This window comes from bacterium, from assembly GCA_026129405.1.
Lineage (GTDB): Bacteria > Desulfobacterota > Binatia > DP-6 > DP-6 > JAHCID01.
In genome coordinates, this window is sequence record JAHCID010000005.1 from 1 (window position 1) to 115,343 (window position 115,343).

Here is a 115,343-nt window from a genome sequence, read left to right on the forward strand (position 1 = left end):
GCGGTATCGCTGCCGGGAGGCCCCGGCGCCGGACCCGGCGGCGCGGGCGGCTTCTTCGGGCAGGGCCAGGGACCGCCGCCGGTGTTCCGCGAGGAGGTCCGCATCGTCGCCGACGAGGTGACGAACTCGCTCGTCACGCTGGCGACCAAGCGCGACTATCAGCTGATCCTCGACGTCGTGCGGCGCATCGACGTCGTGCCGCGGCAGGTGCTCCTCGAAGTGACGATCGCCGAGGTCATGCTGACGAAGGACCTCGAGTTCGGCATCCAGTGGGCGATCGCCGAGGGCAACCTCAAGACGTCGAACCCGGCCAACAACAAGCAGGGCGACATCTTCTTGAACCGCGGCGGTCCGGCGTTCCCGGGATCGCGCGGGCTGGGCGGCTACATCGGCGACGCGGTCCGTGTGCCGTCGCAGGGCGCGTTCGCGGTCATCACCGACCGCGAGAACTTCCAGATCTTCATCAACTCGCTCGCGACCAAGACCGACGTGAAGATGCTGTCGGCGCCCCACATCCTCGCCGCCGACAACCGCGAGGCGCACATCCTGGTGGGCCAGTCGATCCCGATCCTCACCTCGACCGCGAGCGCGGTTCTCACCGGCACCGCCGGCTCGACGGTCAACTCCATCCAGTACCGCGACACCGGCAAGATCCTCACCGTCCTCCCGCAGGTGAACTCGAAGGGCCTCGTCAACCTTCAGATCCGCCAGGAGGTGAGCGCCGTGGCGTCGCCGAGCTTCGGGGCGACGAACTCGCCGTCGTTCAGCACGCGCGAGGCCGAGACCACGCTCGTCGTGCAGGACGGCAACACCGTCCTCATCGGCGGCATCATCGACGACACGCTCAGCCGCAACACCTCGGGTTTCCCGTACCTGATGGACGTCCCGGTGCTCGGTCGCTTCTTCCGCAGCGACAGCGACAGCATCCAGCGCACCGAGCTGCTCATCACGATCACGCCGTACGTGATCCTGAACCGCGAGCAGGCGGTCGACGTCACCGATGACTTCTCCTCCCGCATCCACGGTCTCCAGGCGCTACGTCGAGCCATGGCGGAGCGCCGGGCGCGTGGGCGCAAGGCGCGTCGCGGCGACATGCCGCAGCTCGTGGAGCCGCCGCCGTTCGAGGACATCCCGGTCGAGACGCCGCCGCCGGGCGCGTTCGACGCGGAATGAGCCGGTCCACTGCCGTGGGTCCGCGCGGCTGCTAGGCTGGCCGGACCGGATGGCGGTCTACCGGCACGAGCGCGGCGCGATCGTCCTGCGTCCGATGACGCAGGCGGACCTGCCCACGGTGATGACGATCGAGCGGCGCGCGTTCGCGCAGCCGTGGTCGCAGGCCTTCTTCGAGAAGGAGATGCAGACCACGTGCGCCCGCCTCACCGTCGCGGTCGACCCGGCCGCGCCGTCGCCGGCCCTCCTCGGCTACACGTGTCGCTGGGTGGTGGCCGACGAGGTGCACCTGCTGAACGTCGCCGTGCACCCGGACCGGCGCGGCACGGGCGTCGGCCGCCGGCTGGTCGAAGAGGTGATTGCCGAGGGCCGACACGTGCGGGCGCGGGCGATGTTCCTCGAGGTGCGGGCGGGCAACGTCGTGGCGCGGCGTCTCTACCGCACGCTCGGCTTTCGCGACCTCGGCATCCGGCGCGGCTACTACGGCCCCGGGCAGGACGCCATCGTGATGGAGCTGCGGCTCGATCTGCCGTGAACGCGGGCGACGTCGACACCCGGGTCACCATCGGCACGGTGACGCTTCCATCGCCGGTGATCGCGGCGTCGGGGACCTTCGGGTACGGCCTCGAGTTCGCCGGCCTGCTCGACCTCGGCGCCATCGGTGCGATCAGCATCAAGGGCGTCTCGCTGCGGCCGTACGCCGGCAAGCCGCCGCCGCGTCTCGTCGAGGCGCCGGCGGGCATGCTGAACGCCATCGGCCTGCAGAACGTGGGCGTCGACGTCTTCCTGCACGAGTACCTTCCGCAGCTCCGCGCGCGCGGCGCCCGCGTGGTGGCGAACTTCTGGGGCGACGACGCCGACGAGTTCGCCGCCTGTGCCGAGCGTCTCGACGGGCAGCCGGGCATCGTGGCGCTGGAGCTCAATGCCGCGAGCCCGAATCGCCCGGAGTGGGGCGGCATCATCGCCTCCGATCCCGTCGCGCTCGCCGCGCTGGTCCGCGCCGTCCGCCCGCGCGTCCGCTCGCCGCTGTGGGTGAAGCTGTCGCCGAACGTCACCGACGTGACGGCCGTCGGGCGCGCGGTCGAGGCGGAGGGGGCCGACGCGGTGTGCGCCATCAACACGCTGCGCGGCATGTCCGTCGACCTCGCCGCTCGGCGCCCGCGGCTCCGTGCCGTGACGGGCGGTCTCTCGGGACCGGCGATCAAGCCGGTCGCGCTGGCGATGGTGCTCGCGCTGTCGCGCGCCCTGCGCATCCCGGTGATCGGAATCGGCGGCATCCGCACCGGCGAGGACGCGCTCGAGTTCCTCTGCTGCGGGGCGCGGGCGGTGCAGGTGGGCACCGCCACGTTCTACGATCCCCAGGCGCCGGTGCGCATCGCGCACGAGATGGCTGCCTGGTGTGCCCGCCACGGCGTGGGGGCCGTGGCGGAAACGACGGGGACGCTCCAGACGTGAGGAGGCGTCCCGTTCGGCTCGAGGCGCTGCGGACGGCGCCCCGGCGACTACTCGGTGACTTCGACCTCGATGTAGTCCGAGTCCGAGTCGCCCGCCGAGTCCTTCACCTCGAGGTCGGCACGGTACTTCCCGGGCTTCTCGTAGGTGTGCTTCGGGTTGGCCTCGGTGGAGTCGGGCGAGCCGTCGCCGAACTTCCAGACGTACGACAGCGGCGCCTTGCCGCCCTCGATGTCGGCCTTGAACTGGATCGTGAGCGGTGCCTTGCCCTCGTCCGTGTCGGAGTCGGCCCAGGCGAGCAGCGGGGCGCCCAGCTCGTCGTCGTCGGCCGCCGCGGCCGGGACCGTCGTCGCGGTGGCCCCGGGGGCCGCCGGCGTCGTGGTCGCGGTGGTAGCCTCGGGAGCGGGCGCCGTGCCTTGGGGGCTCTCGCCGCCGCCGCACCCCGCGAGCGCGACCGCGACCAGTGCACCGAACATGGCTGAGCTGCCGAGTTTCCGCATCGTGTGTCCTCCGGATCGAAGTAGGGGCAAACGGTCGCGGATTGTCACAGAGGCCGTCCGGGCTGTCAATTCCGCGAGGGGTTCGCTGCGCGCGGCGGTGCTGCTGCTCGCGGCCCTGCTCGGGTCGGGACGCGCCGCGCACGCGCATGTCCCGGCGCACGGCGACCTCGACGTCCTCGTCGTGCTGGCCAGCTTTCCTGATCGCCCGCTGACACGCCCGCGTGCCGACCTGGAGGCGCTACTCGCCCGCTTCGTGGCCTACTGGACGGAGGTCTCGTACGGCCAACTGCGGCTGCGGCCGCACCTCGCGACGGTGACGGTGACCGTCCCGCAGCTGCGCCAGCGTTACGTGCAGCGTCCGGCGGAGCTGGCGACGGACGCGCTGCGCGCCTTCGCCGCGGCGGCCGGCGGCAGCGACCGCGCCGCGCTGGAGCGCGGCGGCGCCGCGCTCGTGATCTTCGCAGGGACGGGACGGGAGTCGCACCTCGGCGGCGGTGATCCCGGCGATCCGTGGTCGAACTACACGGGGCTGCTCGAGCCCGTCGCAGGTTTCGACGAGGCCTGCGTGCTGGCCGAGGACGAGGCGCCGCCGTTCGGGCGTCTCGGCGTCATGGCGCACGAGTTCGGCCACCTGCTCGGGCTGCCCGAGTTGTACGCGCCCGGTGGCCGCCCGCAGGAGGGCATCGGCGTCTGGGGCCTCATGGGGCAGGGGACGTGGGTCGGGCGCGGCGACTGGCCGCCGCATCCGGAGGCGTGGTCGAAGCGCCACCTCGGCTGGGTCGCGACCTGGGACGTCACCACCTCGACCACCGGCATCGTGCTGCCGGCGGTCGAGACCGTGCCGCTCGTCGTCCGCATCCCGCTCGCGCCCGAGCGGCCGAGCGAGTACCTGCTGCTCGAGAACCGCCAGCGCATCGGCGCCGACGCCAAGCTGCCCGGAGCCGGCCTGCTCGTGTGGCACGTCGACGAGGGCGTCACCGGGTTCCGGACGGCGCAGAACGACGTCCGGCGCAAACTGCTGCACCTCGTCGAGGCCGACGCCCGCGGCGACCTCGATCGCGGGCACGCCGCCGGCGGTAACCGCGGCGACGCCGGCGATCCCTGGAGCGGCCCCCCGGCTTGGCGGCGGATCCTCGCCGCCGTGCTGGCGGCCGTCGCCGTGCTGCTCGTCGCCATGGCCGTGCGCCGCCTCGGGCGTCCCGGCTGGCCGCTCGCGCTGCTCGTGGGCGTCGGCGTCGCGGGTGCGGCGCTCGCCGGCGCGGCGCGACTGCGTCAGGGCCCGATCTGCGGCCCCGAGACGCCGGGGATGACGCCGTACGGCGGCGGCCCCGGGCGGGTCATGCTGCGCAACTTCTCGGCCTCCGGGCCGGTGATGCGCTTCGACGTCGAGATCGCCGGCGCGGCGGCGCCGGAGTGATCCCGTCGCTGCTGGCACCCCGAGGGGGCGGGCGTTAGTCTGGGTCGGCCGCGGGGGGACATGCGCAAGCTCATCATCCAGATTCCCTGCTTCAACGAGGAAGCGACGTTGGCCGAGACCCTGGCCGCCCTGCCGCGTGAGATCCCGGGCGTCGACGTCATCGAGACGCTGGTGATCGACGACGGCTCCACCGACCGTACGGGCGAGGTCGCGCGCGCTGCCGGCGCCACCTGGCTGGTCCGATTGCCCGCGCACGCCGGCCTCGCGCGCGCCTTCTCGGTCGGGATCGACACGGCCCTCAAGCTCGGCGCCGACCTGATCGTCAACACCGACGCGGACCACCAGTATCCCGGATCGGAGGTGCGGCGGCTCGTGCAGCCGATCCTCGACGGCCACGTCGAGATGGTCGTCGGTGATCGCATCCCGACGCGCTCGCGCCACTTCAGCCCGCAGAAGCGCGCGCTCCAGGGGCTCGGGAGCTGGGCCGTGCGCAAGCTGTCCGGCACCACCGTGCCCGACGCCACGAGCGGGTTCCGGGCCTTCTCGCGCCGCGCGGCGCTGCGGCTGAACGTCTTCACCAAGTTCACCTACACGCTCGAGACCATCATCCAGGCCGGCAAGAAACACATCCCGATCGGTCACGTCCCGATCGCGACCAACGCCGAGCGCCGGCCGTCGCGCCTGTTCGGCTCGATCGGGCTCTACCTGCGCCGCTCGCTCGCGACGATGCTGCGCATCTACGCGCTCTACGAGCCGTTGACGGTGTTCGTCGGGCTCGGCGGCCTCGCGGTGCTCGTGGGCAGCGTCCTCGGCATGCGCTTCGCGTTCGACTGGCTGCTCGAGGGCGGATCGGGCCACATCCAGAGTCTCATCCTGGCCGCCGTGCTCGTGATCGTCGGCTTCCAGACGATGTTGATCGGCCTCGTCGCCGATCTGATCGCGTCCAGCCGCTCGCTGCTCGAGGACACCCAGGTGCGCATGCGCGAGCTGGAGCTGCGTCTCGGGGCGCAGCCGGACGTCGTGCGCCTCGCCGCCGTCGACCCGCATGCGCCGCGTGCCGACCTGGCGCGCGGCCTGCGATGACGGCCTGCTGGTTCGGGACGTACGACCGCGGCCATAGCGCCAACCGGCTGCTGCGCGCCGCGCTGGCCGAGGCGGGCTTCGTCGTCGAAGAGCTGCACGCGCCGCTGTGGGAGGCGACGCGCGACAAGGATCGGCGCTACTTCGGCGCGGCGTCGCTGGCTACGCTCGGGCGCCGTTGGACGGCGGCGATGGGCGGCCTCGCGCGCCGCTGGCGTGCACGCACGGGGCCGCCGCCGCTCGTGGTGGCGGGGTTCGGCGGGCAGCTCGACGTGCTGGCCGCGCAGCGCATCTGTCGCCCGCGCGCGGCGTTGCTCTTCGCACCGCTCGTGAGCCTGACCGAGACGCTCGTCGACGACCGCCGTGTCTTCGCGGCGCACGGGTTGCGGGCGCGCGCCGTCGGCCTGCTCGATCGCGCGACGCTGCGGGCCGCCGACCTCGTCCTCGCCGACACGGCTGCGCACGCCGCGTGGTACGCCGAGCTGGGAGCTTCCGCGGCGCGACTCGGCGTCTGGCACTTCGGCGTCGAGCCGGAGTTCCGCGCGGCGCCGTCGCCCGCGCCGGAGCCGGGACGCGTCCTCTTCTACGGGCGCGGGCTGCCGCTGCACGGGCTCGGCACGATCGTGGCCGCGGCCGCGCGCCTCGGTGCGCGGGCGTCGGTCACCTGCATCGGTACGGGACCCGAGCGGGCGCGCGCCGAGGCGCAGGCGCGCGCGCTCGGGGCCGCCGTCACGTGGCGCGACGAGATCCCGCTCGCCGAGCTGCCAGGCGAGCTCGCCCGCGCGTCGGTCGTGCTCGGCGTCTTCGGGGGGAGCCGCAAGGCCGCCGTCGTGGTGCCGAACAAGGTGTACCAGGCGGCCGCGGCGGGGCGTCCGCTCGTCACCCGCGACGGGCCGGGTTTGCGCGAGGTGCTCGTCCCCGACACGCACTGCCTCGCCGTGCCGCCGGACGATCCCGTCGCGCTCGCCGCCGCCGTCGCGCGGCTGCTCGACGACCGCGCGCTGGCGGAGCGCCTCGGCGCGGCGGCGCGCGCACACGCGCTGGCGCAGCTCGGGCCGACGGCGACTGCGACGCGGCTCGGGGCGCTGCTGGCCGAGCGACTCGGCCTGCGGCCGGCGAGCGCTGCCCTGGTGGGAGCCGGATGACGAGCGCGTCGCGCACGGCGGCGGTGGTCGTCACCTGGGAGGGCGGCGAGGCGACGGTACGCTGCGTCGACTCGCTCCTCGCGCAGACGCGGCTGCCCGCCGAGGTGCTCGTCGTCGACAACGCCTCGAGCGCCGCGGAGCGGGGGGCGCTCCAGGCGCGCTTCGGCGGCGAGCCGCGCGTGCGACTGCTCCTGCTCGACGAGAACCGGCAGTTCGCCGGTGGCTTGAACGCCGGCGCGGCGGCGGCCGGACCAGGCGTCGAGCGGCTGCTCTTCCTCAACAACGACACGCGCCTCGAGCCGGACGCGCTCGCACGCCTCGAGGACGCGCTCGACGCCACGCCGGGCGCCGGCATCGCGGGGCCGCGGGTCATGGACGTCGCGAGCGGTACGGTGCTCACCGCGGGCGAGCGCCATGGGCTCTGGCTCCTGTGCGTGCCGCGCACGCTGCTGCGCTACCGCCGGTCGCCGACGGCGCCGTATCGCGTGAGCGGCGTCATGGGCTGCGCGCTGCTGGCGACGCGCGCCTGCTGGCGCGCGGTCGGCGGCTTCTCGGAGGAGATCGCCGTCTACTACGAGGACGTCGACTTCTGCCTCGCCGCGCGCGCACACGGCTACGGCGTCGTGCTCGAGCCGCGCGCGGTGTTCTGGCACGACGGCATCCGCGGCTTCGCACGCGGGCTGACGCCGTGGGCGGCCTTTCTGAAGGCGCGCAACCCATGGCTGCTCATGCGCCGCCGCGGGGCGCGTGCGGCCTGGCTGGGCTTCGTGCCGACGTACGCCGCGCTGCTCGCGAGCAGTGCGGCGCTCTGGGCGCTGCGCGGCCGCGGCGACGTCGTGCGTGCGCTCGGCCGCGGCGTCGGCGCCGGGTTGCGGACGGCGCTGGGTGCGCCGGCCGGTGCGGTGACGGCGCCGCGCCGGGTGGGGTGAGCGTGCGCGTCGGCATCGGGGCGCTGGTGGGCATCGTCGGCGGGCCGGCGACCTACGCGCGCGAGCTCGTGCGTGGTCTCGCCCGCGTCGGCGGGCACGAGTGGGTGGTGTTCACCGACCGCCCGGACCAGTTCACCGGCGTCGAGGTCGTGTCCGTGCCGCTGCGCGGCACCTGGCACCAGGCCTTGTGGGACCACGACCGGCTGCCGGGGCTCGTGCGCCGCACCGGCGTCGCCGTCTACCACGGTACGAAGAACGTGCTGCCGTGGCGGCTGCCGGTGCCTGGCGTGGTGACGGTCCACGACCTCGCCGTGTACGCATGTCCCGAGACCTTCGCGTGGCCGCAGCGGCTCCACTTCCGCGCCACGGTGCCGGGCAGCGTACGCCGTGCGGCGCGCGTCATCGCCGATTCGCGGCACGCCCGCGACGACCTCGTCGCCCGCTTCCGTCTCGATCCGGCGCGCGTGCCGGTGGTGCCGCTCGCGATGGCGCCCGAGATGCGCGAGCCGCCGGCGCCGGAGGCGGTGGCGGCGTTCCGCCGTGCGCACGATCTCGGCTCGAAGCTCGTCGCCTGTGTCGGCACGGTGCAGCCGCGCAAGCGCGTCGAGCGCGTGATCGACGCCTTCGTGCGCGCCGGCGGCGCCGCGGACGGATGGCAGCTCGTGGTCGCGGGACGGCTGCGGCCCGGCCATCGGCCGTCGTGGCTCGACGCGCTGCCGCCCGGCGTGCGCTGGCTCGGTCCGCTCGACGACGCCTCGCTGCGGGCGCTGTACGCGGCGGCCGACGTCGCCGCGACGGCGTCGGAGTACGAGGGCTTCGGCCTCACCGTGCTGGAGGCGATGGCCGCGGGCTGCGCGGTGGTGGCGGTCGGGGTGACGTCGGTGCCCGAGGTGGTCGGCGGGGCGGGCGTGCTCGTGCCTCGCTCGGACCCGGGGTTGCTGGCCGGTGCGCTGCGCCCGCTGCTCGCCGACGACGCGCTCCGTGCCCGCCTCGGCGCGCAGGCCCGCGCACGCGCTGCCGGCTTCACCTGGGACGAAACGGCGCGGCGCACGCGGGCCGTCTACGAGGCGGTGGTGGGATGAGCGCCTCGCGTCGCACCATCGCCGTCGTCGTCCACTGGCAGGACCCGGAGGACACGCTCGGCTGCGTCGCCAGCTGCGCGGGGGAGTGCGATCTCGTGGTGGTCGTGGACAACGGCTCGCGCGAGCCGGTCGGAGCGCGGCTCGCCGCTGCGGCGCCTGCCGCGATCTGCATCCGGACGGCGGAGAACCTCGGCTACGCCGGCGGCGCCAACGTCGGCATTCGCGCGGCGACCACGCGCGGCGCCGGCGTCGTCCTGCTCCTCAACAACGACGTCCGGCTGCGTCCAGGGGCGACGGCGGCCGCGCGCCGGCTGCTCGACGCCGATCCGCGCGTCGGCGTGGTCGGCGCCAAGGTCCTGACGCGCGAGGATCCGTCGCGGCTGTGGCTCGCATGGGGCGAGGTGACCTGGCGCCAGAGCCTCGTCGCCCTGCAGGGTGCCGACGCGCCCGACGGTCCGCGCTGGAACGCGACCCGCGAGGTCGAGTGGGTCGGGGGCTGCACGATGTGGCTGCGCGCCGCGGCGCTCGCCGACGTCGGCGGCTTCGACGAGGCGTTCTTCGCCTACCACGAGGAGGTCGAGTGGTGCGTACGGGCGGCCGCCGCCGGGTGGCGCGTCGTCTACTGCCCCGACGCCGTCGCCACCCATACCGGCCGGGGCAGCGCCGGCGGCACGCGCTCGGTGCGCATCCGCAAGTACTTCGCCGCCCGCAACAGCGTGCTCTTCGCGCGCCGTCACGGCTCCCCCGCCCAGCGCCTGCGCCTCGGTGCCTTCCTCGTCGCCACGCTGCCGTTCCAGCTGGCGTGGAACGCGCTGCGTGGCCGCGCCGGCGAGACCTGGCTCAAGGTGCTCGGCCTGCGCGACGCGCTCACCGGCCGCCGCCCGCCGTTCGAGCGCCTCGGCCTCAAATGACGAGGGCCTGGAGCCGTTGCCGGCTCCAGGCCCTTCGCTCGCCGCGCGGCTCGGGCCGCGGCTTATGGACGCAGGATGAAGTTGCCCGCGAGGACCGTGGCGCCCGGTCCGGGCAGGTTCGCCGCGAAGTTCACGAGCGCGCTGCTGGTGACGGGGACACAGAAGATCGCGGCCAGCCGGATCGGCGACGGGGCGCCGATGGAGAGCGCACCCGCCGGGGTGCCGTTGGCCTGGATGCGGCGGCAGTTCGCGCCGCCGATGAAGCAGCCGCGCTGTCCAGCTCCCTGACCGGAGCAGAAGATGCCGTTGTTGCCGATGGTGTTGCCGCCCGTCGGGTTGTCGAGGGCGCTGCGCTCCACCGCACCGGTGGTGAGCGGGTTCAGCGACACCGGGATGACGCCGAGGTTCTGGCTGCCGTCGGCGCAGGTCGAGCCGACCGCGCAGGTGTTGCCCGGAGAGGTGCCGCCGGGGAGGCAATCGCTCGAGAGGTTCTGCGAGTTGGTCGTGCGGCAGCTCTGGCCGGCACGGGCGCCGCGGTCACAGGTGCCCGTCCGCGGGTTCTCCGGCGACGCCGGCGGGGAGCCGGTGTTCGGCACGCAGATCGGGCAGGGCTGCGCCGCATTGCCGGTGAGGAACGTCGCCGAGCCGAGCGGGATGTTGCCGTTCGTCATGACGCCCGTGACGACGTTCAGTGTGCCGCTCACCGCACCGCTGATGCGGTTCACGACGCAGCTGCTCGTCCCGGCGTTCGGGATCGGCAGCGGCGTGCCGAAGAAGCAGTCGGTTGCCGTGCACTCGTAGTCGTTGGTGCGCGGGCCAGGGAGCGGACCGAGGTCGCACGTCGTGCCGTTGCAGCCCGACAGCGTGAAGCGGTTCGTCGCGCCGTCCGGCGTGATGTTCTCGAGCACGGTCGATTGGCCGCCACCGAGGCTGAGTCCGCCGCAGGTGATGGTCTTCAACGGTGCCCCGGCGTTGGTGAACGTGGAGCCGCACGAGCCACCGCCGGGCGTCGTCCGGAAGTCCAGGAACCTGGGAACCGCCGGCACGGTCGTGGTCGTCGTGCTGGTGGTCGTGGTCGTCGTCGTGCTGGTGGTGCTCGTCGTCGACGTGGTCGAGGTGGTGGTGGTCGACGTCGTGGTGGTGGAGGAGGTCGTCGACGTGGTCGTGGTCGGCGCCAGTGTCGTAGTGGTGCTGCTCGTGGTCGACGTGGAGGTGGACGTCGTCGTCGTGGAGGTCGTCGACGTGGTGGTGGACGTCGTCGTCGATGTGGACGTCGTCGACGTGGTGGTCGTCGGCGGGACGGTCGTCGACGTGGTGGTGGTCACCACCAGGGTCGTGGTCGGCGTCTCGACCGTGGTCGTGGTCACCGGCTGGCAGACGCAGCCGCTGGTGCAGAAGCCGCAGTCACCGCCGACGAAGCCGCCGCTCGGGGAGCCCGAGTCGCACTCCTCACCGGGCTCGACCACGTCGTTGCCGCAGACACCGGGCGTCGTGGTGGTCGTCGTGGTGGTCTCGACCGTGGTCGTGGTGGTTTCGACCACCGTCGTGGTCGTGAAGTTCTCGCAGGTGCAGTTCGGCAGGCAGACCCCGCAGCCCTCGGGGAAGGCGCCGCCGACCGAGCCGGAGCCCGGATCGCATTGCTCGCCGGGATCGATGACGCCGTTGCCGCACAGGCTGGGGGCGGTGGTGGTGGTCGTCGTCGTGGTGGTCACGGTCGTCGACGAGGTGCTGGTCGTCGTCACCGTGGTGGGCGTGGTGGTCGTGGTGGTGGGCGGGAGGTCGGGGGCGCAGGAGAGACCGACGTTCTTCCCGAAGACGAGCACCTCGGCGCAGGCGGCGCCGGTGACCTTCGAGCCGTTGCCGACGCTGAGCCGCGCCTCGGGGGCGGAGATGAAGGCGCGCAGCGTCACCTTGGAGCCGAAGCGCCCGCGGTTGCCGGCGATCACGAGCTTCGGCGTCGGCGTGCCCGCGGCCGGACGGAGCGCGCTGCCGTTGCCGAGGCGGATGGCGTCGCGCACGAAGACGGTCGACTGCGTGCCGCCCGTGGTGACGATGGTCGCGTTCTTGCCGGTGCGCACCGAGCAGAACGTGTGCACGCCGGCGGCGAGCGTGAGGGTGGTGCCGTTCTCCATCAGGACGACGCCGTGGTTGCCGGGGGGCAGCGTGAGCGGCGCGGCGCCCTTGCGCAGCACGACGTTGTCGTTGCCGCACGAGACCGGCGGAATCCAGCAGAAGGGCGACTCGAGCGGCAGGTTCGCCGGGCTGGTTTCACCGATGCTGGCGTTGGCGCCGACGTTGAGGAAGTTCGCCTCGACGGCGCTGATGTTCGAGCCGTTGCCGATCGCGACCTGGTCGGCGGTGAGGGTCGCCCCCGAGCCGAGCTTGACGTTGCGGCCGACGCGGGCCCGACCGCCCTTCTCGTTCGCGCCGACGTCACCGTCCGAGGTGGATCCGTTGTTGAGGCGCACGCGCACCTCACCGATGAACGCACAATCGACGCTGCTCTGCGCGTTGGCGAGCTGCGGCGCGATCGTACACGCCAAGACGGCGACGAACGCGGCGACGCGTCCCTGCAAGGTCGAGAAATTTGCCATGATCCTCCCCCCGAGCGAGATCCTGCTCACTGGCTCTATGGCGAGCGCTTACGCGGGTAACACAGTGCGCATGGGATGTGAAGGAGAAATCGGCGGCCTGGCACACTCGAGTCACGGTGGAATTCCGCGAGCGCGGACGCGGGCTTCTGCCGCGGTGCGCATGCACGACGGAGGACCGGGGGCGGGTCGGTGTCGTGCAAGGCTGCAACGGGTCCGAACGCCGCCCCGACACCCTCGGCGGCGCCTGCGTCGCGCAGTGCGTTGCTTGACTCCCTCGCGCGCCAGCTTCTAAGCTCGATCGACCCTCTCGCGGACGATCTCCTCCATGTCGGCTCATCGGATCTGCTTCGTGGAAGCGAGCATCGGCGGCGTGGTCGGCGGCTCGCTCACCGGTATCCTGCACCTGATCGAGCGGCTCGATCGTCGTCGCTGGGCTCCCAGCCTGGTGCTCTACGAGCAGAAGGCCGTCGTGCCCGAGCTCGAAGCGGCCGGCATCCCGGTCCACGTCCTGCCGCCGCTGCCGGCGCCCTCGGCCGACGGCAACCGCGGCCGCCTCGGGCGGGCCGTGCTCCGGGCGAGCGACCTCGTCCGCGTCGTGCGCCCGCGCGCCAAGGCCCTGCGCGAGGTCTTCCGGCACGAGAAGCCGGACATCATCTACCTGGCCAACGGCATCACCGCGAACCTCGACGGCCTCTTCGCCGCCGCCGGCAGCGGACGCCCGGTGATCGCGCACGAGAAGGGCTTCCGCCGCGTCGGACCGGTCGAGCGCTTCGCGTCGCGCTGGGTCGACATGTGCGTCGGCATGACCGAGGAGGTGACGCAGCACTACCGCGACCGGCGGGTGCGCGCGCGCCGCTTCGGAACCATCTATGACGGCATCGACTGCACGCGCTTCGCGCCCGGCGGGGGCGGTGCCGTGCGCCGCGAGTTCGGCATCCCGCCGGCGGCGCCGCTGGTCGGCATCGTCGGCCACATCCAAGAGTGGAAGGGCCAGCTGCTGGTGGCCGAGGCGGTCGCGCGCGTGCGCCGGCGCTTCCCCGACCTGCGCTGCCTCATGGTCGGCGGCGTGCACCGCGAGGGGCAGGCGTACGGCGACGAGCTCCAGACGCGCATCGCCGCGCCCGACCTCGCCGGCCACGTCCTTCTCACCGGCGCGCGGCGCGACGTCGCCGCGTGCCTCGACGCCATGGACGTCGCGATCCACGCGTCCGTGCGCGCCGAGCCGTTCGGCCGCGTGATGATCGAGGCGATGGCGCTCGGCCGGCCGGTGATCGCGCCGAACGAGGGCGGGCCGCGCTTCATCGTCGTCTCGGGTGAGACCGGCCTCCTCGTGCCGCCGCGCGACGCGGCCGGCCTTGCGGACGCGATCGAGGCGCTGGTCGCCGATCCCGCCCGCCGGCTCGCGATGGGACGTGCGGCGCGCACGCGCATCGATGCGGTGTTCGACATCCGCCATCACGTGCAGGCGATGGAGTCGCTCTTCGCCGAGCTGCTCGGGGTGGAGGGACCGGCGGCGGCGCCCGGCAAGGCCGTCGCCTGAGCAGACCGCTCAGCGCAGCCCGAGCTCGCGCAGCGGCAGGGGCCGCCCGAAGAGCCCGTCGCGGTAGCCGCGCCACAGGAGCGCCGTCACCGCGCGATCGCCGCGCACGGTCTCGCGCGCGAGGCTGGCGCCGATCGTGACGCCGAGCCGCAGCCACTCGCGCGCGCCGGCGTGCTTGCGCGCGAACAGCATCGTGTTGCGTGCCGAGAGATAGCGCGCCGGGTTCGCGAGGCCGCGCCCGCCCTCGCCGCGGTGGACGACGCGCGCCGCCGGCGCGAACAGGATGCGGAAGCCGGCTGCGCGCGCGCGGACGCACCAGTCGACGTCCTCGTGGTAGGCGAAGAACGCCTCGTCGAGCGCGCCCACCGTCGCGATCGCCTCGCGCGTCAGCAGCATCGCGCAGCCCGGCACCCACTCGACGGCGCGCACGTCGTCGAACGCCGGCCCGTCGGGCTGGCCGCGGCCGACGCGCTCGACGAGCGCGGCGCGCCAGGTGACGCGGCCCCAGGCGAGCCAGAGCCGCGTCGGATCGGCGGCCGAGAGCACCTTCGCGCCGACGGCGCCGACGCGCGGCTCCGCGGTCGCCGCGCGCACCAGCGCCGCGATCGCGTCCGGCGCGACGGTGGCGTCGTTGTTGAGGAGCAGCACGTGCGTCGCGCCGGCCTCGAGCGCACGGGCGAGGAGCAGGTCGTGGCCGCCCGCGAAGCCGAGGTTCTCCGGCACGCGCACGAGCGTCGCCACAGGGGCGACGTGCGCGAGCGCGCCGGCGTCGAGGGTCCCCGTGCCGTTGTCGAGCACCGCGACGAGCGCCGGCGCCGGCGCCGACGCCGCGACGCTCGCGAGGCAGCGCAACGTATCGGCCGGATCGCCCCAGTGCAGGACCGAGACGGCGACGCGGGGCGCCGTCGTCGTCAGGCGCCCTCGAAGCGGAAGTGCTGCGAGCGCGGGTCGGCCAGCCACTCGGCGAGCGTCGGTGCCACCTGGTCCTTCTCGGAGACGATCGGCGGCATGTCCGGCCACGCGATGCCGAGCGCCGGATCGTTCCAGCGGATGCCGCCCTCGCGACCGGGGCCGTGCGCGCCCGTGCACTCGTAGAGCACGATCGAGTCGTCCGCGAGCGCGAAGGTGCCGTGCGCAAAGCCGGGCGGCACCCAGATCACCTGATGGTTCTGGTCGGTGAGCTCGACGGCGACGTGGTCGCCGAGCGTCGGCGAGCCGTGCCGCACGTCGACGACGACGTCGATGATCGCGCCGCGCACGCAGCGCACGTACTTGCCCATGGGCGGGTCCCACTGGAAGTGGAGGCCGCGCACGACGCCGCGCTTCGACCACGTCTGGATGGCCTGCTCGAAGCGCCGCGGGATGCCGAGCGCGTCGAGGTCCGTGCCCACCCACGATTGCAGCAGGAAGCCGCGCTCGTCGTGGAAGTTCTTCGCCGTCACCACCTGCACGCCCGGCATGCGGGCGGGGTCGATCTTCATTGCAACCTCCGGGCGGGCGATGCTACGGTTCGACCTGTTTCGGAGTCAAACGCAGTCTCCGGAGCACCCACCACGGCGCCTGCTCGGCCGGGCGCGTCCAGCTTCATTTTCCTGGAAATCCAGCGAGGGTACGCATGATTCTCGTCACAGGCGGCGCCGGATACATCGGTTGCGTCGCGGTTCGCCAGCTCCTCGACAAGGGGGAGACGGTCCGGGTCTTCGACAAGCTCTACTTCGGTGACGAGGGTCTCGCCGACATCCGCGACAAGATCGAGCTGGTGCAGGGCGACATCCGCACGTTCGATCCCGCGGTGCTCGACGGCTGCGACGCGGTGATCCACCTCGCCGGCCTGTCGAACGATCCCACCGCCGAGTTCAATCCCAAGGCCAACGAGGAGATGAACACGCGCGGCACCGAGGTCGTCGCCGAGGCGTGCAAGCAGAAGGGCGTCAAGCGCTTCGTGTTCGCGTCGACGTGCTCGATCTACGACCTCGGCTTCTACGCGCCGGACTTCCTCCGCGACGAGGAGTCCGAGGTGAAGCCGCGCGCGGCGTATGCCGTCTCCAACTACGACGCCGAGCGCATCCTGCTCGACATGGCCGACGATCGCTTCTGCCCGGTGCTGCTGCGCCAGGGGACGGTGTACGGCTGGAGCCCGCGCATGCGGTACGACCTCGTGGTCAATACCTTCATGCGCGACGCGCTCGCGAAGGGCTTCCTGACGGTCCACTGCGGCGGCGAGATGTGGCGGCCGCTGGTCGACGTCGCCGACCTCTCGCGCGTCTACATCGCCTGCATCGAGGCGCCCGACGACAAGGTCTTCAAGCAGATATACAACGTCGTCGGGAAGAACTACCGCATCCTCGAGCTGGCGCACTGGGTGCGCGAGGCCCTGAAGCCCGTGAAGAAGGTCGAGATCGAGGTCGACTACACGAGCCACAAGACGCGCTCGTATCGGGTCAGCGGCGAGCGTGTGGAGCAGGCGCTGGGCGTGCGCGCGATGGTCCCGGTGAAGGAGTCGGTCGAGAACATGCTGCGCAAGATCGCGGAGAACGGCCAGCAGGACTTCTTCAACCCGCGCTACTACAACATCGACTGGATGACGCTGCTCGCCGACATGGAGCAGACCATCAAGCGCATCGGAGGCGTGTTCTGAGCACCGTCGCCGTCATCGGCAGCACCGGCCAGCTCGGCAGTGACTGCGTCGAGGCGTTCGCGGGGTTGAACGTCACCGGCCTGTCCCACGACGACCTCGACATCGGCAACGCCGAGGGCGCGCGCGCGAAGCTCGCCGCGCTCCGGCCCGACGTCGTCGTCAACACGGCCGCCTTCCACAACGTGCCGAAGTGCGAGACCGAGGTCGCGCAGGCCTACGCGCTGAACGCCGCCGCGCCGGGCACGCTCGCCGCGATCTGCGACGAGCTCGGCGCGCGCCTCGTCCACGTCAGCACCGACTACGTCTTCGACGGCGCCAAGCAGACGCCCTACGTCGAGACGGATCGCCCGGTGCCGCTGAACGTCTACGGCATCTCGAAGCTCGCCGGCGAGTACGCCGTGCTCGCGCGCGGCGGGCGCCATCAGGTCGTGCGCTCGTCGGGCCTCTACGGCGTGCGACCGTGCCGCGCCAAGGGCGGCAACTTCATCGACACGATGTACCGCCTGGCCGGCCAGCAGCCGGTCGTGAAGGTCGTCAACGACGAGATCCTCACGCCGACGTTCACGGCCGACCTCGCCGCGCAGATCCGCGTGCTTGCCCTCGAGGGCGAGCCGGGGCTCTACCATGCGACCAGCGGCGGCAGTTGCTCCTGGTACGAGTTCGCGCGCGCCATCTTCGAGCTGGGTGCCTTCACGACGCCGCTCGAGCCGACGACGGTGACGGCGTTCGCCGCGCCGGTGAAGCGCCCGTTCTACTCGGTGCTGGAGAACGCCGTGGCGGCCCGCCAGGGCCTCGATCGCATGCGGCCCTGGCGCGAGGCGCTCGCCGACTACATGACGCGGCGCGCTGCCGCCTGAGCCTTCGCGTGCGGCGACGCTTCTCGCTCGCGGGCATGCTCCTGCTCCTCGTCGGCGCGGGTGCAGCGGCCGTGTGGTGGTCGCGCCGTCTGCCCGACGTCGTCGTCGTCGTCGTCGACACGCTGCGCGCGGACCGGCTCGGTGCGTACGGCAATCCGCGCGGCCTGACGCCGTACCTCGACGCGCTCGCGACCGACGGAGGCCGCTTCGCGCGTGCGTGGTCCGCGTCCTCCTGGACGAATCCGGCGGTGGCGAGCCTCTTCACGAGCCGGTACCCGACCGAGCACGGCGTCGGACGCTACGACTCGCGCCTGCCGGCCGAGGAGGTGACGCTGGCGGAGCGGCTCGGCGAAGCGGGGTATATCCGGCTTGGCTTCACCGCGAATCTGCGCCTCACGGAGGAACTGGGATTCGCGCAGGGCTTCCAGGCCTGGTTCCCGTACGTCGGCGACGGTGACAAGCCGCGCGTCGGCCGCCTGGTGCACGACGCTCTCGCCCTAATCGACGAGCTCAAGATCGCCCGGGGGCCGTTCTGGCGACGCTGGGTGCGGCCGCCCCTGTTCCTCTACCTGCAGTTCATGGAGCCGCACGGGCCGTACCTGCCGCCGGAGCCCTGGCGCAGCCGCTTCGGCACTCCGCCGCCGCCCGGCGCCACGGACCGCAGCGTCAACGACGACATGATCGACCCGTCCCGCTGGTCGCAGATCGACGAGGCTGCTCTCGCGCTCCTGGAGTCCCTGTACGACGGGGAGGTTGCGGCGCTCGATGCCGGGCTCCTGCCGCTCTTCACGGGTCTGCGGGAGCGCGGATTCCTGCGCGACGGCATAGTCGTCGTCACGGCGGACCACGGTGAGGAGTTCCGTGAGCACGGCTTCCTCGGGCACGGGACGAGTCTCTACGATGAGCAGCTGCGCATCCCGCTCCTGATGCAGGTGCCGCGCGGCCGCGCGGGTGTCGTCGTCGAGGAGCCGGTCTCGCTTGTCGACGTGGCGCCGACCCTGCTCGATCTCCTCGGTCTCGCGCCCGAGCCTCGGTTCGAGGGGCGCTCGCTCGCGCCGGCGCTTTACGGCCACGGGGTCGGGCGTCGTGACCTGCTCGCGGAGCTGCTGCCGAACAGCCCGAAGGGCGACATGGGTCGCCACGACGCGGCGCTTGTCCGCTGGCCGGCGAAGATCCTCCTCGACCGACGGCGCCCGGACGGCAGCCAGCCGGTAGAGCTCTACGATCTGGCCAACGACCCCGGCGAGCACCACGACGATCCGGCGACGCTGCGGCCCGAGCGCAACGCACTGCTAGCCGCGATGCAGGCGTGGCGGATGGCGTTGGGAACGCGCATGTCCTTGCACGAGCAGGGCACGGTCACGCCCGAGATGCAGGAGCGGCTGCGCGCGCTCGGCTACGCGCACTGACGCGCGCTCGAGTCAGCGGCCGCGTCATATATATCGACGTCGCAAGATTCCAGCGCCGGTGGATGGTCGCACTCAAGGCTCGCCAATCACCACCACCTCCGCAAGATTCAGCGCGTACGTAGTGCCGAGTAATTGCACGCGTACGTAGCGCCCCGTGCGAGTGATGGGCGCCGTGAAGCGACGCCCAGGTGGGTCGACCTGATGGATGGTCAGCACCCCGGGTGTCGCTGCAATCACGGTCGGGTCGTTCGACACGAACGGCGTGTCGGACACGAACACGTTGAAGTTCTGAAGCTGATTCACGCAGCAGGCGTCAGTGCGGTTCCATATCTCGATGTCGTGAAGGACTCGGACGGCGCCGAGGTCAACTTGCCACCATGGCCGGTTGGTTCCGGTGTGTGAGACGGACCCCGAGAAGAAGTCGCCGCTGATGTCACCATCGTTGGCGGCGCTCGCGTATCCGCACACTCCGAGGAAACAGAAGGTTGCCGATTGTGTCGCCGGTTGGGCGAGCGCGAGATTGACGGCTTTGGGTTGTAGGCGGCCGATGTGCTTGCGGCAGTAGTTCCCGAACCACACGTGACCGTTGGATCCGTCAACGGCGATGCCGGAGCCGGAATCCCCAAGTGTTGCACAGGCTTGGGTCAGCGTCGTCTCCAGTGGGAAGAGCGCGAGTGGGGGGAACATGACGATGTCCTTCCAGTCGCGTTTCACGTAACCGATCGCCGCGCGTGACGCTTCGGGATGAAGCCCGCCCATGGTGAACCAGACATTGTCCTTTTGGTCGGCAATGATGCTGTGCTGATGGTACTCCGACGCCGGGCCGGGAAGGTGTCGAGCGACAGTACACGGATTGCGATAACCGTCGAGGGTGAGGCATGTCGGGTCGCCAGCGCGCGAGACGTCGAAGCGATTGATCGTGCAATCGCTGTATTCGTTGACCACGATATCCTGCCCGAACACTGTCGTGAGTTCCCACGGCGATGAGCCGATCGTCCACTGCTGGCCGCGGGTCGGATCGTCGCCAAGCGGATAGACTGTGACCTCTCCGGTATCGGTAGCCAGGCGACCGAGGCTGCTGCCTCCGAGGTTCCGGAGTGCGTCATCATTCCCTCGTCCCCAGTAGGACGCATACCAGATCGCTCCGTCCGGCCCCAGCTGTATGTGAGATGGCATGAGGACGAACGCCGGTAACTTGTACTCGTGGAAGATGCATCCAGGACGATCCTCGCCGAAGTAGCAGACCGACGAGCTGAGGTTGCAGTCGGTGTCCCACAAGCAGCGTCGCGTCGAGTTGTCTGAGCAGCACGCACCGAACACGTCGCTGCATGACCATGAGAGGCATGCTCCCGAGGGCGAGAAGACGCGGGTGCCATCGTGCGCGAGGCCGGGCTCGTCTGGATCGAACCAGCCGATCCGCGCCGGAAGGGTATCGAATATGCCACCCCCGCGGGCTTGTGCGGTGTACCAGACGCGGTCGTGGCCCTGCCCGTCGTAGTTTGCTTCGTACGCCATGCCGCGAACGCCGGGGTCCTGTCCTGGCATGTTGTACATACGCATCTCGACGATGTCCCCCTCGTGTCCCGGCGTCGAATCCCAGCGATACATAGCGATCCGGGCATAGTTCCATGCCTGAGGCTGCAACAGCGGAGAGGCCTGGCCCGTCTCGGAGAACCAGACCCGTCCATGAGGATCGACCAGAACCTCCTCGCTTTGACCGCTCATGATCGTCTGGGACCCGTTGAGCACTGTATAGAAGGGCGGTGGGTTCGGATGATTGAAGGGGAGAGCCGTGACGAATGATGGGGATCCCGGTGTGACCGACTTGAAGTAGAAGCGGCTTTCGTCGTTGAGCCAGACTCGGTGCAGGGGGTCGGAGCCGTCGACGGCAAGCGCCAGGGGGTGGGGATTGACGTTCAACGGTGGGATGGGGCCGAGCTGGCTCGGGGTATAGTCGAGCGCGTAATACTGGATCCGTTGCATTTCGGTACGATCGATAGCGTTCGGGCCGGTTACTACCTGAACGGATGCTGCAGACCATGCCGCCGGCAGCTTGGCCGTGATCCAATCTGAGTCCCAGAAAACGATGCATGATGACGTCAGCACGTCGTTGCAGACGTCCATGGAGCCTACGATGAGCGTGTCTGGCCCTTGCGTGAAAACGAGCACACCGCCATCCCCGAAACCGATTCCGGTGATCGCCACCGGCACGACTCCCGCATCGCGCTGAGCCGCCAGCGGCGGATGGTGTGCGCGGGGCGAGGCCGCCACTACCTGAAACTCCTGTTGCTCATTCGCGGTCGCGAGATAGGCGATCCCGTCCAGCAGGCTCACGGCATGGGCCGCGCCGTTCGTACTGAAGGTCGTGAGCTCCACCGGCGCCGCTGGGATACGGATGTCGACTATGGCAAGTCCGCGTTCGGGAGTGGTGCTGGTGACGTAGGCACGGCCGCTGGCTGCTGCCACGCGGCGGTTGTTGCTACCTAGGTTGAGGGAGCCCACGGAGGTCAGCGCACCGCCCGCGCCGATGCTCCAGGCGAAGAAGTCTGCATTCGCCCCGTTGTCGTCCGTGGTGCCGTAGAGGCGCCCGCTGTCGATGGCCAAGCCCCTTCCAACGGTCGATCCCGCCACGTTCACTGACGAGGCGATCGTGATCGCATTTGGGACGGTCACGTTCAGTGCCAGGAATTCGCTGGTTCCCTGCGCCGTCGCGAGAAACGCTAGGCCCGCGGTCGCCACCATGTCATTTACCGCCGCCCCGACGTCGAACGATCCAAGCAGTGTCGGATTCGCCGGGTTCGCGGCGTCGACGATGAAGAACTCGGCATCGGCACCTGGGTTGTTCGATGTACCGACGAATACGGTCGTTCCGATCGCCGTCACGGCGCTGCCGTCGCCCGTCTGCGGTAGATCGAAGGTGCCTACTAGGGCGGGCGCGCTCTTGTTCGTCAAGTCGACGATCATCAGCTCGGCAGCGTCGTCGGCAGTGGCCAGATATGCGCGAGTTCCATCGGTCCATATGGAACGGACATCGGACCCGACGTCGAGCGATCCTACGACGCCCGACGTGCGTGGAGGATCGATGTCTACGACGAATAGCTCTGGGGCTGTGCCACCGTCGGAGTCGACCACGACGTAGGCGTATTGACCTACTGCCACGACGTGGTTTGCGTGGCGGGCGCCGTCGAAGTCGACGGTGCCGACGAAGGCTGCATTGGCCACTGCCACAGTCGTTGCGCCAAGCGCAGCCACTAGTCGAGCCGTACGGATGGTGGCGAGCGTCTTCATCGTGACGTCCTCCGTGACGGGTAGTGCGGCACTGGTGGCGCGAAGGTGGAGCGAATGTCAATATATAAACACGTTGATTAACAGACGCAATGCATGAAGTGCTCTCCGGCGTATATCGGAAGTGATCATGAGACGATGCGATCGGGGGGCATCGTGGTGTCTTGAGGCGCGGGGAGGTCTCGATGCCGTGTGCCGAAGGGGCGAAGAGGCGGTGAGCGGTCGGGATGATGGCCGCTGCCGGTGTCCGCGCCTCGTTAAATTCGGACCAGCCGCTGCTGCACGCTGACGGGCGCCCCGATCGAAAGGCTCCGGCGATCGAACCGGCGTCCCGGAATCTTCTCGCGGTCGGATCGAGCCCCGGGTGATCGGTCGCTCCCGGATGCTGCCCGAGCCCTCTTGTCACTCGCAGGATCGTCGACTTAGCCACGGGCGGCCGCCCATCACGCGCCGAGGCGCGTACCACCAGTCGTGCGGCGGCGCGAGATGGCTTGGCTACACGCCGAGCCAGCGCTTGATGCGCGCCTTCAGCCCCTGGGAGAGGTTGCGCTTCATCGGCGGCGGCCACTGCACCGTGATCTCCGACGGCGTCAGCCGGCCGCGCATGCCGTCGACCATGCCGCGCACGAACGCGCGCTGGCCGAGGATGGCGTGCTTGGCGTTGTCGAGGGTGAAGAAGGTGATGCGGCCGATGACGCCGGCCCACATGGTCGTGAACAGGAACGCCTGCTGCGCGAACGTGCCGTGCTTCTTCGCGAAGGTGAAGGCGTTGCGGCCGATGAAGTAGCCGTACGAGAAGACCTTCTTCTGCGTGAGGTCGGCCGACGAGCCGCCCTTGTGCAGGATCTTCGCGCGGTCGACGTACACCACGCGGTAGCCGGCGGCGCGGGCGCGGTAGCACCAGTCGACGTCCTCGTTGCACTGCCAGAAGAACTCGTCGAAGAGGCCGACCTTCTGCAGCGACTCGCGGCTCATCATGCAGGCGTTGCCGATCACCCAGTCGACGTCCAGCGGTGCGGCTTCGAGCTTGTCGTCGGGGACGAAGCGGCCGATCGTCTTCACCAGCATCGGGCCCCAGGTGACGGTGCCGTACTTTCCCCAGGTGTACTCGGGGTTCTCCATGAGGAGGTTCTTCGCGCCGCCGACGCCGATGCGCGGATCGCTCTGCATCGCGCGGACGAGCTCGGTGACGAGCGTCGGCGTGCACAGCGTGTCGCTGTTCAGCAGCATCACGTAGTCGATGTCCGGCTGCTTCAGCGCCCACTCGAGGCCGACGTTGTTGCCGCGACAGAAGCCGAGGTTCTCGCCGTTCTCGATGAGGGTCACCCAGGGAAACTGCGCACGCGTGGTCGCGACCGTCTCGTCCTCCGAGCCGTTGTCGAGGACGACGACCTGGAAGTTCGGATAGTCGAGGACGGCGAAGCTCTCGAGGCACGGGACGAGCTCGTCCACCCGGTTCCAGGTGAGGATGACGACCGCCACCTTCGGCGCGGTGCTGGGAGCGTTCACGAAGTGCCCTCCTGCAGGCGGGGGACGCCGGCGTTCGGATCGTCGGCGGAGGCGATCGCGACGTGCAGCTCGGCGCCGAGGTCGGCGATGCCTTCCCCACACGCGCTGCCGTCGACCGAGAAGGTGACGAGGTGATTGATCCAATCGTGGACCGTACCGTCGCGCGAATTGGCCATGGCGACGGTGAGCGAGTAGTGGCCGTTGCCGAGTGCGACCAGGAACGGGACCTCGATGCGCAGCCGGGAGCCGGCGGTGAGCGCGCCGAGCGGGCGGCGGAGCAGGACGGTGTTCGTCGAGTAGACGACGTGGCCGCCGAGCCAGATGATGATGCCGAACACCGTATCCGTGCAGTCGTCATGGACCTCGGCGTCGACGTGGAGCACCGCGCGCACGCCGGCGCGGAAGCTGTCGGTGCGGCGACCGGCGGCGTCGCGCAGCTGGATGTCGCCGAAGCGCACGGCGCCGTCGCCCCAGCGGTGGTCTGCGTCGGCCGGGGCATCGAGGAGCTCCGGCTTCACGGGCGAGGTCTTCATGACGGTGAGATAGGTCTGCACCACCTCGGCCGGGTCGCCGGACATCACGATGCGGCCGCGGTCGAGCCAGAAGGCGCGGTCGCAGAAGCGCTGCACCGACGCGAGATCGTGGCTGACGAGGACGATCGTCTTCTTCTCGCGCTGGAGCGCCTCGAAGGTCTCGACGCACTTGCGCTGGAACTGCGCATCGCCGACGGCCATCACCTCGTCGAGCAGCAGGATGTCGGCGTCGGCGCGAATGGCGGTCGCGAAGGCGAGACGCACCATCATGCCGGACGAGAGGCTCTTCAGCTTGGCGTCGCGGAACTCCTCCAGCTCCGCGAATGCGACCACCTCGTCGATGCGGCGCGCCATCTCGGCGCGCGGGTAGCCGAGCACGGCGCCGTAGAGGGCGACGTTCTCGCGCACGGACAGCTCCTGATGGAAGCCGAGCCCCAGCTCCAGGAGCGGTACGAGGTGCCCGTCGACGCGGATGGTTCCGCTGTCGGGCACGAGGATGCCCGCCATCAGCTTCAGCAACGTGGACTTGCCCGAGCCGTTCGAGCCGATGACGCCGACGAAGCTGCCCGCAGGCACCTCGAACGACACGTCCTGCACCGCCTGGAGGACGTCGACGGCGGAGGGGCGGAAGAGCCCGAGCAGGCGCTCGAGGAGGGTCGTCTGACGCTCGTGCGGGATGCGGAACGCCTTGGAGACGTCGCGGATCTCGATCGCCGCCATCTAGAAGTACTCGACGACGCGCTCCTGGAGACGTCGGAACGCGAGTATCCCGAGTCCGAGCACGCCGAAGGCGAGGATCGTGGTCTTCATGATGCCGACCATGTCCGGCCAGTAGCCATAGATGACCGCCTGGCGGGCGTACAAGATCAGGCGCGCGAGCGGATTGTAGGTGATGAGCCAGCGCCACTGCTCGGGCATGAGCATGTCCTGATAGATGATCGGCGTCAGCCAGAAGCCGACCTGGACGCCGATGCCCCACAGGTAGCCGATGTCGTGGAAGCGGACGTGGAGCGGGGCGAGCAGCAGGGCGATCCCGAGCGCGAGCACGACGAGGTCGAGGACGAGGATCGGCAGCACGATGACGGGCCAGCCGACGGGGACGTCCGTCGCCCAGAGGATGATGCCGAGGACGACGGCGCTGATCACGAAGGTGAGGAACGCGTTCACCACCGCCGCGCAGATCGGGATCCAGCGCGGCATCGGCACCTTCCCGATGATGCCCGCGTGCGTCATGAGCGCGCTGACGCCGTTCGTCGAGGCCTCGGCGAACAGCCCCCACATGGTGATGCCGAGCAGCAGATAGCCCGGGTAGTGGGGCACGTCGAAGCGGACGAACACGGAGAAGACGAGGAAGTAGATCAGCGAGAAGAGCAGGGGGTTCAGGACCGACCACGCGTACCCGAGGACCGAGTGCGTGTATCGGATCTTGAAATCCTTGAGCGCGAACTGGGCGATGAGATGCCCGTGGCGGGTCATGCGAGGTGGTGCGGCGCGCGGCGGGATGGGCGGGGTGGCGGCCGCTCATCACCAGGGCGGGGACGCGCTGCCCTCCCCGGCGACACGGCTCTGCGACACGCGGCGGACCCTACCAGAGCGCCGCATTTGGCTGCAACACGGAACGCCCTCGCGAACGCCATCGCGGGCGCTGTGTCGCCGACCCGTGCGCGCGTTGACGGTCGCGGCTGCGCGCGGCTAACATCCCGCGCCTTCCGTCGTACGTACCCATGGCCCTGCCCACACGACTGCGCTCGCTGGTGACCCGTGCGCGGTCCCGCTGGAAGGAATCGACCGACCCGCGGATCGTGCGCCCGAGGGACGTGGTCATCGTCGTCCTCAACTGGAACGGCCGCGAGGTCACGCTGAAGTGCCTCGAGAGCCTGGCGGCGGCCGACCTCGGCGGTGCCCGCGTCACGGTGGTCGACAACGGCTCGCGGGACGGCTCGGTCGAGGCCATCCGCGCCGCGTTCCCCGACGTCCCCGTGATCGCGCTGCCGCAGAATCGCGGCTACGCGGGCGGCAACAACGCCGGCATCCGCGACGCGCTCGAGCGTGGGGCGCGCGCCGTCCTGCTCCTCAACAACGACACCAAGGTCGCCACCGACTTCCTCGGGCCGCTCGTGTGGCTGCTGAACGAGTGTCCGCGCGCCGCCGCGGTGGCGAGCGCGATCTACCGCTACGACGTCCCCGAGGTGCTGACCGAGGCCTGGCTCGAGGTCTACTGGGGCTTCGGCATCGTGCGTCGCAAGGGCGTGAACGCGCTGCCGGGCGAGGGCTTCGACGCGGTGCGGCCGGTCGACGCCGGCGTCGGCTGCTCGCTGCTCATGCGCGGCGAGGCGCTGCGGCGGTTGGGCCCGCTCGACGAGGCCTACTTCGCCTACCACGAGGAGGTCGAGTGGTGCGTGCGCGCCGGACGCGCCGGCTGGCAGGTCTTCTACCAGCCGTACTCGCGGGTCTGGCACCACATCTCGAAGAGCACCGACGTGCCGCGTGCCCCGGCGCGGCGCCGGCGCCCGCCCGCCGGCGAGGAGCTGCCGAACCCGATCCCGCTGCAGTGGAACCCCGTGCGCACCTACCTCGGGGCGCGCAACTCGGTCCGCTTCATGCGCACGCACGGCTCGCTGCGCCAGCGCGTCTACTTCTGGGCGTCGACGCTCTACAACATCCCGCTCGAGCTGCTGGCGATCGTCTCCGGGCGCGAGGAGGAGCTGAAGCTCGGGCTCTTCGGCTACCGGCGCGGACTCGCGAGCTGGTGCTACGACGTCGCCGGCGTGCCGTCGGAGACCTGGCCCGGCAAGGAGCCGACGCGATCGCAGCGGCTTCGCGCCCTCCTGGTCGCGCCCTTCGCGCTCACGGTCGCGCTGCCGCTGGCGCTGTGGCGTGCGCGGCGCGACGGGCTCACGCGACAGGTCGAGGCGTGCGTGGCCGGCCACTGGGACGGCATCCTCGGCCGTCCGCTGCCGCTCGAGCGCCTGGGCCTGCGATGAGCGACGCGATCGACGCGGGGCCTCCGCCGCTGGCGCCGGCGCAGGTGACGATCGTCGTCCTCAACTGGCGTCGTGCCGACGACACGATCGCCTGTCTCGCGAGCCTGGCGGCCGCCCGGCTCGACGGCGCGCGCGTGCTGGTCGTCGACAACGGCTCCGGCGACGGCTCCGTGGCGCGCATCCGCGCCGCGGCACCGGCCGTGCCGATCATCGCCCTGGCCGAGAATCGCGGCTACGCGGGCGGCAACAACGCCGGCATCGAGCAGGCCCTCGCCGACGGTGCGGCGGCCGTGCTCCTCCTCAACAACGACACGCTGGTGTCGCCGGACTTCTTGGCGCCGCTCGTCGAGGCGCTGGCCGCCAGCCCCGAGGCGGCCGCCGTGTGCGGCGCCGTCCATCGTCACGACCGGCCGGAGCTGCTCGACGTCGCCTGGTCCGAGGTGCGCTTCGCCGACCGTCACGCGGTGCAGTTGCGCGGCGTCAACGCCGTGCCGGGCGAAGGCTTCGACCAGCGGCGCAACGTCGAGATCGCGGTCGGCTGCGTGCTGCTCCTGCGCGCGACGGCGCTGCGGCAGATCGGGCTGCTCGACGAGACCTACTTCGCCTATCACGAGGACGTCGAGTGGGGCCTGCGCGCCCGCGCCGCCGGCTGGCAGCTGTTCTACGAGCCCTATGCGCGCGTCTACCATCGCGGCTCGGCCAGCACCGGCGTCGGCGGACGCACGGCGGATCCGGGCGCGACCGACGCCGTCAACCTCGCGCTGCCCAACGCCGAGGTGCTGCGGCCGAATCCCGTACGCGCGTATCTCGGCGGCCGCAACGTGGTGCGACTCCTGCGCGCCTATGCGACGCCCGAGGAGCGCCGCTCGTTCGTGAAGCAGCTCGCGCGCCGCGTGCCGCTCGAGCTGGCGGCGCTGGCCCTCGACCGACAGGGCTGGCTGCGGCTCGGGCGCTTCGACTGGGCCGAGGCCGCGCGCGTCTTCTTCCTCGATCGGCACGGGTTGCCGCGCGGCCCGCTGGCGGGGGCGGCACGACGCCGGCGGGCGCTGCGGCTCGCCGTGCTGGCGCCGGTCGACGTCGTCTGGGGCGCGCCGCACGCCGTCTGGAGCGCCTGGCGCGCCGGCCGTCTGTCCGAGGCGACGGCCGAGCTGCGGGGTCTGCTCGACGGCTGGCGCGATCGCCCGCTGCCGCTCGTCCGTCTGGGGCTACGTCCCGCCGCGGGCGAGGAAGGCGCGCAGGGACGGTAGGCCGGCGATCACGTCGACCAGCGCCTCGGCGATGATGCGATGGCCGGCGCGGCTGGGGTGGGTGCGCTCGGCCATGAGGAACAGCTGCCCGAACTCGGCGACCGGCGCGCGCCGGGGTCCGGGCATCTTCTCGGCGCGCACGCCCTGGGTCGACGGGAGCGGGAGGTGCGGCAGGAACTCCGGCTCGTCGTCGCGATGGAAGCGGTAGCCGACCGACGGCACGCGGGGCGGCACCAGCACCGTCGCGGTGTACACGCCGTCGCCCGCGATCTCGTCGCCGTCCGCGCCGTCGTCGTGCATCGGCGTGTCGAAGCGGAAGGTGCCGAAGAACTCGGCCTCGCCGGCCACGGTCACTGCGCCTCCGGGCGGCACGCCGGTCACGCGCAGGACGAGCCGCCGGCTGCCGTCCTCGTGCGGGGGGTCGTCGAGCGCGCCCGCCGGCGCGAGGCCGAGCCGCTCGGTGCGGGCGGTCTCGTCGGTGACCCGCAGCGCGGCGAAGCGCTCGACGAGGTCGACGAACGGGATGCCGTCCGCCTGTACCGCCGGGCGCACGCCCTGCACCGCGCGCGTGGCCATGAAGTCGACGTTCAGCACCACGAGATCGGCGCCCGCCGCGCGCGTCGCCTCGCGGGCCTCGTGGATCAGCTCGCCGATCTGCGGCAGCGACACGCGCCGGCAGCTGCCCGGCGCGGTGCTCTGCGCGCGGCACCCGGGACTGGGCTCCTCGCCGCGCTCGGGGCGGTGGTCGGCGAGCAGGCGGGCGATGGCGGTGCGCTGGACGAAGCCGACGACGGGCGCGACGAGACGGCCGACGCTGCCCGGCGCGGGCCCGAGGTGCTCGAGATCCGTCGTCGTCACCGGATAGAACTGGTCGTTCGTGCCGTGGGCCATGACGACGACGTCGGGGGCGAGCGCGAGGCCTTCGGTGCGGAGGTAACGAACCCCCTGGGCCCAGCTCCACCCCGGGACGCCGGCGTTGATCACCTCGAACGTGCGGCCCGGCCAGCGCGCGGCGAGCAGGTGCTCGAGCTGGCGCGGGAACGGGTCGTCCTGGTCGACGTTGAACCCGAAGGTGATCGAGTCGCCGATGCAGAGCACGCGATAGTGGCTCGGGTCGCGGGGGCCGACCGGCGGGCTGCGGCGGCCGGCGGCGTCGGTGACGAGCGTCCACGTCGCCCCGGTGCCGGCCGGCGTCGGGTTCACGGGCTGCGTCTTGGTGGCATTCGGCGAGCTGCGCCAGAGGAGGACGGGACAGGCGCGCAGCGGCGTCGGGTTGATCTCCGGCGCGAGGTCGATGCCGGCGAGCGTGCGCGACACGAAGTCGGTCGGCACCTCGGCGGCCGTCGGCTCGGCGCGGCGGGCGAGCAGCGCCGCGGCGCCCAGCTCCAGCGCTCCGAGCATGCCGACGAGCAGGACGAGGGTGACGACGGTGAGAGCCACCGCCCCGCGCCAGCCGCGCAGCCGCGCCGGCGCGCCGGACGAGGGCAGGGCAGGCGAGGGCACGCCTGCTCCGTTCGCATGGCCCGTCGTGACGCGCAAGCCGCGGCCGGCCGTGCGTTGCCACCCGGAAGCCCCCCACCTACACTCACGGGATCGTGGGTACCGCCTCCGCCGCGACGAGCGCGCAGGATCTGCGTGCACTCTACGATCAGCGGTTCCCCCCCGCCGAGCGGGCGGCGAAGGCTCGGCTGTGGGCCGTGCTGTGCGCGGACTTCTTCCAGCGCTACGTGCGCTCCGACGATACCGTGCTCGACGTCGGCGCAGGGCTCTGCGAGTTCGTGAACCACATCCGCGCCGGGCGGCGCATCGCCGTGGACATGGGCGAGCACGTCGATCAGGCCGCGGCGGCGGGCGTCGAGGTGCACCGCGGCTCCGCCGGCGATCTCGGCTGGCTCCCCGACGCCAGCGTCGACGTCGTCTTCGCCAGCAACGTGTTCGAGCACTTCCTGGCGAAGACGGACGTGCTGGCGGCACTGCGCGAAGCCCGGCGCGTGCTGCGCGTCGGCGGGCGGATCGTCGTCCTCCAGCCGAACGTCAAGTACGCCTACCGCGAGTACTGGGACTTCTTCGACCACCATCTGCCGCTCAGCGACGGGGCGATGGCGGAGGCGCTCGGCCTCGCGGGGCTGCACGTCGTCGAGGTGCGGCCACGGTTCCTGCCGTACTCGACGAAGGGCCACCTGCCGACGTGGCCGTTCCTCGTGCGGCTCTATCTGCGCATGCCGCTGGCGCAACGGCTCCTGGGCAAGCAGATGCTGCTGGTCGCCGAGAAGCGCTGAGCGCCGCCCCTAGTGGGCGTAGCCGAGCGCCTTCAGGCGCTCGCGGGTCTCGGCGTCGAGCTCCATCGTCTGCGCACTGCCCGCACGGGGCTGGAGCGTGGCGATCAGGGCGTCGAGGCCGCCGCTCAGCGTCTCGCGCTCGGCCGGCGTCAGCGCGTCGGGATCGGTCTCGCCCGGATCGGCTCGCTGGTCGAACCACAGCGGCGAATCGTCGAACGGACGGATGATCTTGCGGCGCTCGGGATCGAGCAGCGCGCGATGGTGCTTCGTGGCCACGTCCGACCTGATGAGACGCTCGAGCTCGCTCAGGGCCGCGCGAGCCGGCGGTGGCTTGCCGGCGAACCAGGCGCGCCAGCCGCTCACGGTCCACGGCCGCAGCGAGTGGCCCTCGTACGAGGGCGGCCGCTCGATGCCGGACCAGTCGAGGATCGTCGGCGCGACGTCGACCAGCTGGACGACCTCGTCGCGGGCGATCGGCGTCGTGCTGCCCGGCGGCACGATGACGAGCGGCACGCGGACGACGGTGTCGTAGAGCGACTTGCCGTGGCCCATGATGCCGTGCTCGCGAAACTCCTCCCCGTGGTCGGCGGTGACGACGATCAGGGCGTTCTCGAGCAGGCCGCGCTTGCCGAGCTGCTCGAAGAGCGCGGCGATCTGGGCGTCCATCGCCATGATCGAGGCGTCGTAGTAGTCCTGGATCGCCTCCATCATCTCCGGTGACGGCGGGAAGAGGTCGCCGACCCAGGCCGCCGCGTTGACGTCGTCGGCCGATGGCGTCTCGCGGTTGCCGCGCAGCCGCGCGAGCGCCTCGGCGGGCGGGTCGTAGGGCGTGTGCGGCTCCATGTACTGGAGGTACAGGAACAGCGGGACGCCCTTCGGTTGCTGGTCGATCCACTCGAGCGCCTTCGCGTTGACGGTGTCGGCCCGCGCCGGGAACCAGAGGTACTTCGGCTTCTCGTTCTTCGCGAGCGGGAACGCCTGGTAGTGGTCGTAGCCCTGCGCGAAGCCGAGGCTGCGCGTGACGAGCGCGTTGGCGGACAGCCCACAGGTGCGGTAGCCGGCGAGCTGGAGCACCTCGGCGAGCGTCGATTCGTCGTCGGCCAGCTTCTTGTTGAAGCCGGTGACGCCGTGCTGCAGCAGGTAGCGCGAGGTGATGATCGACGCGACCGAGCCGCTCGTCCACGACGTCTGCGCGTAGGCGTGGCGGAAGGCGGTGCCGCGGGCGGCGAGCGAATCGACGAAGGGCGCCACCGTGCGCTTCGCGCCCCACGCCGCGAGCCGGTCGGCCCGCATCGTGTCGAGCACGAGCACGATCACGTTCGGCGGGTGGGACGGCCGCCCGCAGGCGGCGAGCAGCGTCAGCGCGGCGAGCAGCGGCCAGAGCGCGCGGCGGACGGGCGTTCCCACGTCCGCGCTCCGCTCACTTCCGTGCCCGGGCGACGTAGAAGATGCCCTCGCAGGAGTGCCAGATGCCCGCGCGCTGGATGGTGCGGATGACCGTCTGCCCGAAGCGCCCGAACTCGTACGGCGGCTTGTGCTCGTAGTGCACGAACGAGCCGACGTCGCAGAGGTCGACGAACAGCCCCTTCGACCAGGGCAGATAGTAGTCGTCGGGCGCCACGCGCAGGACGTCGAAGTCGGTGGCGCGCAGGAAGCCGTCGACTTCGGCCTGCGTGTAGCGGAACTCGGTGAAGCCGAGGCCTTTCCCGCGCAGCTTCCAGATCGCGTAGAAGGCCCGCAGCATCGGGTTGGTCACGAAGCGCCGGAAGGTATTGTTGAACGGCACCACCATGAAGAAGAGGCCGCCGGGCTTCAGCACCCGGTGGATCTCACGGAACAGGATCTCGGGCCCGTCCTCGAAGTGCTCGGCCACGTACGACGAGAAGACCGCGTCGAAGACGCCGTCGCGAAAGGGCTTGTGCAGCACGTTGGCGCGCGCGAGCAGCATGTCGGGATCGTGTTCGCGCGCGACGCGCAGCGGGCCCGGGCTGTCGTCGACGCCGTAGGCCCGGTTCCCGAGCTTCTCGAAGAACGCCATCCAGCGGCCGGTTCCGCAGCCCGACTCGAGCACGCGCATCCCGCCCTGGCCGAGGAACTCGCGGAAGAGCGGCGCCGCCATCTCGTGGTTCTCGATGGTCGACAGGTGGACGTCGTAGTACGCCTTGCCGGGCGTGCTCTTCGCCCAGTGCTCTTCGGTGTAGGTCTCGTCGAGACCGTGGGTGATCTCGGAGCGCAGGTACTGCTTGAAGGGCATGGGGGGATGGCGAGGGGCGGCCGCTGGTGGCCGGGTCGTGATGACAGGCGGCGACCGAGGGCGTCAAGCGCGCCGCGGCCGTGCGCGGCAGTCAGGGGGCAGCGGGCGTCGGGGGCGTGGCGTCGGCGTTGGGCTTCGCTGCGGGCTCGGCCGTGTCGTCGGAGTTCGCTTCGGGCTTCGCTTCAGGCTTCGCCTCGGCGGCGCCCTTCCAGCGCACGACGAGCGTGGTGGTCTTGGCGCGCGCGAACTCGTCGAGCGGGAAGCGCCACCTGACGGTGTCGCCGTTCGTCTCGGCGTTCGCCTTCGGCTCGGCGGCCGTCACCGGGCCGGGAAGCGTGAGCGTGATGTCGGGGCCCGGCTGGCCCGGCGGCAGCTCGATCGGCTTCTCCTGCGTGACGACGAAGGTGAGCTGCGACTCGTCGCCCTCCTGTGTCCGCGTGACCGCGACGTTTTTGAAGAACGGCACGCTCGAGAGCTTGGTGGCTTCGTCGAGGGTGCCCTTCACGTGCGCTTCCTTCTTCACCGTGTCGACGGTGACGTCGGCGAGGGTGAAGTGCGGCGACGTGAAGCGTGCCTTCTCGGTGGCGACGGTCGCCTCCTCGGGCAGACGGTAGCGCAGGTCGATGGTGCCGGAGCCATCGGGGCGCAGCGTCGACGTGAGCGTCAGACAGCCGGAGGCGAAGACGGCCAGGAAGCACAGGACGGGCCACGCGAGGCGTGCCCCGCGTCGACCGGGCGCATGGCGCATGACGCAGGTGTTAACCGGGGCCTTCGCAGACTGTCAAGCCGGCGCGGGCTTTCTGCACCTCGCCGTGGCGCCCGACACGGGGTCCGCGCGCCTTTTGCCGCTCGGGAGCGTGATGCGGTAGAAGCCACGACCCTCGCCGATGACGCTGCCACGACTGCTCTTCGCCGCCTGCGGCCTCGTCCTGTCGCTCGTCGTCGCCGAGCTGGCGGCGCGCATCCACGGCGACCGCGTCTGCACGGCGGCCCCGGGACTCTTCTACACGGACGACGCGAGCCTCGGCTGGCGCCACCTGCCCGACCTGACGGGCTGGGCGCGCGTCTGCGAGATCGCGGCGATGCGCGCGGCCCCGGTCGCCGTCACGGCCGACGGCGGGCTCGATCCGGCGCGGCCGCGCGCGAAGCCGCCGGGCGTCGCGCGCGTCCTGCTGCTCGGCGGCAACGGGCCCGAAGGCGTCGGCGTGCCGCCCGAGCTGCGCATGGCGCGGGTGATGGAGGAGATGGCCGACGCCAACCGCGGCGACCGCGTCGAGGTGCTGAGCTTCGCGACCGGCGGATACGCGCTCGACAACCAGCTCGCGCTGCTGCGCGGCGGCGCGCTCGAGTACCAGCCGGACGCGGTCGTCGTCGTCGTCACGCCGAACTTCGAGACGGCGGCGCTGTCGCCGACCCTCCTCGCGGCGCACAACCCGCGCGTCAACCGCAAGCCGTTCCTCCAGGTGCTCCAGGGGCGTCTCATGCCGTATCCGCTGCCGGCCGCGTCGCGCGATCCGGCGCCGGCACCGCCACAGGGGCTCGCCGCGGTGTCGCAGCTCTGGCGCCTCGTCACCGGCACGCCCACCCGGGTCGGCTCGCCCATCCCGTACGTCAACCTTCCGCTGCCGAGCCAGGTCGACCTCGATCTCGAGAGCCAGCGCGTCCACGACCTCGTACCCGCGCTCCTCGAGGCGATGCGCGACGAGGTCGCGGCGGCGGGCGGGCGTCTGGTGCTCGCCATCGGCCCGGTGCCGCCCGCGTCACGACCGCTCGACGACGTCGAGCGCAGGCACTTCGTCGAGGTGGGCGAGCGCCTCGGCATCCCGCTCGTGCACCTCGGCACGGCGTTCAACGTCTCGCGCACGAAGGGCTACGTTCCCGGGTCCGCCCGCTGGAGCGCGTTCGGGCACTTCATCGCCGGCAGCACGGTGTGGACGCAGCTCATGGTCCAGGGGCTGCTGCCGCCGACCGTGGTGACGGCGCGCGTGTTCGGCACCGGCCAGCGGGCGCCGGACCTGGCGGAGGTGCCGGGCGCGCTGCTGGCCCGACTCTGGGAGATGCGGCAGGGCCCCGTCGCACGCTTCATCACCTTCGCGCTGCTGGCGGCGTTCGTGTGCTGGATCGCGGCGCTCCTGCCGCCGGGCGGCCGCGACGGCGTGCTGCTCGTCGTGAGCCTCGCCGTCGTCGTCGGCATGGTCGGGCCGGCGCTCGCGGGCGGGGCGCTCGCCTTCGCCGTCGTCTTCCATCTCGTCGTCGACGCGCTGCCGCGCCGGCCGGCACTTCTCGCCGCCGTCGTCCTGTGCCTGATCGTGGTGGCGGCGCCGCTCGCCCTACCGTTCGAAGGCGTGTTCGGCGAGGCGTTCGACCAGCGGCTCTTCCTCGCGCTCGCCACCCAGGTCGTCCTGCTCCGGCTCTGGGCCTATGCCGTCGAGGTGCCGCCGGCGGGGCGTGCGCTGCGCGAATACCTCCTCGCGCTGTTCGCCTTCCCGACCGTGCAAGCGGGGCCCGTCGAGACCCCGGCGTCGTTCGCCGCGCGGCACACGCCGGGAGGGCACGTGCCGACGACGTGGGCCGGGCTCGGGCAGCGTCTGGGCGCGGGCGCGGCGGGGCTCGGTCTCGTCGCGCTCGGCGCGGCCGAGATGGTGGCAGGCCCGCTGCTCTTCGGCACGCGCACCGGCGACGTCTTCGCGACGCGGGGCGCCGACGTCTCGCGGCCGATGCTGTGGCTGTGGGCGCTCGGGCTGGTCGCCAACGTCGGGCTCATGGCCGCCGGCGTGGGACACGTCGCCCGTGGGCTCGGCCTGCTGGCGGACACGCCGGTCCCCGCCATGTTCCGCCGCCCGTGGCAGCTCGCGGGCCCCGCCGACTTCTGGCGCCGCTGGCTGGCGCCGTTCCACGACTGGGTGCACCGCTTCGTCTTCGTCCCGCTCGGCGGCGGCGTCGCGGCCGTGCTCGCGGTCTTCCTCCTGAGCGCGCTCTGGCACGCATGGCTGCCGATGAAGGTGCTCGGCCCCGCGCTCTTTGCGCCTCCCGCCGCGGCCGGCTTCGTCGTCTGGGGGCTCGTCGGGGCGCTGCTGCTGCTGGTGACGCGTGCGGCGGCGCCGCGGCTCGCCGGCTTCGCCGGGGGACCGGTCGCGCGCGTCGGCGGCGCCCTGCTGGCGCTCGCCATGGCGGCCGTTCTGTGGGTGGCCTGGTCGCTGCCCGGCTATCGCAGCGTCGGCGATCTCGTCGCCGTCTGGGCCCGGATGTTCGGTGGCTGACGCGCGGCGCGAGACTCCGGCGGCGAGGGGCGACGACGGCGGCGCGATGTCCGGCCTGCGCCTGTCGGTGATCGTTCCCGTCTACAACGAGGCGGGGACGGTTCGGACGCTTCTCGACCGCGTGCTCGCGGTGCCGATCCCGAAGGAGCTGATCGTCGTCGACGATTGCTCGAGCGACGGCACGGCGGCGGCGCTCGCCGCCTTCCGCGCCGAGACGCCCGACACCCCCGACGCGCGCATCGTCTTCCTGCGCCACGACGTGAACCAGGGAAAGGGCGCCGCGATCCGCACCGGCGTGGCGCACGTGACCGGCGGCGTGGTGATCATCCAGGACGCCGACCTCGAATACGACCCGAACGAGTACCCGCGCCTGCTCCAGCCGATCGTCGAAGGGCACGCCGACGCCGTGTTCGGCTCGCGCTTCGTCGGCAGCCCGCGTCGCGTCCTGCTCTTCTGGCACACCGTCGGCAATCGCCTGCTCACGCTGCTCTCGAACGCCTGCACCAATCTCAACCTCACGGACATGGAGACGTGCTACAAGGCGATCCGGGCCGACGTCCTGCGCGGCGTCCCGCTGCGCTCGAACCGCTTCGGCTTCGAGCCCGAGATCACGGCCAAGCTCGCCCGCCTGCGCTGCCGCATCTACGAGGTGCCGATCGCGTACTACGGCCGCGGCTACGGCGAAGGAAAGAAGATCGGATGGAAGGACGCCGTCGCCGCGGTGTGGACGATCCTGCGCTTCGCCGTGGTGCCGGACATCGGCCGCGAGGACGCCGGCTTCACGACGCTGCGCCGGGTCGAGGTGCTGCGGCGCTACAACGCCTTCCTCTGGGACCTGATGGCGCCGTGGGTCGGGGAGCGCGTGCTCGAGGTGGGGGCGGGGACGGGGCTCCTCACCCGCTTCCTCACCAAGCGGCAGCGTGTGGTCTCGACCGAGCTGGATCCCGAGTACGTCGAGATGCTCCAGCGCATGTTCGCGGACCAGCCCAACGTCGAGATCCGCCGGCTGGACCTCGCTCAGCTCGCGCAGGGCGGCATGCCCCGGCAGGGGTTCGACACGGTGGTGTGCTCGAACGTGCTCGAGCACATCGAGGACGACGCGGCGGCGCTGCGTGCGATGCGCGACATGCTCGAGCCCGGCGGCCGCGTGGTGCTGATCGTTCCGGCCCTGCGGCCGCTCTACGGCTCGATCGATCGCGCCATCCATCACCACCGTCGCTACGATCGCGACGAGATCGCGGGCCGGCTCGAGGCGGCGGGACTGCGCGTCGAGCATCTCAGCTACTTCAACATGATCGGCGTACCCGGGTGGTTCCTGAACGCGCGGGTGCTGCGGCGGCGAACGGTGCCCGGCTTCCAGGCGCGCATCAACGACTGGCTCGTCCCCTGGTTGCGCGTCGAGCGGCGGTTCGGGCCGCCCGTCGGCATGTCGCTGCTCGCCGTCGCGCGCGTACCCGCGTAGCGCCGCCGCGGAGCGGCGTCGCGCGACGTTGCGTCGGCTCTTCCCCGATCGGTACAACTCGGGGGATGTCCCGACTGTGGGCGTACGTCGGCCGGTACCGCGGGCGGCTGGCCGGCGGCATCGCCTGCCTGCTGGCGGCGACGAGCCTGGCCATGGCCACCCCGTGGCTGCTGAAGGTCGTGGTCGACGACGTACAGCGCGGCGCGCCGCTGCGCGCGGTGGCCCCGACGCTCGGGCTCATCGTGGTCGTCGCCCTCGTCCAGGCGGTGGCGCGAACCTTCTCGCGTTTCATGATCTTCAACGTGGGGCGCGACGTCGAGTTCGACCTGCGCAACGACCTCTTCGCGCACCTGGAGACGCTGCCGCTGGCCTTCTACCAGCAGTGGCGCACCGGCGATCTCATGTCGCGGCTCGTGAACGACGTGAGCGCCGTCCGCATGCTCCTCGGTCCAGGCATCCTCAACTTCATCAACACGCCCGTCTACTACCTCTATGGGCTCGGGATCATGCTCTCCATCGACCCACCGCTCACGCTCGCGGCGCTGGCGGTCTATCCGCTCGCGCTCTACGCCGTGAAGCGGAGCAGCGGCATCCTCATGGAGCGGACGCTGCGGGTGCAGGAGGGGCTCGCCGAGCTCTCCAGCCGCGTGCAGGAGAACCTCGCCGGCATCCACGTCGTGAAGGCGTACGCCTGCGAGCCGCACGAGGAGGCGGCGTTCGGCGCCATCAACGCGCGCTTCAAGGACGCGAGCCTCAGGCTGGCGCGCGTGCGCGGCATCATCGGGCCGGTGATGAGCTCGGTGAGCAGCGTCGGTGTGCTGGTCGTCCTGTGGTACGGGGGCACGCACGTCGCCCGGGGCCGACTCACGATCGGCGACCTCGTCGCCTTCATCGGCTACCTCGGGCTGCTCGCGTGGCCGACCATGGCGCTCGGCTGGATGCTGTCGGTGCTCCAGCGCGGGCGGGCGGCCATGCAGCGGCTGGAGGAGATCCTCGCCGTGGCGCCGGCGATCGCGAGCCGGCCCGACGCCCCGGTCCCCGCGGGCGGGGCGGGCACGATCGCCTTCCGCGGCGTCACGTTCCGGCATCCGGGGACGGGCGCGCACGTCCCGCCCGCGCTCGACGGCGTCGACCTCGAGATCCCGGCGGGACGCACGGTCGCGATCGTCGGCCGCACCGGGTCGGGGAAGACGGCGCTGGTGCAGCTGATGGCACGGCTGTTCGACGTCGACGCCGGACGGGTCGAGATCGACGGGCGCGACGTGCGCGACCTGCCGCTCGCCTGGCTGCGCCGCCACGTCGGGCTCGTCCCGCAGGACCCGTTCCTGTTCTCGCGCTCGATCCGCGACAACGTCGGCTTCGCGCTCGACGTCGTCCCCAACGGCGCCGCCGGCGACGAGCGCGCCCGTGCCGCCCGCGTCGCCTGGGCCGTGGAGGCGGCGGGGCTGCGGCGCGACCTCGCGGAGATGCCGCGCGGCCTCGACACCATCGTCGGCGAGCGTGGCATCACGCTCTCGGGCGGGCAGAAGCAGCGCGTGACCCTGGCGCGGGTGCTCGCGGCACGCCCCGAGATCCTCGTCCTCGACGACGCGCTGTCGATGGTCGACGCCTCGACCGAGCGCGAGATCCTCGACCGTCTGCGCGACTTCTTCGCCAGCCGCACGACGGTGCTGGTGGCGCACCGCCTGACGACCGTGAAGGAAGCGGACCTCATCGTCGTCCTCGACCACGGCCGCGTCGTCGAGGTGGGCGAGCACGACGCGCTGCTCGCGCGCGGCGGCGTCTACGCCGACCTGTTCCGCCAGCAGTCGCTCGAGACCGAGCTGGAGGCCGTCTGAGCGACGGCGCGGACACCGAGCCGGCCGGCAAGGCGTACGACGGCCGGCTCCTCTGGCGGCTGTGGGACTTCGTGCGCCCCTACCGCGGCACGTTCTGGGTCGCGCTGCTGCTGTCGCCGGTGAATCAGCTCTTCAGCGAGGTGCAGCCGTACCTCATGAAGCTCGGCATCGACGCCGTACAGGCGGGCGAGGTCGCGCGCCTCCAGCACCTCGGCCTCGTCTACGCGGGCGCGCTGGTCGGCGAGCTCGTGTCGCTCTACTGGCAGTCGTACCTGACGATGGTCGTGGCGCAGAAGAGCCTCGCCGACCTGCGCACCGCCACCTTCGCGCGCCTCCAGCGCTTCCCGATGCGGTTCTTCGACACCAACCCCGTGGGCAAGGTCGTCTCCCGCGTCACCACCGACGTCGACGTGCTGACGGAGATGTTCGCGGCGGGCGCCATGACCATCGCGCTCGACGTGCTGAAGCTCCTCGGCATCACCGCGTTCATGCTGTGGATCAACTGGCGCCTCGCCCTGGTGAGCCTGGCGCTCATGCCGGTGATGGCGCTGGCGATCGACTTCTTCCGTCGCGCGGCGCGGCGCACCTACCGCGAGATCCGCGAGCGCATCGCCCGCATCAACGGCTTCCTCCAGGAGGCGATCTCGGGGATGGCCGTGGTCGCGCTGTCGGCCCGCGAGGCGCGCACCTTCGCCGAGTTCGACCGCCTCAACGACGATCACCGCGTCTCGAACCACGCCTCGAACAAGTACGAGGCCGCGCTCTTCTCGCTGGTCGAGGCGGTGAGCACCGTGTCGATCGCGCTCATGCTCCTCGCCGGCGCCGGGCTCCACCAGGCGTCGCTGGCCGACGTCGGCACGCTGGTCGCGTTCATCCAGTACATCCAGCGGTTCTTCGTGCCGATTCGCGACTTCAGCGCGAAGTACGCCGTGATGCAGTCGTCGATGACGGCGGCCGAGCGCATCTTCGCGCTCCTCGATCAGCCGACGGAGCCGGCACCGGCGCACGGGCGCGTCGCCGCCGACCGCAGCGGCGAGATCGTCTTCGACCACGTGTGGTTCGCCTACCGGGGCGAGGACTGGGTGCTGCACGACGTCTCGTTCCGCATCGCGCCCGGCGAGCACGTCGCCCTGGTGGGCGCGACGGGGTCGGGCAAGACCACCTGCATCAAGCTCCTCGATCGCCTGTACGACGTGCAGCGCGGCCGCATCCTCGTCGACGGCATCGACGTGCGCGAGTGGGACACGGCGGCGCTGCGCCGGCGCATCGCCGTCGTGCTCCAGGACGTGTTCCTCTTCAGCGGCACCGTGCACGAGAACGTGTCGATGGGGCACCCGGACATCGACCGCGCGCGGGTCGAGACGGCGGCGCGGCACGTCAACGCCGACGGCTTCGTCCAGCGTCTCGGCGGCTACGACGCGCACGTGCGCGAGCGCGGCAGCAACCTGTCCGGCGGGCAACGCCAGCTCCTGGCCTTCGCGCGCGCGCTCGCCCACGCGCCCGACGTCCTCGTCCTGGACGAGGCGACCTCCAGCGTCGATCCGGAGACGGAGTGGCTGATCCAGGATGCGCTCGAGAAGCTGCTCGCGGGACGGACGGCGCTCGTCATCGCGCATCGGCTCTCCACGATCGAGCACGCCGACCGCATCCTCGTCTTCCACAAGGGCGAGCTGCGGGAGGAGGGACCCCATGCCGCGCTACTCGCGCGCGGCGGCATCTATGCGAAGCTCTACCGGCTCCAGTACGCGGCGACCGCCGGCGGCCCCGTCGTGGCCGCCGCGCGGCCGTGATCAGGGCACGACGACGATGCCGGCGGTGCGGCGTCCCGTGGCCGCGAGCAGTCGCGCGGTCACGTCGGGCTCGACGAGGAGCACGTGCCGGCCGGCGATCTCGCCGTCCGGCTCGGTGAGCGCCAGGACGGCGGCCCATCCGGGGAAGGCGGCTTGCCCCATGAGGCCCCCGAGCCCCGGCGTAGGCTGATTCGTCAGCAGGGCGATCCCGCCCGGCGGCGCCGCGGCGATCGCCGCCGCCTCGATCTGGCGATGCATCCTCGCCAGGTGGTCGCGGGCGATCTCGCGGTGATCGAGCCGCCACGAGGTGAGGCTCCACGCGAGCAGCAGCACCGCGGTGGCGGCGAACGGCGCCGCGCGCAACACGGGCCGCGGCAGCGGCCACCGGCACAGCAGGAGGGCGACGATCTGGCAGGTGACCGCGACGAGGAGCGCCGTGCCGAGGTAGTGGTAGCGCGCGAGGGCGCCGCCTTCGCCGGCGACGCGGGCGAGGAGCGCGTAGAGGCCGCCGCGCGCCAGCGCGGTCACCCCGTAGACGGCCAGGGCTACGACGAGGAGCCCGGCCGTCGTCCGGCGCGCCGAGCTCGCGGCCATGCGCAGCGCGCCGGCGCCGGCCGCGAGCCAGGCGAGCGCGACGAGCCAGGCGACGCGCGGGGACGGATGGGGCAATGCGAGCCCGACCAGCGGCCCGGTCACGCCATGGCGCAACAGCTCGCTGAAGAGGCGCAGGCTCGCCGGCCAGTGCTTCGGAGGAGGGAGCCCGGACGTGAACCCGGGCACGATGCCGGGGAGATGCCCTGCCGCCCGGCTCGCGAGCATGACGGTGACGATGGGCAGCCAGGCCGTCGCGAGCACGGCGACGGACCAGCGCCGGGCCGCCCCGGGTGGCAGCAGGAGCCAGGCCGCGAACGGCAGGCCGAGCGCGGCCGCCGTCCCGGCGCCGTTCGCGGTCGATGCCACGAGGAGGCTCAGGATCCAGGCGAGACCGCGGGCGATCCCGGGCGGGCGCCCGGCAGACGCGACGAGGCTGGCGAGGACGCCGAGGATGCACGTCGTGGCGAGGACGTGGCCGCTCATCACGAACCAGGTCATGGCTTCCGCATGCATCGGCGCGACGGCCCAGCCGAGCGCGCCGAGGCAGGCGAGCTGCGGGCTGCCCGTCGTCCGGCGCAGCAGACGGAAGAGGAGGAGGACGTTCACCAGGTGCAGCGCGAGGAGGACGGCGAACCAACCGTCCGCGCGCATGCCGAAGAGCGCGTGGCAGGCGACCACCAGCGCGCTGAACGCGGAGTACAGGTGGCCGGCGTGCTGCTGGAGCAGCAACGCGGGCCACGGCTGATTCACCGCGCGATACAGGTGATAGAGGTCCTCCCGGTAGAAGAACTGCGCCGGCGTCGGCCAGAAGACCAGCGCGGCGAGCAGAACCGGGAGGAGGATCAGCGTCGGCTCCTCGGCGCCGGGGTCGGACGGCGGCATGCGGGAAGGGACTTGCCCCACGTCGGTCCCCAGCGCCAGACGTGCGGCGGCGAAGGCGGCACGTGTCTCGGCGCGTGGAACGCGCGGCAGGGGGTGCGGCAGCCGAACCGCGAGCAACATGCCCGCGACGAGCAGCGGCGCAATCAGCGCGACGGTGCGTGGGAGCGTCGCACTTGCCAACAGGAGGCGCAGGTCGAGAGCGGTGGCGTTGGTGGGCGCGACGGCGCGCTGCACGCGGCGTGCGGTGCGTCGGACACGAACGCCGAGCCTGGCCGGCCCGCTGCGCGCCGCCAAGGTCGCGGCGGTGCGCAGCAGCCGAACGGTCGGAAGCGGCGGGTGTGTTGCGGGTGGGAGCGCGGCGTGGCACGCGGGAGCGTCGTGCTCCGCCGTCGCGCCCCCCGGCTCGCCTTCCTGATCGGCGTGCTCGTCGTCGTCGCGGGCTGCGGCCAGCCGCTCTACGTCGCGCGTCTCGGCTGGGAGGAGGCGCGCATCCTGTGGCGCCGCGAGCCCATTCCCGACCTGCTCGCGCGCTCCGACCTCGATCCGGCGCTGCGCGAGCGCTTCGAGCTCGTGCTCGCGGCCCGCGCCTTCGCCGACGAGCGCCTCGGGTTCCGCGTCGGCCAGAGCTACGGCACCTTCGCGGAGGTCGACGACCGCGGCGTCGTGCACGTCCTCCAGGCGGCGCGGCGCGACCGGCTCGAGTCGCACACCTGGTGGTATCCGGTGGCGGGACGGGTGCCCTATCGCGGCTTCTTCGACGTCGCCGACGCGGAGGCGGCGGGGGATCGCCTCGCCGCGCGCGGCCTCGACGTCGACGTGCGGCCGGCGATCGCGTTCAGCACGCTCGGCTGGTTCGCGGATCCGCTGCTGTCGAGCACCGCCGAGGCCAGCCCGGAAGGGGTCGTCGAGACGGTGCTGCACGAGCTCTTCCACGCGACGCTGTACGTGCCCGGCGAGCCGGCCTTCAACGAGTCGGCCGCCACCTTCGCCGGTCATCGCGGCGCCGTCGCTTTCTTCTGCGACGGCCCCGGCGCCGACCCCGCCCGCTGCGCCCGCGCGCGCGAGGCGTGGCGCGCGACGCAGGCCCGCGGCGTCGTGCTCGGCCGCCTCGCGGCCAAGCTGCGACGCCTCTACGCGGCCGACCCGCCCGAGGCGGAGCGCGAGCGCGTCCGCGCACGTCTGGCGCTGCGCGCCGGCCGTGCGCTGGAGGCGCAGCGGGCGGGGCGCGCGACCGAGCTCGTGCCGCCCAACAACGCGCGCCTCCTCGGCGCGCTGCTCTACGTCACCGACCTCGACGCCTTCGAGGCGCTGGCGCCGGGCGAGAGCGATCCCGGTCCGGCGCTGCGTGCGCTCGTGGCGGCCGCGAACGGCAAGGGCGATCCGTTCGCACAGGTCCGCGCCCTCTCGCCGGACGACCTGCCGGGCTGATACAGCTCGGGGCATGGGCCCGGCGTCGCAGCCGCACGTCGCCGCCGATCCGGGCGGCCCGCCGGCGACCTTCGCCGTCGACCGTATGCTCGGACGCCTGGCGCGCTGGCTGCGCGTGCTCGGCCACGACGTCGCCTACGGGCCGCACCTGCGCGGGCGCTCGCTGCTGCGCCTGGCGAGGGCCGAGCACCGCTGGGTGCTGACCCGCGACACCCGGCTGCGTCGCGAGACGCCGCTGCCGCCGTTGGTGTTCATCGCCAGCGATCACCTGCGCGAGCAGCTCCAGCAGGTCGCAGCGGCGGTGTCGCTCGACGGCCGCGACTTCCTGCGCCGCTGCCTCCTCTGCAACCGCCTCGTGGAGCCGATCGCGCGGGACCAGGCCCGCGCGCGGGTGCCGGACTACGTCTGGCAGACGCAAGCGACCTTTCACGCCTGCCCCCGCTGCGGGCGTCTCTACTGGTCGGCCACCCACCGCACCCGCATGCGGGCCGAGCTCGAGGCCCTCGGGCTCGGCGGCCTGGTGGAGCAGGATCGATGACCGACGGTGCCATTCCCATGACCCGCTGCATGCCCTGCGGGCGTGACGTCGTCGTCTGGATCGGCCTCGACGAGGCCGGTGCCGAGCGCTCGCGTTGCATCCACTGCGACGCCGAGATCGACCCGGAGCTGGTGCGCTGGGTGCCCGAAGAGGGGCTGGACGCCGCGGGATACGCCTCCTGGGGCGAGGCCGACCACTGCGGTCGCCCCGATTGCGGCGGCGGCCGCTGCGGCCGCGGCTGAGCAGCGCGCTGCGGCCGGCGCGCCGAGCTTGCCACTCGCCCCGCTCGGACGATAACTGATCGGGTCTGGCATCGGCCTTGCTCGACGGGGCCGAGGCGACCCCGGGGGGAAACACGGACGTCGGGGAAAGGGGACCGGGAAATGAAGGAGCGAGTTCGCGAGATCCTGAGCTGGTACGGGAGCGACAACCCCGGAACGCTCACCAACCTGGCGCGCATGCTGAACCACGGCCGGCTCGGCGGGAGCGGCAAGATGGTCATCCTGCCGGTCGACCAGGGCTACGAGCACGGTCCGGCGCGGTCCTTCGCGCCCAACCCGGCCGGCTACGACCCGCGCTACCACTTCGAGCTCGGCATCGCGGCGGGTTGCAACGCCTACGCCGCGCCGCTCGGCTTCCTCGAGGCCGGCGCCGCCGAGTTCGCGGGCGACATCCCGCTCATCATGAAGGTGAACAGCTCCGACTCGCTCTCGCAGGGCGAGCCGTGCTCGGCGATCACCGGCAGCGTCGACGAGGCCGTGCGCATCGGCTGCGTCGCCATCGGCTTCACGATCTATCCCGGCTCCGAGCTGCGCAACGTCATGGTCGAGGAGCTGAAGGAGCTGACCGAGGAGGCCAAGCGCAAGGGCCTCGCCGTCGTCGTGTGGTCGTATCCGCGCGGCTCGAGCCTCTCGAAGCAGGGCGAGACCGCGATCGACGTCGTCGCCTACGCGGCCCAGATCGCCTGCCAGCTCGGCGCGCACGTCGTGAAGGTGAAGCCGCCGACGGCGCACATCGAGCAGGACGCCGCGCGCAAGGTCTACGAGAAGGAGCAGATCCCGGTCTCCACGCTCACCGACCGCGTGAAGCACGTGGTGCAGGCGTCGTTCGGCGGCCGTCGCATCGTCATCTTCTCGGGCGGCGAGGCGAAGGAGACGTCGGCGGTGATGGACGAGATCCGCGCCATCAACGCCGGCGGCGGCTTCGGCTCGATCATCGGCCGCAACTCGTTCCAGCGGAAGAAGGACGACGCGCTCGTCTTCCTGCGCGACGTGATGGACATCTACGCCGGCAAGTAGCCGACCGGCGCACTCAGGGGGGAACTGCATGAGCCTGGAGACGCTGTCTCGGGACTTCCTGCGCGTGTGCGAGGAAGCCGCCGTCGACGCTGCCCGCACGATGGGGCAGGGAAAGCGCAAGCATTCCGACCACGTGGCCGTGGAGGCGATGCGCAAGGCGATGGACCGCCTGCAGATGCGGGGGACCGTCGTGATCGGCGAGGGCGAGCGCGACGAGGCGCCGATGCTGTTCATCGGCGAGAAGGTCGGCCGCTGGGACGACAGCGACATCGAGGTCGACATCGCCGTCGACCCGCTCGAGGGCACGAACCTCTGCGCCACCGGCGCCCCGGGTGCCATCGCGGTGCTCGCGGCGTCGAACCGCGGCGGGCTGCTGCACGCGCCCGACTGCTACATGGAGAAGATCTGCGTCGGGCCGGCGGCGAAGGACGTCATCGACATCGACGCCCCGGTCGCGACCAATCTCCAGAACATCGCCAAGGCACTCGGGCGCGACGTCGACGACCTCGTCGTCATCGTGCTCGACCGCGAGCGCCACGCGCAGCTGATCGCCGACATCCGCGCCGCCGGCGCACGCATCCGGCTGATCGGCGACGGCGACCTGTCGGCCGGCATCACGGCGGCCGTGCGCGGCACCAACGTCCACGCCGTCATGGGCATCGGCGGCGCGCCCGAGGGCGTGCTCGTCGCCGCCGCGCTGCGCTGTCTCGGCGGCGGCATGCGCGGGCGTCTCGTCCCGACCAAGCCCGGTCAGGAGGAGCGCATGCGCAAGATGGGCATCACCGACGTGAAGCGGGTCTACACCGAGATGGACCTGGCCCCCGGGCCGGAGATCCTCTTCGTCGCGACCGGCGTCACCGACGGGGCGCTGATGCGCGGGGTCCGCTTCTTCGGCGGCGGGCTGCGCACGACGTCGGTCGTCATGTCGCTCGGCGAGCGGCTGATCCGCTTCGCGGACTCGATCCGGCTCGAGCCGGGGGTGAAGACGGTCGTCGAGTTCTGACGGCCGCTCGCTCCGGGGGGGCGAGGGCGTCGGCGGCGTGCGCGGGCCGGCGAGACCGCCGCCCGATTCAGTCGGGCGTCCGGCGTGCGGTGGCTGCGGGCCGCAGCCAGTGCCAGCTTTCGCCGGGATCGAGGACGAGGAGGCGGTCGGGCGGGATGCCGTCACGGCGGAGGGCCTGGCGGAACGCGCCGACGGGATCGTCGGCGTACAAGACCAGCGGCGGGACGCTGCTGGCACCGTACTGGGCGGGGACGATGCGCTGCGGGGCGAGGAGCTTGGCGGCGTCGGCCGCCTGCTCGGGGTCCATCGTGCGGCGGAGGCCGACGGTGCGCTTGCCGCCGATCGGCAGCACCGCGACCGAGAGGCGTGGAAACCGAGCGGCGATCTCGTGCAGCGCCGGGAACCAGGGCGCGTCGCCGACGAAGTAGAGGCTGGCGCCGGCGCCCTCGAGGACGTAGCCGAGCGCGGCCTCGCCCTGGCCCGACGGGACGCCGGTCACGCGCACGTCGCCGACCGTCGTGCTCTCCCAGGCGACGAGCGGCGTCACCTCGCGAAAGCCGAGGCGCTGGAGACGTCGCGCGAGCGACGCGGGGACGATCGCGCGCGGCGTCTTCGCCGCGAGCTCGCCGAGCGCGCTCGCGTCGAGGTGCTCGGTGGCGTCGTCGGTGACGAGCACGGCGGCCACCGCCGGCAGCTGCGACGGCACCAGGCCAAGCGGCTCGCTCTGGCGCGTGAGCAGGCCGGAGTTGAACCATGGGTCGACGAGCAGCCGCTCGCCGGCGAGATCGACCACGAAGCTGCCGTGTACGAGCCGGGTGAGGCCGGCGTCGGCGTCGGAGGCGTGGAAGCCGAGCTCGCGCGCACGCGGCAGGGCGGTGCACGCGGCGGCGAGGGCGAGAGCGACGACGGCGAGGGATCGGCGCATCAGGCGGCGAGCTGGCGGCGGGCCTCGTAGAGGGCGATGGCGACCGCGGTCGCGAGGTTCAGGCTGCGGACGTGCGGGCTGTCGATCGGGATGCCGACGAGGGCGTCGGCGTGGGCGTCACGGATGGCAGGCGGCAGGCCGTGGCTCTCGCCGCCGAAGACGAGGAGGTCGTCGGCGCGGTAGCGCACCTCGAGGTAGGAGCGTGGCGCCCGCGCGGCGAAGCAGAGGAGGCGGCCCCTCGGGCGGTCGGCCTCGAACGCGATCCAGTCGTGGTGCAGGTGCAGCCGGACGTGCGGCCAGTAGTCGAGCCCGGCGCGGCGCACGTGCTTGTCGTCGATCATGAAGCCGAGCGGCTCGACGAGGTGCAGCGGCGTGTCGGTTGCGACGCACAACCGGCCGATGGAGCCGGTGTTGGGCGGGATCTCGGGTTCCACGAGCACCACGTGCACGCGCTCAGGCTCCCGGCGCGCGCAGCGGCACGCGGCGCGTGCCGACGCGCAGCACGGCGTCGCCGTCGGCCGCGCCCGGCTCGGCGCGACGCATGAGCGCGTAGTAGGCCTTACGCAGGAAGCGGGCTTCGACGCGGCCGTCCTTCACGCGCGCGTAGAGGACGTTGTCGGGCCCGACGCGCAGCGTGCCGGCGTCGAGCGGCTCCTCGGTTTCGTCGTTGAGGTGGAGGCGGATGCCGCCGTCCGGGGCGTCGTCGATGGTGGTGACGACCCAGGGCGTGTCCTCGATCTCGACCTGGGCGCGGTCCTCGCCCAGCTCGAGGCGGGCGACGCCGTCGTCGCCGACCGTCATGGCGCGGGCGTAGAGCCGACAGATGGCGGCGTTCGGGATGCGCTCGTCGTCGCAGTACCACTGGCCGTCGCGGCCGAAGCGGATGCGTCCCGCGTGGATCGCGGTGAAGCCGGCGCGCGCCATCTCAGCCCAGCTCTCCGCTCTCGAGCAGCAGCGTCACCGGGCCGTCGTTCACGAGCGCCACCCGCATGTGGGTGCGGAAGCGGCCGGTCTCGACGGCGACGCCCTCGGCGCGCGCGTGCGCGACGAAGCGCTCGTACAGCGCCTCCGCCTGGGCGGGAGGCGCGGCCGCGGTGAACGACGGTCGTCGTCCCCGGCGGCAGTCGCCGTAGAGCGTGAACTGCGACACCACGAGCATCCCCCCGCCGACATCGGCGAGCGCGCGGTTCATCTGCCCGGCGTCGTCCTCGAAGACGCGCAGGCCGACGATCTTGCGCGACAGCCGCTCGGCGTCGCCGTCGGCGTCCGCCGTGCCGACGCCGAGCAGCACGCAGAGGCCGTGTCCGATCGCGCCCACGACCTCGCCGTCGACCGCGACGCTCGCTTCGCGCACGCGTTGCACGACCGCCCGCACGCGCCGCGTTTAAGCACGATCATCCCGGACGCGCGAGGGGCGGCCGCGAGTGGCGGCGGCGGAGAGCCTCGGCTAGGATGCGCGCTCTCCCGGATGTTCCCGGACAACCTCCACATCGGGCCGCTGCCGATCCATATCTTCGGCGTGATGCTCGCGCTCGCCTTCCTCGCCGGCGCGCAGGTTCTCCAGCGCGAGTTCGGGCGCAAGGGCTTCGATCCCGAGCTGGCGTCGTCGGTGATCGTGTGGGCGGCGGTCGGCAGCCTCGTCGGCGCGCGGGTGTGGCTCGTGCTCGAGGACTGGCCCGCCTTCGTGCGCGACCCGATCGGCTTCCTCTTCACCGGCAGCGGCTTCGTCTTCTACGGCGGGCTCGTCGGCGGCGCGCTCGCGGTGACGCTGCTCTTCCGCCGCCACGGCATCCCGTGGATGCAGGGCGCCGACGCCGCCGCGCCGGCGCTCGTGCTGGGGCAGGCGATCGGCCGCGTCGGTTGCCAGCTCTCGGGTGACGGCGACTGGGGGGCGGTCACCACGGCGCCCTGGGGCATGCGGTATCCGTACGCGGTCGTGTGCGGCATCCCGCCGGCGCGCTGCGGCGCCGACGGCCAGACCGTGTGGCCCGCCGACGTCTACGTGCACCCGACGCCGATCTACGAGACGCTCGCCTACCTGGCGGTCTTCGCCTTCCTGTGGCGGCGCCGGCGGGAACCGCATCCCGACGGCAGCCAGATCGCCTGGTACCTGATCCTCGCCAGCGGCGCGCGCTTTGCGGTCGAGTTCCTGCGCATCAACCCCGTCGTGGGGCTCGGGCTCACGGCGGCGCAGTGGACCAGCATCGGCCTCATCGTGCTCGGCACGGCGCAGCTGCTCCGGCTCCAGAGACGATGGCGGACCGCCGCGGCCTGAGGATCGCGCTCACGACCGTCGCCATCGGGGTGGTCGCGGCGGGCGTGCTGATCGCGGCGTCGCGACGGTCGCCCGGGCTTGCCCCCGACTTCTCGGTGCCCGACCTGGCGGGCCAGGCGGTGCGGCTCTCGGCCCTCCGTGGCAAGGTCGTGCTCGTGAACCTGTGGACCACCTGGTGTCCACCGTGTCGCGAGGAGATGCCGTCGATGGAGCGGCTCCACCGGCGCCTCGGCCCGCAGGGCCTCGTGCTCCTCGCCGTCAGCCAGGACGACGGCGGCAGGGCGGTCGTCGAGCCGTTCGTCCGGGGGCTCGGGCTGACGTTCCCGGTGCTGATCGACCCGGAGCACCAGGTGGGCAGTGCCTACGGCGTCTGGGGCTACCCCGAGACCTTCATCGTCGACCGTGACGGACGCATCGCCGAGCGCGTCATCGGGCCGCGCAACTGGGACGCCCCCGAGCAGGTGGTGGCTCTTGAGCGTCTTCTCGCCGCCGGCGGTCCGGACACGGGCACGCCGTGAAGACGGGTTTTCCTCTATCGAATGGCACGCGTATAGTGACGCGCATCGCGAGGTTCGGATGAACGGCAATCGACGCAGGGGTCTGGCGCTGGCGGTTCCGCTGGGTGTGCTGCTGGCGGTGCTCCTTTCGGGCGGACGCGGAGCGGAGAGGGTCGCCGGCGCGTCGTCGCCGCGCGACGCCTACGAGGAGCTGGAGGCGTTCACCAACGTCCTCGCCATCATCCAGAAGAACTACGTCGAGGACGTCGACACGAAGCGCCTCGTCGAAGGCGCCATCAACGGCATGCTGACGGCGCTCGACCCGCACAGCGCCTACCTGACGCCCGAGCTCTACAAGGAGCTCCAGGTCGAGACCAAGGGCAGCTTCGGCGGCCTCGGCATCGAGATCACGAACCGCAACGGCATGCTGACGGTCGTCGCCCCCATCGAGGACACGCCCGCCTGGCGGGCCGGCATCAAGCCGCAGGACGTCATCCTCAAGATCGACGGCGAGTTCACGAAGGATATGTCCCTTGTCGACGCGGTCAAGAAGATGCGCGGGCCGAAGAACACCAAGGTGAAGCTCACCATCAAGCGCGAGGAGCCGCAGCAGCTGTTCGATGCCACGCTCACCCGCGAGGTCATCAAGATCCAGAGCGTCAAGGCGCGGGTCCTCGAGGGCGGCTACGGCTACATCCGCATCACGCAGTTCCAGGAGCGCACCGACGACGACGTCGCGAGGGCGCTGCGCGACCTCGATCGCGAGACCGGCGGCCTCCAGGGCCTAGTGCTCGACCTGCGCAACAACCCGGGCGGTCTCCTGCAGCAGGCCGTCAAGGTGAGTGACCTGTTCCTCGACTCGGGCATGATCGTCTACACCGACGGCCGGCTCGAGAACCAGAAGCAGAAGTACTTCGCGCACAAGGCGTCGACGTTCGCGAACTTCCCGATGGTCGTGCTCGTGAACGGCGGCTCGGCGAGCGCCTCGGAGATCGTCGCCGGCGCCCTTCAGGACCACAAGCGCGCGCTCGTCCTCGGCACCACCACCTTCGGCAAGGGCTCGGTGCAGACCATCCTGCCGCTCGACGACTCGTCGGCGCTGCGCCTCACGACCGCGCGCTACTACACGCCGAACGGCCGCTCCATCCAGGCGACCGGCATCGTGCCAGACATCACGATGGAACAGGGCGCCCAGCTGGCGGCCATCGACCGCGGCGTGCGCGAGTCGAACCTGCCGCGCCACCTCGAGCGCCCCGACGGCGAGACCGATCCCGGCGCCGTCATCGGTGGCGACGCGGGGGGTCCCGACGGCCAGCTCGTGCCGATCGACACGACGCCGGCGGAGAACCCGGACCTACGCGAGGGTGAGCTCGGCAAGGACCCGCAGCTCGACCGTGCCCTCGAGCTTCTGAAGAGCTGGCAGGTCTTCAAGACCTTCGTCGCGAAGCGCGACGGGTGAGCCGTCCGGCTCCTCGCGTCCTGTCGGTCGGCGAGCTCGCCGGGCTGCTGCAGGGCACGCTCGAGCGTGAGGTCGGCTCGGTCTGGGTCGCGGGCGAGATCTCGGGGCTGCGGGTGCCGTCGTCCGGGCACCTCTACTTCACGCTGAAGGACGGGGACGCGCAGCTGCGGGCGGCGATGTTCCGCAGCGCCGCGCGCTTCCTGCCGTTCCGGCCCGCCGACGGCATGGACGTGATCGTCTGGGCTCGCGTCGGGCTCTATCCTGCACGCGGCGACCTCCAGCTGTACGTCGAGACGATGGAGCCGCGCGGGCTCGGCGCGCTCCGCCTGGCGTTCGAGCAGCTGAAGGCCCGGCTGCATGCGGAGGGGCTGTTCACCGTCGAGCGCAAGCGGCCGCTGCCGGGGTTTCCTCGCACCATCGGCGTGGTCACCGCGCTCTCGGGCGCGGTCATCCACGACATGCGCGTGGTGCTGCGCCGGCGCTGGCCGGCGGCGCGCGTCGTCGTACGGCCGGTGCGGGTGCAGGGCGCGGGCGCCGCGGGCGAGATCGCCCGCGGGCTCGCCGACCTCGATGCGTTCGGGGTCGACGTCTGCATCGTCGGACGCGGCGGCGGCTCGCTCGAGGATCTGTGGGCGTTCAACGAGGAGGTCGTCGCGCGCGCGATCGCGGCGGCGGGCATGCCGGTGGTGTCGGCGGTCGGACACGAGGTCGACGTCACGATCGCCGACTTCGTCGCCGACGTGCGGGCCGCGACGCCGACCGCCGCGGCGGCCCTCGTGGTGCCGGATCGAGCCGACGTCGGGCGCCGCGTGGGGCTGGCCCACGCCGCTCTGCGGGCCGCGCTGGCGCGCCGCGTACGCGGCATGCGCGAGCAGGTCGAGCAACTCGGGCGGCGTCTCGGCAGCCCGCGGCGCCGGCTGAGCTCGGCTGGCAGCGGGTCGACGACCTGCGCGAGCGCCTGCCGGCCGCGCTGCGCCGCCGCGCCGTCTGGGAGCGGCGCGAGCTCGACGGGCTTGCGGTGCGGCTCGGTCAGGCCGGGCCGGCGGCGCGTACGGCGTCGGCGCGCCGGCAGGTGGGCGGACTCGCCGCGCGGGTCGCGCAGGCGGGTCCGGTGGTCCGCGCGACGGCGGCGCGCCGGCAGGTCGAGGTCCTGGCCGCGCGCCTGCGCACGGGGCTCGCGGTTCGCCAGCGTGAGGCGCGGGGGCAGCTCGACGCGCGCGCCGGGCGGCTCGCCGCGCTCTCGCCGCTCGCGTGTCTCGCGCGCGGCTACGCGATCGTTCGCCGTGGAGCCGCCGATGGGCCCGTGGTACAGGATGCGGCAGTGCTCGCCCCGGGCGAACGCGTCACGCTGGTGCTGGCGCGCGGACGGGCGGCCGCACGCATCACCGACACGGAGACCTGATGCCCCGACACGACCCGATGGCCCGCACCGACGCTCCGGCGGCCGCGAACGGCGAGAGCGGCGCGCGCTTCGAGGACGCGCTGGCGGAGCTCGAAGGCATCGTGCGACGGCTCGAGCACGGCGAGCTGCCGCTCGAGGAGTCGCTCGCCGTGTTCGAGCGCGGCATGATCCTCGTGAAGGAGCTCGGCGGGCGGCTCGAGGCCATCGAGCAACGGGTCGAGGTGCTGCTGCGTACGGCCGACGGGTCGCTCGTCACGCGGTCCCTCGACGAGGACGAGTGAGCGTGGACCTCGAACGCTATCTCGCCGCGCGCCGCCGCCTGGTCGAGCGCGCGCTGGCCGCCGCCTTCCCGGCCGGCCGTCCGGCGCTCCGCCGCGCGATCCGCTACAGCCTCCTGGCAGGCGGCAAGCGCCTGCGGCCGATCCTCACCGTCGCCGCCGCGGAGGTCGCCGGCGGCACGGCGCGCGCGGTCCTGCCGTTCGCATGCGCGCTCGAGCTGATCCACACCTACTCGCTGGTGCACGACGATCTGCCGGCGATGGACGACGACGATCTGCGCCGCGGGCGGCCGACGAGCCACAAGGTCTACGGCGAGGGCATGGCGATCCTGGTCGGCGACGCGCTTCTCACCGAAGCCTTCGGGCTGATGGCCGGCGCGCGCGGCGTCGCACCCGAGCGCGCCGTGCATGCGATCGCGGAGGTGGCGGCGGCGGCGGGCGAGCAGGGCATGGTCGGCGGGCAGGCGCTCGACCTCGCGGGCGAGGGGCGTCAGGGCACGCTCGCCCAGGTGCGCGCCATCCACCGCCGCAAGACGGGGGCGCTGTTCACGGCGGCGGTGCGCGTCGGCGGCCTCGTGGGCGGGGCGAAGGCGCCGCTCCTGCGCCGCCTCACGACCTACGGCGAGCAGCTCGGGCTGGCGTTCCAGATCGTCGACGACGTCCTCGACGCGCTCGAGGCGGGCGACGGCCGTACCGACGCGGCGCTGGAGAAGGTGACTTACCCGGGCGTTCTCGGCATGGACGGCGCCCGCGCCCATGCCGCCCGCGCCCGCGACGCCGCGCTTGCCGCCCTGGTCCCGCTCGGCCAGCCGGCCGAGCCGCTGCGCGCCGTCGCGACCTGGGTCGTCGCCCAGGCGGACGTACTCGCCCTGGCCGCGAGCGCCTGAGGCCGTCGTGGCCGGCGGGGTGCGGCTCGACCGGCTGCTCGTCGAGCGCGGCCTGGCGCCCAGCCGCGAGCGCGCGCAGCGCCTGATCCTCGCGGGCGCGGTGCTCGTCGACGAGCGGCCCGCCGACAAGCCGGGCACGGTGGTCGCGGCCGACGCCGCATTGCGCCTGCGCGCGGAGGCGTCGCCCTGGGTCAGCCGCGGCGGCGAGAAGCTCGTCGGTGCGCTCGACGCCTTCGGCGTGGAGCCGACCGGTCTCGACTGCCTCGACGTCGGCGCCTCGACGGGTGGTTTCACCGACTGCCTCCTGCAGCGCGGAGCGCGCCGCGTGGTGGCGGTCGACGTCGGCTACGGCCAGCTCGCCTGGCGCCTGCGCCAGGACCCGCGGGTCACGGTGCTCGAGCGTATGAACGCGCGCGGGCTTAGGCGGGAGCAGGTTCCGATCGCGCCCGCCCTGGTCGTGATCGACGTATCGTTCATCTCCCTGACGCTGATCCTGCCCGCGGTCGCCGCGGTGGCGGCCCCGGGCGCCGTCGTGCTCGCGCTCGTGAAGCCGCAGTTCGAGGCCGGGCGTGGGCAGGTGGGGAAGGGCGGGGTGGTGCGCGACGACGCCGTGCGCGCCGAGGCGGTCGCGCGCGTGCGCGCGGCGGCCGTCGCGCTCGGTTTCACGGTCCGCGGCGAGGCGGACTCGGTCCTGCCGGGCCCGAAGGGCAACCGCGAGGTGTTCCTGCACCTCGTGCACGGCGGGGCGTGACGGAGCAGGCCGATCTCAGGCGGCATGGCCGAGAGGCTGCGGGTCGTCAGTCCCGGGCGTGGGGGTCGCTGCGCACGACGACCTCTTCGAGGACGGCGAGGCCCGCGGCGTCCTCGCGCTCGATGCGTCGCAGGACCGTCGCCGCGGCCGCCTCGTCGGGGTCCCAGCGCGTCAGCAGCTCCCGCAGGCGGCGGCGTTTGCGCTGTGCCGTTCGGCGAGCCTCGCACGCCCTCTCCCAGGGGCTCCGGCCGGTGACGAGGGGCGGCTCCACGTCGGAGGGGGCGTCGCCGAGGCGGCGCAGCTCCTCGGCGATCCAGCCCGCGTGGCGCGCCTCGACGTCGGCCAGGGCCTCGAGGCGCGCCGCGAGCTGCGGATAGCGGGCCTGCGCGGCGTGCGTGCGCAGCGCGAGGGCTGCGCCGAGCTCGGCCGCGTGGGCCTCGCGCAGATCCGCACGCAGCGCCGTGGGGTCGTCCGTTCTGCCGAGGAGGCGTCCGAGCAGCCCCATGGACCGCAGGCCGTAGCGGGGGGCCGTCGCCGGGTCAATCCGCGCGGGCCGGGTTCCCTTCCCGGCGTGATTCCGTTACACCGATCACCTTATGGCCAGGATCACCGTGGAGGACTGCCTCGAGCAGGTCCCCAACCGTTTCGAGCTCGTGCTGCTCGCGGCGCGGCGCGCGAAGCAGCTCCTCAAAGGGGCGCGCCCCCTCGTGGAGTCGGACAACAAGGAGATCGTCACGGCGCTCCGCGAGGTCGCGGACGCGAAGGTGCGCCTCACGTACGACGAGTAGGAGAGCGCCCCGGACGATGGCGAAACAGCAGGACCTCTACGCCATCCTGGGGGTCGCGAAGACGGCGACCGCGGACGAGATCCGGAAAGCGTACCGCAAGCTCGCGCGTCAGCACCATCCCGACCTCAACCCAGGCAACAAGCAGGCCGAGGAGCGCTTCAAGGAGATCTCGCTCGCGCACGACGCGCTCTCCGACCCGGAGCGGCGCAAGCTGTACGACGAGTTCGGCCAGGAGGGGCTGGCGCCCGGCTTCGACGCCACGCGCGCCCGCGAGTACCGTCGCTGGGCCGACAGCGGCCAGGGCTTCTCGTTCCGCGGCGGCAGCCCGGGCGCCGGCGCCGGCGACTTCGACTTCGGCTTCGGCACCGGGACGCGGCGCGGCCGCCGTCGCAGCGCCGCCGAGACGGAGCGCGGCTTCGCCGACATCCTGAACGAGATGTTCGGCGGCGCGGCCGAGGGCGCCGCGCCCGAGCCGCCGCCCTCGGCACCGCGCGACGTCGAGTATCCGATCGAGATCGATCTGCTCGACGCGCTGCGCGGCACGCGCACGGCCGTGTCGGTTCGGCGTCCCGTCGTCTGCGAGACCTGCGGCGGCACGGGCCGCGTCGGGCGCAAGGGCTGCACGACGTGCGGCGGCAGCGGCACGGTCGAGAAGCGCGAGAAGCTGAACGTCAAGATCCCCGCCGGCGTCGCCGACGGCGCGCGCGTGCGCGTGGCGGGCAAGGGCGGCGTCGGAGCCGGGGGACGCAGCGGCGACCTCTACTTCGTCGTGAAGGTGCGGCCGCACCCGCTGCTCCAGCGCGAGGGTCGAGATCTGATGCTCGAGGTGCCGATCACGGTCGTCGAGGCCGTGCGCGGCGCGACGATCGAAGTACCGACGCTCGCCGGCAAGGTGCAGCTGAAGGTCGCGCCCGGCTCGCAGAGCGGCCAGCGCCTGCGGCTGCGCGGCCGTGGTGCGCCCGACCCGAAGGGCGGCGAGGCCGGCGACCTCTACGTCCGCCTGATGATCCAGGTGCCGCGCGACGGCGCCGGCGAAAAGATGGACGACGCGCTCCAGGCGCTCGAGGCCGCCTACGGGGGCGAGAGCGTCCGCGCCCACCTGGCGCTGTGAGGGCGGCCGTGGCCGACGACGACACCCGCGCGCCGATCGAGCCCGAGGTCATCGGGCCGGACGACGACGCCCAGGTCCTGCCGACCGGCGCCGACGAGGAGGAGCCGGAGGCCGCGGCGGCGACGACGGCCGCGCCGACCGACGTGCCGGCGTCGCTCGGCGTGCTCGTCCCCGCCGCCGACACGCTGCAGCGCTACCTCGCCGAGATCCGCCGCATCCCCGTCCTCACACGCGAGGAGGAGCACGAGCTGGCGGTACGCTGGCGCGAGCAGGGCGACAAGAAAGCCGCGGTGCGGCTCGTCAGCTCGAATCTGCGGCTCGTGGTCATGATCGCGCGCGAGTACCAGCGCGCCGTGCAGAACCTCCTCGACCTCGTACAGGAGGGCAACGTCGGCCTGCTCGAGGCGATCAAGAACTTCGATCCCTATCGCGGCGTGCGCTTCCCATCCTACGCCGTCTGGTGGGTGCGCGCGTACATCATCCGCTACATCATGAACAACTGGCGGATGGTGAAGGTCGGCACCACGCAGGCCCAGCGCAAGCTCTTCTTCAACCTCCAGAAGGAGCGCGAGCGCCTCGAGCGCGAGGGCTTCACCGCCGAGCCCAAGCTCATCGCCGACCGGCTCGGAGTGAAGGAGAAGGAAGTCGTCGAGATGGAGCAGCGCCTCGCCGGGCGCGACCTCTCGGTGAACGCGCCGGTGAACGAGGGCGAAGAGGCCACGCTCCTTGATTTTCTGCCGGGCCCCGCCCAGACTGCCGAGGCCGTCGCCGACGAGGAATATCACCGCCTCGTGCGCGAGAAGGCGGCCGAGTTCAAGCAGACGTTGAAAGGCAAGGACCTGGTGATCTACGAGCGGCGGCTCGAAGCGCTCATGCGCGACGAGGAGCCGGTCACGCTCCAGGAGATCGGCGACGAGTACGGCATCACCCGCGAGCGCGTGCGGCAGATCGAGGCGCGGGTGAAGAAGAAGCTCGGGCAGTACCTCCGCGAGCAGATACCAGACATCAAGGAAATCGAGTTCGGCTCCTGAGCGGGCCGGCCCCAGCCCCACGAGGAACCGATCATGCCGATGCACGGAGGCCGCATCGTCGCGCGCGCCCTGAAGCGCGAGGGCGTTCCGTACGTGTTCACGCTCTGCGGCGGACACGTCATGTCCATCTACGACGGCTGTCTCGACGAAGGCATCGGCGTCGTCGACGTCCGCCACGAGCAGTCCGCCGCGCACGCCGCCGACGGCTGGGCGCGCGTCACCGGCCAGCCCGGCGTCGCGATCGTGACCGCCGGACCGGGGCTCACCGACGCGGTGACCGGCGTCGCCACCGCGTGGCGCGCCAACATTCCCATGGTGATCATCGGCGGCCAGGCGCCGCGTCACTTCCAGGACATGGGCGGCCTCCAGGACATGAACCACGTCGACCTGATGCGGCCGATCACGAAGTGGGCCGTGTCGGTCCCGAACACGCGCCGTCTCGGCGAGTACGTCGCCACCGCGTTCCGCGTCGCGACGACGAACGTGCCCGGCCCGGTGTTCCTCGAGATGCCGCTCGATTTCCTCTTCGACATCGTCCAGGACGACGACGTCGTCGAGCCGTCGAACTATCGCACCGAGGCCGCGGTCGGCGCCGATCCGCGCTACGTCGAGAAGGCGTTCGAGCTGCTGCGCGGCGCCGAGCGGCCGGTGTGTCTCGTCGGCAGCCAGCTCTTCTGGTCGAAGCGCCGCGAGGCCTATCCCGAGTTCGTGAAGACGTTCGGCATGCCGACGTACGTGAACGGCCAGGCGCGCGGCAGCCTCGACCCCGACGATCCGCACTGGTTCCTCCAGACCCGCAAGGAGGCGCTGCGCAAGGCCGACGTCGTGCTGATCTTCGGCACGCCGCTCGACTTCCGCATCGGCTACGGCCGCTCGACGCACATCAACGGCGACGCGAAGCTGATCCACGTCGACCTCGACGGCAAGGAGCTCGGCAAGAACCGCGGCGTCGACGTCGGCATCGTCGGCGACACCGGCCTCGTGATGGAGATGCTCACCCGGTGCGCGACGGACGCGAAGTTCCAGCCGGAGCTGTCGCGCGCCTGGCTGAGGGAGCTGCGCGGCGTCGAGAAGGGCAAGTGGGAGGCGCTCCAGGGCCAGCTCGTCTCCGACGAGGTGCCGCTCAACCCGCTCCGCGTCTGCGCCGAGGTCGACAAGCTGGTCACGAAGGACACGATCCTCATCGGCGACGGCGGCGACTTCGTCGGCTCGGCGGCCAACGTGCTGCGTCCGCGCGGCTTCGGCCACTGGCTCGACGCCGGTCCCCTCGGCACGCTCGGCGCCGGTCCGGGCTACGCCATGGCGGCGAAGCTCGCGAGCCCGAAGAGCGACGTCATCATCATGTACGGCGACGGCGCGTTCGGCCTCAACATGATGGAGTTCGAGGCCTGCATCCGCCAGAAGATCAACATCGTCGGCGTCATCGGCAACGACGCCGCCTGGATGCAGATCCTGCGCGGCCAGGAGCAGATGTACGGCGCCGACCGCACGCCCGCGTGCAAGCTCTCGTACACGCGCTACGACACGATGATCGAGGCGATGGGCGGCCACGGCGAGTGGGTCGAACGGCCGGAGCAGATCCGTCCCGCGCTCGAGCGCGCGCTCGGCGCCGGCAAGCCGGCCGTCGTCAACGTGAAGATCGGGCGCAGCGACTTCCGCAAGGACGCGATCTCGGTCTAGGAGTAGCGCCATGGCGGGCGAGCGCACGGCGGGGATCATCGTCATCGGCAACGAGATCCTCTCGGGGAAGGTCGCGGACACGAACGCGCCCTTCCTCACCCGTGAGCTGCGGGCGCTCGGCGTCGCGCTGCGCCGCATCGTCACCATCACCGACGAGCTCGACGACATCGCCGAGGCGGTGCGGGAGTTCCACCGTCGCTTCGACGTCAACTTCACCTCCGGCGGCGTCGGGCCGACGCACGACGACGTCACGATGGAGGGCATCGCGCGCGGTCTCGGGCGCCGCGTGGTGCGCCATCCGGTCATCGAGAGCCGCCTGCGCGAGTTCTACAAGGACAACGTCAACGAGGCGCGCCTCAAGATGGCCGAGGTGCCGGAGGGCTCCGAGCTGATCGTCGACCAGCGTCTCGGGTTTCCGACGATCCAGTGCGAGAACTTCTACATCCTTCCGGGCATACCCGAGCTCTTCGAGGCCAAGTTCAACGCCCTGCGCGACCGCTTCGTCGACACGCCCTACACGCTGCGGATCGTCTACACGCGCGACGGGGAGGGCACGATCGCCCACCACCTGAACGCGACCCTCGCCGCGTTTCCCGAGCTCATGCTGGGCTCGTACCCGAAGCTCGGCGATCCGGAGTACGCGGTGAAGCTGACGCTGGAGTCGAAGGACGCCGCCTACGTGGAGCAGGCCCTGGCCCATCTCCTCCAGCTCCTGCCGGCCGAGACGGTCGTCCGGACCGAGTAGCGTCGCGTCCGCTTGTCGACCCGCATGGCGGACCCGCATCCACGCCGGCCGGCTCCGGGTTTCGCCTTGACGACTTCCGGCGGAGGCACGTAGTCTCGAAATCCTCGCCTGCGCGGTGCAGCGCTCCCGCCGCGCAGCGGGATCCCCGGCATGTCGACGACCGACCCACCCGCGCAGCCTTCGCGTTCGTCCGTCGCTCCCGCGACCGGCACTCGTCCCTCCGGGGGCCCGTTCATCGTGCTCACGCTGCGCGGTGTGGTCCTGCCGGAGTCCGGCGACCGCCCGGAGCTTCCGCTCGAGCTCGCCGACCTCCAGGTGCTGCGGCAGATGGCCGCCACCGGCACGATGGCGTGGGCCGGCGACCGTCCCGCGCTGGTCGCCGAGCTCGCGGCCCGCGGCATCTCGCCGCTCGGCGCCGCGCCCGCCGACCGGCCGCTCGCACCGGCGCCCGGCGCGCCGGGCGCGCCCCCGCGCCTCGACGACTTCTACATCGTCACCACGCCCGCCGTGCTCTGCGTGGGGCCTGCCGGCTTCGAGCAGGTGTCGGAAGACGGGCGCCTCCTCGCGCGCCTCGACGCCGTCGAGCTGCTGGCGGCCTCGGAATTCTGCAAGGCGACGACCGCGCGCGAGGCGCTGGCCAGGCACGCGGCGCGCGCCGGGGCCGAACGCCTCGACGAGCGCACCTTCCTGCGCGTGCTGGCGCGCCTGATGGCCTCGGGCCTGCTCCTGCGCTTCGACCTCACCGACACCGCGCAGGGGCGCGCGCTGTCGCGCGAGGATCGCGACATCCGTCGCGCGATCGCGAAGCAGATGGAGCTCGCCGAGGTCGTGCGCCGCGACGTGCAGGCGTACGACGCCCAGGAGCAGGCCCGCGCGGCGCGTACCGGCGTCATCCGGCCGCGGATCGTGCCGATCCACTCACAGTGGAAGATCACGCCGCTGGCGCTCGGCATGATCGTCGCCTACGCGAAGCAGTACGACGGCGGGCGCCTCGACGAGCGCTACGACTTCCGCCCCGACTGGCTCACCGATCCGGCGCGGGCGTCGTCGCCGAAGACCGCGTCGCTGTTCCTCTTCTCGCACTACATCTGGTCGAGCGTCGGCAACCTCGAGCTGTCGGCCCAGCTGAAGGCGTCGGACCCGCGCGCGCTCACCGTGCACGGCGGGCCGAACGTGCCGAAGTACGAGAAGGACCTCGAGGCGTATTTCCGCATGCACCCGCACGTCGACATCGCGGTGCGCGGCGAGGGCGAGGTCACCGCCGCCGAGATGCTCTCGGCGCTGGCCGAGGTCATCGACGATCCGCGTCCCGATCTCGCGGTGCTGGAGAAGGTCCCCGGCCTCGCCTTCCGGCTCGGCGATCGCATCGTGCGCACGCCCGACCGCGAGCGCATCACCGACCTCGACGTCATCCCGTCGCCGTATCTGACCGGTCTCTTCGACAGCTTCGGCAAGGCGTCCACCGAGGCGGCGGTGATCGAGAGCAACCGCGGCTGCCCGTACGGCTGCACCTTCTGTGACTGGGGCTCGGCCACCGCGCAGCGCATCCGCAAGTTCTCCCTCGAGCGCGTCTTCGAGGAGATCGAGTGGTGCGCGCGCCACGGCGTCGAGACCATCGGGCTCGCCGACGCCAACTTCGGCGTCTTCGAGCGCGACGTCGCGATCGCCGAGAAGGTCGCCGAGGTGAAGGCGCGCTACGGATACCCGCGCCACTTCGGCGTCAACTACGCCAAGAACTCGCTGAAGCACCTGAAGCCGATCGTGAAGATCCTGAGCGGCGCCGGCACCATCGCCTACGGGCAGCTGTCGCTCCAGTCGATGGATCCCGGGACGCTCGAGACCATCGAGCGCCACAACATCAAGTCGGAGAAGTACCACGAGCTGGCGCAGGAGTTCCGGCAGGCCGGCCTGCCGCTGTTCATCGACCTGATGATGGGACTGCCCGGCAGCACCGTCACCTCGTTCCGCGCCGATCTCCAGCAGGCGATCGACCGCGAGGTGATCGCCAAGGTCTATCCGACCCAGCTGCTGGTCAACAGCCCGATGAACGATCCGGAGTACCGCCAGGAGCACGACATCCAGGCCAAGCCCGGCGCGTTCCTCACCTCGTGCGCCAGCTTCTCGACCGCGGACTACGCGCGCATGAAGGAGATGCGGCGCGTGTTCCTGCTGCTGGAGAAGTTCGGCATCCTGCGCCACGTCGCGCGCCACGTGCGTCGCGAGGTCGGCGTCCGCGAGATGGAGTTCTTCGAGCGCCTGCTCGACGACGGCCGCGCCGCGCGCACGCGCTGGCCGGTGCTCGCCTTCACCCTCGAGTCGGTGCCGAACCTCATGGTGCCGCCGGGGCGCTGGCAGCTGCTGCTCGACGAGGTGCGCCAGTACCTGACCGAGGTGGTGCACATCGCCGACGACTCGGCGCTCGACACCGTGCTCACGGTGCAGCGGCTGCTGCTGCCGGCGCGCAACCGGCGCTTCCCCGACGAGGTGCAGCTGCCGCACGACTACGCCGCCTGGTACGGTGCGATGCTCGCCGCGAAGGACGCCGGCCATCTCCAGGACTGGCCGAGCGTCGTGCCGCCGCTGCGCGAGTACGGTCCCGGGACGCTGCGCGTGAGCGACCCGTTCGACGTGTGCGTCTTCGGCATCGGGCACTCGGTGGAGTCCGACAGCTTCGGCGTCTGGGAGCTCGATTCGCCGATCTCGCGCCCCGTCGTCCCGCTGCACTCCGCCCTCGGCTGACCCGCGGCGTATCCGCAACCCGGCTGGCGCGTTTCCCGTGCATGGGTTACAGCGGCTTTCGGGTCCGGGTCGGCCGGACCGACGAAGGAGGTGTGGCATGAAGGGGTTGCGGTTGCTGGTGGGAGCGGCGGCGCTGGGCGCGTCGCTCGGCGTGGTGAGCCCGGCGCAGGCGGAGTTTCTCGAGGACGCCGGCTGGGGCTCCCTGACGGTCCTGTCCAACGTCCTCTACATGCCGGCGAAGGTCGGCTACGCGCTCTTCGGCGGGCTCACCGGCGGGGCGGCCTACGGGCTCACCGGCGGTGACTACGACACGGCGCAGAACGTCTGGGATCCGGCCCTCAGCGGCACCTACGTGCTGACGCCGGGCATGCTGAGGGGCGAGCAGCCCATCCAGTTCGCAGGACCGGTCACCCCGGGCACGTCGTCCACGTCGGCTTCGTACGCTCCGCTCGCCGAGGCTCCGCCCGATCCGCCCGCGCATCAGCAGAGCGCCGGCGGCTTCAGCGACGAGGCCATCGGTGGGGGCATGTGAGGCGACGCCGCGCGTCGGTTGGTGCGCGGCCGGATGGGTTCGGATAAGCTCCCGCGCCGGTGATGGCCGGCGCGTCTCGGGAGCCCGTGATCACGGGATGTGGGGTCGTCTCCCCGCTCGGTGAGGGTGTACCCGCCTTCTGGGAGGGGCTGCTCGCGGGGCGGTCGGCGGTCGCGCCCGCCCGCGGCTTCGCCGCCGCCGATCTCGCGCCGAACGCGGTCGCCGAGGTGCGCGGCGTCGCCGACGACGATCCCGACCGGGCCGGTGCCTTCGCGCTCCTCGCCGCCGCCCAGGCGCTGGCCGAAGCGGGGCTCGACGTGCCGTCCGCGACCGCGCGCTGGGGGGTCGCGCTCGGCACCACGCTCGGCGGCATGCGTCTCCACGAGCTCTGGGACGCGGGCCGTCCGGAGGCCCTGCCCGCGCTCGCGGCGATCCCGTACTACGGCCCCGCCGTCCGCCTGGCGCGGCGCTTCGGCTGCCGGGGGCCGGTGGCCACCGCGCAGCTGGCCTGTGCCTCCGGCACGCAGGCGATCGCCTGGGCAGGCCGCTGGATACGCGACGGCCGCGCCGACGTCGTGCTGGCGGGGGGGGCCGACCTCCTGTGCCGCTTCGTGGTGGCCGGCTTCAACTGTCTGCGCGCGACGGCCGATACGGCGCGCCCGTTCGACCGCCGTCGCCAGGGCCTCGTGCTGGGCGAGGGCGCGGCGCTGGTCGTCGTCGAGAGCCGCGCCCATGCGGAGGCGCGGGGGGCGCGGCTGCGGGCCGTGCTGCGCGGGGCGGGCGCGGCCGCGGACGCGGTCCACATGACCGCGCCCGATCGCGAGGGCGGCGGCGCGGCGCGTGCCATGACCGCCGCCTTGCGCGACGCCGGGGTCGATCCTACGGCGGTCGGTCTGGTGTCCGCCCACGGCACCGGTACCGTCTACAACGATGCGATGGAGGCGGCCGCGCTGGGGCGCGTGTTCGCGGAGCACCGCGTGCCGGTGAACTCGATCAAGGGCGCGATCGGCCACACCCTCGGGGCGGCTGGCGCGTTCGAAGCGGTGATGTGCGTGCAGGCGCTCGCCACCGGATGCATCCCGCCCACCGCCGGACTCGAGGAGCCGGACCCGGCGTGTGCGGCGATCGACCTCGTGCGGGGCGCGGCGCGCTCCGCGCCGGTGGCGGTCGCACTCTCCACCTCGTCGGGCTTCGCGGGCGCGAACGCGGCGCTCGTCCTGGGGGCGCCGAGCGGTGCGCCGATGGGAGACCGGTGAGCGGAGCGCTGGCGATGAGCGGCGTCGGTGCGCTGACGGCGCGCGGGACGCTCCCGGCGCGCTGGAGTGGGCCGCCGCCGGGCGTGATGGGCGCGGTGCCCCTCGACGTCCTGCCGGAGCCGGCGCGTGGCCGCGCGGCTCGCGCCGAGCGGCTGACGCAGCTCTTGCTCGGTGCGGCGCTCCCGGCGCTCGACGCCGCGGCGCTGCTCGCGATCGACGGCCCGCCGCGCCCGCGTCTCGGCGCCGTCGTCGGCACCGCCTTCGGCTGCTTCCTCACCAATGCCGCCTATCAGCACCGACTCGCCGAGGGCGGCATGCCCGCCGCGAGCCCGCGCCTCTTCGCCGCGACGGTGTCGAACGCCGCCGCCGGCGAGCTCGCGATCGCCGCGCGGCTCGGCGGTCCGTCGATCACCGTGACGGCCGGCGCCGCGGCCGGTCTCACCGCGCTCGCCGACGCCGCCGACCTGGTGGCGCAGGGCCACGCCGACGCCCTCGTCGCCGCCGGCGTCGATGCGCAGGGCGCCGCGCTGGCCGCGTTCGTCGCTGCCGGCGGCCTCGTCGTGCGCGATCCGCCGGGCGAGGCGGCGGGGGCTCTGGTGGTCGAGCCGCTGGCCGCCGTACGGGCGCGCGGCGCGCACCCGTACGGCCTTCTCGCCGGCTGGGCGCTGGGCTTCGAGCCCGACGCGCACGGACCCGAGGGCGGGGCGGCGCTCGCCGAGACCATCGGCCAGGCGCTGGCGCAGGCCGACGTCGCGCCCGGCGGCCTGGCGCGCGTCGTCGCGCCGGCCGGCACTGCCGCCGTCGACCGCGGCCTGCGTCTCGCGCTGGGCGACGCGGCGCCGCCCGACGATCCGGTGCGCGCCGCGCTCGGCGAGACGCTCGCGGCGCACGGCCCGCTCGCCGTGCAGCACGCGCTCGCCACCTCCGCCGCGGGCGACGTCGTCCTCCTCGTCGACGCGTGTGCGAGCGGCCACCTGGCGGCCGTCGTCGTGCGTGCCGCGGAGGGTAGGGCGTGACGCTCGCCGGGCGGCGCGTGCTCGTGACCGGCGGCTCGCGCGGCATCGGACGCGCGACGGCGCTCGCCTGTGCGCGGGCCGGCGCCGCCGTCGCCTTCAACTGGTCGCGCAGCGAGGACGGCGCCGAGGCCGAGGAGACGCGGGCCGCGCTCGCGGCCGCCGGGGGCACGGTGCACGCCGCCCAGGCCGACGTCGCCGACGCGGGCGCCGTCGCCACGCTCTTCGCCGACGTGCGCGCGGCGCTCGGCGGCCCCGTCGACGTGCTCGTGAACAACGCCGCCGTGAGCCAGGACGGCCTCGTCATGCTGCAGAGCGAGGAGGCCTTCGCGCGCACGGTGGCCGTGAATCTCCAGGGCGCGTGGCTCTGCTGCCGGGCGGCGCTGCGCGGCATGATCGCCGCCCGCGGCGGGCGCATCGTGAACGTCGTCTCGCCCGCGGCGTTCTTCGGCAAGGAAGGCGCCGGCGCGTACGCCGCGTCGAAGGGCGGCCTCGTCGCGCTCACGAAGTCGCTCGCGCGCGAGGTCGCGCGCTACCGGATCACCGTCAACGCCGTGTCCCCCGGCTACGTCCGCACGCAGCTCACGGCCGACCTCGACGCGCGCACGCGCGGCACGCTCGAGCAGCAGATCCCCCTCGGTCGTTTCGCCGATCCCGACGAGATCGCGGCGGCGATCGCCTTCCTGGCGTCCCCCGCGGCGTCCTACCTCACCGGCACCACGCTCCACGTGGACGGTGGGCTCACGATGATTTAAACGAGGCTTCGATGGAGAGTAACGGTCTGCTCGGGGAGGTGAAGGACCTCCTCACGACGGGGCTCCGCCTGACGACGGCCCCCGCCGACATCCCGGACGACTCGCCGATCTTCGGCGAGGGGCTGGGACTCGACTCGATCGACGCGCTGGAGCTGGTCGTCCTGGTCGAGGAGCGCTTCCACGTCTCCATCCCCGACGAGGAGGTCGGCAAGCGCGCCTTCGCTTCGGTGCGTGCGCTGGCGGACTTCATCGCCGCGGAGCGCCCGCGCTGACGGGTCCCGTGCGGCACTCGCGGGTCGCGGTGACGGGGCTGGGCGCGGTGACCGCGCTCGGTGCCGACGTGGCGTCGCTGGCGGCGGCGCTCGCCGACGGCCGGCGCGCGATCGGCCCGCTCACCCGTTTCCCGCACGCGGGGCGCTGTGCGATCGCGGCGCAGGTGCCGGAGCTCACGCCGGAGGCCGTCGACGGCGCGCGCGCGCGGCTGTCGGCCGCGACGGGCCGCCGCCTGTCGTATCCCGACCGGCTCGGCCTCGCGGCGACGGCGCAGGCGCTGCGCCAGGCGCGGCTCGAGCCGGGCGCCCGCGGCGACGTCGGCGTGTACGTCGGGGCGTCGGTCGGCGGCATGGGCGATGCCGAAGCGGCGTACCAGCGCCGCCAGGAGGGCCGCGATGCGCGCTACCGCCTCTCGCGCCTCCTGCCCGCGCCGCTCTCGAACACCGCCGCGGCCCTCGCGCAGGGCCTCGGCCTCCAGGGCCCGCGCGCGACGTTCTCCACGGCGTGCTCGTCGAGCGCGCTCGCGATCGCCGAGGCGGCCGACGCGATCGCACGCGGGCGCGTGCGCCAGGCCGTCGCGGTCGGCACGGATGCGCTCTGCCGCATCACGTTCTCCGGCTTCGACGCGCTCCAGGCGCTCGACGCGCGGCCGTGCCGCCCGTTCGCGGCCGACCGCGCGGGACTGTCGCTCGGCGAGGGCGCGGCGGCGCTCGTCCTCGAAGACGTCGACGTCGCCCGGGCGCGCGGGACGGAGCCGCTCGCCTTCGTGCTCGGCCATGGCGTGGCCACCGACGCGCACCACGTCACCGCGCCGCATCCCGCGGGCGCGGGCGCGCGCGCGGCGCTCGAGGCCGCGCTGGCGGCGGCCGGCGTGTCGCCCGACGCCGTCGACTACGTCAACGCGCACGGCACCGGCACGCCGAAGAACGACGCCATCGAGCTGGCCGTGCTGCGCGCCGTGCTCGGCGACCGCCTGCCGCGCGTGCCGGTCAGCTCCACGAAGGCGCAGGTCGGTCATTGCCTCGCGGCCGCGGGCGCCGTCGAGGCGGTGGTGACGGTGCTGGCGCTGGCCGAGGCGCTCGTCCCGCCCACCGCCGGCCTCGCCGGCGTCGACCCCGAGTTCGCCGACCTCGACCTCGTGCCGCTGCCCGGGCGCCGCCAGGCGCTGGACGTCGCCGTGAGCTCCTCGTTCGGCTTCGGCGGCCACAACGTCACGCTCGTCCTCGGGCGCGCCTGAGGTCGGCGATGGCCACTCCCGTCGCCGTCACCGGCATCGGTGTGCTCAGCGTCGCCGGCTGCGGCGTCGACGCGTTCTGGGACGGGCTGTGCGCCGGCGTCGCGCCGGCGGCCGACCGGCTGCGGCTCGACGTCGCCGGGACGGTGCGCACGCCGCAGGGCCGGCGCATCGACCGCGCCTCGCTGCTGACCCTCGCCGCCGCACGCGCCGCGCTGGTCCATGCCGACCTCGCCGCCGACGCGCTGCCGCCCGGCCGCAGCGGGCTCGCGCTCGGATCCGCCTTCGGCAACGTCACCGAGACGCAGACGTTCCTCGATCGCCTGCTCACACGCGGCTCCGGCAACCCGCTCGTCTTTCCGAACCTGGTGATGAACGCCGCGCTCAGCTACGCCACGATCGAGCTCGGCACGACGGGGCCGTCGGCGATGCTGACGGAGCAGGAGGCGTCGGGCGAGGCGGCGCTCGGGTGGGGCGCGCAGCAGGTGGCCGACGGGAGGCTCGACGTATGTCTCGCCGGCGGCGCCGACGAGGTGACCGACGAGCTGCTGCGCATCGAGCGCGAGACGCGGGTGGCGAGCCCGCGCGGCCTCGCGCGGCCGTTCGATCGCGACGCCGACGGCGTGCGTCCCGCCGAGGGCGCCGCCGTGCTGGTGCTGGAGCCGGCGGCGCGTGCGCAGGCGCGCGGCGCGCGCATCTGGGCCTTGCTCGAGCCGCATGTGGGCGCGTCGGTGCCGTCACCGCTGCATGGCTGGCCGGTGGACGCCGCCGCGCTCGCCGGGGTCCTCGCGCCCTCCTCGCCGACGCCGACCTCGTCGTCGCCGCTGCGAGCGGCGCGCCGGCGCTCGACGCGGTCGAGGCCGACGCGCTGGCCGTCGCGCTCGCCGGGCGGGCGACGCCGATCACCGCGCCGCGCGGCGTGACCGGCCAGTTCGGGGCCGCCGGTGCGCTGGCGGTGGCGACGGCCGTGCTGGCCCTCGCCCGTGGCGCCGTGCCCCCGACCGCCGGCTGTCGCACGTGCCGGCGCGGCGACCTCGCCGTGGTGCGCGACGCACCGCTCGCCCGCCCGCTGCGCACGGCCGTCGTCGACGGCATCGCGCGCGGCGGGGCCTGCCGGCCCTTGCGTCTCCGTACGCCGTGATGGTGTGTAGGGGCCGCCCGCCATGGCCGACGTGACGAATCCGGTTCCGCGTCTCCCGCACGGCTCGCCGTTCCTGCTCCTCGATCGGGTGCTGGAGATCGGCGACCGCACGGGCGTCTTCCTGAAGCACGTCACCGCCGCCGACCCCTGTGTCGGCGCCGACGGCACCCTCGCTGCCGCGTTCGTGCTCGAAGCGCTGGCGCAGGGCGGCGGCGCGCTGCTCTCGGCGCTCACCGACGGCACGCCGTCGGCCGGCTACCTCGCCGCCGTCGACGACTTCCGCCTGGTGGCGCCGATCCGGGTCGGCGAGGCGGTCCGCGTCGAGGTCGAGGTGCTGCGCCACTTCGCGGCGGCGACGCAGATCCGCGGCCGGGCGCTGGTCGACGGCGAGCTGCGCGCCGAGGGACGGGTCACGCTGGCGCAGCCGCGCTGAGCCGGGAGCGGGCTATCGCCGCGGGATGCGGGCGATGACCTTGATCTCGAACTGGAAGCCCGCGAGCCAGGTGACGCCGACGGCGGTGACGTTCGGCTTCGGCTCCGAGGCGAACGTGCTGCGCAAGGCTTCGAGCACGGGCCCGGCGCTCCGATCGGGGTCTATGAGGAAGAGCGTGAGGTCGACCACGTCGTCGAACGTGCATCCGCCGGCGCGGAGGACGCCTTCCAGGTTGTCGAAGGCCAGCCGGATCTGGCTGCGCAGATCGGGCTCGGGTGAGCCGTCCTCGCGGGCGCCGACCATGCCGGAGACGAACAGCAGGTCGCCGGAGCGGACGGCCGGCGAGTAGCCGTGCTCCGCGTAGAGCGCGTGGGGGCGGCTCGGGAAGACGGCCGTGCGCGTGCCCATGGCCGCCTATCCCACCCGCTCCACCGCCACCGGAATCCCGTTCAGCACCGCGTTCCCCGACAGCGGATCGAAGGCCGCTTCGTCCGCGAGCAGGTTCGAGTTCACGCCGGCGTGCTCCTGCGCGACGCGGATCGCGATGCCCGGGGCGTCGTGGCCCCAGCCGTGCGGAATGCTGACGACGCCGGGCATGATCGCGTCGGTGACCTCGACGGGCAGCTCGACGCTGCCGGTCTTCGAGCGCACGCGGGCGCGGGTGCCGCGGGCGATGCCGAGGCGGCCGGCGTCGTCGGGATGGAGCCACAGCGTGCAGCGCGCCTCGCCGCGGACGAGGTTCGGGACGTTGTGCATCCAGGAGTTGTTGGAGCGGAGATCGCGGCGGCCGACGAGCACCATGCCGTCGTCGCCGCGCGCGAGGCGCGCGCGCAGGCGCGGCAGATCGGCCAGGATCGGCTCGGGCGCCAGCTCGATGCGGCCCGACGGCGTGCGCAGCATCTCGGGGATGCGCGGGGCGAGCGGGCCCAGGTCGACGCCGTGCGGGTGCTGCTCGAGGAGGTCGAGCGAGAGGCCGTCGGGGTTCGTGCCGAAGCCGTCGCCGTAGGGGCCCGTGCGGACGAGCAGGTCGAGGAGCCGCGCCGGGCCGACGCGCGGCGCCAGCGCCGCCATGATCTCGTCGGGGTCGCGGCCGGCGACGTTCGACCCCGTCGCGCCGATCGCCTGCTCGACCTGCTGGCGGGCGACGAAGGCGTCGAGCGCTGCGGTGTCGGCGCCAGCGCCCTGGCCGAGGACGATGCCGGTGAGGCGCAGGATCACCTCCCAGTCGCTCGGCCGATCGGCCGGCGGGTCGAAGATCGGCGGCGACCAGTTGGCGTAGTTGCGGATCGCGAGCTGCCAGAGCGCGAGATCGTAGTGCGGCGACTCGAGCGGCGAGAGGCCGGGCAGGATCACGTCGGCGTGGCGCGTGGTCTCGTTCAGGTAGATGTCGAGCGAGAGCATGAAGTCGAGCGACGCGAAGGCGCGGTCGAGGCGCGCGCCGTTCGGATTCGAGAGCACGGGGTTGCCGGCGACGGTGATCATGGCGCGGATCTGGCCGTCGCCCGGGGTTTCGATCTCGTCCGCGAGCGCGCCGACGGGGAGCTCGCCCAGCACCTCGGGCAGGCCGCCGACGCGGCTCCTCCGCCGTCCGACCTGGAGCCCCTTGCCGCGCCCGGGCGTGCCGCGTGTGTTCGCGGCACCGACCGCGGCCTTGGTGAACATCGCGCCGCCGGATCGGTCGAGGTTGCCGGTGACCACGTTCAGCACGTCGATGAGCCAGCTGGTGACCGTCCCGAACTCCTGCTGGCAGGTGCCGACGCGGCCGTAGACCGCCGCGCACGGCGCCGCAGCGAGGTCGCGTGCGAGCGCCGCGATCGTGGCCGCGTCGATGCCGCAGACGGCCGCCACCTCGGCGGGCGCGAACTCGCGCGCGATCGCTTCGATCGGCGCGAGCCCGGCGACGTGCTCGGCGACGCCGCCGAGCCGGACCAGCTTCTCGGCGAACAGCACGTGCAGCATGCCGAGCAGCAGGAACGCGTCGGTGCCGGGACGGATGAAGTGGTGCGCCGTCGCCTCGGCGGCGGTGCGGCTGCGACGCGGATCGACGACGACGATGCGGCCGCCGCGCGCGCGGATGGCACGCAGGCGCTCCTTCACGTCGGGCGCCGTCATGAGGCTGCCGTTCGACATGAGCGGATCGGCGCCGAGCATGAGCAGGTACTGCGTACGGTCGAGGTCGGGCACCGGGATCGAGAGCGCGGTGCCGAACATGTAGCCGGCGCTGATCTGCTTCGGCATCTGGTCGACGGTGCTGGCCGAGTAGACGTTGCGCGTGCCGAGCACGCGCAGCAGCGCGCGTGGGTACAGCATCAGCACGAGATGATGCGCGGAGGGGTTGCCGAGATAGACGCCGACCCCGTCGCGCCCGTGCCGCGCGACGACCGGCGGCAGGCGGCGCTCGATCTCGGCGAAGGCCTCGTCCCAGGCCACCGGCACGTGGCGGCCGTCGCGCTTCACGAGCGGCTGGCGCAGGCGGTCGGGGTCGGCGTCGAGGTGCTTCAGCGCCGGACCCTTGGGGCAGAGGTAGCCGCGGCTGAACGGATCGGCGGCGTCGCCGCGGATGTCGACGACCTCGCGTCCCCGGGTCGTGATCGCGAGCCCGCACGTGGCCTCGCACAGCGGGCAGGTGCGGTAGTGCGTGACGGCGTCCATGTCGGGCTCGTACGCCCCCGCTCGCCCGCGCGCAATCCGGATCCGGCTTCCATATTCGGAGCTTGTGGGTCCCCCGGGGGTCGGATAAGGCCGATGGCGGATGGACGGGGACCGGGTGCGACAGGCCCTGCGCTTCGACGGGGCCTGGTGGCGCCGCCTCGCGGAGATGGGCTGCGTCTATGGGCCCGAGTGGTGGAAGCGCAGCGCCCCGCCTGCCATCGCGGCGCTCATCTACGCGATCGCCCGCGGCCAGCGCGAAGCGGTGCTCGCAAACCAGCTCCAGGTGCGCGGCGCGCGCCGCGCGCTGCGCGAGCACTGGGACGCCTACTGCGTCTTCGCCGAGCTGGCGCGCTCCATGACCGAGGGCATGGAGCAGTGGGGCCCGCACCCGAAGCCGCTGACGGTCACGATCCACGGCCAGGAGCTGGTCCATGCCGCGCTCGCCGAAGGCCGCGGCCTCGTCATGCTGACGGGCCACTTCGGCTCGTGGGAGGTCGGCGCCCGCCTGCTGTCCGACCTCGGCCGCCCGGCGCACCTCGTCACCGCGCACGAGCCGAACCCGACCGTGCACGAGTTCCTGCACCAGATGCGCACGCGGCACGGCTTCAACGTCATCTACTCCGACCGCTCGCTCTTCACCGGCCTGCCGGTGCTGCACGCGCTCCGTCGCCACGAGATCGTCGGCATGCAGATCGAGCCGTGGGGGCCGAAGCGGGGGAGCCAGGTGGTCGACTTCTTCGGCCGGCCGACGAGCTTCCAGCTCGGCCCGTTCGCGGTGGCCCGCGTGGCGCGGGCGCCGATCGTGGCGGTGTTCGCGCTGCGCACGGGCATCCGGCGCTACGAGCTGCGCATCGTCGGGCGCTTCGATCCGCGCACGCCAGCGGAGAGCGTGCAGGCGCTGCGGGACACGGTCGCGCTCTACGAGGACGTCGTACGGCAGGCGCCGAGCCAGTGGCTCATGTTCGAGCCGGTCTGGGGCGGCGAGGCGGGAACCGACGCGGAGGGTGCGGCGGCCCCGGCGCGTGCGGCCGGCGCCGGACGCTAGGCCCGTCCGGCTCGCTCACGAGATCGTCCCCCACGCCTCCGGGTTCCGTCGCAGGTACCCGTGCACCTTCGCGTTGGCGACCAGCATCGCCATCGACTCCAGCAGGTTCTTCCGCGGCGGCGGCACGAAGCGGCGCAGCATGCTGCGCACCGAGTAGAAGCCGCGGTAGACGTACTGGAAGCCCTCCAGCATCTCGTCCGTCGACATGTTCTGCGGGCGGACGATCGGGCTGCCGTAGTCGTAGCGTCCCCAGTCGCGGTCGAGGATGCGGCCGGCCGCCTCCATGTCGGTGTGGAACTTGGTGCCGGGGTAGGGCGCCGGCGTGAAGAGCTTCAGGAAGCTGATGCGGTTCTGGTCGAGCCACTCGAGCGTCTTCGGGAAGGTCTCGAGGGTGTCGCCGTCGAGCCCGACCATGACCAGGGCGATCACCTGGATGCCGGCGTCGCGCAGCTTCCTGATGTCCTCGGCGAAGCGGGACGGGCGGTTGAACTGCTTCGCGACCTGGGCGAGCGAGTCCTCGCTGAGGCTCTCGAAGCCGATCGAGAGGACGCGGCAGCCGGAGCGCGCGACGAGGTCCAGCAGCTCGGGGTCGCGCGCGACGTTGATCGTCGCCTGGCTCACCCACTGCACCTTGTGCGGGACGAGCGCGCGCAGCATCTCCTTCGCCGCCTCGGGGCGCGCCACGGGGTTGTCGTCCATGAGGAGGAAGCGGCGCGCGCCGATGGTGCGCATGCGGGCGATCTCGTCGATGAACTCCTCGACCGGGCGGGTGCGATAGCTGCGCTGGTAGTACGTCTGCACGGCGCAGTACTCGCAGGGATGCGGACAGCCGCGCGAGAAGAACGTCGGCCAATAGAAGTACATGCGGTAGAGCCAGCTCGCGCGGAAGGCGTCGGGCTTGAGCAGCGGCAGCGACCACGGGTCGATCGCGGGTACGTCGCGCAGATCGTGCCAGCGCTCGGCGCGGTAGATGCCGCGCGAGCGGCCGGCGGCGAGGTCGGCGAGGACGTCGGCCCAGACGTACTCGGCTTCGCCGGCGACGACGGCGTCGGCGTGGCGCAGCGAGTCCTCCGGCGTCAGCGTGACCCAGGTGCCGCCGAGGACGACCTTCCTGCCGCGGGCGCGGAAGCGATCGGCCAGGTGGTAGGCCCGCGTGATCTGCGGGCCCATGGCCGTCAGGCCGACGACGTCGGCCCACTGCTCCACCGCCTCGAGGTCGAGGTCCTGCATCAGCTCGTCGGCGAAGCGGACCTCGTGCTCCGGGGGCGTCAGCGCCTTCAGGTAGGGGAGCGTCGTGCCGCTCGTCCAGTAGCGCGTCGTCTTGTGGAGCGAGCCGTCGGGCAGGTGGTGGCTCGGCGAGATCAGGAAGATGCGCATGCGACGGCGCGGCGGATGATGTCGGGGGGTCTCCGGGCTGTCAACGCGTGACGTCGCTTGACTCCCCCTGCCGTCGCAACGCACGCTGCCGGGGACGTGAGCCAGGCGCCGTCCGTTCCCGCCGCGGCCCCCGCCGCCGATCCCATCGCCGCCCTCGACGCCACCGTCGCGCGTGCGGCGAAGAGCCCGCTGTATGCGACGCGCCTCGCCGGCGTCCGCATCCGTGCGCTCGACGACCTGCACGCCCTGCCCCTGACGACGCGCGCCGATCTCCAGCAGGCGGGACCGCACGGCACGCGCGCGGTGCCGCTTGAGGCCGTCTGCCACTTCGGCGAGTCGTCCGGTACGAGCGGCGGCGCGGTCAACACGACGTGGCTCACCGCCGACGACTTCGCGCGCGACGCCGCGACGCTGCGGGCTCGCCATCCCGACGTCTTCGCCCCCGGCCGCGTGCTGCTGAACCGCTTTCCGTTCATGGCCGCGCCGGCGCACCTGATGCAGCTGGTCGCGCAGCAGGGCGGCGGCGTCGCCGTTCCCGCCGGCAACATCAACTGGGACGTGCCGTTCCCGCGTGCGCTCGAGCTGGCGCGACGGACGGGGGCGCACGTGCTCGCCGGCGTGCCGCTCGAGCCGATCGTGCTGGGCGCGGTCGCGCGCGGGCAGGGCATCGACCCGGCCCGCGACACCGCGGTCGACACGCTCTTCCTCGGCGGCGCCGCGCTGCCCCCGGCGCTCCAGCGCCGCATGGCGCGGACGTGGGGGGCGCGCGTCATCGAGCTCTACGGCTCCACCGAGACCATGCTCCTCGGCACCTCCTGCCCGCGCGCGACGCTGCACCTCGAGGACGGGCTCGCCTTCGCCGAGGTGCTCGACCCGGCGACCGGCACGGCGGTCCCGCTGGGCGGCGAAGGCCATCTCGTCGTCACCACGCTCGGCATCGACGGCAGCCCGCTCGTGCGTTACGACACCGGCGATCTCGTGCGCGCGCTGCCGCCGTGTCCCTGCGGCGACGCCCGGCCGGCGATCCAGGTCCTCGGCCGTGCCGCCGAGACCGTCGTCCTGGGCGACGTCCGGCTCCACGCCCACGACCTCGTCGACGGTGCCGCATGCGCCGCCGACGCCCTCGACAGCGACGTCTTCTTCGTCGTCGTCCTGCGCGACCGCATCCTCCTGCGCGTCGAGACCCGCGGCGAGCACGGCGACCCGATGGCCGCGTGGCGGGCCCGCGTCGGCGACGTGCCGCTCGAGATCGAGTGCGTGGCGGCGTGCGACCTCCTCGACGTCGAGACGCTGGCGCGCAGCCCGCGCGTCTACAAGCCGGCCGTCTCGGCCGACTGGCGGGGGCCGGGACGGCGCATCCTCACCGTCGGCGAAGGCATGATCGAATGGCCGCGGCCGAGCGCCGCCGAGGCCGGACGCTGGATCGCGCGCACCTGGCGGGCGGCCCGCCGCCGTCGCGCGCTCGCCCGCGAGCAGGGCCGGTGATATGACCGCGAACCCGATGTTCCGGCTCGAGGTGGAGGCGGTGTGCGCGGCACGCGCGCGGGCAGCGGAGCTGGCGCGGACCCCCGGCGAGGCCGCCGCGCTCCTGGGCGAGGTCGCCCGCGACGACGCCCCGGGCGGCGACGCCGTGGCGGCCCTGTTCCTCACCCCGCATCTCGACACCGAGACGCTGCTCGCGGCCGCGGCCCGGCGGCGCCGCGCCGCGGGGGCGCCGCTCGAGACCTTCGCGCCCCTCTATCTCACCAACGAGTGCGACGCCGCCTGCGCCATGTGCGGCATGCGTGCGGGCAACGCGTCCCTGCGTCGCGAGACCGCCGACGGCGGCACCGTCGCCGAGCAGCTCGACATCCTCCACCGGCGCGGCCTGCGCGGCGTCGCCGTCCTCACCGGCGAGTACCGCCACGGCGCGCGCCGCGAGGCCATGATCGCGCGCGCCGCCGAGGCCCTGCGTCTGGCGCTGGACCGCGGCTTCCAGCACGTGCTGATCAACATCGGCGCGCTCGAGGCGGACGAGTACCCGACGCTCCTCGCCGGCGTCCCGCGCGACGCCGCCGGCCGCATCGGGCCGCGCGTCACCATGTGCACCTTCCAGGAGACGTACGACCCGGGCGTCTACGCGCGCTTCATGGGCAGCGACGCCGGCAACCCGCGCAGCGACTTCGCGCGCCGCCTGACCAACTTCGACCGCGCCCACGCGGCGGGTATGTGGGCGGTGAATCCGGGCGTGCTGCTCGGGCTCCACAAGGATCCGGCGTTCGAGCTGATCGCGCTGCTCGCGCACGTGCGGCACCTCGCGGCGCGCGACCTCGCGGTCTACGTCAGCGTGCCGCGCCTGCGGCGCGCCAACGACACCACGCTGCGCACCGGGCTCGACGACGACGCCCTCTGCCGCGCCGTCTCGGCGCTGGCGCTGGGTGCACCGCGCGCGCAGGTCGTGATCTCGACGCGCGAGCCGAAGGCCATCCAGCATCGCCTGCTGCCGGTGATTGGGGTGCTCACGCCCGGCTCGCCCGGGGTCGCGCCCTACACCCCCGACGGCGCCCGCTTCGAGCTCGAGGCGAGCCAGTTCGAGGTGCTCGATCACCGCCCGTTCGAGGCCATCCTCGGCGACGTCGCGGCCACCGGCACGCCCATCGCCTGCTGGGAGCCGGCCGCCTGAGCGCCCGTACGCGCCGGGCGATCCTCGTCGGCACGAACTGCGTCCTCGCGATCGCGGCCCTCGTCTGGCTGCTGCGCGACAACGGCGCCGCGGCGCTGGCCCTCCTCACGGCGCAGCCGCGGCTGGGCCTGCTCGCGGCCATGGTCGCGGCCGCCGCGGCGGCGGTCGTCCTCTACGCCGTGCGCTGGGGGATGCTGCTCGCGGGGCTCGGCACGCCCGTCGGTCTCGGGCGGCTGACGGCGCTGCGCGCGGCCGGGCAGAGCGTCTCGGCGATCCTGCCCACGGCGAGGCTCGGCGGCGATCCGCTGCGCGTCTGGCTGCTGGCGCGCAGCGAGGTGCCGGTGCCGCCGGCGATCGCCAGCGTCGCCGTCGATCGCGCGCTCGAGATGGGCAGCGGCGCCGCGTTCGCGGTGCTGTTCGGAACCATCCTCGTGCAGCACGGGCTGCCGGCGCTGAGCGGCATCGTCGCGAGCCTCGGCTTCGGGCTGGTCGCGCTGGCCGTCGGGCTGTGGGTGACCTCCCGCCGGCTCGGGCGCGGCGACGGCCTCGTCACCGCGCTCGCCCGCGCGACGGGGCTGGGGCGCCTGCGCGCGCTGCGCGGCGGCCTCGACGTCATGGAAGGGGCCGAGCACGCCGCCGCCGGCCTCCTCGCGCAGCCGCGGCGTGTGCGGCGGGCGTTCCTCGCCGGCGTGGCAGCGAACCTCGTCACGCCGCTCGAGTACTGGCTGCTCCTGTCGGCGTTCGGCCTGCCGGCGGACGGTGTGGCGGTGGTCGCGGCCATCTTCGCGGCGGGCGCGGCACACGCGATGCCGGTGCCCGCGGGCATCGGCGTCCTCGAAGGCGGGCAGATGTGGCTCTTCGGGCTGCTCGGCCATCCGCCGGAGGTCGGGCTCGCGGTCGGGCTCGCGGTGCGGCTGCGCGAGCTGGTGTGGGTCGTGCCCGGGCTGGTGGTTCTCGCCGGCATGGCATGGTGGCTGCCGCGGGCTCCCGAGGCGGGCGCCTACGGGCTCGCCGGCGCCGACGGGCGCTCGGCGCGCTGAATCGACGCCTCGGACGCGCGCGACGTGCCCTCGGTACATCGACGCGCTAAGCTGGCTGGAAACGTCACAGGCTATGTGACGTCGTCGTCGCCTGCGCTCCGTGCCCATGTCCGTGCTCGATCGGCTCATCGACGTGCTGCGCTCCCCCGACACTCCGGAGTCGGACCCGACGCTCGCCCGCACCCATGCCGAGCTGGCGCGTGAGATCGCCGAGCGCCGCCGGGTCGAGGCCGAGCTGCGGCAGGCCGAGGCGCGCTACCGCGGCATCGTCGAGAACGCCGTCGGCGGCATCTTCCAGACCACGCCCGACGGCCAGTACCTGCACGTGAACCCGGCGCTCGCGCGCCTGTACGGCTACGACGATCCCGCCGAGCTGGTGCGCGGCCTGGTCGACATCGGCGGCCAGCTCTACGTCGACCCGGCCCGGCGCGACGAGTTCGCGCGCCTGCTCCAGGCGCAGAGCGCGGTGTCGGGGTTCGAGTCGCAGGTCTATCGCCGCGACGGCAGCGTCATCTGGATCAGCGAGAGCGCGCGCGCCGTGCGCGACGCCGACGGCGCGCTGCTCCACTACGAGGGCTTCGTCGAGGACGTCACCGAGCGCAAGCGGGCCGAGGCCGCGCTGCGCGAGGCCAAGGCGGCGGCCGAGGCGGCGGTGCGGGCGAAGAGCGACTTCCTCGCCAACGTCAGCCACGAGCTGCGCACGCCGATGAACGGCGTCCTCGGCATGACGGCGCTGGCCCTCGATACCGAGCTGACGAGCGAGCAGCGCGAGTATCTCCAGGTCGTGCAGGACTCGGCCGAGGCGCTGCTCGACCTGCTGAACGACGTCCTCGACTTCTCGAAGATGGAGGCTGGCCGCTTCGACCTCGCACCGGCGCCGTTCGCGCTGCGGCGCAACCTCGAGACCATCATGAAGGGCCTCGCCGTGCGGGCGCATGCGAAGGGGCTGGAGCTGGTCTGCCAGGTGGCGCCCGACGTGCCCGACGCGCTCGTCGGCGACGCCGGGCGGCTGCGGCAGGTCGTCGTGAACCTCGTCGGCAACGCCATCAAGTTCACCGAGTGGGGCGAGGTCGCGCTGCGGGTCGAGCCGGCGCCCGCGGCGCCGGGGCGCCTCGGCCTCCATCTGGCCGTGCACGACACCGGCATCGGCATCGCGCCGGAGAAGCAGGCGGAGGTCTTCCAGCCGTTCACGCAGGCGGACACCTCGGCCACGCGACGCTTCGGCGGCACCGGGCTCGGGCTCACGATCACGGCGGAGCTGGTCGCGATGATGGGCGGCACGATCTGGGTGGTGAGCGCGCCCGGCGCCGGGAGCACGTTCCACTGCACGATCGAGCTGGACGCCGACACGGATGCGCCCGCGCCCGGCGGCGGGCAGGCGGAGATCCTCGCCGACCTGCCGGTCGTCGTGGTCGACGACAACGCCACGAGCCGGCTCCATCTCGAGGAGGTGCTCGTCGGCTTCGGCCTGCGTCCGCTGCTCGCGGCGGACGGCGAGGCGGCGTTCGCGATCCTGCGCGACGCGATCGCCGTCGGCAGCGCGGTGCCGCTGCTGGTCGTCGACGCGCACATGCCGGGGCTCGACGGCGCCGCGATGGTGCTGTCGCTGCGCCGGGACGCCGCGCTCGCGGGCACGCGCGTCGTGCTGCTGACCGCCCCCGGGCACCCCGGCGAGGCCACCCGCAGCCGGAACCTGCCGGTCGAGGCCACGGTGGCGAAGCCGCTCGCGCGGGCGGACCTGCTCGCCGCGCTGCATGCCGCGCTTCGCACGCCGGCGGTGGCCGCCGCGCCGGCGACCGCCGCCGCGGACGAGACGCCGCCGCTGCGCGTCCTGGTCGCCGAGGACAACCCGGTGAACCAGATGCTCGTGCGCCGGCTGCTCGAGAAGATGGGCCACAGCGTGACGGTCGCGAACGACGGTGCGCAGGCGCTCGCGGCGCTCGAGGCCGGGGGCGAGTTCGCGCTCGTCCTGATGGACGTGCAGATGCCGGAGATGGACGGCCTCGCGGCGACCGCCGCCATCCGCGCCCGTGAGGCGGCGCGCGGCGGGCCGCGGCTGCCGATCCTCGCGCTGACGGCGCACGCGATGCCCGGCGACCGCGAGCAGTGCCTGGCCGCAGGGATGGACGACTACCTGACGAAGCCGATCCAGGTGGCGACCCTGTGTGCCGCGATCGCGCGCGCCGTGGCGGGCCGCGCCGGCACGAGCGCCGCGCCGTGCGTGCCTGCGGCCGAGACCGTCCTGGCCGCGGTGCGCACCAACGTGGCGCGCCTCGGCCCGCTGGTGACCGCGTTCCGCACCGAGGCGCCGACGCTGGTCGCGGCCGCCGGGGCCGCGCTCTCGCGACGCGACGCCGCCGGCCTCGTCGAGGCGGCGCAGGTGCTGAAGTGGATCGTGGGCAGCCTCGGCGACGGCGCGGTGCTGGAGGCCGCGTGCCGCCTCGAGCGGCTCGGCCGCGACGGCGATCTCGATGCGGCGGCGGATACGTGGGTGGCGCTGGAGCAGGGCGTCGCCCAGCTCGCCCGCCGGCTGGCGCCGGTGAACGGCGCCGGCTGAGCCCGCTCAGGCGCGGCGCCCGCACACCGCGGCGGCGTAGAAGTTCGGCTGGAGCGCGGCGAGTGCCTCGACGTCGGGCTCGAGGGCGACGTCGGCGAAGCCCGCGCGCCCGAGCGCCGCGCGCCAGTGTGCCGCCGTGAGGAATCCGGGCTCCGGCCGCGTCGCCGGATCGAGCCGCACTCCGCGCCAGGCGGACAGCAGCTGGAACGGCAACTCGGCGCCCACCGGCACGCCCGGCGCGGGACGCATGCCCTCGCCGACGACGAGCCATCCGCCCGGCGCCAGCGCGGCATGCGCCTCGGCGAGGACCGCGTCGAGGTCGTCCGCCAGGTGGAACACGTTGACGCCCCACACGAGCGTGCAGCTCGCAGTCCCGACGTCCTGCGCGGCCCAGGGGCGGTTCAGGTCGAGGTCGCCGAAGGCGAGGGGGGCGGAGGGAAAGTCGGCGGCGAGCGTGCGCTGCGCGCGCCGGCGGAAGAACGGCTGCGGCTCGGTGACGGCGTAGGCGGCGAGCGCCGCGCCGCCGCCTACGCCGGCGAGCAGGGTTTCGCTGGCGCTGCCGAGCCCGGCGCCGACCTCGAGGACGCGCGTGCCGGCCCCGCAGCGGCGGGCGGCGGCGCGTGCGGCGACGTGGTTGTTGAGCGCGTAGTAGCCGTGGCGGTTGCTGAAGTAGGCGAGCCACAGGGCGAGCCGGGTGAGCAGCGCCTCCTCGCCCGTGGTCTCGCCGCGGAGCACGCGCGGGTAGGCGGCGGCCGCCGCGTCGACGAGATCGTAGGCCGGGGCGTAGTCCGGCCTCTCGGCGAGCGCCTCGGTGCGCACCGGCCCGGCGACGGGCAGGGGAAGCGGCGCCGTGAGCCGCCAGCGCGTCCCGTCGGCGACCGCGCGCCCGTCCGCGGCGAGGCGGCGGCAGAGCCAGGCGAGCGCGTCGCGGCGCTCCGGCGCGGCGCCGGCCGCGGTCGCGAGCGCGTCGAGCGATGCGCCGGCGGCGAGGCGGTCGCCGAGCCCGAGCGCCGCCGTGATGTCCAGCACGCGCTCGGCGACGTAGCGCTCGACGAGCAGGCAGGCGCGATGCTGCGCGGGATGGAAGACGTCGCCGAGCCCGTCGGCGTCGAGGTGCGCGAGGACGCGCGGGTCGGGCGGCGCGGTGGCGATCATGGCTGCGGTGCGAGCGTGACGCGGGCGGTGAGGAGGACGCGGCCGTCGGCGCCGGCGACGCGGGTGCGGCAGCGCCAGAAGCGCAGCACGCGGCGGTCGAGCGCCGCGGCGAAGGAGACGGGACCGGCGTGGCACGCGACGCGGACCTCGAGATCGCGGTACTCGGCCACGAGCGCCCCGGCGCCCGGGCCGCCGAGCACGCCGGCGAGGAGGCCCGCCGCCTGCGCGGCGCCTTCGAGCAGCTCCGCCCAGCCGAACGGGCCGGCGTTGCGCGACGTGCACACGAGCCGGCCATCCGCGTGGGCGGTGACGGCGCCGAGGAGCAGCGCCGGCGGCACGTGGCGCAGGAAGGCGGCCGCGTCCGTCGCCGTCAGCATGATCCGGCGACCAGGGCGCGCGCCGCGACGACGCCGTCCTGCGAGAGCTCGACCGCCGCGTCGCCGCCGTGGCGCCGCACCACCACCTCCACCGCGCCGCCCGGGCGCACCGGGCGCCGGAACGTGCAGCGTGCCACCCGGGGCGTCGTCACCCCGGCCGCCGCCACCATCACCTCGAGCAGATAGGCGCCGGGTACGAGCGGGTCGCCGGGGAAGTGGCCGGCGCAGCGCGCCGCGATCCACGCCGGATCGACGCGCGCGACCGTGCCGTCGCCGGTACGGCGTACGTCGACGAGGGCGGCGGCCGCGGCGCTCACTCCGGCAGCACCTCGTTGGCGAGGATCTGGTCGAACGTCTGGCGCCGGCGCACGAGCCGCAGCGTGCCGCCGGGCTCGCGCATCACCTCCGGCGCCTGCGGGTACGAGTTGTAGTTGATGGTCGACATGGCGGCGCAGTACGCGCCGGCGCCGTCGACGACGACGAGGTCGTCGATCGCCGGACGCGGCACGGTGCGCGGCGCCAGCGCCTCGGGGTCGCCGGGCGCCGGCGTCAGCACGTCGCCCGACTCGCAGCACGGGCCGACGAAGACGACCGCTGCCGGCGGGCGCTCGGCCAGCACCGTGATCGGGTGCTGCGCGCCGTAGAGCGACGGGCGCGTGACCTCGGTCATGCCGGTGTCGAGCTTCGCGAAGGTGTAGCCGCCCGCGCCGGTGTCGACGACGTCGATCACCGTGGCGACGACGCAGCCCGCGTTGGCGACGAGGTAGGTGCCCGGCTCGACCTCGAGGTCGAGCGCCCGGCCGGTGCGCTCGCGGAAGGCGACGAGCTCCTCGCGCACCGGCGTTCCGACGCGGGCGAGGTCGGTGGCGACCTCGTCGGGCATGCGCGCCACCTTGAAGCCGCCGCCGAGGTTCAGCGAGGTGACGTCGGGCAGCCGGGCGGCGATGTCGAGCGACAGGCGCGACACGCGCGTCCACACGGCCGGGTCGCTGCCCGAGCCGATGTGCGTATGGAGGCCGCGGATCGAGACCCCGTGGCGTGCGGCGATCGCCTTCGCGTCGTCGAGCCGCTCGTGCCAGATGCCGAAGCTCGACGCCGGGCCGCCGGTGTTCGTGCGGTTGGTCGAGCCGCTGCCGAGCCCGGGATTGACGCGGATGGTGACGTCGCGCCCGGGGCAGGTCTTCCCGAAGCGCTCGAGCTGGTGCAGCGAGCAGGCGTTGTAGAGGACGCCGCGCTCGGCCCACTCGGCGAGGCGCTTCGACGGGGCCTGCGAGGTCAGCTGGATCTGCTCCGGCGCGAAGCCCGCGCGCAGCGCGCGCTCCACCTCGAAGTCGGACGAGGCGTCGACGTGTAGCCCGAGGCCGCGGAAGACGTCGAGGATCGCGCGGCTCGGATTCGCCTTCATCGCGTAGCGCAGGCGGAAGCCGAACGCGCGCGGGAAGGCGAGGGCGGTGCGCGCGGCCTGCTCGAGGGCGGCGCGGTCGTACACGTAGCAGGGCGTCCCGAACTCGTCGCGCACCCGGGCGGCCTCGGCGGGGGAGATCAGCATGGCGGCGGATGATAGCCGGGGCGGCTGCGCCGAGCGAAACGGAACGGCTCAGCCGCGCGCGAGCGCCTGGCCCAGCCGCACCCGCGTGACGTAGCGCCAGAGGTCGCCCTTCAGACCGCGGCCGCGCAGGGTCGCGAACAGCTGCTCCTCGTCGTTCACCTTGTTGCCGGGGAGGAGCCAGTTGCCGCGCGCACGGGCGGTGCGGGCCACGTGCTCTGCCAGGCCCTCGCGCACCCCGGGGCCGAAGAAGAAGTACGGCTCGTGGAACGTCGCCGGATCCGTCACCTCGCCGCGGGCGAGGAGCGCGTGCGCGAGCGGGGTCTCGGGATAGACGCGCACGCCGCACATCGCGTTCACGGCCGTCGGCCGGCACTCGTCCATGACCGCGATCGTCTGCGCGACGGTCTCCCAGGTCTCGCCCTCGCCGCCGAACACCAGGCTGTGGCAGAAGGGCAGACCGCGCGCGCGGCAGACGGCGGAGGCGGCGACGACGTCGTCGACCGTGAAGCTCTTGCGGAAGCCGCGCAGCGTGGGCGTGGCGGCGGCGTCGGTGCCGAAGTCGACCGACTGGCAGCCGGCCTCCATGAGGAGGTCGCACAGCTCGCCCGAGAAGTTGCCGGGGCCGACGAAGCACGACCAGCGGATGCGCCGGCCGAGCGGGCGCAGCGCCGCCGCGACGCGCTCGGCATAGCCGCGCGGGGCGTTGAAGATCGAGTCGACGACGAAGAACTGGTCGATGCCGTGCTCGTCGAGCAGCGTGCGGACCTCGTCGGCGACGCGGGCCGGGTCGCGCAGGCGCATGCCGCGGCCTTCGATCACCGGATAGGCGCAGTACGTGCACTTGAAGTGACAGCCGCGCTTCGTCTGCACGTTCGCCATGCCGCCGCGCGCGAAGTAGAGGCCGACGTCGATCCAGCGCCGGTCGGCACGCAGCGCGTCGAGCGCGGGCTCCCACGCCGGCGGAACGATGCGGACCGCGCCGCCGGCGGTGCGCGCCGCGACGCCGCCGACGTCCGACGGGTCGGCCCCCGCGGCGAGCCGCGCGAGCAGCCGGGTGAACGCGATCTCGCCCTCGCCGACGACGCCGAACGAGACGCCGAGCGCGTCGAGGTAGTACGCCGGCATGGTCGTGAAGGCGGAGCCGCCGAGCACGATCGGCGCCTCGCTCACCGCGCGGCAGGCGGCGACGACCCGCCGGTAGTGCGGCAGGTAGCTCACCGTGTCCGGCCAGGCGCAGTTGTCGACGTTGCGCAGCGAGAGGCCGACGACGTCGGGCCGCAGCGCCGAGACGCCCTCGGCGATCGCCGCCTCGACGTCGGGCCGGAAGCAGAGGTCGGTGACGTGGACCTCGTGCCCGGCGTCGGCCGTCGCGGTGGCGACGTAGCACAGGCCGAGCGGCGCGACCGGGTCGGGGCTCTTCTCCTGGTTGGCCGAGACGAGGAGGACGCGCACCCGCCGTCACTCCTCGATGAGCCGCTCGGTCGTGCGCACGCGGAAGACGTCGCTGCCCGGGATCGCCGCCACGCGACCGCGCTCGATCGCGCTCGCCCAGCGCGTGTGCTCGCGCTCGACCAGGTCGGGGAGCGCGTCCCAGTCTCCGCCGCCGGACATGAGGCGCACGAACGAGGTGCGTGCGTCGAGCGCCGCCGGCGCGTGCTCCAGCACGCGGCGCGCGGTCCAGAAGTAGGAGTCGGCGTCGACGTTGTGGTCGTAGAAGAAGTAGAGGAAGCGGAGATAGCGCTGGAAGGCGCCGCGATACCCGGCCTCGTAGTCGGCGAAGGCGGTGGCCTCGTCGGCCTCGCCCGTGAGGATGCGGGTGCAGGCCCGCGCGCCGAGGAGCCCGGCGAGCGACGCCAGGTGCACGCCGGTCGAGAACACGGGGTCGATGAAGCAGGCGGCGTCGCCGGCGAGCATCCAGCCCGGGCCCCAGAAGCGCGTGCTGTCGTAGGAGTAGTCGCGGATGATGCGGATCTCGGAGACCAGCTCGGCGCGCGCGAGCCGCTGCGCGATGGCCGGGGCGCGGGCGACGAGGCCGCGGTAGGTCTGCTCGGGGTCGGACTCGGCGACCTCCTGCCAGCGGCGCACGTCGACCACGCCGCCGACGCTCATCGTCCCGTCGTGGAGCGGGATGTACCAGAACCAGCCGTCGGCGAAGGCGGCCGACAGGATGTGGTTCGCGAGCTCACCGGGCAGGCGCTCGGCGCCGCGCCAGTAGCCGAAGATCGCCAGGTTCTTGAAGAAGTCGTCGAAGCGCCGGAGGCCCTGGGCGCGGCCGAGGAGCGCGCGCTGGCCGCTGGCGTCGATCACCAGCCGCGGCTCGCAGCGGAAGGTGCCGCCGCCCGGCGTCTCGCCGTGGACCACGGGCGTCGGCCCCGAGACGTCGATGCGCGCCACCGCGTGCTCCTCGTGCACCTCGGCGCCGTGGGCCGCGGCGTTGCGCAGGAGGATCTCGTCGAACTGCGAGCGGATCACCTGGAAGGCGTACGGCCGGCCACCCGGGTCCTCCTTGAACCAGAAGCTCCAGGGCTCGGCGGCGCGGCCCCACTGGAACGTGCCGCCGGGCTTGCGCAGGAAGCCGTGGCGTTCGACCAGCGGCGTCGCGTCGATGGCGTCGAGGATCGGCAGGGTGGCCGAGAGCAGCGACTCGCCGATGTGGTAGCGCGGGAAGCGCTCGCGCTCGAGGACGACGACGCGGCGGCCCGCCTTGGCGAGCAGCGTGGCGGCCACGGAGCCGGCGGGTCCGCCGCCCACCACGACCACATCCGGCGTCCGGGACGGCTGCGACATCCGGTCCGGTTGTTACGGAGCGCCGCCGGATCCGTCAACCGGCGCGCGCCGCGCTTCAGCGCTGGATCAGCGAGACCTTGTCGCCGTCGAAGTAGACGACCATCTGGTGCCAGCGGTTCTCCCAGAAGCTCCACTGCGGCGACGCGAGGTCGGGCGTGCGGTTCGCGGGCGGGTAGCCCCACGACCAGAGGACCTGCTGGCGCGTCATGCCCTTCTCGATCTGCCCGGCCTCGACCAGCGGGCGGATCTTCTTCGGCAGCCTCGCGATCGCCGGCTTCGGATCGGTGGTGACGAGCCAGCGATCGATGAGGCCGTCCATGGGCAGCACCTTCTTGCCGTAGCGGTTCACCATGGTGATCGCCGGGTATCCGTCGGGCTGGAAGGTGACGCTGTTCTTGCGCACGCCGGTGATCTGCACGCGCGTTCCGACCGGGATCAGCGTGCCCACCTGGTACGGGTTGTCGGTGACGGCCGGCTTCTCGTAGCGCAGGTTGCAGCAAAGGAAGCGGGTCTCGCCGATGCGCGGATCCGCCACCTTCGGCCCCTGGAGACAGGCGGAGAGCGCGGGCAGGAGCAGGGCGAGGCCGAGCAGCGCAGCGCGGGATGGTCGCATCGCGCCCCGGTAGCAGAGGGTCCGGAGTCCTTCAATTCCCGGCATTGCACCGCCGCGGATTGCCGCGTCGCCGACCCTCCGCTAGCGTCGCGCGCGTGTCGGATCCGGTCCTGCTCGCACCGCCCGAGCCGCTCGCGCTCGCGGCGCTCGGTCGCATCGCCGCGGGGGCGCGTGTCGTCGTCGGGCGCGACGTCGTGCCGCGTATGGAGGCGTCGCGGCGTCAGCTCGCGGCGCTCGCGCGCGCGGGCCGCGTCGTCTACGGGCTCAACACCGGCTGCGGGCCGCTGTGCGACCGGACGGTGCCGCCCGAGCAGGCGGCGCGCTTCCAGCTGAACCTCCTGCGCAGTCACGCCTCGGGGCTCGGCGCGCCGCACGTGCCCGCGGTCGCGCGCGCGACGATGGCGGTACGCGCGCTCTCGCTGGCGCAGGGTCGCTCGGCGGTGCGGCCGCTCGTCGTCGACACGCTGGTCGCGATGCTGAACGCCGACCTGCTGCCCGTGATCCCGGAGACGGGCTCGGTCGGTGCCAGCGGCGATCTCGTCGAGCTGGCGCACGTGGCGCGGGCGCTCGCGGGCGAGGGCGTCGTCACCTGGCAGGGCCGGCAGCGTCCCGCGGCCGACGCGTTCGCCGAGGCGGGGCTGCGTCCCCTCGTGCCCGAGGGCCGCGAGGCGCTCGCGCTCATGAACGGCACCGCGTGCGAGACGGCGCAGGCGGCGCTCGCCGTGCTGGGGACCGAGGAGGTGCTCGCCGCCGCCGAGACCGCCGCGGCGCTCGTGCTCGACGTCTTCGGCAGCAGCCCGGAGGCCTTCGACCCGCGCGTCCACGGCGCGCGCCCGCACGCCGGGCAGGCGGCGACGGCCGCGCGCCTGCGCACGCTGCTCGCCGGCAGCGGCCGCCTGCGTGACGCGGCCGCACGTGGCGGGCCGGCGGGCGGCCGCACCGAGCCGGTGCAGGACGCCTACACGCTGCGCTGCGTGCCGCAGGTGCTGGGCGCGGTGCGGGCGACGCTGGCGCACGTGCGCGACGTGATCGGCGTCGAGGTGAACGCGGTCACCGACAACCCGACGTTCTTCCCCGAGGACGACGTCGTACTCCATGCCGGCAACTTCCACGGCCAGCCGGTGGCGATGGCGGCCGACCACCTGAAGCTGGCGCTGGCGGAGATCGCCGTCTTCTCCGAGCGCCGCCTGGCACGCCTGCTCGATCCCGCGACCAACGCCGGCCTGCCGCCGTTCCTGATCCGCGATCAGGTGGGCGTGCGCAGCGGGCTCATGGGGCTCCAGTACTGCGCCAGCTCCACCGTCGCCGAGAACCAGGTGCTCGCGACGCCCGCCTCGCTCGGTACCGTGCCCACCAACGCCAACAACCAGGACGTCGTCGGCATGGGCACCGTCGCGGTGCGCCAGGCGCGGCGGCTGCTCGACAACGCCCGCCGTGTGGTGGCGATCGAGCTGGTCGCGGCGGCGGAGGCGGCCGACCTCGTCGGCACGGACGCCTTCGCACCGGCGACGCGCGCCGCCCACGATGCCATCCGCGCGCTCGTGCCGCCGCTGCTCGAGGACCGCGCCCTCGGCGACGACGTCGAGCGCCTCGCCGCCTCGCTGGAGCGCGTCGTCGCGGCGGCCGACGCGACTCGGGACGACTAGACGCCGCGCCGGTGGGGGGGCGCGCGCGCCCCGGGGAGGACGTCACCCGCCCGGCGCCGGGGCCGGGGGGCGCGGCGGCGTCAGCCGGTAGAGCGCGATGCGCTGGCCCGGGTCGGCGAGCAGCGGCTGGAAGCGCACGTCGAGCAGGTGCGCCAGCGCCGGCTCGGGCGGCAGGTGCGGGTCGAGCAGGGGCGCGTAGTAGACGGGCCGGCCGGTGGCGGCGATCGCCGCCAGCGTCTGCGCCACCGCGTCGGCGTCGAACGGCACGTCGATCGCCGGCAGCATCCAGCGGCCGTCGTCGGCGGCCGGTCCCGACGGCCGCAGGCGCCAGCGCGCGATCGTCGCGCAGTGCTCGCATTGCCCGACCGGCACCCACAGGCGGTCGGTGCCGCGGTGCACGAGGCGGTCGAACAGGAACGGATGCGTGCGCGCGACGACGACGGCGTTCGGCTCGACCGTCGCGGCGACGATGCGCAGCGCCGCGACCTCCTGCCGATCCGGGTCGGGCGCGGCGAACGCGCCGGGCGTGCGCAGCGGCCACGCCGCGGCCGCGACGACCAGCACGACGGCGGCCGCGCGCAGCGCCGCAGGCCCTCCGGCCCGCAGCGGCATCGCCGCCAGCGCGCAGCACAGCGGCAGGGCCGGCAGGAGGAAGCGATCCCACTGCCAGAAGAACGGCAGGTGCAGCGCCAGCAGCACGACGAGGACGCCGGCGGCGAGCGCGAGCAGGCGCCGCGGCCCGCCCGCCGTGCGCAGGGCCAGGACGGTGCCGAGGGCGACGAGGATGGCGGTGGGCGGCGGGTAGAGCCGGCCGAGGCCGAGCAGCTCGCGCAGGTAGAAGACGCCGTTCGGCATCGTGCCGCCGCCGTCCGGCAGCCCGGTGACGAAGCCCGGCGCGAAGAAGCGGGCGATCACCCAGTACCCGTAGCCGCTGCCGAACGGCGTGCCGAAGCGTTGCCAGGCGAACGCCAGCGACGGGACCAGCCCGAGCGCGGCGCCGGCACAGAGCGCGGCCAGGGGGCGGATCGCACCGCGCACGGCGAGCATGGTCGCCAGCGGCAGCACGACGGCGGCCGCCACCGGCCGGATGCTCGCCGCCAGGGCCGCGCATACTCCGAGCCCCGCCCAGCCCGCCGTCGCGTCGCGCCGCGCGAGCAGGACGAGGCCCCACCACGCGAGCAGCGCGACGGCGGTGGTCGTCGGCACGTCGGCCATCACCGCCTGCGACCAGCGCACGTGCAGCGGCGCGAGCGCGAGGAGCAGGCCCGCGGCGAGCCCGACGGGCAGGCCGCCCGCCGTGGCGCCGAGGCCGATGGTTGCGGCGATCGCGACGGCGGCGCTCGCGAGGACGACGACGATGCCGGTGCCCGGTGCGTCGCCGGCGACCCAGAACGCGGGCACGAGCAGCGCCGAGAAGCCGATCGGGTAGCGAGGGGGGTACCGGCCGCCGGCGATCTCGAGCCAGTAGCCGTCGCCGCGCGCGAGGTGTCGGGCGCCCTCCTCGTACTCGAGGGCGTCGGGCCGCGGGCGCAGGTCGGCGACGGCGGCCGGCGTCGTCCAGCGCAGGGCGAGCCCGAGCCCGACCACGGCGGCGACCGCGAGCGCGGCGACGAGGCGCGGGAGCGGGGTGGGCGAGGCCGGTGTCACGGGCGGCCGGATAGCGCGCGCCGGCCTGCCGGCCAAGCGCTGCCGCCCATCTCGCTACTGGCCGGGGCGGCGACCCTCGGCTATACGCGGCCCGATGCGTCCCGGGTCCGTGGTCTTCGTCGAGCCGCCGTACGTCTGCTGGGATCGCAAGCTCGACCGCGTGCGCGAGGGCGAGGAGGACATCCCCGGCATCGGCACGCTGACGCTCGCCGCCGTGATGCGCGAGCGCGGGCACCGCGTCCACGTGATCGACGGCAAGCGCACCGGGACGCCCGTCGAGGAGGTTGCGCAGGCGGTCGCGGCCCTGCGCCCCGATCACGTCGGCATCAGCGCGACCACGATCTCCGTCACCAACGCGGGCCGCATCGCCGCGCGCGTGAAGGCGCTCGTGCCGGGCGCGGTGGTGACCGTCGGCGGCCCGCACGTGAGCGCGGTCCCCGAGCGCACGCTCGCCATGTTCCCGGGCTTCGACTACGGCATCGTCGGCGAGGGCGAGCGCGCCTATCCGATGCTGGTCGACCGGCTGGCCGCGGGCGGCGGCGTCGATGACGTGCCGGGCTGCGTGCACCGTACGCCGGGCGGCGTCGCCGCCAATCCGCGCGCCGCCTATCTCGACGGCGACGAGCTCGACCGCCTGCCGGAGCCCGCCTGGGACCTCGTTCCCGGCTTCCCGCTGCGCTTTCTGCCCAACGTCTTCAACTACCGGCAGACGCCGGTCGCGAGCCTGGTCACGTCGCGCGGCTGTCCGTTCTCGTGCACGTTCTGCGACCGCTCGACGTCCGGCCGCCGCGGCCGCTTCCACGGCGTCGAGTACGTCGTCGCCATGTGCCGGCGCCTGGAGCGCATGGGCGTGCGCCACATCCTCTTCTACGACGACCTCTTCACGGTGAACCGCCCGCGCGTCGTCGCGCTCTGCGAGCGCTTTCTCGCCGAGGGGTTCCGGTTCACGTGGAGCTGCAACAGCCACCCGAACCTCCTCGATCCGCCGACGTTGGCGCTCATGCGCCGCGCCGGCTGCTGGCAGATCGCCTACGGCATCGAGTCGGGCTCGCAGCGCGTGCTCGACGTCGTGAAGCACGAGGTGAAGCTGCCGCGCATGCTGGAGACGCTGCGCCAGACGCGCGCCGCCGGCATCCGCGTGAAGGGGCTCCTCATGATGGGCCACCCGACCGAGGACGAGGCGGCGCTGGCGGAGACGACGGCCTTCCTGCGCACGGCACCGCTCGACCTCGTGCAGATCACCAAGTTCACCCCCTATCCGGGCACGCCCGCGTATCCGACCATCCACCAGCACGGCCACTTCGTCGAGGACTGGGAGCGCATGAACGCGATGAACTGGGTGTTCGTCCCGAACGGGCTCCGCGCCGAGACGCTCGAGCGCTGGTTCCGGCGTGCGTATCGGGCCTTCTACTCGCGTCCCGACGTGCTCTGGGGCCTGGCGCGCACGCTCGCGGGCGAGCCGCGCTTCCTCCGCCGCATGGCGACCTACGTGCGCGTCGGAGCGCGTGACTGGTTCGGCACGTCGCCCGCCGCCGCCGATGCGCCCGCGGCGCCGTGAGCACCGCGGCGCTGGTGCCGGCGTTCGATGCCGCGGGCTCGATCGCGGACGTCGTGCGCGGAGCGGCCGAGGTGCTGACGCCGGTCGTGGTCGTCGACGACGGCTCGGCCGACGACACGGCGGCGCGCGCGCAGGCCGCGGGCGCCGTCGTGGTGCGCCAGCCCGTCAACCGCGGCAAGGGCGCCGCGCTCGTGGTCGGGCTGCGGTACATGGCCGAGCACGGCATCACCCACGCGCTCACCCTCGACGCCGACGGCCAGCACCTGCCGTCGCAGCTGCCCGTGCTGCTGGCGGCCTCGGCGGCGGCGCCCGACGCGATCGTCGTCGGCGTGCGCAAGAAGGAGGGGCACACGATCCGCGGCATCAACCGCTTCGGGAACAGGGTCGCCGACACGCTCATGCGGCGGATCGCGGGCCGGCCGCTCCCCGACACGCAATCGGGGTTCCGCGTCTATCCCGTCGCGTCGACCCTGGCGCTCGGCACCGAGGGGACGCGCTACGAGTTCGAGACCGAGGTGCTCCTGCGCGCGGCCCGCGCGGCCATGCCGCTCGTCGGCATCCCCGTCGAGGTCTTCTACCCGCCGGTCGACGAGCGCATCAGTCACTACCGCCCGTGGCGGGACACCCTGCGCATCATCGGCATCGTGCTGCGCGTGCTCGCCGCCGGGCGGCGCTGAGCGCGGACGGCGGCCGTCTTGTGCCGCCCAGGCGCCATCGGCTAAGAGCCGCGCCATGCGTCGACTTCTTCCTCTCATGCTCGGGTTCGCGCTCGCGTTCGGTGGCTGCGGCGGCTGTGGCGGCGGCGAGACGACGACGCCCGTCAAGGAGATCGTGACCGAGCGCATCGAGAAGGACGGCGACGTCTGGAAGGTGAACTTCACCTCCAAGATCGACGCCCCCATCGAGCAGGTCTGGGAGGCGTTCACGCAGCCGGAGCGCGCCAAGGAGCTGGCGCCGGAGAACGTGAAGAAGTCCGAGGTCGTCTCCTCCGAGGGCAACAAGAAGACGATCGACCTCGTCGGCACGCTCGACATCCTGCCCCCGGGCTTCAAGATGCAGCAGGTCGTCACGGAGTACACCTTCTTCCCGGACGAGAAGCGCATCACCTCGAAGACGATCGACTTCAAGCTCGCCGACATCACCTCGGAGTACAAGTTCACCGCCGCGGACGGCGGCAAGGCGACGCTGCTCACGTTCACGCAGGAGAGCAAGGACAAGGCCGCGCTGCCGGTCGCGTCGCTGCAGAAGGGCGCGCTGCGCGAGACCTACATCCTCCAGATCAAGGTCGTGAACCGCGCGCTCGGGCTCGACAAGCCCGCCGCGGCCGCCGCCCAGGGCTGACGTGAAGGTCACCGCGGCCCGCTTCCTCGGCGCCGCGGCAGGCAGGGCGGAGGGGCCGGCGCCGGCCGGACCCGAGGTCGCGATCGCCGGCCGGTCGAACGTCGGCAAGTCGTCGCTGCTGAACGTGCTGCTGGCCCGCAAGGGGCTGGCGCGTACCAGCGCCACGCCGGGGCGCACCCGGCAGATCAACTTCTTCCTCGTCAACGAGCGCCTGGTGATCGCCGACCTGCCGGGCTACGGCTTCGCGGTCGGCTCCGAGGCGGAGCGTGCGGCGTGGGGGCCGCTCGTCGAGGGCTACCTGCGGCGCCGCGCGCCGCTGCGCGGCGTGGCCGTGCTGGTCGACGTCCGCCGCGGCCTCCAGGACGCCGAGCGCCAGCTGCTCGACTTCCTCGATCATGTGGAGCTGCCGTCGGCGCTGGTGGTGACCAAGATCGACAAGCTCGGCCGCAACGCCGCGTCGGTCGCGGTCGCGACGCTGGGGCGCGAGGTCGGGCCCGACGTGCCCGTCGTCGGCTGGTCGTCGCACACGGGCGCCGGCCGCGACGCCCTGTGGGGCGTGCTCCGCGGCTGGCTCGACGCACCGCCTCGCGTCCTCCATAACGGCGACGATGCCGCCGGCCCTCCGGCGCGCAGGCGACGATGAGCAGCCGCGACGACGCGATCGGCATCTTCGACTCGGGGGTGGGCGGGCTCACCGTCGTGCACGCGTTGCTGCGCGCGCTGCCGCACGAGGATCTGATCTACCTCGGCGACACGGGACGCGCGCCGTACGGCACCAAGTCGGGCGAGACGGTCACGCGCTACAGCATCGAGAACGTCGAGTTCCTGCTCGCACGCGACGTGAAGATGATCGTCGTCGCGTGCAACTCGGCATCGGCCACGGCGCTCGACGTCCTCCGGGCCCGCTTCACGGTGCCCATCGTCGGCGTCATCGAGCCCGGGGCGCGCGCCGCCGTGGCGCATACGCACGCGCGGCGCGTCGGGGTGATCGGCACGGAGGCGACGATCGCGTCGGGCGCCTACACGCGGGCGCTGCGCCGGATCGAGCCGTCGCTCGAGCTCTACACCCGGGCCTGCCCGCTGCTCGTCCCGCTCGCCGAGGAGGGCTGGATCGAGGGTGACATCGCACGCAGTGTGGTCGAGACCTATCTCGCGAGCCTCACCCGCAGCGGCATCGACGCGCTCATCCTCGGCTGCACGCACTACCCGCTGCTGCGCGACGTCATCGCCGCGGTCATGGGAGCCGGCGTCCGCCTCGTCGATTCGGCCGAGGAGACGGCACGGGAGGTCGCGGCCCGGCTCGCCGACGCGGGCCTCGCGCGCGCCGCGGGCACGGGCGGCACGAGCTTCTTCGTCACCGACGTCCCGGACCGCTTCGTGCGCATCGGCCAACGCTTCCTCGGGGCGCGGGTGGAGTCGGCGGTGCGGATCGAGCGATGAGGCGTCGGCCCACGCTCTCGGCCCGGGGCGAGGCCCCGGCTTGACCCCCCAGGGGTCCACGTCGACAATGGTGCGCTTGCAATGGCGAACTTCCTGACCCGCATCTTCGGGAGCGCGAACGACCGGATGATGCGCCGGTTGCGACCGCTGATCGACGAGATCAACGACCTCGAGGGCCGCTTCACGGAGCTTCCCGACGAAGCGTTCCCCGAGCTGACGCGGGAGTGGATGGCGAAGGTCGCCGCCGAGGAGACCACCCTCGACGACGTCCTGCCGGAAGCCTTCGCGGCGGTGCGCGAGGCGAGCCGGCGGACCATCGGCCTGCGGCACTACGACGTGCAGTGCCTCGGCGGCATCGTGCTGCACAAGGGCTCGATCGCCGAGATGAAGACCGGCGAGGGCAAGACCCTGGTCGCGACCCTGCCGCTGTACCTGAACGCGCTGGCCGGCAAGGGCGCGCACCTCGTGACGGTGAACGACTACCTCGCCCGCCGCGACGTGCAGTGGATGGGGCCGATCTACCACTTCCTCGGCCTCACCGTCGGCTCGATCATCCACGACACGAGCCTGCGCTTCGACCCCTCGTACATCCCGAAGGACTACCGGTTCCTCAACTTGCGGCCGGTGGAGCGGCGCGACGCGTACCGCTGCGACATCACCTACGGGACGAACAACGAGTTCGGCTTCGACTACCTGCGCGACAACATGAAGTTCGCGCTCGAGGAGTACGTCCAGCGCGAGCTGTACTACGCGATCGTCGACGAGGTCGACAACATCCTCGTCGACGAGGCGCGCACGCCGCTCATCATCTCGGGACCCGCCGAGGCGTCGAGCGACCTCTACCGCGTCGTCAACCGCATCATCCCGCGGCTCGCGAAGGACGTCGACTTCACCATCGACGAGAAGCACAAGAACGCGATGCTCACCGAAGAGGGCGTCGCCAAGTGCGAGCGCCTCCTCGGCGTCGCCAACCTCTACGACCCGAGCCAGATCGACAGCCTGCACCACGTGCAGCAGGCGCTGAAGGCGCACACGCTGTTCAAGCGCGACGTCGACTACGTGGTGAAGGACGGCGAGGTCATCATCGTCGACGAGTTCACCGGCCGTCTGATGCCCGGCCGGCGCTGGTCCGACGGCCTCCACCAGGCGGTCGAGGCGAAGGAGAGCGTGAAGATCGAGAGCGAGAACCAGACGCTCGCGACCATCACGATCCAGAACTACTTCCGCATGTACGCCAAGCTCGGCGGCATGACCGGCACCGCCGACACCGAGGCGGCCGAGTTCCAGAAGACGTACAAGCTCGAGGTCGTCGTCGTTCCCCCGAACAAGGGCATGTCGCGCAAGGATCTGCCCGACGTCGTCTACAAGACCGACCGCGAGAAGCTCGAAGCGGTGGTGGGGGAGATCAAGGAGTCGAACGCCAAGGGCCAGCCGGTCCTGGTCGGCACCACGTCGGTCGAGAAGTCGGAGCGCGTCTCGAAGCTGCTGAAGCGCGACGCCATCCGGCACAACGTCCTCAACGCCATCAACCACGAGGCCGAGGCGAACATCATCGCCCAGGCCGGCCGCTACGGGCAGGTCACGATCGCGACCAACATGGCCGGTCGCGGCACCGACATCCTCCTCGGCGGCAACCCGGACTTCCTGGCGCGCTCCGAGATGGAGAACGCCTGGATCCGCGAGTCGGCGAAGCTGGGCGGCGGCAACGCCAACGCCGAGCGCTACGAGGACGCCCTGCGGACGCTGCGCGAGCGCTACGACGAGGCGGTGCAGGCGCTGCGCGCGCGCCATGGCGCGGCGCTGGCGGAGATCGAGACGCAGCGCTCGGTGGCGCTGAACAAGCTCACCGAAGCCGACCGCAAGCTGCGCGAGCTCTCGCCGCTGCGCGACCTGCGCGCGCGCTTCGAGCAGGCCAGCTCGGTCGATCTCATTCCGGCCTTGCGCGCCCGTGCCGACGTCCCCGGGCGCTATCAACGTCTCAAGGCCGAGATCGAGCAGGCGCTGTTCGGCGACGGCGGCGAGGCGATCGCGGCGGAGCGCGACGAGATGGGCGCCGTCCGCGCACGGTACGACGAAGCGCTCGCGGCGTGGGCCGAGGGCGGGCAGCGCTCGGACGAGGCGGCGCGCATGCTCGACGACCGTCGCGCCGAGTACGAGCGCGGGGTCGCGCATCTCGATCTGATCCGCATGCTGCGCGAGCCGGGGGCCGCGAACGGCCAGGCCGCCGAGTGGAGCCAGACGTACCGCGAGGCCGAGCAGGCGTACCTCGACCTCGAGCGCCGTCACGAGGCCGAGCAGGCACCCTACGACGAGGGGCTCCAGCTCGCCGAGGCGCAGTACGAGGCCGATCGCGCGAAGTACGTCGCCGCCGTCGAGGAGATCCGCGAGGAGCTGCAGAAGGCGCCGCAGGCGTACGAGGAACGCTTCAAGGATATCCTCGCGCGCTTCCAGGCCGACTGCGCCGCCGAGCGCGAGAAGGTCGTCGCTGCCGGCGGGCTGCACATCATCGGCACCGAGCGCCACGAGGCCCGCCGCATCGACAACCAGCTGCGCGGCCGTGCCGGCCGCCAGGGCGACCCGGGCGCGTCGCGCTTCTTCCTCTCGCTGGAAGACGACCTGCTGCGCATCTTCGGCGCCGACCGCATGCAGGGCCTCATGCAGAAGCTCGGCATGGAGGACGGCGTTCCGATCGAGCACCGCTTCGTCACCCGCGCCATCCGCAACGCGCAGGAGAAGGTCGAAGCCCACAACTTCGACATCCGCAAGCACCTGCTCGAGTACGACGACGTCCTCAACAAGCAGCGCGAGGTCATCTACGCGCGCCGCCGCGAGATCCTCGGCCGCGAGGAGCTGCGCGAGGACGTGCTCGAGATGATCGAGGCGCAGGTCACCGACCTCGTCGGCCTCCACTGCGGCGAGGACGTCTCGCCGGAGACGTGGGACCTCGGGACGCTCGACGACGCGATCTTCCAGCAGTTCAACTTGCGCCTCGGGCTGCCGGACATGGCGAACGACTTCGAGCGGCCCGCGCAGGTCGAGGGCGTCGTCGCGGAGGCGGTGCGGCACGCCTACGAGGAGCGCGAGCGCCTCTTCACGCCCCCGGTCCTGCGCCACCTCGAGCGCATCATCTACCTCCAGACGCTCGACAATCTGTGGCGCGACCACCTCCTCAACATGGACCACCTGAAGGAGGGCATCGGGCTGCGCGGGTACGCGCAGAAGAACCCGCTCCAGGAGTACCAGAAGGAAGGCTACGACCTCTTCGAGGACATGGTCCGGCGCCTCGAGAGCGACGTCGTCGAGAAGGTGATGAGCGTCCAGCTCCAGGTGCAGGCCGCGCCGGCGCAGCAGCCGCGCCTGGCCGCCCAGGGCGGCGCCGACGCGCTGGCGGAGCCGATGGCGACGTCGGAGCCGGCGCCGATGCCGGCGCAGCTGCGCGAGATGGAAGAGCGGCAGCGCCGGCAGCAGCGCGTCCAGCTCTCGCACGGCGACACGCCGGTGGGCGGGCCCCGGGCGGCGACGGTCACACGCGACGGCGACAAGGTCGGGCGCAACGATCCGTGCCCGTGCGGCAGCGGCAAGAAGTTCAAGAAGTGCCACGGCGCGCAGGCCTGACGCGGTGAAGCTGCCTCGCCGCGCCCATCGGGTGCGCGTCCCCGGCTTCCGCTTCGCCGGCGTGCGCGCGGGGCTGAAGACGCGCGGCCGCGACGTCGCGCTCATCGCCTGCGAGCGTCCGGTCACGGCGGCGGGCGTGCTGACGACGAACCGTGCCCCGGCGGCGCCGGTCGTGCTCACGCGGGCGCGCCTGGCTACCGGCCGTGCGGCCGCCGTGCTCGTGAACGCCGGCAACGCCAACGCCTGCACGGGCCGCGCGGGTCAGCGCACCGCGGAGTCGTCGACGGCCCTCGTCGCCGAGCTGCTGGCGGTGCCGCCGGCGAGCGTGCTCGTCTGCTCGACCGGGCGCATCGGCGTTCCGGTGCCGGACGACCTCCTCCAGGGCGGCGTGCGCGCGGCGGCGCGGGCGCTGCGGCCCGACGGCTTCGGCGACGCGGCCGAGGCCATCTGCACCACCGACGCGTTTCCGAAGACGGCCGTCCGCCGGCTGCGCCTGGGCGGCAAGCCGGTGACCATCGCGGTGCTCGGCAAGGGCGCCGGCATGATCTCGCCGAACATGGCGACGCTGCTGGTGTTCGCCTGCACCGACGCGCGCCTGTCGCCCGCCGTCGCGCGCCGGGCGCTCGCGGCGGGCGTAGACGGCTCGTTCAATCGCATCACCGTCGACGGCGACATGAGCACCAACGACAGCGTGCTGCTCCTCGCCAGCGGCGCCGCCGGCAACGCGGCGGTGCGCGCCGGCTCGCCCGACCATCGGCGCTTCGAGCAGGCGCTCACGGCGGCGCTCGCCGAGGTCGCGCGCCTCGTCGTCCTCGACGGCGAGGGCGCCCGCAAATGCGTGCAGGTGACCGTCGAGGGCGCGCGCGACGACGACGCGGCGCAGTGCGCCGCCCGGGGCGTCGCCGAGTCGATGCTGTGCAAGGCGGCGTTCGCCGGCGCCGATCCGAACTGGGGCCGCTTCGTGTGCGCCGCCGGCGCCACCGGCGTCACGCTCGACGCCGGCAGGGTCGACGTGGTGATCGGCGGCGTGCCGGTGGCGCGTGCCGGCAGGCCCATCCCGGGCGCGCTCCGCCGGGCCAAGGCCCGCATGCAGCAGCGCGAGTTCACGGTGCTGCTGCGCCTGCGCCAGGGTACGGGGCGCGGATGGATGTGGACGTCGGATCTCACCGTCGAGTACGTCCACTTCAACGCCGCCTACACCACCTGAGCCGGTGCCGACCCTCCGGCTGCTCGCCGCCGCCCTCGGCCTGCTCGCCGCCACCGCGGTGCTGAGCCCGTGGGTGGCGTGGGGCACCCAGGCGCTCGGCTTCGACTTCAAGTTCTCGCGCGTTTGGAACCGTGTGCTCCAGGTGCTGCTCGTGCTGGCCGTCGTCTTCGGCTGGCGCCGGCTCGACCTCGGCAACGCGACCCAGATCGGGCTGCGGTGGCCGCACTGGCGCCGCGACCTCGGCCTCGGGCTGGCGGCGGGGGTCACCGGCGTCGGCGTCGCGCTCTTCGTCGCCTACCTCGGCGACGGCGTGCGCCCCGCGGTGCGCTTCGACGATCCCGCGAAGATGGTGCGCAAGGCGCTCGCCGGGCTGTCGGGGGCGATGCTCATCGCCGTCGGCGAGGAGGCGCTCTTCCGCGGCGTGCTGCTGCGACGGCTGGTGCTCGACCTCGGCCGCAGCGGCGGCGTCGCGGTGACGACGGCGGTCTACGCGGTCGTGCACGTGCTCCGTCCGGGCGGCAGCCGCGAGGTGTACGCGTGGGCCGGCGTCGACCGCGTGGTGACCCTCTTCGTGCCGCTCGCCGATCCGGCTGCGCTGCCGAGCATCGTCGGGCTCGCCGCGCTGGGCGCGCTGCTCGCGTGGGCGACGCTGCGCACGGGCAGCCTGTGGACGGCGATCGGCATCCACGCCGCGTTCGTCGCCGTCTTCCGCGTCGGCCGCCTGTTCGTGAACATCCGCCGCAAGCCCGCGTGGCTCATGGGGCCGGGATGGCCGCCGCTCATCGGCGGCGTGGCGGGACTGCTCGCCGTCGCGCTGACGGGCGTGCTGCTGTGGTGGGCGCTGCGCCGGCGCGCGTTGCGCGGCGCGGAGCCGGTCCCTACACTCGCCGCCCGCGCATGAAGCTGACGATCTTCACGGATGGGGCGTGTCTCGGGAATCCGGGACCGGGGGGCTGGGGAGCGATCCTCGTCGACGGCGCGCAGCGCCGCGAGCTGTCGGGCTTCGACCCGGCGACGACGAACAACCGCATGGAGATCATGGCGGCGCTCGAGGCGCTGCGCCGCGTGCCCGACGGGGCGGACGTCGATCTCCACACCGACTCGCAGTACCTGCGCAACGGCATGAACGACTGGCTGGCGCGCTGGAAGCGCAACGGCTGGCGCACCGCCGACAAGAAGCCCGTCAAGAACGAGGACCTCTGGCGCGCGCTCGACGCCGAGGCACAGCGTCACCGGGTGCGTTGGCACTGGGTGCGCGGCCACGCCGGGCATCCCGAGAACGAGCGCTGCGACGCGCTCGCCAACGCCGCCATCCGCGCCCGTCGCGGCAGCGACACGGGGGACTGATGCGGCGCGCGCCGTACGGCGCCTGGGCGTCGCCGCTCGGCGCAGCGCAGGTGGCGGCGGCGAGCCTGCGCTTCGGCGACCTCGTCACCACCGGCGAGGCGGCGTACTGGGTCGAGACGCGTCCCGACGAGGGCGGTCGCGGCGTGCTCGTGCGCTGGGCGCCGGGGGGCGAGCCCGAGGACGTCCTGCCGGCGCCGTGGAGCGTGCGCACGCGCGCCCACGAGTACGGCGGCGGTGCCCTCGCGGCACAGGGCGCCGTCGTGTGCGTCGTCCACGACGGCGACCAGCGGCTCTATCGCGTCGGTCCGGACCGCACGCCGGTCGCGCTCACACCGGCGGGGCCGTGGCGCTGGGCGGACGCCAGCATCGATGTGGCGCGTGGGCGGCTCGTCGCCGTGCGTGAGGCGCTCGGCGAGCGCACGACCCACGTCCTCGCCGCCGTGCCGCTCGACGGCGGGGCGGCGCCCGTGCCGCTCGTCGCCGGCGACGACTTCTACGCCTCGCCGCGCCTGTCGCCCGACGGCACGCAGCTGGCCTGGCTGGCGTGGAGCCATCCGCGCATGCCGTGGGACGGCACCGAGCTGTGGGTCGCGCCGCTCGACGCCGCGGGGCGACTCGGGCCGCGCGCCCGCGTCGCCGGCGGCCCGCGCGAGTCGGTGCTCCAGCCGGAGTGGTCGCCGGAGGGCGCGCTGCACTTCGTCTCCGACCGCAGCGGCTGGTGGAACCTGCATCGCTGGCAGGACGGCGTCGCCGAGCCGCTCTGTCCGCTGGCCGCGGAGTTCGGCGTGCCGCAGTGGGTCTTCGGGCTGCACCTCTACGCGCTCGCGCCCGACGGCGCCGTCTACTGTGCGGTCGGCCGCGACGGCACGTGGCAGCTCGGGCGCGTGCCGGCGGGCGGCGGGCCGTTGCGCGTGCTCGACGCGCCCTTCACCGAGGTGTCGGCCGTGCGCGTTGCCGGCCGCACGCTCGTGCTGCGCGCGGGCGCGCCGGCACTGGCGCCGGCGATCGTCGCGCGCGATCTCGCCGGCGACGTCGCACGGGTGCTGCGCCGTGCCGGCGACGACCTCGACCCGGCCCGCGTCTCGACGCCGACCGCGGTGAGGTTCCCGTCCGCCGGCGGCCGCGAGGTGCATGCGCTGCACTATGCGCCCTGCAACCCGGACCACGCGGCCCCGCCCGGGACGCGCCCACCGCTCCTCGTGCGCTGCCACGGCGGGCCGACCGCCGCGGCGTCCAGCGCGCTCGATCCGGCGCTCCAGTTCTGGACCAGCCGCGGCTTCGCCGTCCTCGACGTCAACTACGGCGGCTCGAGCGGCTACGGCCGTGCCTACCGCGAGCGGCTGCTCGGCCAATGGGGCGTGGTCGACGTCGAGGACTGCGTGGCCGCCGCCCGGCATGCCGTCGCCGCCGGCTGGGCCGATCCGGCGCGCACCGCGATCCGCGGCTCGAGCGCCGGCGGCTTCACCGTGCTGTGTGCGCTGGCGTTCCACGACGTCTTTCGCGCCGGCGTCAGCTGGTACGGCGTCGGCGACCTGGAGGCGCTGGCGCACGAGACGCACGACTTCGAGGCCCACTATACCGACTCCCTCGTCGCCCCCTGGCCCGAGGGCCGGGCCCTCTACCGCGCCCGCTCGCCGGTGCACGCCGCCGCCCGCATCGGGGTGCCGGTGCTGTTCCTCCAGGGACTCGAGGACCGCGTCGTGCCGCCGGCCCAGGCCGAGGCCATGGTGGCGGCGTTGCGGGCCCGCGGGCGGTCCTGCGCGTACGTCCCCTTCGCGGGCGAGGGCCACGGGTTTCGCCGCGCCGCGACCATCCGCCGGGCGCTGGAGGCGGAGTGGTCGTTCTATGCGCAGGTCTTCGGCCTGCCGCCGCCGGACGTCGAGGCCGTGACCATCTTGCCCGGACTGCCCGGCACGGCGGCCGCCTCGCCCCGATGAGGGACGGCCGGCGCGTCGCGCGTACCGGCCGATACGTTTTCCTTGAGCGGCGCCGCGGCCGTGTGGTGTAACCCTCGCCGTCGCCCGTCCGTGGGCGATCCGAGAGGGGGAGTCGCATGGGAAGCCGTCGAGGGGCGCGGCGCGTCGGGGCACTGGTCGCGGCGCTGGTCGTGGGTTGGGCTGCAGCTGCGGCCGCACAGTCGCCGAGTGGAGCATTCGTCAACTTCGAGAGCGGGCATACGCGACCGCTCGCGCTGTCGCCGGACGGCAACCGCCTGTTCGCGGTCAACACGCCCGACAACCGGCTCGCGATCTACGACGTCGGCGCGGGCGGCCTGACGCTCGTCGGCGAGGTCCCGGTCGGTCTCGAGCCCGTCGCGGTCGCGGCGCGCACGAACACCGAGGTCTGGGTCGTGAACCACCTCTCGGACAGCATCAGCATCGTGCAGGTGAACGCCGGCAACCCGGCGCTCTCGCGCGTCGTGCGCACCATCCTCACCTGCGACGAGCCGCGCGACATCGTCTTCGCCGGCACCAGCGGCAACCGCGCCTTCGTCACCAGCGCGCGGCGCGGCCAGAACTGCACCGTGGCGGCCAACCTCACGACCGCCGGCACCGGACGCGCGGTCGTGCAGGTCTGGGACGCGACCAACCTCGGCAGCAGCCTCGGCGGCACGCCGATCGCCTCCCTGGCGCTCTTCACCGACACCCCGCGCGCGCTCGCGCGCACGCCCGACGGCTCCCGCGTCTATGCGGCCGGCTTCCACACCGGCAACCGCACGACGGCGATCGTCGAGCCGACGGTCACGAGCGGCGGCGGTCTGCCGCCGAACCCGCCCGGCTCGACGCCCGGCCGCCCCAACACCGGCCTCATCGTCAAGTTCAACGGCACGAACTGGGTCGACGAGATCAACCGCAACTGGAACTCGCGGGTGCCGTTCTCGCTGCCCGACCGCGACGTCTTCATCATCGACGCCAACGCGGGAACGCCGGCGCTGGTCCCGGCGCCGAACAACGTCCAGGGCGTCGGCACCGTCATCTTCAACATGGCCGTCCGTCCGGGCGGCTCGAACCGGCTCTACGTCAGCAACACCGAGGCGCGGAACCAGGTGCGCTTCGAGCCGCGCATCAACAACACGTGGGGCGTGCAGGGCCACATCGCCGAGAGCCGTATCACGGTGGTGAACGGCACCACGCCGACGGCGCGGCATCTCAATCCGCACATCGACTACACCTGCGTGCCGCCGGGCTGCATCTCGCCGCAGTCCGAGCGCGACCAGACCCTGGCCTTCCCGACCGACATGGTCTTCTCGAGCGACGGCGCACGTCTCTACGTCGCCGGCCTCGGCTCGGGCAAGGTCGGCATCTTCGACGCGGCGGCGCTCGAGGCCGGCACCATCACGCCGCTCACGAAGACGCTGGTCCAGGTGGGGCAGGGGCCGAGCGGCGTCGTGCTCGACGAGGCGCGCAACCGCCTCTACGTCATGAACCGCATCAGCCACGACCTCTCGATCGTGGCGAACGCGTCGACGCCGGCGTCGGCGTTCGAGTCGGCCGTCGTGCCGCTGCGCTACGATCCGTCGCCGGCGTTCGCGCGTGACGGCCGCATCTTCCTCTACGACGCCCTGGGCACGTCGGGCCACGGCGACTCGGCCTGCGCGAGCTGCCACATCTTCGGCGACTTCGACAGCCTGGCGTGGGACCTCGGCGATCCCTTCGGCGCCGTGGTGCCGAACCCGAACCCGTTCCTGATCGGCACGGGCGGCCCGTTCCATCCGATGAAGGGCCCGATGACGACGCAGACCCTGCGCGGCATGGCGGGCGCCGGGCCGATGCACTGGCGCGGCGATCGCACCGGCGGCAGCGTCGGCGGCGATCCGCTGGACGAGGATCTCGCGTTCAAGGAGTTCAACCCGGCGTTCGTCGGCCTCCTCGGCCGCGCGACGGAGCTCACGCACGACGAGATGCAGTCCTTCACCGACTTCATCCTGAGCGTCGTGTTCCCGCCGAACCCGATCCGCGCGCTCGACAACGCGCCCACCGCCCAGGAGGCGCAGGGCGAGAACCTGTTCCTCACCCGCGTTACGGACGCCGGCGCGCTCACGTGCGTCAGCTGCCACCGGCTGCCGTTCGGCACCGACGGCTCCTCGACGTTCGAGGGCGAGACCCAGGAGTTCAAGGTCGCCCACCAGCGCAACCTCTATCAGAAGGTCGGCATGTTCGGGGCCTCCGGCGAGCAGGTCCGCGGCTTCGGCTTCCTGCACGACGGCTCGGTGCCGACCATCCAAGGCTTCGTCGCCAGCGCGATCTTCCAGAACCTGAACCTCACCGAGGAGCGCGCCATCGAGGCGTTCCTGCTCGCGCACGACACCGGGCTCGCCCCGGTCGTCGGCCAGCAGGTGTCGATCGACTCGACCAGCTGGAACGGCGTCTCCTTCGTGAACCGCATCAACCTGCTCCTGGCCCGTGCGGACGCCGGGGAGTGCGACGTCGTCGTCAAGGGCAACATCGGGGGCGAAGCCCGCGGCGGCGTCTACGCCGGCGGCAACAGCTTCCGCCTCGATCGGCACGCCGACGGGCTCGTCTCCGTGACCACGATGCGCGGCTTCGCCCAGACCGCCGGCCAGGAGATCACGTTCACGGCCGTGCCGCCGGGGACCGGGACGCGTATCGGCATCGATCGTGACCTCGACGGCGTCTTCGATCGTCGTGAGCTCGACTGCGCCACCGACCCCGCCAACGCGGCGGACTTCCCACCGACGTTGAGCGGCGCGTGCAACGTCGTGACGACGACGACGACCAGCACCACGACCACGACGATCACGGCCACGACCTCGACCACCACGACGACCGTCCTCGTGACGACGACGTCGACGACGACCAGCACCACCGTCACGTCGACCACCACGACGACGGTCACGACCACGACGAGCACCAGCACGACCACCACGACCGTGCCGCCAGCGCCCTTCGTCCTCGTCCAGACGACGCAGCTGGCGCTGAAGGATCGCGTCAACCCGCCGCTGCCGGCGGCGCGCAAGCTGAACTTCAAGTCCGATACCCGCAAGGACGGGCCGGCGAACCGCATCGTGGTTCCGGGCCGCGTCTCGGCGGGCGATCCCACGCTCGGCGGTGCGACCCTCGTCGTCTACAACGCGAACGGCAGCGGTGAGGCGGTCACGATCCCGCTGCCCGCGAGCGGCTGGGCGGCCTACGACAGCTCCCCGACGCCGAAGGGCTACCGCTTCAAGGGCAGCGACCCGAACGGGCCGGTGTCGCGCGTCATCCTCAAGGCCGACCAGATCAAGATCAAGGGCGGCAAATCGAACTTCGCCTACACGCTCGACGAGGCGTCGCAGGGCCGCATGGCGATCCGTCTCCAGCTCGGCAGCGCGACGCCGTGGTGTGCGGCGGCGGGCGCGAAGAACGCGAACAACGACGTGGCCGGCCGCTTCACCGCGGCGTCGCGCACGCCGGCTCCGCCGAGCTGCCCGAGCCTCTGATCGGCTCGACGCGGGTGCCCGCGGAGCTTCGGCTTCGCGGGCACCGGTTTCGTTGCCCGCCCGGAGCCCGTGGGCTACGAGGGGGCGGGTGCGGAGGAGAGGGGGATGACGCCGGGAGCGGCGCGACGGCGGCCGGGGCGCACCCTCGGGCTCGTCCTGTCCGGCGGCGGTGCGCGCGGCGCGTTCCAGGTCGGCGTCTACGAGCGCCTGCTCGAGGACGAGCGCTTCGCCGGCGGGCCGGCGGTGTTGTCGGGCACCTCGGCGGGCGGCATCAACGCCGCGCTCATCGCCGCCGGCCGCAGCCCGCAGGAGATGCTGCGCTTCTGGCGCGCGCTCGCCGACGACCCGCCGGTGGTCGCGAGCCGTCTCTTCTTCGACGGGGTGCTGCGCGCCATCGTCTCGCTCGCGCTCGAGGAGGGGCGCCGGTGGATCAGCGGGCCCGGCCCGCTGCGTGCGTTCCTCCAGCGCCTGCGCAACCATCTCTCCCCGGCGCCGGGCGAGGTCGTGGCGTTGTGGGTCGAGTACCTCCTCACCGCACGCTTCGAGCTCGTGAGCCGCTTGCTGGAGCGCATCCAGGAGCCGTACCTGGCCGACACCGCGCCGCTGCGCGCGCGGCTGGTGGAGGAGTTCGGCGGCGAGCGGGTCCCGAACCGCGGCGTGCGGCTCGCGATCAACACGGTCGACGCCAACACCGGGCAGGTCGTGCGCTTCGTCGGCGCACCGTCGCCGGCCACGGACTCGCCGGACTACGTGGTCGTCGACGCCATCACCGTCGACATGGTCCTCGCGAGCGCGAGCATCCCGCTGCTGTTCCCGCCGGTGCAGATCGGCGAGCACCTGTGCTGGGACGGTGGTCTACTCGTGAACACGCCGCTCGCCCCGGTCGTCAGCCTCGGCGCCGACGAGATCGTCACCGTGCTGGTGACCGAGCCGGCGGAGCAGGGCGCGCGCGGCCTCGCGCACTTCGGCCGCGCGGTGGAGCGATCCGTCGACAGCTTTCTCGAGAACGCCTACAACATCGACCGCAAGCTGCTCCTGGAGCGCAACCGCGTCGCCCGCCTCCAGGGCGGTCCGTACCGCGCGGTCACCCTCTACGAGGCCGTGCGTCCCGCGCGCGACGCCTGCTTCAGCGCCGGCTCGTATCTCTACTTCGAGCGCAGCGTGCTGGGGGCGATGTACGAGGCGGGACGCCGCGCCGGGGCGGCGTGGCTCGCGACGGGGCCGCGCGTCGACCACCTCGACGAGCCCGCGCCGGCGCTGGCGCCGGGCGCCTGAGCCGGCTCAGCGTCCGGGGCGGCGCAGGCCGGGCGCCGGCGGGCTCACGTCCGCGACGTCGGCGCGGGAGGGGAAGCGCCGCACCTCGCCGCCGCGGACGCGGCGCATCCAATCGCCGCCGGCGTCGAGCTCGCGCTCGAGCGCGGCGTGCAGGCCCAGCGGGTCGAGCCCGAGGGCGCCGCAGACGTTACGGAACGAGAGCGGCCAATCGACGTCGTCGCTCTCGAACCAGCCGAGCGTGTTGCGCAGGAGCTGGCGCGAGTGACGCTCCTGCCCGTAGGCGTGCTCGCGCAGCAGCGCGACGGCGTCGGCCAGCACCGCGAGCATCAGTCTATCTTCCGCGCTGCGCGGCTCGGGGAGCTTGAGGATGATCTCGGAAGCGAACTCCGTGGCCGGAGCCTCTGCTTCGCGCTGTCGATCGGGTTGCATGGGAACGCCTGCGTCATAGCGCGCGAACGCTCCGCGCACCAGACCGACTTTCGGGTAGGTGCGCCTACGACGAGAGGGCAGCGCGCAGGAGCTGCTGCACGACCTGTGGGTTCGCCTTCCCGCCGGTCGTCTTCATCACCTGACCGACGAGGAAGCCGAGCACCTTCTCCTTGCCGCTGCGGAACTGCTCCACCTGCTCGGGATGACGCGCGAGCACGTCACGTACCGCTCGGTCCAACGCGTCCCGGTCGCTCACCTGTGCCAGGCCTTCCGCAGCGACGAGCGCGGCCGGATCGACGTCGGTCCCGAGCAGACGCGGCAGCAGACCCTTCGCGGTGTTGCGGTTGATCGTGCCGCCCTCGACCAGGCGGGCGAGCGCCGCCAGTCGGGTGGGCGCGATCGGCCATTCGCGAATCACGAGGGCGTCGTCGAGCTTCTGCTCGCGCACGATGCGCAGCAGCTCGGTGGTGATCCAGTTCGCCGCGTCCTTCGCGCCGGCGCCGGCTGCCACCATCGCCTCGAAATAGTCCGCGACGTCCTTGCGCTGCGTGAGCACGTCGGCGTCGTAGGCCGAGAGACCGTGTGCCGCCTCGAAGCGCTGCCGGCGCGCGGGCGGCAGCTCGGGCAGCGCGGCGCGGACGGCGTCGACCCAGGCGGCGTCGACGACGAGCGGGCGCAGGTCCGGCTCGGGGAAGTAGCGGTAGTCGTGCGCCGATTCCTTGCTGCGCATCGAGCGCGTCTCGCTGCGGTCGGGGTCCCACAGCCGCGTCTCCTGGTGCAGCGCTTCGCCCTGCTGGAGCGCCTGCACCTGGCGCGCGAGCTCGAAGTCGACGGCACGCTCGACGTTGCGGAACGAGTTCATGTTCTTGATCTCGACCTTCGTGCCGAGCGTGCGGTCGCCGATGCGGCGGACGGAGCAGTTCGCGTCGCAGCGGAAGCTGCCTTCCTCCATGTTGCCGTCGCAGATCTCGAGATACTGGAGGATCGAGCGCAGCGCGCGCAGGTAGGCGCCCGCTTCGGCCGGGCTGCGCATGTCGGGCTCGCTGACGATCTCGAGCAGCGGCACGCCGCCGCGGTTGAAGTCGACCAGGCTGCCCGCCGCGTGCGCGTCGTGGATGTTCTTCCCGGTATCCTCCTCCATGTGGATGCGGGTGAGGCCGATGCGGCGCGCGACCCCCTCGACCACCACGTCGAGGCCGCCGCCGACGCACAGCGGCTGCTCGTACATGCTGATCTGATAGCCCTTCGAGAGGTCCGGGTAGAAGTAGTTCTTGCGCGCGAAGCGCGAGTGCTCGGCGATCGTGCAGCCGGTGGCGAGCCCGGCGCGGATCGCGAACTCGACGACGCGGCGGTTCAGCACGGGCAGCACGCCGGGCATGCCGAGGCAGACGGGGCAGACGTTGGTGTTCGGCGGTGCGCCGAACCGGGCCGAGCAGCCGCAGAAGATCTTCGACGCCGTCAGCAGCTCGGCGTGGACCTCGAGCCCGATGACGGCCTCGTAGCCGTCGAGGATCCAGGGCGCGGCGCTCTCGCTCACGGCAGCGGGCTCCGCGGCGTCCACACGCCGCTCGCCTCGACGGCGCCCGCGACGCGGAAGCAGGTGGCCTCGTCCCAGGCGCGGCCGATCACCTGGAAGCCGATCGGCAGGCCCGCGGCGTCGAGGCCGCAGGGCACCGACAGGGCGGGAAGCCCGGCGAGCGGGACGGCGAGCGTGAGCACGTCGGAGAGGTACATCGCGAGCGGGTCGTCGAGCCGCTCGCCGAGACGGAACGCGGTGGACGGCGCCACCGGCGAGACGAGCGCGTCGCAACCGGCGAGGGCGGCCTCGAAGTCGCGCCGGATCAGCGTCCGTACCTGCTGTGCCTTGCCGTAGAAGGCGTCGTAGTAGCCGGCCGACAGCGCGTAGGTGCCGAGCATGATCCGGCGCTTCACCTCGGCGCCGAAGCCGGCGTCGCGGGTGGCGGCGTACATCGCGCCGAGGCCGCCCGCGTCCTCGACGCGCAGCCCGTAGCGCACGCCGTCGTAGCGCGCGAGGTTCGACGACGCCTCGGCGCTCGACACGAGGTAGTAGGTGGCCACCGCGTACTCGGTGTGGGGCAGGGAGACGTCGGTGACGCTGGCGCCCGCGGCCTCGAGCGCGCGGATCGTGTCGCGCACGGCGCGCTCGACGTCGGGCTGGAGGCCGGCGGCGAAGTACTCGCGCGGCAGGCCGAGCCGCAGCCCGCGGACGCCTTCCTCGACGGCGGCGACGAAGTTCGGCACCGCGCGCGGGCTGCTGGTGGCGTCGCGCGGGTCGTGGCCGGCGATCGCCCCGAGGACGAGCGCCGTGTCGGCGACGTCGCGTCCCAGCGGGCCCACCTGATCGAGCGTCGAGGCGAAGGCCATGACGCCGTAGCGCGACACGCGCCCGTAGGTCGGCTTGATGCCGACGACCCCGCAGAACGCGGCCGGCAGGCGGATCGAGCCGCCGGTGTCGGTGCCGAGCGTGACCGGGCAGGCGGCCGACGCGACCGCGGCGGCGGAGCCGCCCGACGAGCCGCCGGCGACGCGCGCCGGGTCCCACGGGTTGCGCGTCGTGCCGAGCGCGGAGTTCTCGCACGACGAGCCCATCGCGAACTCGTCGCAGTTGACCTTGCCGGCGACGATCGCGCCGGCGCGGCGCAGGCGCTCGACCACGGTCGCGTCGTATGCCGGCACGAAGTGCTCGAGGATGCGCGACGCGGCGGTCGTCCGGACACCGGCGGTGCAGATGATGTCCTTGACGCCGACGGGGACGCCGGCGAGCGGGCCCGGGTCGTCGCCGGCGGCGACGCGGCGGTCGATCTCGGCGGCCGCGGCGCGGGCCTCGTCGGCGCACACGGTGAGGAACGCGCCGATCGTCGGCTCGGTGGCGGCGGTGCGGGCCAGAGCGGCGTCGGTCAGGGCGGCGGCGGAGAGCTCGCCGCGCCGGACGCGTTCGGCCGCCGCGCGGGCGCCGAGGGTGTGGAGCGGCTCGGCCACGTGCGGCTATTCGATGATGCGGGGGACGCGGAAGAGGCGCCCGGAGCGGGCCGGGGCGCCCTCGAACAGCGCGTCCGGCGCCTCGGGGTTGGTGACGGCATCGTCCCGCAGCGGCGCCGATTCGGGGTCGACGTGGGCGGTGGGCTCGACGCCGGTGGTGTCGAGCGCCGCGAGGCGCGTGAAGGCGTCGAGGATGTGGTCGAGATCGGCGGTGAGACGGGTCTCCTCGTCGGGCTCGAGTCGCAGCCGGGCCAGGGCGGCGACCTGCCGGACCTCGTCCAGGGTGAGGGCCACGCGGGTGGTGTAGCGAAGCCGTCCGGACCCCGCAACGACGTGCGCGCCGACCGTCGCCGTGGCCGCGGCGAGGCGCCGGCTCGCCTTGCGACGCCGGGGGGCCGTCGCTAAGGTCGCCCGCGGTGGACGGGCGGCGGGAGCTGGGGCAGCGCGGCGAGGCGCTCGCGGCCGAGTTCCTGCGCGCGCGCGACTGGGTGATCGTGGCTCGCAACTATCGCTGCCGACTCGGTGAGATCGACCTCGTGGCGCTCGACGGCCCGACGCTGGTCTTCGTCGAGGTGCGCAGCCGCAGCGGCGAGCGTCTCGGCACCCCGCTCGAGTCGGTCGACCCGCGCAAGCAGGCGCGGGTGGCGCGGGTCGCCCGCCACTTCGTCGCGACCCGTGGCTACGCCGACCGCGACGCGCGCTTCGACGTCGTCGGCATCCGCTTCGACCGCGAGCCGCCCGCGGTCGAGCACGTGGCCGGCGCGTTCGAGCTGCGAGACTAGGGGAGGGCGATGCTCGACATCCGCACGATCCGCGCCGAGCCCGATCGGGTGAAGGCCGAGCTGGCCAAGGTGGGCACCCCACCCGAGCAGGTCGACGCGCTCCTCGAGGCCGATCGCCGGCGCCGCGAGGTGCTGCACGCCGTCGAGACGCTGCGTGCGGAGCGCACCGCCGCCTCGAAGCGCATCGGCGCCCTCGCGGACAAGGCGGAGCGCGAGCAGGCGATCGCGGCGCAGCGCGAGGTGGGCGGCCGTCTCGAGGCGGCCGAGGCCGCGGTCGAGCCCGCCGAGGCCGAGTTCGAGCGGCAGATGCTGCTGCTGCCGAACCTGCCGCATCCCGACGTCCCCGTCGGCGCCGACGACGGCGCCAACGTCGTCGTGCGCGAGGAGGGCACGAAGCGCACCTACGACTTCACGCCGCTGCCGCACTGGGACCTCGGCGTGCGGCTCGGCATCCTCGACTTCGAGCGCGGCGTGAAGATCAGCGGCAGCCGCTTCTACGTCCTGCGCGGCATGGGCGCGCGTCTCCAGCGGGCCCTCATCGCCTGGATGCTCGACCTGCACACGCGCGAGCACGGCTACACCGAGATCTACCCGCCGGCGATGGTGAAGGGCGAGTGCCTCGTCGGCACCGGCAACCTGCCGAAGTTCGCGGACACGCTCTATCACGACGCCGAAGAGGATTTCTGGTGGGTGCCCACGGCCGAGGTGCCGGTGACGAACCTGCATCGCGAGGAGATCCTCGACGCCGCACGGCTGCCCATCCACTACGTCGCCTACACGCCGTGCTTCCGGCGCGAGCGGATGTCGGCGGGGCGGGACGTGCGCGGCATCAAGCGCGGCCACCAGTTCGACAAGGTCGAGCTCGTGAAGCTGGTTCGGCCCGAGGATTCCGACGCCGAGCTGCTGCGCCTCCTCGACGACGCCGAGGACGTCTGCCGGCGGCTCGAGCTGCCGTACCGCATCGTCCAGATGTGCACCGGCGACCTCTCGTTCCAGGCGGCGATGAAGTACGACGTCGAGATATGGTCGCCGGGCTGCGCGGAGTGGCTCGAGGTGAGCTCCTGCTCCAACATGCGCGACTTCCAGGCGCGGCGCGCGCAGATCCGCTACCGCGCCGGTGCCGGGGCGAAGCCCGAGCTGGTGCACACGCTGAACGGCTCGGGGCTGGCGCTGCCGCGCGTGCTGCTCGCGGTGCTCGAGACCTACCAGCGGTCCGACGGCAGCGTCACCGTGCCGGAGGTGCTGCGGCCCTACGTCGGCGCCGACGCCATCGCGGCGCAGGCGCCGCACTGAGGAGGGACGTCGATGGTCACGCGTCGCAGGGTCCTCGGGACCGCGCTCGGGGCGCTCGTCACGCCGCCGTTCGCCGCGGCCGCGGACGAGCGCACGAACGCCCGTGCGAGCGGACCGGCGGTCGAGGGACGCTCGATCACCCCCGCCGTCGCCGCGTTCCTCGGCCGCCCGCTCGCGTCGCAGCTCGTGACGCTCAACACCAAGGGCGACCCGCAGATCACGATGATGTGGTTCCGCTACGAGGACGGCGGGCTGCTCTTCACCACCACGACGAAGCGGATCAAGTTCCGCAACCAGCAGCGCGACCCGCGGGCCGCGTTCTGCGCGGCCGACCCCGCCGACATGTACCGCTGGGTGACCGTCACCGGCACGCTGTCGATCGACGGCCGCGACCCGCGCGCGTTCTATCGCGGGCTGGCGGAGCGCTATCTCGCGCCGGACGCGCTGGCCGCATGGCAGGCCCGCGTCGCGGCCGAGGGCGGCATGGACGATCGCACGGTGCTGCGTCTCACGCCGAAGCGTGTCCGCGCGATGGGCCTCGGCTGACGCCGCGTCAGAGCAGGTTCGGGAACCAGGGCGCGCTGCTGCCCGAGACGTCCTCGGCCACGACCACGTCGTAGAGCGTGCGATCGCCGACGCGGGCCTCGGGGACGAGGATGCCCTCGACCTTGACCCACTCGCCCACGCCGACCTTGGCCGGGCCGGTGACGCGGATCAGGATGCGGTTCTCGCGGGCGTCGGCGATCTCGAGGACGGTGTCGCCGTCCACGGTCTGCATGCGCGTGACCTCGCCCTTGATCTTGACGGTCTGCTGGTAGTGTAGCTCGGGGCGCAGGTTGAGCTCGCCGATGCCGGGGCTACAGGCGGTGAGCGCGAGCGACACGAGCGCAGCCGCGACGGCGACGCGACCCCTTCCACGGAACCCCATACGGCCCTGGGCGGCTAGCATGGGGTTTCGAGGATTGCAAAACCGCGCGGCCCGCGCACGCCTGTTGACCCCCATCGGGCCCGCCCATAGGAGGGTCCGATGCGAACGCGAATCCTCGTCGCCGTCTCGGCGACCCTCCTCGCCGTTACGGCGGCCAGGGCCGCGGACGAGACGGTTGCCACCGTCGGCACCGTCACCATCACGCGCGAGCAGCTGGAGAAGGCGGTGAAGCCGCAGCTGATCGAGGTCGAGAACCAGCGCTTCGAGATCCTGAGCGACGGTCTCGACGAGCTGATCGCCGAGCAGCTGTTCACGCTCGAGGCGAAGAGCAAGGACATCTCCAGCGAGCAGCTCGTGCAGACGGAGATCAACGCCAAGGTGCCCGAGCCGTCGGACGCCGAGGTGCAGAAGGTGTACGACGACAACAAGGCCCAGCTCGGCGGCCAGACGCTCGACGCCGTGAAGCCG

Annotated in this window: 102 protein-coding genes and 1 pseudogene (1 of these 103 running past the window's edge); 69 read left to right on the forward strand and 34 right to left on the reverse strand. The window is 72.9% G+C overall.

What is annotated here, in order from left to right; translation table 11 throughout:
* The 3 genes from KIT14_17445 to KIT14_17455 all read left to right on the forward strand — a co-directional run.
* Positions 1-1,173 (forward strand): hypothetical protein (locus tag KIT14_17445; GenBank protein ID MCW5892309.1); only part of this gene is annotated, 1,173 nt, incomplete at its 5' end.
* Between the two features lie 49 nt (positions 1,174-1,222).
* Positions 1,223-1,705, forward strand: a complete 483-nt coding sequence (gene rimI / locus KIT14_17450) for a ribosomal protein S18-alanine N-acetyltransferase (GenBank protein MCW5892310.1) — start codon at positions 1,223-1,225, stop codon at positions 1,703-1,705.
* A 29-nt stretch (positions 1,706-1,734) separates the two neighbouring features.
* Positions 1,735-2,625 carry a dihydroorotate dehydrogenase gene (locus tag KIT14_17455; GenBank protein ID MCW5892311.1) on the forward strand — a complete coding sequence of 297 codons (891 nt, stop codon included), beginning with the start codon at positions 1,735-1,737 and terminating at the stop codon, positions 2,623-2,625.
* A 47-nt stretch (positions 2,626-2,672) separates the two neighbouring features.
* On the opposite strand, the gene KIT14_17460 is transcribed toward KIT14_17455, so the two are convergent.
* A complete protein-coding gene (locus KIT14_17460; GenBank protein MCW5892312.1) occupies positions 2,673-3,122 on the reverse strand; it encodes a PKD domain-containing protein in 450 nt (149 codons plus the stop codon).
* 97 nt (positions 3,123-3,219) lie between these two features.
* Between KIT14_17460 and KIT14_17465 the strand changes: the two genes are divergently transcribed.
* Genes KIT14_17465 through KIT14_17490 form a run of 6 tightly spaced genes read left to right on the forward strand, consistent with a single transcriptional unit; the run spans position 3,220 to position 9,686 of the window.
* Positions 3,220-4,539 carry a M6 family metalloprotease domain-containing protein gene (locus KIT14_17465; GenBank protein ID MCW5892313.1) on the forward strand — a complete coding sequence of 440 codons (1,320 nt, stop codon included), beginning with the start codon at positions 3,220-3,222 and terminating at the stop codon, positions 4,537-4,539.
* A 60-nt stretch (positions 4,540-4,599) separates the two neighbouring features.
* Positions 4,600-5,622 carry a glycosyltransferase family 2 protein gene (locus tag KIT14_17470; GenBank protein ID MCW5892314.1) on the forward strand — a complete coding sequence of 341 codons (1,023 nt, stop codon included), beginning with the start codon at positions 4,600-4,602 and terminating at the stop codon, positions 5,620-5,622.
* The gene (locus tag KIT14_17475) at positions 5,619-6,764 is read left to right on the forward strand and encodes a glycosyltransferase (GenBank protein ID MCW5892315.1); all 1,146 of its coding nucleotides are present in this window, start codon (positions 5,619-5,621) and stop codon (positions 6,762-6,764) included. The genes KIT14_17470 and KIT14_17475 overlap by 4 nt, the downstream gene beginning before the upstream one ends.
* Complete coding sequence (locus KIT14_17480) at positions 6,761-7,693, forward strand: glycosyltransferase family 2 protein (GenBank protein ID MCW5892316.1); 933 nt, start codon at positions 6,761-6,763, stop codon at positions 7,691-7,693. The genes KIT14_17475 and KIT14_17480 overlap by 4 nt, the downstream gene beginning before the upstream one ends.
* Positions 7,690-8,775, forward strand: a complete 1,086-nt coding sequence (locus tag KIT14_17485) for a glycosyltransferase family 4 protein (GenBank protein ID MCW5892317.1) — start codon at positions 7,690-7,692, stop codon at positions 8,773-8,775. Before KIT14_17480 ends, KIT14_17485 begins: the two co-directional genes overlap by 4 nt.
* Entirely contained in the window at positions 8,772-9,686 is a 915-nt protein-coding gene (locus tag KIT14_17490; protein MCW5892318.1) for a glycosyltransferase family 2 protein, read from the forward strand. The genes KIT14_17485 and KIT14_17490 overlap by 4 nt, the downstream gene beginning before the upstream one ends.
* Before the next feature lie 62 nt (positions 9,687-9,748).
* Here KIT14_17490 and KIT14_17495 read toward each other — a convergent pair whose 3' ends face one another.
* Positions 9,749-12,280 carry a hypothetical protein gene (locus KIT14_17495; protein MCW5892319.1) on the reverse strand — a complete coding sequence of 844 codons (2,532 nt, stop codon included), beginning with the start codon at positions 12,278-12,280 and terminating at the stop codon, positions 9,749-9,751.
* Between the two features lie 325 nt (positions 12,281-12,605).
* Here KIT14_17495 and KIT14_17500 point away from each other — a divergent pair, with 325 nt between their 5' ends.
* Positions 12,606-13,820: a glycosyltransferase family 4 protein gene (locus KIT14_17500; protein MCW5892320.1), complete on the forward strand. Its 1,215-nt coding sequence runs from the start codon at positions 12,606-12,608 to the stop codon at positions 13,818-13,820.
* A gap of 9 nt (positions 13,821-13,829) precedes the next feature.
* Here the strand turns inward: KIT14_17500 and KIT14_17505 are convergent, their stop codons facing one another.
* Together KIT14_17505 and rfbC are read right to left on the reverse strand one after the other, a co-directional pair.
* Positions 13,830-14,780, reverse strand: a complete 951-nt coding sequence (locus tag KIT14_17505) for a glycosyltransferase family 2 protein (GenBank protein MCW5892321.1) — start codon at positions 14,778-14,780, stop codon at positions 13,830-13,832.
* Positions 14,732-15,301 carry a dTDP-4-dehydrorhamnose 3,5-epimerase gene (gene rfbC, locus KIT14_17510; protein ID MCW5892322.1) on the reverse strand — a complete coding sequence of 190 codons (570 nt, stop codon included), beginning with the start codon at positions 15,299-15,301 and terminating at the stop codon, positions 14,732-14,734. Before rfbC ends, KIT14_17505 begins: the two co-directional genes overlap by 49 nt.
* 134 nt (positions 15,302-15,435) lie before the next feature.
* Between rfbC and KIT14_17515 the strand changes: the two genes are divergently transcribed.
* The 3 genes from KIT14_17515 (at position 15,436) to KIT14_17525 (ending at position 18,724) form a co-directional block, all read left to right on the forward strand.
* Positions 15,436-16,458, forward strand: coding sequence for an SDR family oxidoreductase (locus KIT14_17515; protein MCW5892323.1), 1,023 nt, complete (start codon positions 15,436-15,438; stop codon positions 16,456-16,458).
* 65 nt (positions 16,459-16,523) lie between these two features.
* Complete coding sequence (gene rfbD, locus KIT14_17520; protein ID MCW5892324.1) at positions 16,524-17,315, forward strand: dTDP-4-dehydrorhamnose reductase; 792 nt, start codon at positions 16,524-16,526, stop codon at positions 17,313-17,315.
* 8 nt (positions 17,316-17,323) lie between these two features.
* Positions 17,324-18,724, forward strand: coding sequence for a sulfatase (locus KIT14_17525; protein MCW5892325.1), 1,401 nt, complete (start codon positions 17,324-17,326; stop codon positions 18,722-18,724).
* 72 nt (positions 18,725-18,796) lie between these two features.
* Here the strand turns inward: KIT14_17525 and KIT14_17530 are convergent, their stop codons facing one another.
* From KIT14_17530 to KIT14_17545, 4 genes are all read right to left on the reverse strand, one after another.
* A complete protein-coding gene (locus KIT14_17530; protein ID MCW5892326.1) occupies positions 18,797-22,012 on the reverse strand; it encodes a hypothetical protein in 3,216 nt (1,071 codons plus the stop codon).
* Positions 22,013-22,504: 492 nt separating this feature from the next.
* Positions 22,505-23,518 (reverse strand): glycosyltransferase family 2 protein, encoded by a 1,014-nt coding sequence (locus KIT14_17535; protein MCW5892327.1) that lies wholly within the window; start codon positions 23,516-23,518, stop codon positions 22,505-22,507.
* Complete coding sequence (locus KIT14_17540; GenBank protein ID MCW5892328.1) at positions 23,515-24,771, reverse strand: ABC transporter ATP-binding protein; 1,257 nt, start codon at positions 24,769-24,771, stop codon at positions 23,515-23,517. Before KIT14_17540 ends, KIT14_17535 begins: the two co-directional genes overlap by 4 nt.
* Positions 24,772-25,527: an ABC transporter permease gene (locus KIT14_17545; protein ID MCW5892329.1), complete on the reverse strand. Its 756-nt coding sequence runs from the start codon at positions 25,525-25,527 to the stop codon at positions 24,772-24,774. It lies immediately after the preceding gene.
* 326 nt (positions 25,528-25,853) lie between these two features.
* Between KIT14_17545 and KIT14_17550 the strand changes: the two genes are divergently transcribed.
* Positions 25,854-27,035 carry a glycosyltransferase family 2 protein gene (locus KIT14_17550; GenBank protein MCW5892330.1) on the forward strand — a complete coding sequence of 394 codons (1,182 nt, stop codon included), beginning with the start codon at positions 25,854-25,856 and terminating at the stop codon, positions 27,033-27,035.
* Positions 27,032-28,282, forward strand: a complete 1,251-nt coding sequence (locus KIT14_17555; protein ID MCW5892331.1) for a glycosyltransferase family 2 protein — start codon at positions 27,032-27,034, stop codon at positions 28,280-28,282. Before KIT14_17550 ends, KIT14_17555 begins: the two co-directional genes overlap by 4 nt.
* On the opposite strand, the gene KIT14_17560 is transcribed toward KIT14_17555, so the two are convergent.
* Entirely contained in the window at positions 28,241-29,785 is a 1,545-nt protein-coding gene (locus tag KIT14_17560; GenBank protein MCW5892332.1) for a hypothetical protein, read from the reverse strand. The two genes, KIT14_17555 and KIT14_17560, sit on opposite strands and share 42 nt — an antisense overlap.
* Before the next feature lie 92 nt (positions 29,786-29,877).
* Here KIT14_17560 and KIT14_17565 point away from each other — a divergent pair, with 92 nt between their 5' ends.
* Complete coding sequence (locus KIT14_17565; GenBank protein MCW5892333.1) at positions 29,878-30,561, forward strand: methyltransferase domain-containing protein; 684 nt, start codon at positions 29,878-29,880, stop codon at positions 30,559-30,561.
* A 9-nt stretch (positions 30,562-30,570) separates the two neighbouring features.
* On the opposite strand, the gene KIT14_17570 is transcribed toward KIT14_17565, so the two are convergent.
* The 3 genes from KIT14_17570 to KIT14_17580 form a co-directional block, all read right to left on the reverse strand.
* Positions 30,571-31,968 carry a sulfatase gene (locus KIT14_17570; GenBank protein ID MCW5892334.1) on the reverse strand — a complete coding sequence of 466 codons (1,398 nt, stop codon included), beginning with the start codon at positions 31,966-31,968 and terminating at the stop codon, positions 30,571-30,573.
* Positions 31,969-31,981: 13 nt separating this feature from the next.
* Positions 31,982-32,815 (reverse strand): class I SAM-dependent methyltransferase, encoded by an 834-nt coding sequence (locus KIT14_17575; protein MCW5892335.1) that lies wholly within the window; start codon positions 32,813-32,815, stop codon positions 31,982-31,984.
* A gap of 91 nt (positions 32,816-32,906) precedes the next feature.
* A complete protein-coding gene (locus KIT14_17580; GenBank protein MCW5892336.1) occupies positions 32,907-33,563 on the reverse strand; it encodes a hypothetical protein in 657 nt (218 codons plus the stop codon).
* Positions 33,564-33,702: 139 nt separating this feature from the next.
* Between KIT14_17580 and KIT14_17585 the strand changes: the two genes are divergently transcribed.
* The 4 genes from KIT14_17585 (at position 33,703) to KIT14_17600 (ending at position 41,165) form a co-directional block, all read left to right on the forward strand.
* The gene (locus tag KIT14_17585) at positions 33,703-36,075 is read left to right on the forward strand and encodes a hypothetical protein (GenBank protein ID MCW5892337.1); all 2,373 of its coding nucleotides are present in this window, start codon (positions 33,703-33,705) and stop codon (positions 36,073-36,075) included.
* Complete coding sequence (locus tag KIT14_17590; GenBank protein MCW5892338.1) at positions 36,068-37,537, forward strand: glycosyltransferase; 1,470 nt, start codon at positions 36,068-36,070, stop codon at positions 37,535-37,537. The genes KIT14_17585 and KIT14_17590 overlap by 8 nt, the downstream gene beginning before the upstream one ends.
* 65 nt (positions 37,538-37,602) lie before the next feature.
* Positions 37,603-39,375 carry an ABC transporter ATP-binding protein gene (locus KIT14_17595; protein MCW5892339.1) on the forward strand — a complete coding sequence of 591 codons (1,773 nt, stop codon included), beginning with the start codon at positions 37,603-37,605 and terminating at the stop codon, positions 39,373-39,375.
* Positions 39,372-41,165: an ABC transporter ATP-binding protein gene (locus KIT14_17600; GenBank protein ID MCW5892340.1), complete on the forward strand. Its 1,794-nt coding sequence runs from the start codon at positions 39,372-39,374 to the stop codon at positions 41,163-41,165. Before KIT14_17595 ends, KIT14_17600 begins: the two co-directional genes overlap by 4 nt.
* On the opposite strand, the gene KIT14_17605 is transcribed toward KIT14_17600, so the two are convergent.
* A complete protein-coding gene (locus tag KIT14_17605; GenBank protein MCW5892341.1) occupies positions 41,166-42,875 on the reverse strand; it encodes a hypothetical protein in 1,710 nt (569 codons plus the stop codon).
* Between the two features lie 144 nt (positions 42,876-43,019).
* On the opposite strand from KIT14_17605, the gene KIT14_17610 reads away from it, so the two are divergent.
* The 5 genes from KIT14_17610 to glpX all read left to right on the forward strand — a co-directional run bounded on the left by KIT14_17610 (position 43,020) and on the right by glpX (position 46,908).
* Positions 43,020-44,069 carry an aminopeptidase gene (locus KIT14_17610; GenBank protein MCW5892342.1) on the forward strand — a complete coding sequence of 350 codons (1,050 nt, stop codon included), beginning with the start codon at positions 43,020-43,022 and terminating at the stop codon, positions 44,067-44,069.
* A gap of 13 nt (positions 44,070-44,082) precedes the next feature.
* Positions 44,083-44,607: a Mut7-C RNAse domain-containing protein gene (locus KIT14_17615; GenBank protein ID MCW5892343.1), complete on the forward strand. Its 525-nt coding sequence runs from the start codon at positions 44,083-44,085 to the stop codon at positions 44,605-44,607.
* Entirely contained in the window at positions 44,604-44,849 is a 246-nt protein-coding gene (locus KIT14_17620) for a hypothetical protein (protein ID MCW5892344.1), read from the forward strand. Before KIT14_17615 ends, KIT14_17620 begins: the two co-directional genes overlap by 4 nt.
* Before the next feature lie 141 nt (positions 44,850-44,990).
* Positions 44,991-45,905: a class I fructose-bisphosphate aldolase gene (locus tag KIT14_17625; GenBank protein MCW5892345.1), complete on the forward strand. Its 915-nt coding sequence runs from the start codon at positions 44,991-44,993 to the stop codon at positions 45,903-45,905.
* A gap of 28 nt (positions 45,906-45,933) precedes the next feature.
* Positions 45,934-46,908, forward strand: a complete 975-nt coding sequence (glpX, locus tag KIT14_17630; GenBank protein ID MCW5892346.1) for a class II fructose-bisphosphatase — start codon at positions 45,934-45,936, stop codon at positions 46,906-46,908.
* A 67-nt stretch (positions 46,909-46,975) separates the two neighbouring features.
* On the opposite strand, the gene KIT14_17635 is transcribed toward glpX, so the two are convergent.
* Genes KIT14_17635 through dtd form a run of 4 tightly spaced genes read right to left on the reverse strand, consistent with a single transcriptional unit; the run spans position 46,976 to position 49,208 of the window.
* Entirely contained in the window at positions 46,976-47,833 is an 858-nt protein-coding gene (locus KIT14_17635; GenBank protein MCW5892347.1) for an MBL fold metallo-hydrolase, read from the reverse strand.
* Positions 47,833-48,282, reverse strand: coding sequence for a tRNA (cytidine(34)-2'-O)-methyltransferase (locus KIT14_17640; protein MCW5892348.1), 450 nt, complete (start codon positions 48,280-48,282; stop codon positions 47,833-47,835). Before KIT14_17640 ends, KIT14_17635 begins: the two co-directional genes overlap by 1 nt.
* 4 nt (positions 48,283-48,286) lie before the next feature.
* Positions 48,287-48,757, reverse strand: a complete 471-nt coding sequence (locus KIT14_17645; protein MCW5892349.1) for a DUF1285 domain-containing protein — start codon at positions 48,755-48,757, stop codon at positions 48,287-48,289.
* A gap of 1 nt (position 48,758) precedes the next feature.
* Positions 48,759-49,208, reverse strand: coding sequence for a D-tyrosyl-tRNA(Tyr) deacylase (gene dtd / locus KIT14_17650; GenBank protein MCW5892350.1), 450 nt, complete (start codon positions 49,206-49,208; stop codon positions 48,759-48,761).
* Between the two features lie 93 nt (positions 49,209-49,301).
* Here dtd and KIT14_17655 point away from each other — a divergent pair, with 93 nt between their 5' ends.
* The 7 genes and pseudogenes from KIT14_17655 (at position 49,302) to KIT14_17685 (ending at position 55,382) form a co-directional block, all read left to right on the forward strand.
* Positions 49,302-50,108, forward strand: coding sequence for a prolipoprotein diacylglyceryl transferase (locus KIT14_17655; GenBank protein ID MCW5892351.1), 807 nt, complete (start codon positions 49,302-49,304; stop codon positions 50,106-50,108).
* Positions 50,087-50,626: a TlpA family protein disulfide reductase gene (locus KIT14_17660; protein ID MCW5892352.1), complete on the forward strand. Its 540-nt coding sequence runs from the start codon at positions 50,087-50,089 to the stop codon at positions 50,624-50,626. Before KIT14_17655 ends, KIT14_17660 begins: the two co-directional genes overlap by 22 nt.
* A 58-nt stretch (positions 50,627-50,684) precedes the next feature.
* Positions 50,685-52,064 (forward strand): S41 family peptidase, encoded by a 1,380-nt coding sequence (locus KIT14_17665; protein ID MCW5892353.1) that lies wholly within the window; start codon positions 50,685-50,687, stop codon positions 52,062-52,064.
* A pseudogene (gene xseA / locus KIT14_17670) lies at positions 52,061-53,466 on the forward strand (exodeoxyribonuclease VII large subunit). Before KIT14_17665 ends, xseA begins: the two are co-directional and overlap by 4 nt.
* A 17-nt stretch (positions 53,467-53,483) precedes the next feature.
* A complete protein-coding gene (xseB, locus tag KIT14_17675; GenBank protein ID MCW5892354.1) occupies positions 53,484-53,747 on the forward strand; it encodes an exodeoxyribonuclease VII small subunit in 264 nt (87 codons plus the stop codon).
* Between the two features lie 2 nt (positions 53,748-53,749).
* Positions 53,750-54,631, forward strand: coding sequence for a polyprenyl synthetase family protein (locus KIT14_17680; GenBank protein MCW5892355.1), 882 nt, complete (start codon positions 53,750-53,752; stop codon positions 54,629-54,631).
* A 7-nt stretch (positions 54,632-54,638) separates the two neighbouring features.
* Positions 54,639-55,382 (forward strand): TlyA family RNA methyltransferase, encoded by a 744-nt coding sequence (locus KIT14_17685; protein MCW5892356.1) that lies wholly within the window; start codon positions 54,639-54,641, stop codon positions 55,380-55,382.
* 46 nt (positions 55,383-55,428) lie between these two features.
* Here the strand turns inward: KIT14_17685 and KIT14_17690 are convergent, their stop codons facing one another.
* On the reverse strand, positions 55,429-55,887 hold the full coding sequence (locus tag KIT14_17690) for a hypothetical protein (protein MCW5892357.1): 459 nt from the start codon (positions 55,885-55,887) through the stop codon (positions 55,429-55,431).
* A 91-nt stretch (positions 55,888-55,978) separates the two neighbouring features.
* On the opposite strand from KIT14_17690, the gene rpoZ reads away from it, so the two are divergent.
* From rpoZ to KIT14_17765, 15 genes are all read left to right on the forward strand, one after another.
* Entirely contained in the window at positions 55,979-56,170 is a 192-nt protein-coding gene (gene rpoZ / locus KIT14_17695) for a DNA-directed RNA polymerase subunit omega (GenBank protein MCW5892358.1), read from the forward strand.
* Between the two features lie 16 nt (positions 56,171-56,186).
* Entirely contained in the window at positions 56,187-57,281 is a 1,095-nt protein-coding gene (locus tag KIT14_17700; protein MCW5892359.1) for a J domain-containing protein, read from the forward strand.
* An 8-nt stretch (positions 57,282-57,289) separates the two neighbouring features.
* A complete protein-coding gene (locus tag KIT14_17705) occupies positions 57,290-58,312 on the forward strand; it encodes an RNA polymerase factor sigma-32 (protein ID MCW5892360.1) in 1,023 nt (340 codons plus the stop codon).
* Positions 58,313-58,345: 33 nt separating this feature from the next.
* Entirely contained in the window at positions 58,346-59,992 is a 1,647-nt protein-coding gene (locus KIT14_17710; GenBank protein MCW5892361.1) for an acetolactate synthase, read from the forward strand.
* A 10-nt stretch (positions 59,993-60,002) separates the two neighbouring features.
* On the forward strand, positions 60,003-60,737 hold the full coding sequence (locus tag KIT14_17715) for a competence/damage-inducible protein A (protein ID MCW5892362.1): 735 nt from the start codon (positions 60,003-60,005) through the stop codon (positions 60,735-60,737).
* Between the two features lie 237 nt (positions 60,738-60,974).
* Positions 60,975-63,476, forward strand: a complete 2,502-nt coding sequence (locus tag KIT14_17720) for a radical SAM protein (protein MCW5892363.1) — start codon at positions 60,975-60,977, stop codon at positions 63,474-63,476.
* Between the two features lie 97 nt (positions 63,477-63,573).
* A complete protein-coding gene (locus KIT14_17725) occupies positions 63,574-64,008 on the forward strand; it encodes a hypothetical protein (GenBank protein MCW5892364.1) in 435 nt (144 codons plus the stop codon).
* 86 nt (positions 64,009-64,094) lie between these two features.
* The gene (locus tag KIT14_17730) at positions 64,095-65,264 is read left to right on the forward strand and encodes a beta-ketoacyl-[acyl-carrier-protein] synthase family protein (protein MCW5892365.1); all 1,170 of its coding nucleotides are present in this window, start codon (positions 64,095-64,097) and stop codon (positions 65,262-65,264) included.
* Positions 65,261-66,280 carry a hypothetical protein gene (locus KIT14_17735; GenBank protein ID MCW5892366.1) on the forward strand — a complete coding sequence of 340 codons (1,020 nt, stop codon included), beginning with the start codon at positions 65,261-65,263 and terminating at the stop codon, positions 66,278-66,280. Before KIT14_17730 ends, KIT14_17735 begins: the two co-directional genes overlap by 4 nt.
* Positions 66,277-67,032 carry a 3-oxoacyl-ACP reductase FabG gene (gene fabG, locus KIT14_17740; GenBank protein ID MCW5892367.1) on the forward strand — a complete coding sequence of 252 codons (756 nt, stop codon included), beginning with the start codon at positions 66,277-66,279 and terminating at the stop codon, positions 67,030-67,032. The genes KIT14_17735 and fabG overlap by 4 nt, the downstream gene beginning before the upstream one ends.
* 11 nt (positions 67,033-67,043) lie before the next feature.
* Complete coding sequence (locus tag KIT14_17745; GenBank protein MCW5892368.1) at positions 67,044-67,304, forward strand: acyl carrier protein; 261 nt, start codon at positions 67,044-67,046, stop codon at positions 67,302-67,304.
* Positions 67,305-67,312: 8 nt separating this feature from the next.
* Positions 67,313-68,542, forward strand: coding sequence for a beta-ketoacyl-[acyl-carrier-protein] synthase family protein (locus KIT14_17750; protein MCW5892369.1), 1,230 nt, complete (start codon positions 67,313-67,315; stop codon positions 68,540-68,542).
* Between the two features lie 8 nt (positions 68,543-68,550).
* Positions 68,551-69,462 carry a hypothetical protein gene (locus KIT14_17755; GenBank protein MCW5892370.1) on the forward strand — a complete coding sequence of 304 codons (912 nt, stop codon included), beginning with the start codon at positions 68,551-68,553 and terminating at the stop codon, positions 69,460-69,462.
* The gene (locus KIT14_17760; protein ID MCW5892371.1) at positions 69,459-69,680 is read left to right on the forward strand and encodes a hypothetical protein; all 222 of its coding nucleotides are present in this window, start codon (positions 69,459-69,461) and stop codon (positions 69,678-69,680) included. The genes KIT14_17755 and KIT14_17760 overlap by 4 nt, the downstream gene beginning before the upstream one ends.
* A 22-nt stretch (positions 69,681-69,702) precedes the next feature.
* Positions 69,703-70,113 carry a hypothetical protein gene (locus KIT14_17765; GenBank protein ID MCW5892372.1) on the forward strand — a complete coding sequence of 137 codons (411 nt, stop codon included), beginning with the start codon at positions 69,703-69,705 and terminating at the stop codon, positions 70,111-70,113.
* Between the two features lie 12 nt (positions 70,114-70,125).
* Here the strand turns inward: KIT14_17765 and KIT14_17770 are convergent, their stop codons facing one another.
* Together KIT14_17770 and KIT14_17775 are read right to left on the reverse strand one after the other, a co-directional pair.
* Positions 70,126-70,521: a RidA family protein gene (locus KIT14_17770; protein MCW5892373.1), complete on the reverse strand. Its 396-nt coding sequence runs from the start codon at positions 70,519-70,521 to the stop codon at positions 70,126-70,128.
* Positions 70,522-70,527: 6 nt separating this feature from the next.
* Entirely contained in the window at positions 70,528-72,765 is a 2,238-nt protein-coding gene (locus tag KIT14_17775) for a molybdopterin-dependent oxidoreductase (protein ID MCW5892374.1), read from the reverse strand.
* A 100-nt stretch (positions 72,766-72,865) separates the two neighbouring features.
* Between KIT14_17775 and KIT14_17780 the strand changes: the two genes are divergently transcribed.
* A complete protein-coding gene (locus tag KIT14_17780) occupies positions 72,866-73,810 on the forward strand; it encodes a lysophospholipid acyltransferase family protein (GenBank protein ID MCW5892375.1) in 945 nt (314 codons plus the stop codon).
* A 15-nt stretch (positions 73,811-73,825) separates the two neighbouring features.
* On the opposite strand, the gene KIT14_17785 is transcribed toward KIT14_17780, so the two are convergent.
* Positions 73,826-75,187: a radical SAM protein gene (locus KIT14_17785; protein MCW5892376.1), complete on the reverse strand. Its 1,362-nt coding sequence runs from the start codon at positions 75,185-75,187 to the stop codon at positions 73,826-73,828.
* A 96-nt stretch (positions 75,188-75,283) separates the two neighbouring features.
* On the opposite strand from KIT14_17785, the gene KIT14_17790 reads away from it, so the two are divergent.
* The 4 genes from KIT14_17790 to KIT14_17805 all read left to right on the forward strand — a co-directional run bounded on the left by KIT14_17790 (position 75,284) and on the right by KIT14_17805 (position 81,446).
* The gene (locus KIT14_17790) at positions 75,284-76,672 is read left to right on the forward strand and encodes a phenylacetate--CoA ligase family protein (protein MCW5892377.1); all 1,389 of its coding nucleotides are present in this window, start codon (positions 75,284-75,286) and stop codon (positions 76,670-76,672) included.
* 16 nt (positions 76,673-76,688) lie between these two features.
* Positions 76,689-77,849 (forward strand): hypothetical protein, encoded by a 1,161-nt coding sequence (locus tag KIT14_17795; GenBank protein ID MCW5892378.1) that lies wholly within the window; start codon positions 76,689-76,691, stop codon positions 77,847-77,849.
* A 140-nt stretch (positions 77,850-77,989) separates the two neighbouring features.
* Positions 77,990-78,889 carry a flippase-like domain-containing protein gene (locus tag KIT14_17800; GenBank protein ID MCW5892379.1) on the forward strand — a complete coding sequence of 300 codons (900 nt, stop codon included), beginning with the start codon at positions 77,990-77,992 and terminating at the stop codon, positions 78,887-78,889.
* A 112-nt stretch (positions 78,890-79,001) separates the two neighbouring features.
* On the forward strand, positions 79,002-81,446 hold the full coding sequence (locus KIT14_17805; GenBank protein MCW5892380.1) for a response regulator: 2,445 nt from the start codon (positions 79,002-79,004) through the stop codon (positions 81,444-81,446).
* Between the two features lie 6 nt (positions 81,447-81,452).
* Here the strand turns inward: KIT14_17805 and KIT14_17810 are convergent, their stop codons facing one another.
* From KIT14_17810 to KIT14_17840, 7 genes are read right to left on the reverse strand one after another with little or no spacing between them, the layout of a single operon-like run.
* Positions 81,453-82,601, reverse strand: coding sequence for a class I SAM-dependent methyltransferase (locus KIT14_17810; protein ID MCW5892381.1), 1,149 nt, complete (start codon positions 82,599-82,601; stop codon positions 81,453-81,455).
* Positions 82,598-82,978, reverse strand: a complete 381-nt coding sequence (locus KIT14_17815) for a hypothetical protein (GenBank protein MCW5892382.1) — start codon at positions 82,976-82,978, stop codon at positions 82,598-82,600. Before KIT14_17815 ends, KIT14_17810 begins: the two co-directional genes overlap by 4 nt.
* The gene (locus KIT14_17820; GenBank protein MCW5892383.1) at positions 82,972-83,295 is read right to left on the reverse strand and encodes a hypothetical protein; all 324 of its coding nucleotides are present in this window, start codon (positions 83,293-83,295) and stop codon (positions 82,972-82,974) included. Before KIT14_17820 ends, KIT14_17815 begins: the two co-directional genes overlap by 7 nt.
* Entirely contained in the window at positions 83,292-84,527 is a 1,236-nt protein-coding gene (locus KIT14_17825) for a diaminopimelate decarboxylase (protein MCW5892384.1), read from the reverse strand. Before KIT14_17825 ends, KIT14_17820 begins: the two co-directional genes overlap by 4 nt.
* Positions 84,528-84,575: 48 nt before the next feature.
* Complete coding sequence (locus tag KIT14_17830; protein MCW5892385.1) at positions 84,576-85,979, reverse strand: cobalamin-dependent protein; 1,404 nt, start codon at positions 85,977-85,979, stop codon at positions 84,576-84,578.
* A gap of 6 nt (positions 85,980-85,985) precedes the next feature.
* A complete protein-coding gene (locus KIT14_17835; GenBank protein MCW5892386.1) occupies positions 85,986-87,314 on the reverse strand; it encodes a tryptophan 7-halogenase in 1,329 nt (442 codons plus the stop codon).
* Between the two features lie 55 nt (positions 87,315-87,369).
* The gene (locus KIT14_17840) at positions 87,370-87,927 is read right to left on the reverse strand and encodes a DUF4222 domain-containing protein (GenBank protein MCW5892387.1); all 558 of its coding nucleotides are present in this window, start codon (positions 87,925-87,927) and stop codon (positions 87,370-87,372) included.
* Here KIT14_17840 and KIT14_17845 point away from each other — a divergent pair.
* Positions 87,918-89,573, forward strand: coding sequence for an aromatic amino acid lyase (locus KIT14_17845; GenBank protein MCW5892388.1), 1,656 nt, complete (start codon positions 87,918-87,920; stop codon positions 89,571-89,573). The two genes, KIT14_17840 and KIT14_17845, sit on opposite strands and share 10 nt — an antisense overlap.
* A 42-nt stretch (positions 89,574-89,615) precedes the next feature.
* On the opposite strand, the gene KIT14_17850 is transcribed toward KIT14_17845, so the two are convergent.
* Entirely contained in the window at positions 89,616-91,220 is a 1,605-nt protein-coding gene (locus tag KIT14_17850) for a hypothetical protein (protein MCW5892389.1), read from the reverse strand.
* 94 nt (positions 91,221-91,314) lie between these two features.
* On the opposite strand from KIT14_17850, the gene KIT14_17855 reads away from it, so the two are divergent.
* The 12 genes from KIT14_17855 (at position 91,315) to KIT14_17910 (ending at position 108,443) form a co-directional block, all read left to right on the forward strand.
* Positions 91,315-92,778, forward strand: coding sequence for a cobalamin-dependent protein (locus tag KIT14_17855; GenBank protein ID MCW5892390.1), 1,464 nt, complete (start codon positions 91,315-91,317; stop codon positions 92,776-92,778).
* Complete coding sequence (locus KIT14_17860) at positions 92,775-93,455, forward strand: glycosyltransferase family 2 protein (protein ID MCW5892391.1); 681 nt, start codon at positions 92,775-92,777, stop codon at positions 93,453-93,455. Before KIT14_17855 ends, KIT14_17860 begins: the two co-directional genes overlap by 4 nt.
* Positions 93,456-93,531: 76 nt before the next feature.
* On the forward strand, positions 93,532-94,119 hold the full coding sequence (locus KIT14_17865; protein ID MCW5892392.1) for an SRPBCC family protein: 588 nt from the start codon (positions 93,532-93,534) through the stop codon (positions 94,117-94,119).
* Position 94,120: 1 nt separating this feature from the next.
* On the forward strand, positions 94,121-94,762 hold the full coding sequence (gene yihA / locus KIT14_17870; GenBank protein ID MCW5892393.1) for a ribosome biogenesis GTP-binding protein YihA/YsxC: 642 nt from the start codon (positions 94,121-94,123) through the stop codon (positions 94,760-94,762).
* Positions 94,759-95,559 (forward strand): glutamate racemase, encoded by an 801-nt coding sequence (locus KIT14_17875; GenBank protein MCW5892394.1) that lies wholly within the window; start codon positions 94,759-94,761, stop codon positions 95,557-95,559. Before yihA ends, KIT14_17875 begins: the two co-directional genes overlap by 4 nt.
* An 81-nt stretch (positions 95,560-95,640) precedes the next feature.
* Positions 95,641-99,174 carry a preprotein translocase subunit SecA gene (gene secA / locus KIT14_17880; protein ID MCW5892395.1) on the forward strand — a complete coding sequence of 1,178 codons (3,534 nt, stop codon included), beginning with the start codon at positions 95,641-95,643 and terminating at the stop codon, positions 99,172-99,174.
* 4 nt (positions 99,175-99,178) lie between these two features.
* Positions 99,179-100,381, forward strand: a complete 1,203-nt coding sequence (gene argJ / locus KIT14_17885) for a bifunctional glutamate N-acetyltransferase/amino-acid acetyltransferase ArgJ (protein MCW5892396.1) — start codon at positions 99,179-99,181, stop codon at positions 100,379-100,381.
* A 4-nt stretch (positions 100,382-100,385) separates the two neighbouring features.
* On the forward strand, positions 100,386-101,282 hold the full coding sequence (locus KIT14_17890; GenBank protein ID MCW5892397.1) for a CPBP family intramembrane metalloprotease: 897 nt from the start codon (positions 100,386-100,388) through the stop codon (positions 101,280-101,282).
* On the forward strand, positions 101,279-101,728 hold the full coding sequence (gene rnhA, locus KIT14_17895; protein ID MCW5892398.1) for a ribonuclease HI: 450 nt from the start codon (positions 101,279-101,281) through the stop codon (positions 101,726-101,728). Before KIT14_17890 ends, rnhA begins: the two co-directional genes overlap by 4 nt.
* Complete coding sequence (locus KIT14_17900) at positions 101,728-103,665, forward strand: S9 family peptidase (GenBank protein MCW5892399.1); 1,938 nt, start codon at positions 101,728-101,730, stop codon at positions 103,663-103,665. Before rnhA ends, KIT14_17900 begins: the two co-directional genes overlap by 1 nt.
* 116 nt (positions 103,666-103,781) lie before the next feature.
* Positions 103,782-107,168 (forward strand): beta-propeller fold lactonase family protein, encoded by a 3,387-nt coding sequence (locus KIT14_17905; GenBank protein ID MCW5892400.1) that lies wholly within the window; start codon positions 103,782-103,784, stop codon positions 107,166-107,168.
* 105 nt (positions 107,169-107,273) lie between these two features.
* Complete coding sequence (locus tag KIT14_17910) at positions 107,274-108,443, forward strand: patatin-like phospholipase family protein (protein MCW5892401.1); 1,170 nt, start codon at positions 107,274-107,276, stop codon at positions 108,441-108,443.
* 6 nt (positions 108,444-108,449) lie between these two features.
* Here KIT14_17910 and KIT14_17915 read toward each other — a convergent pair whose 3' ends face one another.
* The 4 genes from KIT14_17915 to gatC form a co-directional block, all read right to left on the reverse strand.
* Positions 108,450-108,872: a hypothetical protein gene (locus KIT14_17915; protein MCW5892402.1), complete on the reverse strand. Its 423-nt coding sequence runs from the start codon at positions 108,870-108,872 to the stop codon at positions 108,450-108,452.
* Between the two features lie 64 nt (positions 108,873-108,936).
* Complete coding sequence (gene gatB, locus KIT14_17920) at positions 108,937-110,385, reverse strand: Asp-tRNA(Asn)/Glu-tRNA(Gln) amidotransferase subunit GatB (protein MCW5892403.1); 1,449 nt, start codon at positions 110,383-110,385, stop codon at positions 108,937-108,939.
* A gap of 20 nt (positions 110,386-110,405) precedes the next feature.
* On the reverse strand, positions 110,406-111,872 hold the full coding sequence (gene gatA / locus KIT14_17925; GenBank protein ID MCW5892404.1) for an Asp-tRNA(Asn)/Glu-tRNA(Gln) amidotransferase subunit GatA: 1,467 nt from the start codon (positions 111,870-111,872) through the stop codon (positions 110,406-110,408).
* Between the two features lie 6 nt (positions 111,873-111,878).
* Entirely contained in the window at positions 111,879-112,166 is a 288-nt protein-coding gene (gatC, locus tag KIT14_17930; protein MCW5892405.1) for an Asp-tRNA(Asn)/Glu-tRNA(Gln) amidotransferase subunit GatC, read from the reverse strand.
* A 122-nt stretch (positions 112,167-112,288) separates the two neighbouring features.
* Between gatC and KIT14_17935 the strand changes: the two genes are divergently transcribed.
* From KIT14_17935 to KIT14_17945, 3 genes are read left to right on the forward strand one after another with little or no spacing between them, the layout of a single operon-like run.
* Positions 112,289-112,654, forward strand: a complete 366-nt coding sequence (locus KIT14_17935; protein ID MCW5892406.1) for a YraN family protein — start codon at positions 112,289-112,291, stop codon at positions 112,652-112,654.
* Positions 112,655-112,663: 9 nt separating this feature from the next.
* Positions 112,664-113,947 carry a serine--tRNA ligase gene (gene serS / locus KIT14_17940; protein ID MCW5892407.1) on the forward strand — a complete coding sequence of 428 codons (1,284 nt, stop codon included), beginning with the start codon at positions 112,664-112,666 and terminating at the stop codon, positions 113,945-113,947.
* A 12-nt stretch (positions 113,948-113,959) separates the two neighbouring features.
* Positions 113,960-114,493, forward strand: a complete 534-nt coding sequence (locus KIT14_17945) for a TIGR03618 family F420-dependent PPOX class oxidoreductase (protein MCW5892408.1) — start codon at positions 113,960-113,962, stop codon at positions 114,491-114,493.
* 7 nt (positions 114,494-114,500) lie between these two features.
* Here KIT14_17945 and KIT14_17950 read toward each other — a convergent pair whose 3' ends face one another.
* Positions 114,501-114,875, reverse strand: coding sequence for a hypothetical protein (locus KIT14_17950; GenBank protein MCW5892409.1), 375 nt, complete (start codon positions 114,873-114,875; stop codon positions 114,501-114,503).
* 99 nt (positions 114,876-114,974) lie between these two features.
* Between KIT14_17950 and KIT14_17955 the strand changes: the two genes are divergently transcribed.
* A protein-coding gene (locus tag KIT14_17955) for a thioredoxin domain-containing protein (protein MCW5892410.1) crosses the window boundary here: on the forward strand, positions 114,975-115,343 show its 5' portion. The gene runs 636 nt beyond the window's last position; the window shows 369 of its 1,005 coding nt (coding positions 1-369); the start codon lies at positions 114,975-114,977; its stop codon lies off the right edge, out of view.

Coding starts and splice junctions, on each gene's coding strand:
- KIT14_17470 (MCW5892314.1), top strand. CDS start 4,600: ATGCGCAAGCTCATCATCCAGATTCCCTGCTTCAACGAGGAAGCGACG.
- KIT14_17945 (MCW5892408.1), top strand. CDS start 113,960: ATGGTCACGCGTCGCAGGGTCCTCGGGACCGCGCTCGGGGCGCTCGTC.
- KIT14_17910 (MCW5892401.1), top strand. CDS start 107,274: ATGACGCCGGGAGCGGCGCGACGGCGGCCGGGGCGCACCCTCGGGCTC.
- KIT14_17785 (MCW5892376.1), bottom strand. CDS start 75,187: ATGCGCATCTTCCTGATCTCGCCGAGCCACCACCTGCCCGACGGCTCG.
- xseB (MCW5892354.1), top strand. CDS start 53,484: ATGGCCCGCACCGACGCTCCGGCGGCCGCGAACGGCGAGAGCGGCGCG.
- KIT14_17815 (MCW5892382.1), bottom strand. CDS start 82,978: ATGCTGACGGCGACGGACGCGGCCGCCTTCCTGCGCCACGTGCCGCCG.
- KIT14_17460 (MCW5892312.1), bottom strand. CDS start 3,122: ATGCGGAAACTCGGCAGCTCAGCCATGTTCGGTGCACTGGTCGCGGTC.
- KIT14_17715 (MCW5892362.1), top strand. CDS start 60,003: ATGGCGGGCGAGCGCACGGCGGGGATCATCGTCATCGGCAACGAGATC.
- KIT14_17480 (MCW5892316.1), top strand. CDS start 6,761: ATGACGAGCGCGTCGCGCACGGCGGCGGTGGTCGTCACCTGGGAGGGC.
- KIT14_17795 (MCW5892378.1), top strand. CDS start 76,689: ATGTTCCGGCTCGAGGTGGAGGCGGTGTGCGCGGCACGCGCGCGGGCA.
- KIT14_17665 (MCW5892353.1), top strand. CDS start 50,685: ATGAACGGCAATCGACGCAGGGGTCTGGCGCTGGCGGTTCCGCTGGGT.
- KIT14_17500 (MCW5892320.1), top strand. CDS start 12,606: ATGTCGGCTCATCGGATCTGCTTCGTGGAAGCGAGCATCGGCGGCGTG.
- KIT14_17645 (MCW5892349.1), bottom strand. CDS start 48,757: ATGGCGCGCGCCGGCTTCACCGCGATCCACGCGGGACGCATCCGCTTC.
- rfbC (MCW5892322.1), bottom strand. CDS start 15,301: ATGAAGATCGACCCCGCCCGCATGCCGGGCGTGCAGGTGGTGACGGCG.
- KIT14_17690 (MCW5892357.1), bottom strand. CDS start 55,887: ATGGGGCTGCTCGGACGCCTCCTCGGCAGAACGGACGACCCCACGGCG.
- KIT14_17620 (MCW5892344.1), top strand. CDS start 44,604: ATGACCGACGGTGCCATTCCCATGACCCGCTGCATGCCCTGCGGGCGT.
- KIT14_17780 (MCW5892375.1), top strand. CDS start 72,866: ATGGACGGGGACCGGGTGCGACAGGCCCTGCGCTTCGACGGGGCCTGG.
- KIT14_17615 (MCW5892343.1), top strand. CDS start 44,083: ATGGGCCCGGCGTCGCAGCCGCACGTCGCCGCCGATCCGGGCGGCCCG.
- KIT14_17725 (MCW5892364.1), top strand. CDS start 63,574: ATGAAGGGGTTGCGGTTGCTGGTGGGAGCGGCGGCGCTGGGCGCGTCG.
- KIT14_17845 (MCW5892388.1), top strand. CDS start 87,918: ATGGTCGCATCGCGCCCCGGTAGCAGAGGGTCCGGAGTCCTTCAATTC.
- rnhA (MCW5892398.1), top strand. CDS start 101,279: ATGAAGCTGACGATCTTCACGGATGGGGCGTGTCTCGGGAATCCGGGA.
- KIT14_17755 (MCW5892370.1), top strand. CDS start 68,551: ATGGCCACTCCCGTCGCCGTCACCGGCATCGGTGTGCTCAGCGTCGCC.
- KIT14_17575 (MCW5892335.1), bottom strand. CDS start 32,815: ATGCCCTTCAAGCAGTACCTGCGCTCCGAGATCACCCACGGTCTCGAC.
- KIT14_17585 (MCW5892337.1), top strand. CDS start 33,703: ATGACGCTGCCACGACTGCTCTTCGCCGCCTGCGGCCTCGTCCTGTCG.
- KIT14_17875 (MCW5892394.1), top strand. CDS start 94,759: ATGAGCAGCCGCGACGACGCGATCGGCATCTTCGACTCGGGGGTGGGC.
- KIT14_17900 (MCW5892399.1), top strand. CDS start 101,728: ATGCGGCGCGCGCCGTACGGCGCCTGGGCGTCGCCGCTCGGCGCAGCG.
- KIT14_17515 (MCW5892323.1), top strand. CDS start 15,436: ATGATTCTCGTCACAGGCGGCGCCGGATACATCGGTTGCGTCGCGGTT.
- KIT14_17700 (MCW5892359.1), top strand. CDS start 56,187: ATGGCGAAACAGCAGGACCTCTACGCCATCCTGGGGGTCGCGAAGACG.
- rimI (MCW5892310.1), top strand. CDS start 1,223: ATGGCGGTCTACCGGCACGAGCGCGGCGCGATCGTCCTGCGTCCGATG.
- KIT14_17595 (MCW5892339.1), top strand. CDS start 37,603: ATGTCCCGACTGTGGGCGTACGTCGGCCGGTACCGCGGGCGGCTGGCC.
- secA (MCW5892395.1), top strand. CDS start 95,641: ATGGCGAACTTCCTGACCCGCATCTTCGGGAGCGCGAACGACCGGATG.
- glpX (MCW5892346.1), top strand. CDS start 45,934: ATGAGCCTGGAGACGCTGTCTCGGGACTTCCTGCGCGTGTGCGAGGAA.
- KIT14_17545 (MCW5892329.1), bottom strand. CDS start 25,527: ATGACCCGCCACGGGCATCTCATCGCCCAGTTCGCGCTCAAGGATTTC.
- KIT14_17625 (MCW5892345.1), top strand. CDS start 44,991: ATGAAGGAGCGAGTTCGCGAGATCCTGAGCTGGTACGGGAGCGACAAC.
- KIT14_17800 (MCW5892379.1), top strand. CDS start 77,990: ATGGTCGCGGCCGCCGCGGCGGCGGTCGTCCTCTACGCCGTGCGCTGG.
- KIT14_17835 (MCW5892386.1), bottom strand. CDS start 87,314: ATGTCGCAGCCGTCCCGGACGCCGGATGTGGTCGTGGTGGGCGGCGGA.
- KIT14_17865 (MCW5892392.1), top strand. CDS start 93,532: ATGCTCGGGTTCGCGCTCGCGTTCGGTGGCTGCGGCGGCTGTGGCGGC.
- KIT14_17825 (MCW5892384.1), bottom strand. CDS start 84,527: ATGCTGATCTCCCCCGCCGAGGCCGCCCGGGTGCGCGACGAGTTCGGG.
- KIT14_17660 (MCW5892352.1), top strand. CDS start 50,087: ATGGCGGACCGCCGCGGCCTGAGGATCGCGCTCACGACCGTCGCCATC.
- KIT14_17490 (MCW5892318.1), top strand. CDS start 8,772: ATGAGCGCCTCGCGTCGCACCATCGCCGTCGTCGTCCACTGGCAGGAC.
- serS (MCW5892407.1), top strand. CDS start 112,664: ATGCTCGACATCCGCACGATCCGCGCCGAGCCCGATCGGGTGAAGGCC.
- KIT14_17745 (MCW5892368.1), top strand. CDS start 67,044: ATGGAGAGTAACGGTCTGCTCGGGGAGGTGAAGGACCTCCTCACGACG.
- KIT14_17915 (MCW5892402.1), bottom strand. CDS start 108,872: ATGCAACCCGATCGACAGCGCGAAGCAGAGGCTCCGGCCACGGAGTTC.
- KIT14_17555 (MCW5892331.1), top strand. CDS start 27,032: ATGAGCGACGCGATCGACGCGGGGCCTCCGCCGCTGGCGCCGGCGCAG.
- KIT14_17810 (MCW5892381.1), bottom strand. CDS start 82,601: ATGATCGCCACCGCGCCGCCCGACCCGCGCGTCCTCGCGCACCTCGAC.
- KIT14_17840 (MCW5892387.1), bottom strand. CDS start 87,927: ATGCGACCATCCCGCGCTGCGCTGCTCGGCCTCGCCCTGCTCCTGCCC.
- KIT14_17765 (MCW5892372.1), top strand. CDS start 69,703: ATGGCCGACGTGACGAATCCGGTTCCGCGTCTCCCGCACGGCTCGCCG.
- KIT14_17530 (MCW5892326.1), bottom strand. CDS start 22,012: ATGAAGACGCTCGCCACCATCCGTACGGCTCGACTAGTGGCTGCGCTT.
- KIT14_17710 (MCW5892361.1), top strand. CDS start 58,346: ATGCCGATGCACGGAGGCCGCATCGTCGCGCGCGCCCTGAAGCGCGAG.
- KIT14_17950 (MCW5892409.1), bottom strand. CDS start 114,875: ATGGGGTTCCGTGGAAGGGGTCGCGTCGCCGTCGCGGCTGCGCTCGTG.
- KIT14_17540 (MCW5892328.1), bottom strand. CDS start 24,771: ATGGCGGCGATCGAGATCCGCGACGTCTCCAAGGCGTTCCGCATCCCG.
- rpoZ (MCW5892358.1), top strand. CDS start 55,979: ATGGCCAGGATCACCGTGGAGGACTGCCTCGAGCAGGTCCCCAACCGT.
- KIT14_17770 (MCW5892373.1), bottom strand. CDS start 70,521: ATGGGCACGCGCACGGCCGTCTTCCCGAGCCGCCCCCACGCGCTCTAC.
- KIT14_17905 (MCW5892400.1), top strand. CDS start 103,782: ATGGGAAGCCGTCGAGGGGCGCGGCGCGTCGGGGCACTGGTCGCGGCG.
- KIT14_17655 (MCW5892351.1), top strand. CDS start 49,302: ATGTTCCCGGACAACCTCCACATCGGGCCGCTGCCGATCCATATCTTC.
- KIT14_17775 (MCW5892374.1), bottom strand. CDS start 72,765: ATGGACGCCGTCACGCACTACCGCACCTGCCCGCTGTGCGAGGCCACG.
- KIT14_17580 (MCW5892336.1), bottom strand. CDS start 33,563: ATGCGCCATGCGCCCGGTCGACGCGGGGCACGCCTCGCGTGGCCCGTC.
- KIT14_17495 (MCW5892319.1), bottom strand. CDS start 12,280: ATGGCAAATTTCTCGACCTTGCAGGGACGCGTCGCCGCGTTCGTCGCC.
- KIT14_17475 (MCW5892315.1), top strand. CDS start 5,619: ATGACGGCCTGCTGGTTCGGGACGTACGACCGCGGCCATAGCGCCAAC.
- KIT14_17855 (MCW5892390.1), top strand. CDS start 91,315: ATGCGTCCCGGGTCCGTGGTCTTCGTCGAGCCGCCGTACGTCTGCTGG.
- KIT14_17635 (MCW5892347.1), bottom strand. CDS start 47,833: ATGCGCCGATCCCTCGCCGTCGTCGCTCTCGCCCTCGCCGCCGCGTGC.